88 protein-coding genes, 1 tRNA gene and 2 pseudogenes are annotated in these 102,200 nt (G+C 72.9%); 60 read left to right on the forward strand and 31 right to left on the reverse strand.

The features are described from left to right. The first annotated feature begins 560 nt into the window (after positions 1 to 560). Positions 561 to 1,067, forward strand: coding sequence for a methyltransferase family protein (locus KDL28_RS23795; RefSeq protein ID WP_252441703.1), 507 nt, complete (start codon positions 561 to 563; stop codon positions 1,065 to 1,067). 223 nt (positions 1,068 to 1,290) lie between these two features. On the opposite strand, the gene KDL28_RS23800 is transcribed toward KDL28_RS23795, so the two are convergent. Then, on the reverse strand, positions 1,291 to 1,803 hold the full coding sequence (locus KDL28_RS23800; protein ID WP_252441704.1) for an NUDIX domain-containing protein: 513 nt from the start codon (positions 1,801 to 1,803) through the stop codon (positions 1,291 to 1,293). Between the two features lie 176 nt (positions 1,804 to 1,979). Between KDL28_RS23800 and KDL28_RS23805 the strand changes: the two genes are divergently transcribed. After that, positions 1,980 to 2,771 (forward strand): SAM-dependent methyltransferase, encoded by a 792-nt coding sequence (locus KDL28_RS23805; RefSeq protein WP_252441705.1) that lies wholly within the window; start codon positions 1,980 to 1,982, stop codon positions 2,769 to 2,771. Between the two features lie 76 nt (positions 2,772 to 2,847). Further along, positions 2,848 to 3,681, forward strand: coding sequence for an enoyl-CoA hydratase-related protein (locus tag KDL28_RS23810; protein ID WP_252441706.1), 834 nt, complete (start codon positions 2,848 to 2,850; stop codon positions 3,679 to 3,681). A 52-nt stretch (positions 3,682 to 3,733) separates the two neighbouring features. Here KDL28_RS23810 and KDL28_RS23815 read toward each other — a convergent pair whose 3' ends face one another. Further along, positions 3,734 to 4,126 (reverse strand): cupin domain-containing protein, encoded by a 393-nt coding sequence (locus KDL28_RS23815; RefSeq protein WP_252441707.1) that lies wholly within the window; start codon positions 4,124 to 4,126, stop codon positions 3,734 to 3,736. Between the two features lie 152 nt (positions 4,127 to 4,278). Here KDL28_RS23815 and KDL28_RS23820 point away from each other — a divergent pair, with 152 nt between their 5' ends. Together KDL28_RS23820 and KDL28_RS23825 are read left to right on the forward strand one after the other, a co-directional pair. After that, a complete protein-coding gene (locus tag KDL28_RS23820) occupies positions 4,279 to 5,745 on the forward strand; it encodes an AMP-binding protein (protein ID WP_252441708.1) in 1,467 nt (488 codons plus the stop codon). Continuing rightward, positions 5,742 to 6,620: an acyl-CoA thioesterase gene (locus tag KDL28_RS23825; RefSeq protein ID WP_252441709.1), complete on the forward strand. Its 879-nt coding sequence runs from the start codon at positions 5,742 to 5,744 to the stop codon at positions 6,618 to 6,620. The genes KDL28_RS23820 and KDL28_RS23825 overlap by 4 nt, the downstream gene beginning before the upstream one ends. Before the next feature lie 2 nt (positions 6,621 to 6,622). Here KDL28_RS23825 and KDL28_RS23830 read toward each other — a convergent pair whose 3' ends face one another. Beyond that, complete coding sequence (locus KDL28_RS23830) at positions 6,623 to 7,855, reverse strand: low temperature requirement protein A (protein WP_252441710.1); 1,233 nt, start codon at positions 7,853 to 7,855, stop codon at positions 6,623 to 6,625. 130 nt (positions 7,856 to 7,985) lie between these two features. Between KDL28_RS23830 and KDL28_RS23835 the strand changes: the two genes are divergently transcribed. Next, on the forward strand, positions 7,986 to 9,599 hold the full coding sequence (locus KDL28_RS23835; RefSeq protein WP_252441711.1) for a phytoene desaturase family protein: 1,614 nt from the start codon (positions 7,986 to 7,988) through the stop codon (positions 9,597 to 9,599). Here KDL28_RS23835 and KDL28_RS23840 read toward each other — a convergent pair. Continuing rightward, complete coding sequence (locus KDL28_RS23840) at positions 9,572 to 10,018, reverse strand: SRPBCC family protein (protein WP_252441712.1); 447 nt, start codon at positions 10,016 to 10,018, stop codon at positions 9,572 to 9,574. The genes KDL28_RS23835 and KDL28_RS23840 overlap by 28 nt on opposite strands. A gap of 87 nt (positions 10,019 to 10,105) precedes the next feature. Between KDL28_RS23840 and KDL28_RS23845 the strand changes: the two genes are divergently transcribed. Both KDL28_RS23845 and KDL28_RS23850 read left to right on the forward strand, forming a co-directional pair. Further along, positions 10,106 to 10,993 (forward strand): SDR family NAD(P)-dependent oxidoreductase, encoded by an 888-nt coding sequence (locus tag KDL28_RS23845; protein ID WP_252441713.1) that lies wholly within the window; start codon positions 10,106 to 10,108, stop codon positions 10,991 to 10,993. A gap of 104 nt (positions 10,994 to 11,097) precedes the next feature. Beyond that, positions 11,098 to 14,364: an acetyl-CoA carboxylase family protein gene (locus KDL28_RS23850; protein WP_252441714.1), complete on the forward strand. Its 3,267-nt coding sequence runs from the start codon at positions 11,098 to 11,100 to the stop codon at positions 14,362 to 14,364. Positions 14,365 to 14,528: 164 nt separating this feature from the next. On the opposite strand, the gene KDL28_RS23855 is transcribed toward KDL28_RS23850, so the two are convergent. Then, positions 14,529 to 14,882 carry a BlaI/MecI/CopY family transcriptional regulator gene (locus KDL28_RS23855; RefSeq protein ID WP_252441715.1) on the reverse strand — a complete coding sequence of 118 codons (354 nt, stop codon included), beginning with the start codon at positions 14,880 to 14,882 and terminating at the stop codon, positions 14,529 to 14,531. Next, on the reverse strand, positions 14,879 to 16,033 hold the full coding sequence (locus KDL28_RS23860; RefSeq protein ID WP_252441716.1) for an MFS transporter: 1,155 nt from the start codon (positions 16,031 to 16,033) through the stop codon (positions 14,879 to 14,881). Before KDL28_RS23860 ends, KDL28_RS23855 begins: the two co-directional genes overlap by 4 nt. 128 nt (positions 16,034 to 16,161) lie before the next feature. Between KDL28_RS23860 and KDL28_RS23865 the strand changes: the two genes are divergently transcribed. From KDL28_RS23865 to KDL28_RS23880, 4 genes are all read left to right on the forward strand, one after another. Further along, complete coding sequence (locus KDL28_RS23865; RefSeq protein ID WP_252441717.1) at positions 16,162 to 16,686, forward strand: DUF6328 family protein; 525 nt, start codon at positions 16,162 to 16,164, stop codon at positions 16,684 to 16,686. Positions 16,687 to 16,845: 159 nt separating this feature from the next. Further along, positions 16,846 to 17,430 carry a hypothetical protein gene (locus KDL28_RS23870; RefSeq protein ID WP_252441718.1) on the forward strand — a complete coding sequence of 195 codons (585 nt, stop codon included), beginning with the start codon at positions 16,846 to 16,848 and terminating at the stop codon, positions 17,428 to 17,430. Further along, entirely contained in the window at positions 17,427 to 17,963 is a 537-nt protein-coding gene (locus KDL28_RS41665; RefSeq protein WP_252441719.1) for an OmpA family protein, read from the forward strand. Before KDL28_RS23870 ends, KDL28_RS41665 begins: the two co-directional genes overlap by 4 nt. A gap of 109 nt (positions 17,964 to 18,072) precedes the next feature. Beyond that, a complete protein-coding gene (locus KDL28_RS23880) occupies positions 18,073 to 19,464 on the forward strand; it encodes a WS/DGAT/MGAT family O-acyltransferase (protein WP_252441720.1) in 1,392 nt (463 codons plus the stop codon). A 102-nt stretch (positions 19,465 to 19,566) separates the two neighbouring features. Here the strand turns inward: KDL28_RS23880 and KDL28_RS23885 are convergent, their stop codons facing one another. Together KDL28_RS23885 and KDL28_RS23890 are read right to left on the reverse strand one after the other, a co-directional pair. Then, entirely contained in the window at positions 19,567 to 20,145 is a 579-nt protein-coding gene (locus KDL28_RS23885; protein ID WP_252441721.1) for an acyltransferase, read from the reverse strand. Positions 20,146 to 20,255: 110 nt separating this feature from the next. Beyond that, on the reverse strand, positions 20,256 to 21,254 hold the full coding sequence (locus tag KDL28_RS23890; RefSeq protein WP_252441722.1) for a polysaccharide deacetylase family protein: 999 nt from the start codon (positions 21,252 to 21,254) through the stop codon (positions 20,256 to 20,258). Positions 21,255 to 21,350: 96 nt separating this feature from the next. Between KDL28_RS23890 and KDL28_RS23895 the strand changes: the two genes are divergently transcribed. Together KDL28_RS23895 and KDL28_RS23900 are read left to right on the forward strand one after the other, a co-directional pair. Continuing rightward, complete coding sequence (locus KDL28_RS23895; protein WP_252441723.1) at positions 21,351 to 22,316, forward strand: NAD-dependent epimerase/dehydratase family protein; 966 nt, start codon at positions 21,351 to 21,353, stop codon at positions 22,314 to 22,316. After that, positions 22,313 to 23,488, forward strand: a complete 1,176-nt coding sequence (locus KDL28_RS23900) for a glycosyltransferase family 4 protein (RefSeq protein WP_252441724.1) — start codon at positions 22,313 to 22,315, stop codon at positions 23,486 to 23,488. Before KDL28_RS23895 ends, KDL28_RS23900 begins: the two co-directional genes overlap by 4 nt. A gap of 451 nt (positions 23,489 to 23,939) precedes the next feature. Here KDL28_RS23900 and KDL28_RS23905 read toward each other — a convergent pair whose 3' ends face one another. The 4 genes from KDL28_RS23905 to KDL28_RS23920 form a co-directional block, all read right to left on the reverse strand. Further along, on the reverse strand, positions 23,940 to 25,067 hold the full coding sequence (locus KDL28_RS23905) for a glycosyltransferase (RefSeq protein WP_252441725.1): 1,128 nt from the start codon (positions 25,065 to 25,067) through the stop codon (positions 23,940 to 23,942). An 11-nt stretch (positions 25,068 to 25,078) separates the two neighbouring features. Further along, positions 25,079 to 27,166, reverse strand: a complete 2,088-nt coding sequence (locus KDL28_RS23910; protein ID WP_252441726.1) for an O-antigen ligase family protein — start codon at positions 27,164 to 27,166, stop codon at positions 25,079 to 25,081. Positions 27,167 to 27,273: 107 nt separating this feature from the next. After that, complete coding sequence (locus KDL28_RS23915) at positions 27,274 to 28,029, reverse strand: hypothetical protein (protein ID WP_252441727.1); 756 nt, start codon at positions 28,027 to 28,029, stop codon at positions 27,274 to 27,276. 20 nt (positions 28,030 to 28,049) lie between these two features. Then, positions 28,050 to 29,219, reverse strand: a complete 1,170-nt coding sequence (locus tag KDL28_RS23920; protein ID WP_252441728.1) for a glycosyltransferase family 4 protein — start codon at positions 29,217 to 29,219, stop codon at positions 28,050 to 28,052. A gap of 14 nt (positions 29,220 to 29,233) precedes the next feature. Here KDL28_RS23920 and KDL28_RS23925 point away from each other — a divergent pair, with 14 nt between their 5' ends. Then, positions 29,234 to 30,277, forward strand: a complete 1,044-nt coding sequence (locus tag KDL28_RS23925) for a hypothetical protein (RefSeq protein WP_252441729.1) — start codon at positions 29,234 to 29,236, stop codon at positions 30,275 to 30,277. Positions 30,278 to 30,282: 5 nt separating this feature from the next. Here KDL28_RS23925 and KDL28_RS23930 read toward each other — a convergent pair whose 3' ends face one another. Both KDL28_RS23930 and KDL28_RS23935 read right to left on the reverse strand, forming a co-directional pair. Next, positions 30,283 to 30,861 (reverse strand): serine O-acetyltransferase, encoded by a 579-nt coding sequence (locus KDL28_RS23930; RefSeq protein WP_252441730.1) that lies wholly within the window; start codon positions 30,859 to 30,861, stop codon positions 30,283 to 30,285. After that, complete coding sequence (locus KDL28_RS23935) at positions 30,861 to 32,345, reverse strand: lipopolysaccharide biosynthesis protein (protein WP_252441731.1); 1,485 nt, start codon at positions 32,343 to 32,345, stop codon at positions 30,861 to 30,863. The genes KDL28_RS23930 and KDL28_RS23935 overlap by 1 nt, the downstream gene beginning before the upstream one ends. Before the next feature lie 133 nt (positions 32,346 to 32,478). On the opposite strand from KDL28_RS23935, the gene KDL28_RS23940 reads away from it, so the two are divergent. The 10 genes from KDL28_RS23940 to KDL28_RS23990 all read left to right on the forward strand — a co-directional run bounded on the left by KDL28_RS23940 (position 32,479) and on the right by KDL28_RS23990 (position 49,314). Then, a complete protein-coding gene (locus KDL28_RS23940) occupies positions 32,479 to 33,804 on the forward strand; it encodes a glycosyltransferase family 4 protein (RefSeq protein ID WP_252441732.1) in 1,326 nt (441 codons plus the stop codon). Positions 33,805 to 34,021: 217 nt separating this feature from the next. Next, the gene (locus KDL28_RS23945) at positions 34,022 to 35,149 is read left to right on the forward strand and encodes a GNAT family N-acetyltransferase (RefSeq protein WP_252441733.1); all 1,128 of its coding nucleotides are present in this window, start codon (positions 34,022 to 34,024) and stop codon (positions 35,147 to 35,149) included. A gap of 123 nt (positions 35,150 to 35,272) precedes the next feature. Next, on the forward strand, positions 35,273 to 35,944 hold the full coding sequence (locus KDL28_RS23950; RefSeq protein ID WP_256502556.1) for a sugar transferase: 672 nt from the start codon (positions 35,273 to 35,275) through the stop codon (positions 35,942 to 35,944). 196 nt (positions 35,945 to 36,140) lie between these two features. Then, positions 36,141 to 37,664, forward strand: a complete 1,524-nt coding sequence (locus KDL28_RS23955) for a glycosyltransferase family 2 protein (protein WP_252441734.1) — start codon at positions 36,141 to 36,143, stop codon at positions 37,662 to 37,664. Further along, positions 37,661 to 38,776, forward strand: a complete 1,116-nt coding sequence (locus KDL28_RS23960; protein WP_252441735.1) for a glycoside hydrolase family 113 — start codon at positions 37,661 to 37,663, stop codon at positions 38,774 to 38,776. Before KDL28_RS23955 ends, KDL28_RS23960 begins: the two co-directional genes overlap by 4 nt. 47 nt (positions 38,777 to 38,823) lie before the next feature. Then, the gene (locus KDL28_RS23965) at positions 38,824 to 40,749 is read left to right on the forward strand and encodes a hypothetical protein (RefSeq protein ID WP_252441736.1); all 1,926 of its coding nucleotides are present in this window, start codon (positions 38,824 to 38,826) and stop codon (positions 40,747 to 40,749) included. 29 nt (positions 40,750 to 40,778) lie between these two features. Then, entirely contained in the window at positions 40,779 to 44,345 is a 3,567-nt protein-coding gene (locus KDL28_RS23970) for a serine/threonine-protein kinase (protein ID WP_252441737.1), read from the forward strand. A 3-nt stretch (positions 44,346 to 44,348) separates the two neighbouring features. After that, positions 44,349 to 45,965, forward strand: coding sequence for a glycosyltransferase family 39 protein (locus tag KDL28_RS23975; RefSeq protein ID WP_252441738.1), 1,617 nt, complete (start codon positions 44,349 to 44,351; stop codon positions 45,963 to 45,965). Between the two features lie 96 nt (positions 45,966 to 46,061). Next, entirely contained in the window at positions 46,062 to 48,278 is a 2,217-nt protein-coding gene (locus tag KDL28_RS41140) for an outer membrane protein assembly factor BamB family protein (RefSeq protein ID WP_308216053.1), read from the forward strand. A 142-nt stretch (positions 48,279 to 48,420) separates the two neighbouring features. Next, on the forward strand, positions 48,421 to 49,314 hold the full coding sequence (locus KDL28_RS23990; protein ID WP_252441739.1) for a DUF4097 family beta strand repeat-containing protein: 894 nt from the start codon (positions 48,421 to 48,423) through the stop codon (positions 49,312 to 49,314). A 76-nt stretch (positions 49,315 to 49,390) separates the two neighbouring features. Here KDL28_RS23990 and KDL28_RS23995 read toward each other — a convergent pair whose 3' ends face one another. Continuing rightward, positions 49,391 to 50,005 carry an FHA domain-containing protein gene (locus tag KDL28_RS23995; RefSeq protein WP_252441740.1) on the reverse strand — a complete coding sequence of 205 codons (615 nt, stop codon included), beginning with the start codon at positions 50,003 to 50,005 and terminating at the stop codon, positions 49,391 to 49,393. A 160-nt stretch (positions 50,006 to 50,165) separates the two neighbouring features. On the opposite strand from KDL28_RS23995, the gene KDL28_RS24000 reads away from it, so the two are divergent. Further along, entirely contained in the window at positions 50,166 to 51,146 is a 981-nt protein-coding gene (locus KDL28_RS24000) for a methyltransferase (protein ID WP_252441741.1), read from the forward strand. 140 nt (positions 51,147 to 51,286) lie between these two features. Here the strand turns inward: KDL28_RS24000 and KDL28_RS42175 are convergent. Together KDL28_RS42175 and KDL28_RS24005 are read right to left on the reverse strand one after the other, a co-directional pair. Then, positions 51,287 to 51,619, reverse strand: a pseudogene (locus tag KDL28_RS42175) (PIN domain-containing protein); the annotation flags it as partial. Then, complete coding sequence (locus KDL28_RS24005; protein ID WP_252441742.1) at positions 51,505 to 51,744, reverse strand: hypothetical protein; 240 nt, start codon at positions 51,742 to 51,744, stop codon at positions 51,505 to 51,507. The gene KDL28_RS24005 and the pseudogene KDL28_RS42175, both read right to left, overlap by 115 nt. 145 nt (positions 51,745 to 51,889) lie before the next feature. Here KDL28_RS24005 and KDL28_RS24010 point away from each other — a divergent pair, with 145 nt between their 5' ends. After that, positions 51,890 to 52,663, forward strand: a complete 774-nt coding sequence (locus KDL28_RS24010; RefSeq protein ID WP_252441743.1) for an alpha/beta fold hydrolase — start codon at positions 51,890 to 51,892, stop codon at positions 52,661 to 52,663. On the opposite strand, the gene KDL28_RS24015 is transcribed toward KDL28_RS24010, so the two are convergent. Then, the gene (locus KDL28_RS24015) at positions 52,656 to 53,330 is read right to left on the reverse strand and encodes a DUF4230 domain-containing protein (RefSeq protein ID WP_252441744.1); all 675 of its coding nucleotides are present in this window, start codon (positions 53,328 to 53,330) and stop codon (positions 52,656 to 52,658) included. The two genes, KDL28_RS24010 and KDL28_RS24015, sit on opposite strands and share 8 nt — an antisense overlap. A 598-nt stretch (positions 53,331 to 53,928) precedes the next feature. On the opposite strand from KDL28_RS24015, the gene KDL28_RS24020 reads away from it, so the two are divergent. The 5 genes from KDL28_RS24020 (at position 53,929) to KDL28_RS24040 (ending at position 59,446) form a co-directional block, all read left to right on the forward strand. Continuing rightward, complete coding sequence (locus tag KDL28_RS24020; protein WP_372497053.1) at positions 53,929 to 54,387, forward strand: helix-turn-helix transcriptional regulator; 459 nt, start codon at positions 53,929 to 53,931, stop codon at positions 54,385 to 54,387. A 5-nt stretch (positions 54,388 to 54,392) separates the two neighbouring features. Continuing rightward, positions 54,393 to 54,803, forward strand: a complete 411-nt coding sequence (locus tag KDL28_RS24025; protein ID WP_252441746.1) for a VOC family protein — start codon at positions 54,393 to 54,395, stop codon at positions 54,801 to 54,803. Positions 54,804 to 54,835: 32 nt separating this feature from the next. Then, positions 54,836 to 57,223 (forward strand): ATP-binding cassette domain-containing protein, encoded by a 2,388-nt coding sequence (locus tag KDL28_RS24030; protein WP_252441747.1) that lies wholly within the window; start codon positions 54,836 to 54,838, stop codon positions 57,221 to 57,223. A 57-nt stretch (positions 57,224 to 57,280) separates the two neighbouring features. After that, a complete protein-coding gene (locus tag KDL28_RS24035) occupies positions 57,281 to 58,675 on the forward strand; it encodes a sensor histidine kinase (RefSeq protein WP_252441748.1) in 1,395 nt (464 codons plus the stop codon). A 315-nt stretch (positions 58,676 to 58,990) separates the two neighbouring features. After that, positions 58,991 to 59,446, forward strand: a complete 456-nt coding sequence (locus KDL28_RS24040) for a hypothetical protein (protein ID WP_252441749.1) — start codon at positions 58,991 to 58,993, stop codon at positions 59,444 to 59,446. A gap of 1,059 nt (positions 59,447 to 60,505) precedes the next feature. Here KDL28_RS24040 and KDL28_RS24045 read toward each other — a convergent pair. Continuing rightward, positions 60,506 to 60,904, reverse strand: a complete 399-nt coding sequence (locus KDL28_RS24045; RefSeq protein ID WP_252441750.1) for a nuclear transport factor 2 family protein — start codon at positions 60,902 to 60,904, stop codon at positions 60,506 to 60,508. A gap of 83 nt (positions 60,905 to 60,987) precedes the next feature. On the opposite strand from KDL28_RS24045, the gene sigJ reads away from it, so the two are divergent. The 5 genes and pseudogenes from sigJ (at position 60,988) to KDL28_RS24065 (ending at position 63,633) form a co-directional block, all read left to right on the forward strand. Then, positions 60,988 to 61,860, forward strand: coding sequence for an RNA polymerase sigma factor SigJ (sigJ, locus tag KDL28_RS24050; protein ID WP_252441751.1), 873 nt, complete (start codon positions 60,988 to 60,990; stop codon positions 61,858 to 61,860). 63 nt (positions 61,861 to 61,923) lie between these two features. Further along, positions 61,924 to 62,229, forward strand: a pseudogene (locus KDL28_RS42460) (alpha/beta fold hydrolase); the annotation flags it as partial. A 175-nt stretch (positions 62,230 to 62,404) separates the two neighbouring features. Further along, complete coding sequence (locus KDL28_RS42465; protein ID WP_504967684.1) at positions 62,405 to 62,746, forward strand: hypothetical protein; 342 nt, start codon at positions 62,405 to 62,407, stop codon at positions 62,744 to 62,746. 25 nt (positions 62,747 to 62,771) lie between these two features. Continuing rightward, positions 62,772 to 63,083, forward strand: coding sequence for a 2'-5' RNA ligase family protein (locus tag KDL28_RS24060; protein ID WP_252441752.1), 312 nt, complete (start codon positions 62,772 to 62,774; stop codon positions 63,081 to 63,083). 343 nt (positions 63,084 to 63,426) lie between these two features. Continuing rightward, entirely contained in the window at positions 63,427 to 63,633 is a 207-nt protein-coding gene (locus KDL28_RS24065) for a DNA-binding protein (RefSeq protein WP_252441753.1), read from the forward strand. 913 nt (positions 63,634 to 64,546) lie between these two features. On the opposite strand, the gene KDL28_RS24070 is transcribed toward KDL28_RS24065, so the two are convergent. Further along, on the reverse strand, positions 64,547 to 66,082 hold the full coding sequence (locus KDL28_RS24070) for a hypothetical protein (protein ID WP_252441754.1): 1,536 nt from the start codon (positions 66,080 to 66,082) through the stop codon (positions 64,547 to 64,549). Positions 66,083 to 66,932: 850 nt separating this feature from the next. Here KDL28_RS24070 and KDL28_RS24075 point away from each other — a divergent pair. Next, positions 66,933 to 67,589 (forward strand): NUDIX hydrolase, encoded by a 657-nt coding sequence (locus KDL28_RS24075; protein ID WP_252441755.1) that lies wholly within the window; start codon positions 66,933 to 66,935, stop codon positions 67,587 to 67,589. A gap of 164 nt (positions 67,590 to 67,753) precedes the next feature. Here the strand turns inward: KDL28_RS24075 and KDL28_RS24080 are convergent, their stop codons facing one another. Together KDL28_RS24080 and KDL28_RS24085 are read right to left on the reverse strand one after the other, a co-directional pair. Further along, positions 67,754 to 68,215 (reverse strand): NUDIX domain-containing protein, encoded by a 462-nt coding sequence (locus KDL28_RS24080; RefSeq protein ID WP_252441756.1) that lies wholly within the window; start codon positions 68,213 to 68,215, stop codon positions 67,754 to 67,756. Between the two features lie 22 nt (positions 68,216 to 68,237). Continuing rightward, entirely contained in the window at positions 68,238 to 69,458 is a 1,221-nt protein-coding gene (locus tag KDL28_RS24085; protein ID WP_252441757.1) for a helix-turn-helix domain-containing protein, read from the reverse strand. 134 nt (positions 69,459 to 69,592) lie between these two features. On the opposite strand from KDL28_RS24085, the gene KDL28_RS24090 reads away from it, so the two are divergent. From KDL28_RS24090 to mobF, 13 genes are all read left to right on the forward strand, one after another. After that, on the forward strand, positions 69,593 to 69,859 hold the full coding sequence (locus KDL28_RS24090; RefSeq protein ID WP_252441758.1) for a helix-turn-helix domain-containing protein: 267 nt from the start codon (positions 69,593 to 69,595) through the stop codon (positions 69,857 to 69,859). A gap of 18 nt (positions 69,860 to 69,877) precedes the next feature. Next, positions 69,878 to 70,135 carry a hypothetical protein gene (locus KDL28_RS24095; RefSeq protein ID WP_252441759.1) on the forward strand — a complete coding sequence of 86 codons (258 nt, stop codon included), beginning with the start codon at positions 69,878 to 69,880 and terminating at the stop codon, positions 70,133 to 70,135. Next, positions 70,132 to 70,755, forward strand: a complete 624-nt coding sequence (locus tag KDL28_RS42180; protein WP_372497055.1) for a WhiB family transcriptional regulator — start codon at positions 70,132 to 70,134, stop codon at positions 70,753 to 70,755. The genes KDL28_RS24095 and KDL28_RS42180 overlap by 4 nt, the downstream gene beginning before the upstream one ends. Continuing rightward, positions 70,752 to 72,719, forward strand: a complete 1,968-nt coding sequence (locus KDL28_RS24105; RefSeq protein WP_252441760.1) for a type IV secretory system conjugative DNA transfer family protein — start codon at positions 70,752 to 70,754, stop codon at positions 72,717 to 72,719. Before KDL28_RS42180 ends, KDL28_RS24105 begins: the two co-directional genes overlap by 4 nt. Before the next feature lie 74 nt (positions 72,720 to 72,793). After that, positions 72,794 to 73,705: a hypothetical protein gene (locus KDL28_RS24110; protein ID WP_252441761.1), complete on the forward strand. Its 912-nt coding sequence runs from the start codon at positions 72,794 to 72,796 to the stop codon at positions 73,703 to 73,705. Beyond that, a complete protein-coding gene (locus KDL28_RS24115) occupies positions 73,702 to 74,115 on the forward strand; it encodes a hypothetical protein (RefSeq protein ID WP_252441762.1) in 414 nt (137 codons plus the stop codon). The genes KDL28_RS24110 and KDL28_RS24115 overlap by 4 nt, the downstream gene beginning before the upstream one ends. A gap of 176 nt (positions 74,116 to 74,291) precedes the next feature. Further along, the gene (locus tag KDL28_RS24120; RefSeq protein ID WP_252441763.1) at positions 74,292 to 74,585 is read left to right on the forward strand and encodes a hypothetical protein; all 294 of its coding nucleotides are present in this window, start codon (positions 74,292 to 74,294) and stop codon (positions 74,583 to 74,585) included. Between the two features lie 140 nt (positions 74,586 to 74,725). Further along, complete coding sequence (locus KDL28_RS24125; protein ID WP_252441764.1) at positions 74,726 to 75,484, forward strand: hypothetical protein; 759 nt, start codon at positions 74,726 to 74,728, stop codon at positions 75,482 to 75,484. Then, a complete protein-coding gene (locus tag KDL28_RS24130; RefSeq protein WP_252441765.1) occupies positions 75,481 to 75,972 on the forward strand; it encodes a hypothetical protein in 492 nt (163 codons plus the stop codon). The genes KDL28_RS24125 and KDL28_RS24130 overlap by 4 nt, the downstream gene beginning before the upstream one ends. Then, on the forward strand, positions 75,969 to 76,649 hold the full coding sequence (locus KDL28_RS24135; protein ID WP_252441766.1) for a hypothetical protein: 681 nt from the start codon (positions 75,969 to 75,971) through the stop codon (positions 76,647 to 76,649). The genes KDL28_RS24130 and KDL28_RS24135 overlap by 4 nt, the downstream gene beginning before the upstream one ends. Next, positions 76,646 to 77,428, forward strand: coding sequence for an RNA polymerase sigma factor (locus KDL28_RS24140; protein WP_252441767.1), 783 nt, complete (start codon positions 76,646 to 76,648; stop codon positions 77,426 to 77,428). Before KDL28_RS24135 ends, KDL28_RS24140 begins: the two co-directional genes overlap by 4 nt. Further along, on the forward strand, positions 77,425 to 78,186 hold the full coding sequence (locus tag KDL28_RS24145; protein ID WP_252441768.1) for a DUF2637 domain-containing protein: 762 nt from the start codon (positions 77,425 to 77,427) through the stop codon (positions 78,184 to 78,186). Before KDL28_RS24140 ends, KDL28_RS24145 begins: the two co-directional genes overlap by 4 nt. Before the next feature lie 288 nt (positions 78,187 to 78,474). Next, positions 78,475 to 82,809 carry a MobF family relaxase gene (gene mobF, locus KDL28_RS24150; RefSeq protein ID WP_252441769.1) on the forward strand — a complete coding sequence of 1,445 codons (4,335 nt, stop codon included), beginning with the start codon at positions 78,475 to 78,477 and terminating at the stop codon, positions 82,807 to 82,809. A gap of 16 nt (positions 82,810 to 82,825) precedes the next feature. Here the strand turns inward: mobF and KDL28_RS24155 are convergent, their stop codons facing one another. The 9 genes from KDL28_RS24155 to KDL28_RS24195 all read right to left on the reverse strand — a co-directional run bounded on the left by KDL28_RS24155 (position 82,826) and on the right by KDL28_RS24195 (position 91,175). Continuing rightward, on the reverse strand, positions 82,826 to 83,239 hold the full coding sequence (locus tag KDL28_RS24155; protein WP_252441770.1) for a hypothetical protein: 414 nt from the start codon (positions 83,237 to 83,239) through the stop codon (positions 82,826 to 82,828). Positions 83,240 to 83,593: 354 nt separating this feature from the next. Continuing rightward, positions 83,594 to 85,417, reverse strand: a complete 1,824-nt coding sequence (locus KDL28_RS24160) for a coiled-coil domain-containing protein (RefSeq protein WP_252441771.1) — start codon at positions 85,415 to 85,417, stop codon at positions 83,594 to 83,596. A gap of 200 nt (positions 85,418 to 85,617) precedes the next feature. Beyond that, a complete protein-coding gene (locus tag KDL28_RS24165; protein WP_252441772.1) occupies positions 85,618 to 86,106 on the reverse strand; it encodes a helix-turn-helix domain-containing protein in 489 nt (162 codons plus the stop codon). After that, on the reverse strand, positions 86,093 to 87,013 hold the full coding sequence (locus KDL28_RS24170; RefSeq protein ID WP_252441773.1) for a hypothetical protein: 921 nt from the start codon (positions 87,011 to 87,013) through the stop codon (positions 86,093 to 86,095). Before KDL28_RS24170 ends, KDL28_RS24165 begins: the two co-directional genes overlap by 14 nt. Before the next feature lie 198 nt (positions 87,014 to 87,211). Beyond that, positions 87,212 to 88,450 carry a tyrosine-type recombinase/integrase gene (locus tag KDL28_RS24175; RefSeq protein WP_252441774.1) on the reverse strand — a complete coding sequence of 413 codons (1,239 nt, stop codon included), beginning with the start codon at positions 88,448 to 88,450 and terminating at the stop codon, positions 87,212 to 87,214. 302 nt (positions 88,451 to 88,752) lie between these two features. Next, positions 88,753 to 88,827: transfer RNA gene (locus KDL28_RS24180), tRNA-Arg, on the reverse strand. Between the two features lie 82 nt (positions 88,828 to 88,909). Next, complete coding sequence (locus tag KDL28_RS24185) at positions 88,910 to 89,386, reverse strand: N-acetyltransferase (protein WP_252441775.1); 477 nt, start codon at positions 89,384 to 89,386, stop codon at positions 88,910 to 88,912. Continuing rightward, positions 89,383 to 90,300, reverse strand: coding sequence for a DUF305 domain-containing protein (locus tag KDL28_RS24190; protein WP_252441776.1), 918 nt, complete (start codon positions 90,298 to 90,300; stop codon positions 89,383 to 89,385). The genes KDL28_RS24185 and KDL28_RS24190 overlap by 4 nt, the downstream gene beginning before the upstream one ends. Continuing rightward, positions 90,300 to 91,175, reverse strand: a complete 876-nt coding sequence (locus KDL28_RS24195) for a thioredoxin-like domain-containing protein (protein ID WP_252441777.1) — start codon at positions 91,173 to 91,175, stop codon at positions 90,300 to 90,302. The genes KDL28_RS24190 and KDL28_RS24195 overlap by 1 nt, the downstream gene beginning before the upstream one ends. 113 nt (positions 91,176 to 91,288) lie before the next feature. Between KDL28_RS24195 and argS the strand changes: the two genes are divergently transcribed. The 9 genes from argS (at position 91,289) to rpmE (ending at position 102,130) form a co-directional block, all read left to right on the forward strand. Then, the gene (argS, locus tag KDL28_RS24200) at positions 91,289 to 92,938 is read left to right on the forward strand and encodes an arginine--tRNA ligase (RefSeq protein WP_252441778.1); all 1,650 of its coding nucleotides are present in this window, start codon (positions 91,289 to 91,291) and stop codon (positions 92,936 to 92,938) included. Further along, positions 92,935 to 94,377, forward strand: a complete 1,443-nt coding sequence (gene lysA, locus KDL28_RS24205) for a diaminopimelate decarboxylase (protein WP_252441779.1) — start codon at positions 92,935 to 92,937, stop codon at positions 94,375 to 94,377. Before argS ends, lysA begins: the two co-directional genes overlap by 4 nt. A 52-nt stretch (positions 94,378 to 94,429) precedes the next feature. Further along, positions 94,430 to 95,767 (forward strand): homoserine dehydrogenase, encoded by a 1,338-nt coding sequence (locus tag KDL28_RS24210; protein WP_308216054.1) that lies wholly within the window; start codon positions 94,430 to 94,432, stop codon positions 95,765 to 95,767. Further along, the gene (gene thrC, locus KDL28_RS24215) at positions 95,764 to 96,912 is read left to right on the forward strand and encodes a threonine synthase (RefSeq protein ID WP_504967683.1); all 1,149 of its coding nucleotides are present in this window, start codon (positions 95,764 to 95,766) and stop codon (positions 96,910 to 96,912) included. Before KDL28_RS24210 ends, thrC begins: the two co-directional genes overlap by 4 nt. Beyond that, on the forward strand, positions 96,912 to 97,814 hold the full coding sequence (gene thrB / locus KDL28_RS24220) for a homoserine kinase (protein WP_252441780.1): 903 nt from the start codon (positions 96,912 to 96,914) through the stop codon (positions 97,812 to 97,814). Before thrC ends, thrB begins: the two co-directional genes overlap by 1 nt. 81 nt (positions 97,815 to 97,895) lie before the next feature. Further along, positions 97,896 to 98,330: a hypothetical protein gene (locus KDL28_RS24225; protein ID WP_252441781.1), complete on the forward strand. Its 435-nt coding sequence runs from the start codon at positions 97,896 to 97,898 to the stop codon at positions 98,328 to 98,330. 159 nt (positions 98,331 to 98,489) lie between these two features. Next, the gene (locus KDL28_RS24230) at positions 98,490 to 99,035 is read left to right on the forward strand and encodes a hypothetical protein (protein WP_252441782.1); all 546 of its coding nucleotides are present in this window, start codon (positions 98,490 to 98,492) and stop codon (positions 99,033 to 99,035) included. 375 nt (positions 99,036 to 99,410) lie between these two features. Further along, positions 99,411 to 101,783, forward strand: a complete 2,373-nt coding sequence (gene rho, locus KDL28_RS24235) for a transcription termination factor Rho (RefSeq protein ID WP_252441783.1) — start codon at positions 99,411 to 99,413, stop codon at positions 101,781 to 101,783. A gap of 125 nt (positions 101,784 to 101,908) precedes the next feature. Beyond that, the gene (rpmE, locus tag KDL28_RS24240) at positions 101,909 to 102,130 is read left to right on the forward strand and encodes a 50S ribosomal protein L31 (protein WP_252441784.1); all 222 of its coding nucleotides are present in this window, start codon (positions 101,909 to 101,911) and stop codon (positions 102,128 to 102,130) included. Positions 102,131 to 102,200 lie beyond the last annotated feature (70 nt).

Below are 102,200 nucleotides of genomic sequence, written 5' to 3' on the forward strand. Positions count from 1 at the left end.
CACGCTGGCGGGGGTCGGGACGGCCATGCCAACCTTCGTGGGGCGACGCGACGGCAGGGGGCACTTCGACCCCCCTGCTCGAGCCGAGGTCCTCGCCGGAGGCGCCGCCGGAGGCGCACTTCCCCTCTCTTCGACGAGCTCTTCTCCCGGAGCGGACGAGCGCGGACGCCCTCGGTAGGCAGGAACGTTGCCGGGCGGCGTGCCCAGCCTCGGGCGAGCGGGCTGATCGAGATCGGGGTGGAAGAGCGCCTCCGGCGGCGCCTGCGCGGCGGGCGACCTCGGATCGAGCAGGGGCCTCGGGAGGGGAGTGGCGCTGCGCGCCGCCTCGCCTGCCTCGCCTCGCGGCGCTGGGCGCCGCATCGGCGGAGCGAGAGTGGCGTTCGCCCAACCTGGTTGGGCGAGAGTCACTTCGCCCAGCCAGGTAGGACGAGAGTGGCTCTCGTCCCGGCTCGGGCGGGCGCGTGGAGCCTCGTCCCGGGCGACGCCATCTCGGCGTACCTTCCGTGGAGGAATGGAATGCCGCGCGGGGTCGTGTCCGGTCATTCGGGCGGGGGTGGGGCGTGCGCACCACGTGGGCGGCGGCGGGGAGTGGGGCGTTCTTCGTGCTCGTTCCCGGGTCGGTCGTGGGGCTCGTTCCCTGGGCCCTCACCGGGTGGCGGGTCGACGATTCCTGGCCGCTCTGGGTTCGTGCGTTCGGTGCATTCCCGGTGCTGGTCGGCGCGGTGCCGTTGGTGCACGCCTTCGGGCAGTTCGTGCGGGCGGGGGGCACGCCGGCGCCCGTCGCGCCCACGGAGCGCCTGGTCGTCTCGGGGTTCAACCGGTGGGTGCGCAACCCGATGTACGTGGGGGTCGTCACGATGATCGTCGGGCAGGGGCTGCTGCTCGGACGGGCATCGCTGCTGGTGTACGCGCTGGTCGTGTGGGTGGCCACGGCGAGCTTCGTGCGCTGGTACGAGGAGCCGACGCTGGCCCGGGCGTACGGGGCGGAGTACGCGGCCTACCGGGCCGCGGTGCCGGCGTGGTGGCCGCGGCGGCGGCCGTGGGACCCGACGGGGTCGGTCAGGTAGCCGATCCACCCACCGGCCGCGGTGAATGTCCGGGCAGCGCGCGGGGCCGTCCAGCCATCGATGTCTCGCGGCACCCCAGCCTCGAATCCGGCGGGCCGGCTACCTCCGGCCTGGAGGAGGACCCGCCGGTCACCACCATCGGCGCCACACCAGCCCGGCGGCTACCCGCCCTGACCGCACGTCCCTCGGCCCCGCATCTCACGTCCCGCTCGCCTGAACCCCCTCAGCCGACCCGCACGCCGTCGTCGCAGAGCGCGGTGCTCCCGTCGTGCAGCGCGGCGAGGGCCGCCGCCATGCGGTCGGCGAGCCTCGGGGTGACGAGCGCGCGGGCGTCGGCCACGCTGAGCAGGGCCGCCGAGCGCAGCTCCCGCGCGTCCAGCACGAGGCCGTCGACCTCGGAGGGCTCCAGCGTCCCGCCGTCGAAGACGAACATCACGCCCTCGGGCATCGGGCCGTGGGGGCGCACGTGGTCGACGACCAGCAGCCGACCCAGCGGCCGGTGCAGCCCGATCTCCTCGACCACCTCCCGCACCGCGCAGTCCCACGGCGACTCGTCGGCCTCCACGTTCCCGCCGGGGATCTCCCACACCGGCTTGTAGGTCGGTTCCACCCAGAGCACCCGGTCGGCGCCGTCGCGGATCAGCACCCCGGCGGCCATCCGCTTGCGCGCCATGGCGGCGACGTAGTCCTCGATCGGCAGCAGACCACCCGGCTCCGGGGGCGGGGCGGCGGTCACGTCCGGAGACGATAGGGGGTATCTGATCGGCGCCCCGCCCCTCGCACAAGTGACGGTTCCGTCACGGAGTGCTCTCCTTCGATACCCCGGGTCGGGGACCGTCGGGCTCACGCGCCAGAGTGGGGGCCGCAGAACACACCGTGCGTGGCCGATGCCGCGATCAGACGGGGGACCTCGTGACCGACGACCCGACAGACACCAGCAGCAGGCCGCACTCGGCGCGCATCTGGAACTACTGGCTGGGCGGCACCGACAACACCGCAGCCGATCGCACCGCGGGCGACGCTTGGCTCGCGCTCAACCCCGAGGTCGTCGACGTCGTGCGCGAGTCGCGGGCGTTCCTGGGGCGCGCGGTCGAGCACCTGGCCGGGGCGGCCGGGGTGCGGCAGTTCCTCGACATCGGCGCCGGCCTGCCCGCGGTGGAGAACACCCACCAGATCGTCGCGCGGATCGCCCCCGACGCCACGGTCGTCTGCGTCGACCACGAGCCAGAGGTCGTCGCGCACGCCGAGCGGCTGCTCGCCGGCGCCGCCACCGGCCCCACCCACTTCGTCGACGCCGACATCGGCGACCCGGCCGGCATGCTGCGCCTGGTCGGCGAGCACATCGACCTGCGCCGCCCGGTCGCGGTGCTGCTGATGGGCGTGCTCGGGCACATCCCCGACCTCGACGAGGCGCGCGACCTCGTCCGCTACGTGATGGACCGCACCTGCCCCGGCAGCTACCTCGTGGCCGCCGACGGCACCCACGTGGTGGTGGGGGAGGCCGTGCGCAAGGCGGGCGTCCAGTACGCCGACACCGGTGCCGTCCCGTACACGACCCGCGAGCCGCACGAGATCGAGAGCTTCTTCGAGGGGCTGGAGTTCCTGCCGCCCGGGTGCGTGTCGGTCTCCCGGTGGCGGCCCCACCCGGACGCGGGCGAGCCGGCGCTCGTCGACGGCTTCGGCGGGGTGGGTCGCAAGCGCTGAGCGGTGCCCGCCCGCCCGGTCTGTGCTTTGCTCACCACTGGGGACACCTCACAGCGGCGCGGCGCGAGGAGCGGGCATGCAGCGGGTCAGCAGCGGGATCGACACCGGCACCACCGACCTGCTCGCCAGGGTCGACCGCGGGGTCGGCGTCCTCACCCTCAACCGCCCCGACCGCCGCAACGCCCTGTCCGGGGCGATGTTCGAGGCCCTCGCCCGGCTGCTGGACGAGTGGGAGAGCGACGACCGGATCGGCGCCGTCCTGCTGACCGGGGCCGGCCCCGCGTTCTGCGCGGGCGGCGACGTCAAGGGCTTCGCCGAGCGCGGCGGGGAGGTCGGCGGCCACTCCGCGCCCATCGAGGAGCGGGTGCAGCGCCAGCGCGCCTCCCAGCAGGCCACCACCGGGCGCCTGCACGGCTTCGCCAAGCCCACGATCGCCGCCCTGCCCGGGGCGGCCGCCGGCGCGGGCATCGGCCTGGCGCTGGCCTGCGACCTGCGGGTGGGCTGCGAGCGATCGGCGTTCGTCGGGGCGTTCGCCCGGGTCGGGCTCTCCGGCGACTACGGCGCCGTCTGGGGGATGACCCGGCTGGTCGGCCCGGCCAGGGCCCGGCAGGTGATGTTCCTCGGGGAGCGGGTCGACGCCGCGACCGCGCTGGACTGGGGCCTGCTCAACTGGGTCGTGCCGACCGACGAGCTGGAGGAGTACGCGGTGGCCGCCGCGGCCGGCCTGGCGGCAGGCCCGCGCCAGGCGCTGGCGTCGATGAAGGCGAACCTGCTCGACGCCGAGCAGCTCGACCTGGCCGCGGCGATGGACCGCGAGGTCCCGCGCCACCTGGCCTGCGGGGTGACCGACGACCACCGCGAGGCGGTGCAGGCGTTCGTCGAGAAGCGCCCGGCGGTCTTCCGCCGGTGACGGCCGGGAGCGGTGGCCGGGCCCCCGGCTCCCGCTCCCGGCCTCCGGCCGGTCACGAGGTGGGCGGCTCGTCCTTGCCCGACTCCTCCGCCGCGTCGGCCTCCTCCTTGGTCCGGTGCACGGCCCCGTCGGCGTGGTCGGCCGGGCCGTAGACGGTGTAGAGGACCAGCGGGTTCGGCCCGGTGTTGACGAAGTTGTGCTTCTTGCCCGCCGGGACGACGACCAGGTCCCCGGCCGCCACCTTGCGCTTCTGGCCGGACACGGTGGCCTCGCCGACGCCGCTGACGAACGTCAGGATCTGGTCGTTCTCCTCGTGGACCTCCTCGCCGATCTCGCCGCCCGCGGGGATGGTCATGATGACGAGCTGGGTGTGCTCGCCCGTCCACAGGACGCGGCGGAAGTCGTCGTGTTCCTCGGCAACCTTGGCGATCGTGAAGTGCTCCATGCCTTCACGTGCCCGGTTCTCGCGCAGTTCAGTCCTGCGCATCACGCGCGCGTGGTGGAGCGGCGGAGTGATCTGGACGACATCGGGGGAGTGCGCGACGCACCCGGCGTGCGAGATTCGCGGGGCTGGGCGTCGCTGGGGACGGGAGGCACGTGGGCACCGAGCTGTCGATCGGCCGCTTGATCGGCCACTTCGCGCGGACGAAGCCGGACGAGCTCGCGCTCGTCGAGGACGGCCCAGGGGATGGTCCAGCCGACCGCAGCACCTGGGCCGAGCTCGACCGGGTGACCAACGCGCTGGCCAGGGCGTACGCCGAGCGCGGCGTCGGCCAGGACGACATGGTGGCGGTGTCGCTGCCCAACTCCGCGGAGTTCGTCCGGGCGTGCGTCGCGATCTGGAAGCTGGGCGGGACCCCGCTGCCGCTGTCGGTCAAGCTGCCGGCCGTCGAGCGCGGCCGGATCCTCGACCTGGCGCAGCCCGCGCTGGTGCTGGGGGCGGAGCACGGGGGCGTGCCGAGCCTGCCGCGCGGGTTCACCCCGTCCGGGTACGACGACTCCGAGCTGCCCGACCGCGTCTCGACGCACTGGAAGGCGCTGACCTCCGGCGGCAGCACCGGACTGCCGAAGATCATCGTGGCGCGGGGTCGGGCGGTGTTCGACCCGGACGTGCCGGTGGTCGACTACGTGCCCGCCGGGGGCGTCCACCTCGTCGCCGGGCCGCTCTACCACAACGCGGCGTTCATCTACGGCATGCGCGCGTTCTTCAGCGGCTCCCGGTTGGTGATCCTGCCCCGGTTCGACCCGGCCAGGGTGCTGTCGATCGTCGACGAGCAGGAGGTGACCTGGACGCAGCTGGTGCCGACCATGATGAACCGGATCTGGCACCTGCCCGCCGAGCAGCGGGCCGCGGCCGACTGGTCGTCGCTGCTGATGCTGCTGCACGTCGGCGGCCCGTGCGCGCCGTGGCTGAAGGAGGCGTTCATCGACTGGCTGGGCCCGGAGCGGATCGTCGAGGTCTACGGCGGCACCGAGGGCCAGGGCGCCACCTCGATCACCGGCACCGAGTGGCTCCAGCACCGCGGGTCGGTCGGGCGCCCCGTGCTCAACTCGCGGTTCGAGGTGCAGGACCCCGACGGCAACCCGGTCCCGCCCGGCGTGGTCGGCGAGGTCTTCCTGATGCCCGAGGGCGGTCCCGGCTCGACCTACCACTACCTGGGCGCGGAGTCGCGCAGCCGCAACGGCTGGGAGTCGATCGGCGACCTCGGGTACTACGACGAGGACGGCTACCTCTACCTGTCCGACCGGTCCACCGACTGCATCGTCAGCGGCGGCGCCAACGTCTACCCGGCCGAGGTCGAGGGTGCCCTGGGCGCCCACCCCGGCGTGCGGACGAGCGCGGTGATCGGGCTGCCCGACGACGACCTCGGCCAGAAGGTCGTGGCGATCGTCGAGGCCGAGCCGGGCGTCACCGCCGAGGAGCTCGACGCCCACCTGCGCGAGCTGATCGCCCCCTACAAGCGGCCCCGCGAGTACGAGCTGACCGATCGGTCGTTGCGCGACGAGGCCGGCAAGGTCCGCCGCTCGGCGCTGCGCAAGGCGCGGATGGAGGCGGCCCCATGACCGCCGCTGCGGTCCCCGCGCCCGGGCCCGACCCCGCCGCATGGCGCGAGCACCGCTCCGGGGTGGACAAGGTCGACGAGCTGCTGCGGGCGCTGGCCGTCGAGCGCGTCGGCGACCTGGAGTTCACCGCGGCGAGCACGGAGTGGCCGACGGGGCGGGTGTTCGGCGGGCAGATCCTGGCCCAATCGACGATCGCCGCCTCGCTGACCGTCGCCGAGCCGGCCGTGCCGCACTCGCTGCACGCGTACTTCATGCGGGCCGGGCGCACCGACTCCGAGATCCGGTTCGTCGTCGACCCGCTGCGCGACGGCCGCTCGTACAGCACCCGGCGCATCGACGCCGTGCAGGGCGGCCTGGTCATCGCGACCACGCTGGCGTCCTTCGGCCGGCCGGAGGACGGGCCCGACCACCAGGACGGGATGCCGCCCCGGCCCGGGCCCGACGAGCTGGCCGCGCGCGTGCCGGTGGCCGCCGCCCCCGACGGCCCGAGCCGCGCGGGCGCCCTGGAGATGCGCGCCTGCCCGCTGGACGACGACCCGGACCCGGCGTCGTCGGCGACCTGGATCCGGATCGGCGCCCCGCTGCCGGATGATCCGCTGCTGCACCGCGCCCTGCTGGTGTACCTGTCCGACCTGACGGTGGTGCACGGCGCGTTCCGCCGCCAGCGGCTGTCGCGCCGCGAGATCCGCACCGCCAGCCTCGACCACGCGCTGTGGCTGTACCGGGCGGCGCGGGTCGACGAGTGGGTGCTCTACGAGAGCCGCAGCCCGTCGGCGTCGGGCGGGCGGGCCGCCGGGCATGGCCGGTTGTTCTCCGCGTCCGGGCAGTTGCTGGCCTCGGCCGGGCAGGAGATGTCGGTGCGGGTGAAGCGGTAGCGCTACTCGGTCCCGGCCGCGGGCGCCGGCTCGGGCCGCGGCGTCGACCCGCTGCGCTTCTGCCGGGCGCCGGCGACCGCGAAGATCACCACGATCGCGGCGAGCATCCCGACCAGCGCGAGCACGGGAACGCCCAGCAGGGTGAGCGCGGCCAGCGGGACCAGCGCCGCCACCGGCCACGGCCACATCGCCGAGAGCCGCTGGTGCACGCCGCCCAGCACGACCCCGGCCCCGACCACGGCCAGCGCGACGCCGCCGACGGCGATCCACACCGCGGGCGAGGGCAGCGCGGCGTCCGGGTGCAGCACCAGGTCCTCCAGGCCGACGCCGGCGGCCGCGATGCCCAGCGTCAGCGGCAGGTGCCCGTAGATGTAGAGGTCGTGGCGCTCGTCGACCTCGTCCTCCGCGCCGCCTTCCTCCTCGTCTTCCTCCTCGCCGTCCTTGAGCCCCTCCTGCCCGCTCACCGAGGCGGCGTCGAAGTAGATCCACCACAGCCCGGCCCCGACGACGAAGGCGACCGCGGCGACCGTCACCGACGGACCGGCCCACGCGGCGTCGTGCACGCCGGTGACGATGCCGGCCACCACCTCGCCCAGCACCAGGATCACGAACAGCCCGAAGCGCTCGGGCAGGTGCTCCATGTGCAGCGGCGCGGTGCTCCCGCGCCAGGTGGCGATGAACGGGGCCACGGCCTCGACCAGCACGGCGACGCCCCACAGGACGTAGCGGGCGGGCGGTGGCACGAGCAGCGACACGGCCCACAGCGTCGCCGAGATCGAGGTGCTGGTCAGGTAGACGACGATGGTCGCGCGGCTGTCGCGCACGTGCCACCAGGCCCGCAGGTACAGCCCGACCAGGATGAGCCTGCCGATCAGGAAGCAGACCGCGAACGGGATGTCGAACCCGCCGAGCCCGCCGGTCGCCGCGGCCGCGCACCCGGCCACGGCGGCGGTGTCGGTGAGCAGCGCTATGCGGAACAGCACGTCGTCGGTGTCGAAGCGGTTGGCGTAGAGCGTGGTGCTCACCCACGAGAACCACATGACGGTGAACAGCCCGGCGAAGATCCCGACCCCGCCCCAGGTCATGTTCTTGAGCAGCGCGGCCGCCAGCTCGGCCACCACCAGCACGTAGGCCAGGTCGTAGAACAGCTCCAGCCGGGTGGCGCTGCGCTCCTCCCCGGTCGCCAACCGGGGCGGCCGCAGCCACCCCTCCGTCCGCCCAGCCTCGTCGCCCACGCCCCCCAGTACCCGTTCGTGGCCGTCGAGAACGAAATCGTCGTGATCGACATGCCCTGCTGATCACGACGGTTTCGTCCTCGACGGTCAGCGGGTGCCGGGTGCGGGCGCGCGGGCCACACTCCGGGGCATGGCCGAGGAGTTGACCGCGGACGCGGTGGTGATCGGGGGCGGGCACCACGGACTGGTGGCGGCGGCGGTGCTCGCCGACGCCGGGTGGGACGTGTGCCTGCTGGAGTCGCACGACGTCGTCGGCGGCGCCGTGAAGTCCACCGAGCTGCACCCCGGGTTCACCGCCGACCTGTTCAGCGCCTTCTACCCGCTCGGCGCGGCCTCCCCGGTGCTGCGCTCCCTCGAGCTCGACCGGCACGGGCTGGAGTGGGTGCACGCCCCGGCCGTGCTGGCCCACCCGCCGCGCCCCGACGGCGGCCCGGCCGCCGTGCTGCACCGCGACCGCGACCGCACCGCCGCAGGCCTCGACGAGCACCACCACGGCGACGGCGAGGCCTGGCTGCGGCTGTGCGCCCAGTGGGACGACCTCAGCGACCTCGTGCTGCGCACCCTGTTCACGGCGTTCCCGCCGGTCCGCGGCCCGGTGGCGCTGCTGCGCAGGCTGGGCACGGCCGAGGCGCTGCGCATGCTGCGGTTCGCGCTGCTGCCGGCCGCGCGGATGGCCGAGGAGCTGTTCGGCGGGGAGCCCGCCCGGCTGCTGCTGGCCGGCAACGCCGTGCACGCCGACGCCCCGCCGGACGCCTCGATCAGCGGCGTCTACGGCTGGCTGCTGGTGATGCTCGGCCAGCAGTACGGGTTCCCGGCGCCGCGCGGCGGGGCCGGGCAGCTGGCCGCCGCCCTGGAGCGCCGCGCGCTGGCCGCCGGGGCGCACATCCGCACCGGCCAGCACGTCGAGCGCATCGACGTGCGGGGCGGGCGCGCCGTGGCCGTGCACACCGCGGCGGGGCTGACGGTGCGGGCCCGCCGGGCGGTGCTCGCCGACGTCTCCGCACCCGCGCTCTACCAGCGGATGCTGCCGGCCGACGCGCTGCCGTCCCGGCTGCACGAGGACCTCGAGCACTTCGAGTGGGACACCCCGGTCGTCAAGGTCAACTGGGCGTTGGACGGGCCCATCCCGTGGACGTCGCCCAACGTGGCGGGCGCGGGCACCGTGCACCTCGGGGCCGACGGGCGCGGCCTGACCCGGTGGTCGTCCGACATCGAGTCCGAGACCCTGCCGCGCTCGCCGTTCATGCTGCTGGGCCAGATGACGACCACCGACCCCACCCGCTCCCCGGAGGGCACCGAGAGCGTCTGGGCCTACACCCACATGCCCCGGAAGGTGAGCGACGACGAGTCAGCGACCGAGGTGGCGCACCGGATCGACGCGGTGATCGAGGAGCACGCCCCCGGCTTCGGCTCGACGGTGCTGCACCGCCACGTCCAGCTGCCGACCGACCTCACCGCGGCCGACCCCAACCTGGAGCACGGCGCCGTCAACGGCGGCACCGCGCAGCTGTTCCAGCAGCTCGTCTTCCGCCCCGTGCCGAGCCTGGGCCGCCCGGAGACGGTGGTCGACGGGCTGTACCTGGCCAGCGCGTCGGCGCACCCCGGCGGCGGGGTGCACGGCGTGTGCGGCTACCTGGCGGCCAGGGCCGCGCTCGGCGAGCAGGGCCTGCGCGGCAAGCTGCGCCGCAAGGTGACCTCCGGCGCGCTGGAGCTGATCTACCGGGACCGGCCCTCGGCCAGGTAGATCAGCCGGCGCAGGGCCTCCACGTTGCGCGGGACGATCATCGCGGTGCGGACCGGCTTGGGGAGCAGCTTGGTCGGCCCGCTGGCGACGTCCTCCTCCATGGTGATCGTGCAGCCGCCGCCGGCGTCCCCGTTCGGTTCGAGCCGCAGCCGGATGTCGGCCTCGCCGAGGGGCCAGAGGCGCCCGCGCAGCATCAGCTCCCGACCCGGCACGCAGCCCGTCACCGACGTGGTGTCGTTGATCAGCGCGGGCCAGGCGCCGACGGAGTGGTGCAGCATGGTCCCCACCGCGGGCCAGCCCTCGTCGACGTCGCGCATCCGCGACGCCCCGACCACCCACGACGGGTACAGCCACCCGTCGGCGAGCACTCGCCAGACCGCCTCGGCGTCAGCCGCCGTCTCCCGTCGCACAGCAATCACGCGGGCAGGGTAGGGCCGAACGGCCCGATCGGCTGGCCGGGGGGGGGTGACGGGGAGTCGGACGCCGCCGACCGGGTACAAGCGGCAATGCGCATCGACGGCAGCGTCATCGTGGTGACCGGCGCGACCAGCGGCATCGGCCGGGCGACCGCGCACCTGCTGGCCGCCCGCGGCGCCCGGACGGTGCTGGTCGCCCGGGGTGAAGAGGGCCTGGCCGCCACCGCGGCGGAGTGCCGCGCCCGCGGCGGGGAGGCGCTCGCGCTCTCCGCCGATGTGGCCGACGCCGACGCCGTCGAGCGGGTCGCCGCCGCCACCGTCGAGCGGTTCGGGCGCGTCGACGGCTGGGTGAACTCCGCCGGGGTGGAGATGTTCGGCGCGTTCCTCGACGCGCCCCCCGAGGAGGTCCGCCGCGTCCTGGACGTCGACCTCGGGGGCTGCGTGAACGGCTGCCGGTCGGCGCTGAGCCGGATGGTCCCGCAGGGCCACGGGGTGGTCGTCAACCTGTCGTCGATCCTGGGGATCGTCGCCCAGCCCTACGGCGCCGGCTACACCATGGCCAAGTTCGCCATCCGCGGCCTCGGCTCGTGCCTGCGCCAGGAGCTGCGGCTGGCCGGGGTCCGCGGCGTCGAGGTGTGCACGGTGTTCCCGACGGCCATCGACACCCCGATCTGGCAGGACGCGGCCAACCGCACCGGCCGCCGGGTCCGCGCCCTGCCGCCGCCGCTGCCCCCGGAGCGGGTGGCGGCCGCGGTCGTGCGGCGGTTGCGGCGCCCGCGCGGGGAGACGATCGTCGGCGGGCTGCTGGGCCGCGCGCTGGTCGCGCAGTACCGGCTGTGGCCGCGCTCGGCGGAGCGGGCGTTGTCGATCGGCCTGGACCGGTGGGGCCTGTCGCAGCGCGAGTCGGCGCCCTCCACCGCGGGCAACCTGTTCCGCCCGGCCCCGGGGCCCGGCCGGGTGCGCGGGGGCTGGCGGTAGGGCCCGGCCGTCCTCGCAGACTCCCCGTGCTCCCTCTGCGAAGACACCGATCGCCTACGACCCGTGGCGTTGACAGTGGCGTCATCGCCAACGGACGATCAGCCGTGTTCTCCCGCCTGCTCATCGCCAACCGCGGCGAGATCGCCGTCCGGATCGCCCGCGCCGCCGCCGAGCTGGGTCTGCCCACCGTGGCGGTCCACGCGGTCGACGACGCCGGCGCCCCGCACGTGGCCAAGGCCGACGCGGCGGTCGCGCTGCGCGGCTCCGGGGTCGCGGCCTACCTCGACGTCGACGACGTGCTGCGGGCCGCCGCGGAGGCCGGCGCCGACGCCGTGCACCCCGGCTACGGGTTCCTGAGCGAGAACGCCCGGTTCGCCGCGGCGTGCGCGGAGCGCGGGATCACCTTCGTCGGGCCGCCGGCGGCGGTGCTGGCCCGGTTCGGCGACAAGACCAGCGCCCGCGCCATGGCCGAGGGGATCGGGCTCCCGGTGCTCGCCGGAACGGGCCCCGTCGACGCCCTGGCCGCGGCGGAGTTCCAGCGCGGGCTGCCGGCCCCCGGCGCGGTGATGCTCAAGGCCGTGGCCGGCGGGGGCGGGCGCGGGATGCGCGCGGTCACGGACCCGGCGGCCCTGGCCGAGGCGCACGCGCGGTGCGCTTCCGAGGCGCGCACGGCCTTCGGCGACGACCGGGTCTACGTCGAGGAGCTGCTCTCCCCGGTCCGGCACGTCGAGGTGCAGATCGTCGGCGACGGACGCGCGGTGGTCCAGCTCGGCGAGCGGGACTGCTCGATCCAGCGCCGCCACCAGAAGGTGGTCGAGCTGGCCCCGGCGCCGGGCCTGCCCGCCGCCGTGCGGGCCGAGCTGCTGGCCGCGGCCGTGCGGGTCGGCGAGGCCGTCGGGTACCGCGGCGTCGGCACCGTGGAGTTTCTCATCAGCGGGACGAGGATTGCGTTCTGCGAGGTCAACCCCCGGTTGCAGGTGGAGCACACGATCACCGAGGAGGTCACCGGGGTCGACCTGGTGCGCGCGCAGCTGGAGCTGGCCGCCGGGCGCTCGCTCGCCGACGTCGGGCTCGACCCCGCGCCCGAGCCCCGCGGCGCGGCGCTGCAGGCCCGGATCACCACCGAGGTGACCAGCCCGGACGGCACCACGACACCGGCCGCGGGCACCCTGACCGCCTTCGAGCTGCCCGCCGGGCGCGGGGTGCGCGTCGACGCCGCCGGGCACGTCGGCTACCGGACGAGCCTGCGCTACGACCCGCTGCTGGCCAAGCTGGTCGTGCACGACCGCTCGCCCGACCTGCCCGCGCTGGCCGCCCGCGCGCACCGGGCGCTGTCGGAGTGCCACATCGCCGGCGTCGACACCAACCTCGACGTGCTGGCCGGGATCGTCGCGCACCCGGCGTTCGCCGCGGGTGAGCTGGACACCGGCTTCCTGGACCGGCACCTGCCCGAGATCCTCGCGGCCGCCCGCCCGCACCGCTACGTCGAGCAGGTCGCCCCGGCGCCGGACACCGGCGGACGGCGGGAGGTCGCGGTCCTCGCCGGCGCGACGGCCGTGCGCGCGCTCGGTCCCGGCACGGTCGTGTCGATCGAGGCGCAGGAGGGCGACGTGGTGCGCGCCGGGGCCGCGCTGGTGGTCCTGGAGGCGCTGAAGATGGAGCACGTCGTGGCCGCCTCGACGGCGGGCACCGTCGCCGCGCTCGCCGTGTCGGTGGGCGACACCGTCGCCGCGGGCGACGTGCTGGTCGCGCTGGAGCCCGCCGCCACCGACGACGAGGGCGCCGCCGCCGTCGCCCAGGTCGACCCCGACCACATCCGCCCCGACCTGGCCGAGGTGATCGAGCGGCACGCCGTCGGGCTGGACGCGCGCCGCGGCGAGGCCGTCGCCAAGCGGCACCGGCTGGGCCTGCGCACCGCCCGCGAGAACCTCGCCGACCTGTGCGACGAGGGCAGCTTCGTCGAGTACGGCGCGCTGGTGATCGCCGCCCAGCGCCGCCGCCGCTCGCTGGACGACCTCATCGAGCGCACCCCCGCCGACGGCATGCTCGCCGGCACGGCCACGATCAACGCCGAGCTGGTCGGGGCGGAGAACGCCCGCGCGGTGGTCGTCGCCTACGACTACACGGTGCTCGCCGGCACCCAGGGCAAGCTCAACCACGACAAGAAGGACCGGGTCTTCGAGCTGGCCGCCCGCCGCAGGCTGCCGGTGGTGCTCTACGCCGAGGGCGGCGGCGGGCGCCCCGGCGACACCGACGGACTGGGCATGACCGGGCTGCCGACCCCGGCGTTCGAGCTGTTCGGGCGGCTGTCCGCGCTGGTGCCGCTGGTCGGCGTGGTGGCGGGGCGGTGCTTCGCGGGCAACGCGGCGCTGCTGGGCACCTGCGACGTCATCATCGCGGTGGAGGGCGCCAGCATCGGCATGGGCGGCCCGGCGATGATCGAGGGCGGCGGGCTCGGCGTGGTCGCGCCGGACGACGTCGGCCCGCTGTCGGTGCAGGTGCCCAACGGCGTCGTCGACGTCGTGGCCGCCGACGAGGCCGAGGCCACCCGCATCGCCAAGCGCTACCTGTCCTACTTCCAGGGCCCGGTCGCCGACTGGACCGCACCCGACCAGCGTCGGCTGCGCCAGGTCGTGCCGGAGAACCGGGTCCGCGTCTACGACGTGCGGGCGGCCGTGCACGGCATCGCCGACGAGGGGTCGGTGCTGGAGCTGCGCCGCGGCTTCGGCGCCGGGATGGTCACCGCGCTGGTCCGCGTCGAGGGCCGCCCGATGGGGCTGATCGCCAACGACCCGACGCACCTCGGTGGCGCCATCGACCGCGACGCCGCCGACAAGGCGGCCCGGTTCCTGCAGCTCTGCGACGCGTTCGGGCTGCCGGTCGTCTCGCTGTGCGACACGCCGGGGTTCATGGTCGGCACCGACTCCGAGCGCCAGGCGACCGTGCGGCACTTCAGCCGGCTGTTCGTGGTCGGGGCGAACCTGAGCGTCCCGCTCGGGATGGTGATCCTGCGCAAGTGCTACGGCCTGGGCGCGCAGGGCATGGCGGGCGGGAGCCTCAAGGCGCCCGCGTTCACGGTGTCCTGGCCGACCGGCGAGCTGGGCGGGATGGGCCTGGAGGGCGCCGTCCGGCTCGGCTACCGCAAGGAGCTCGACGCGCTCACCGACCCGGTCGAGCGCCAGGCCCTCTACGAGAAGCTCGTCGCCGAGAGCTACGAGCGCGGCAAGGCGCTCAGCGTGGCCACGGTCTTCGAGGTCGACGACGTCATCGACCCGGCCGACACCCGGCGCTGGATCACCTCGTCGTTCCCGCCCGCGCCGGTCGGCCCGCAGCCCGGCGGCAAGGTCCGCCCCCACGTCGACACGTGGTGAGGGATTTCGGGCAGGTGGGCCTCCCAGCGCTGGCCGGGTCGTCGCAGCGCGCCGGCGGGCTGCGCCACCCACCCCTGGGCTGCGACGCCCACCGGAGCTGTGAGGTGCGTCCAGCCGGGTGATCGACTCGCCCGGCGATGATCGGCACCGACGACCCCGGCCGGTCAGGGCTCGTCGGCGAGCGCCGCCCGCAGGACGGCGGCGTCGGTCGGGCTGACCGAGCGCACGAACGCCACCAGCGAGGCGTCGCGGTCGGCGGAGCGCTCCAGCGCCTGCAGCATCAGCCCGGCGACGAACGCGTCGCGGCTGCGGGTGGCCGAGTAGTGCCAGGTCCGGTCGACGCTCACCCGGGACACCACGTCCTTGCGGGTGAGGCGCTCGAGCACGGTCTTGACCGTGGCGTAGGCGAGGTCGGGGTCGCCGAGCTCGCGCAGCACCGTGCGGGCCGACGCGGGCTCGTCGCGGGCCCAGAGCACGCCCATCACGTCGCGCTCCAGCTCGCCGCGCCCGCGGCTCATCGCGGCACCCCGGCGGCCGCGACGGCTCGTCTGCCGCCGAGCTGCACGGCGAGCGCGGCGCCCAGCGCCAGCGCGGCCCCGGCCTGGAAGGGCAGGTCGAGCGCCAGGTCGGCCAGGCCCCCGGCGGCGACCGGACCGACCAGCCGCCCGGCGGCGGCCATCGCCTGGGCCCGCCCGAGCAGCGCGCCGCGCCGTCCGGCGTCGACCGTGCGCGAGAGCAGGCTGGTGGTCGTCGTGGCCAGCACCGCCTGCGTCGCGGCCACCACGACCACCGCCCCGACCAGGCCCGCCGCCCCGACCACGGGCATGGCGGCCAGTCCGGCCGCCATCGCCACGGCGCAGCCCGTCGCGACCCGGGCGTCGCCCCAGCGGGCGACGGCGGCCACCAGCGGGCGGGCCTGCACCAGGGTCATGGCCAGGCCGGCCAGGCACAGCAGCACCCCGACGAACCCCGGGCCTGCGTCGAACCGGTCGCCGGCCAGCAGCGCGACCGTCGTCTCCATGCCGACCAGCGCGCACATCCCCAGGAAGCCGACGGCCAGCAGGGCCCACGGCGGGTGCGGCACGTCCGGCGCGGCGGCACCGGCGGGGTGGGCGCGCGGATCGGGGTCGGGCAGGGTGCGCCAGGCCAGCACCCAGGCCGCGGCGGCCAGCGCGGCCCCGGCGACGGCCATGGCGGGCATACCCGCGGTGGCGCCGAGCGTGCCCACCAGCGGGCCGATCGTGAACGCGGCGCCGACGGCCATGCCCACCCGGCCCATCGCCCGGGTGCGCTCGTGCGGTTCGGTCAGGTCGGCGACCAGCGCGTGCGCCACCCCGATGCTGCCACCGCACGCCCCGGCGACCAGCCGGGCCGCGACCAGCGCCCACAGCGCCGGGGCCAGGCCCATCAGCAGCAGCGACGCCGTCGAGCCCGCCAGCGCCACCAGCAGCATCCGCCGCCTGCCGAAGCGGTCGGCCAGCCTGCCGAGCGCGGGCGCGGCCAGCATCTGGGCCGCCGAGTAGGCCGCCACCACCGCGCCCAGCCAGAGCCCGCCCCCGCCCAGGGCCAGCGTGTGGAACGGCAGCGCGGGCAGGACGAGCGTCAGGCCCAGCAGGTCGACGAAGACGACCGCCTGGACGGCGGCCAGTCCCCGCCTGCTACGACCCATCACACTACAAGTTGTAGCAGTCCGCTCGGAGCGGTCGCGACCGGGTGGTGGTGTGCCGGGCCGACGGCGGGGTATCCCATCCGGCGCTACGGCCCGCTGGATCTCGACACCACCGGAGGGAGGCGACGGTGACCCAGCTCGACTCCGACGCGGCGCCGGTGCCGGGAGACGACGCCTGGAACGCCGAGCAGCGCGACGAGGGTCCGCTGCGCCGCGCCGACCGCAACTTCGCCGAGCTGCTGCAGGAACTGCGGGTGGTGTTCACCGGCGTGCAGATCCTCTTCGGCTTCCTGCTCACGTTGTCGTTCAGCGCGCGTTTCGACGCGCTGGACCCATTCCAGCACGCCGTGTTCATGGTGACGCTGGTCTGCGCCGCGGTCAGCTCGACGCTGCTGCTGGCCCCGGTGGCCGCGCACCGGACCCTGTTCCAGCGCGGGCTCAAGCGCGAGCTGGTGGCCAGCGGGCACCGGTTCGCGATCGCCGGGCTCACCGCGCTCGCGGTCACCCTGTCGTCCGGGTTGTTGCTGGTCCTGGACATGGCGATGGGCCGCGGTTGGGCGCTGGGCGCCACCGGCGCGCTGCTGGCGCTGTTCGCCGCGACCTGGCTGTGGGTGCCGCTGCGGCTGCGCCGCGGGCACGGCACGCTCGACTGAGATCGGACCGGAGCGAATTTCGGAATCAGGCGCTGCGTAGTACTACGGTGATTCTGGCCGGAATGCGTCAGATGCCGTCCCCGACCACCGCGTGCCCCTAGCCTGGCCGTCGAGGGGGAACGGGGAATGGCTGTGCGAACAACGGTGTCATCAACAGCGGTGTCGATACGGGGGGTGCGGCTGCTGGTCGTGCTGGTGGCGGGCCTCGCGCTGGTCGGGTGCACGCAGGCGGTCGGCGGCGGAGGGGCGAGCGCCGACGGCCCGGCGACTGCGGCCGGCGAGCCGGTCGCCGAGCTGCCCGTGCTCAGCTCGCGCTACGCGGTGGACGAGACCGACGGGCAGCCCGTCGCCGTGCGCGTCGACCTGAACGAGGTGCGGGTCATCGAGCAGGTCCTGCAGGTCACCTTCACCGCCCGCAACACGAACGCGCCCGCCCGCGGCGACGCGCCGCCGGGCCGCTGGCAGGTGGCCGACTTCTTCGGCGACGGCGTCGCCGCCGCCGACGCCCTGGACGCCGTCGACGGCGTCTACGTCGTCGACCCGGTGCACACCACCCGCCACCTGCCCGGACGCAACCCGGACGGCCAGTGCCTGTGCAGCGGCGGGCTCACCGACGTGTCCGTGCTGCCCGGCGACGGCGCGGTGCTCACCGCCACCTTCGCCGCGCCCACCCCCGACGTCCAGGTCGTCAACGTGCACGTGCCGCGGGTCGGGGAGTTCACCGGGGTCCGGGTGGAGCGGTGAGGGCCGGGCGCTGGGTCGCCGCCGCCGCGATCGCCGCGGCGGTGGCCGTCGCCGCGCCGGCCACCGCGCCGGCCGGCGGCCCGGACGGCGACGTGCGGATCGACCCGCCGCTGGTCAAGCCGAACGCGGTCTACCCGGTCGAGGACATCGTGTTCCCCACCGCGACCGCCGACGGCGCCGTGGTCGAGGGCGGCGGCTCGGTTCAGATGTCCGCCGATGTCATGTTCGCCTTCGACCGCGCCGAGCTGACCCAGCGCGCCCGCGACGAGCTCGCCCGGATCGTGCCGATGCTGCAGGCCGCCGGCTCGACCCGGGTCGAGGTCGTCGGCCACACCGACGACCGCGGCGCCGACGACTACAACCTGCTGCTCTCGCAGGCCAGGGCCGACGCCGTGCGCGCGGAGCTGGCCGCGGCGCTCGGCCCGGCGGTCGCGGTCACCGCCACCGGCAAGGGCGAGACCGAGCCCGTCAGCGACAACGCCACCGAAGCCGGCCGCTCACTCAACCGGCGGGTCGAGATCGTCTACGCCTGACCGGCCGCGTTGCGATCACTCATCCGCGCTCGTAATTTCGGGTGGGAGCGGCTCGGCGCGGCGCGTCCGGTCGGCGTACCTCGACGGCGAGGAGCGGATCGTGGACCGGATGAGCGCGACGGACGCCGGGTTCTTCTTCGCCGAGGGCGAGAACACCCCCATGCACGTGGGTTCGGTGTCGGTGTTCGAGGGGCCCGCGCCCACCTACGGCGACCTGGTCCGGCTGCTGCTGGGCAAGCTGCCCCAGGTGCCGCGCTACCGCCAGCGGGTGCGCACCGTCCCGCTGCACCTCGGTCGCCCGCTGTGGGTCGACGACGAGCACTTCCAGATCCTCTACCACGTCCGGCACACCGCGGTGCCCCGCCCGGGCAGCGCCGAGCAGCTGCGCAACCTGGCGGGCCGGGTCCTCGGGCAGCGCCTGGACATGGCCAAACCGCTGTGGGAGGTGTGGCTGGTCGAGGGGCTGGCCGACGACCGCTGGGCGATCATCTCCAAGGTCCACCACTGCATGGTCGACGGCGTCGCCAGCACCGACCTGCTGCAGCTGATCTTCGACGTCGACCCGGACGCCCCGCACCCGGAGCCGACCGGGTGGACGCCGGAGGCAGGCCCGTCGTCGGTGGCCACCCTGGTCGGGGGCGTGCGGGAGCTCGTCGAGCAGCCGGTGCGGCAGCTGACCGGCAGCCTGCGGCACGCCGCCCAGGACCCCGCCGACCTGCTGCGCCGCGGCCGCGCGCTGGGCTCGCTCGTCCCCGGCCTGGCCCGGCGGATCAGCACCCCGACCCCCCGCTCGCTCAACGGCCCCATCGGCCCGCACCGGCGCTGGGTCTGGGTCGACGCCACCCTCGACGAGGTCAAACGGGTCCGGCGGGCGCACGGCGGCACGGTGAACGACATCGTGCTGGCCGCCGTGACCACCGGCTTCCGCGACCTGGTGGCCGCCCGCGGCGAGCTCGCCGACGACGTGGTGGTGCGGACCATGGTGCCGGTCTCGGTCCGCCGCCCCGGCGAGCACGGCGTGCTCGACAACCAGATCTCGGCCGTCTTCGTCGACCTCCCGGTCGCCGAACCCGACCCGCTCATCCGGCTCGCGTCCCTGCGCAGGCAGATGGACGAGCACAAGCGGCTCATGGGCGTCGTCGACGCGCGCAGCATCATCGCGATGGGCGAGTTCGTCGCGCCGACCCTGATGGCCGTGGGCACCCGGGCCGCGGCCCGCACCAGCCAGCCGTTCATGCAGGTCACCACGACGAACGTGCCCGGCCCCCGGCGCCCGCTGTACGTGCTGGGCCGGCAGATGCAGGCCCTGCACGCCTACGTGCCGATCAACATGGGCAGCCGGGTCTCGATCGGGATCTACTCCTACCTGGGCGCGCTCACCTTCGGCGTCAACGCCGACTTCGACGCCTTCCCCGACGTCGACGTGCTGGCCGACGGCATCCGCGAGGGCCTGGCCACCCTCGCCGACCCCACGGTGAGCCCCGTCCGCCGGGCGACCTGACCCTCCCGCCTGGCCCTGTCGTCGTCGCAGGGTCTTCGTACCCGGCGCAAGGCCCCAGGGGTCTGCGCCGGGTAGGCGGCCTCTGCGACGTGCGTCGGCCGGTCAGATGCGGCGCCAGCCGTCGGGGATGTCGAGCTCGCGCAGGACCTTGGCCGGGGTGCCGCCGGCGACGACCTTGGCCGGGACGTCGCCGCGGACGACCGACCCGGCGGCGATCACCGAGTGGTCGCCGATGGTGGTGCCGGGCAGGACGGTGACGCCGCGGCCGAGCCAGACGTCGTCGCCGATCGTGATGGGGGCGACCCGGCGCCCGCGGCCCGGCTCGATCTGGTGCATGTCGTCGTCGACGATGCTGACCAGCGGGCCGACCAGCACCGAGTCGCCGATGACGATCCGCTCGCCGGCCACGATGTCCACGCCGTAGTTCAGGAAGCAGCCGGTGCCGATGCGCAGCTCGGCGCCCGCCCGCACCTCGATCTTGGTCGGGAACGGCATCCCGTCGATCGTGAGCGCGCGGCCCAGGTGCAGCGCGCCGGAGTTGGCGATCCGCACCTTCCCGCGGATGCGGGGCGGGGACGCGCAGCTGGTGGCCCGTCGGGCCGGTCCGAGCAGCCCGCGCACGGCGGGCACGACCTCCCCCGGCTGGGCCAGCACCGTGCGCGCCCGGCTCACCAACGACATCGCGACCGCCCTCCACCCCGACCACCGTCAACATAGGACCAACCCGTCGAGAACGAACCTGTCGCCGGTTTGAATCGATTCAAACGACAACGAGTTCGTTCTCGACGGGGTCAGGCGTAGCGGCGGGGGGCGCCGAAGACCGCCGGGAGGGCGGCGGTCGCGCGGATGACCGTGGCGCTCTCCCCGAAGACCCCGACCCGCCGCACGTCGAACGGGTCGGTGCCGCGGCGGCCGTTCAGCCCGCCGCAGAAGCTGTACGCCCGCCGCACCCCGGCGGCGCGCAGGGCGTCGCGGGTGGCGTCGTCGAAGCTGTCGGAGGCGCCGACCGGGTAGGCGAACGTGTCGACGTCCTCGTCCAGCTCCTCGCGCAGCCTGCCCATCGACTGCGACACCTCGACGCGCTGCGCCTCGGCGTCCAGTGTGGACAGGATCGGGTGGGTGACGGTGTGCCCGCCCACCTCCATGCCGTCGCGGCGCAGCCCGCGCACGTCGTCCCAGCTCATCCACCGGTCCTTCGCCTCGCCGACGTCCGGGCGCTCGCGGCCGGTGACGCCGGACAACCAGTCGAGGAACTCCTCGCCGCGCTCGCCGGCGCGCGCCTTGTAGGCACCGTTGAGGAGCCTGCGGACGTCGTCGGGGGAGTGGCCGCTCGGGTCGAGGCCGTCGGGCAGCCACTCGCACGGGGCCAGGCCGTCGGCCGGGACGCCGCGGGAGAGCCAGGCGATCTCGTCCCACCAGGCGTGGCGGGGGTGGTCGACGTAGCCGGTGGTGACGAAGAACGAGCCGGTCACCCCGTGCGCCGCGAACACCTGCGCGGCCAGCAGCTCGTCGGCGTAGCCGTCGTCGACGGTCAGCGCGATCCGCCGGGACGGGCGCCCGTCGCGCAGGTCGGCCGAGCCGGCCGCGACGATCTCGAACCGGTCGGCGAGCAGCCCGACCTGGGTGTCGAGGTCCTCGACGGTCGCGCTGAACAGGTCGGGGTCGTCGAGCTCTGTGGGCCGGCCGATGCGGTGGTAGTTGAAGACCAGCAGCCCGCGCCAGGACAGCCGGGCGAGTCGGTCGAGGCCTGCGGTGCACAGGAGCGCGGCGAGCTTCTCGGTGCGCGACATGGCGCCATTATGGGCGGCTGTCCGGTCGGTGACGTTCGGCTATCCGGGCAGGTGAGGTGCGTCTTACCGGACGGACACAGCACTAGGGTGTGGCCCGTGCGCGCAGTCGTCACCGGCGGGGCCGGTTTCATCGGATCGACCATCGTGGACGCCCTCGTCGCGGACGGCACCGAGGTGCTCGTCGTCGACGACATGAGCCACGGCTTCCCGGCCAACCTGGAGGCCGCGATCGGCGGCGGGGGCGCCCGGCTGGTCGAGCTGGACATCCGCGACGGCGAGCGGCTGACCCGCGAGGTCACCGCGTTCGCCCCCGACCTGGTGTTCCACCTGGCCGCCCAGATCGACGTGCGGACGTCGATGGTCCAGCCGGCGCGGGACGCCTCGGTCAACATCGTCGGCTCGCTCAACGTGTTCACCGCGGCCGCGGCGGCCGGGGTGCGCCGGGTCGTGAACACCTCCACGGGCGGGGCGATGTACGGGGTGGCGGAGGTCGTGCCGACCCCGGAGACCGAGCCCCCCGCGCCGATATCCGGGTACGGGATGAGCAAGAACACCGCCGAGCGCTACGCCCGCTGGTTCGGCGAGCACCACGGCCTGGACGTGGCCACCCTGCGCTACGGCAACGTCTACGGTCCCCGCCAGGACCCGCGCGGCGACGCCGGAGTGATCGCGATCTTCTGCGGCGCGGTGCTCGACGGCCGCCGTCCGACGATCTTCGGCGACGGCACGCAGACCCGCGACTACGTCTTCGTCGGCGACATCGCCGCCGCCAACCTGGCGGTGGCTCGGGCCGAGAACCTGACCCACGACGTGTTCAACGTCGGCACCGGGCAGGAGGTGTCGCTGCTGGAGCTGGTGGCGGCGATCGCCGAGGCGGCGGGTGTCGACCCGGCCGACTTCGTCCCGGTGCACGAGCCGGCGCGCGACGGCGAGCTGCTCCGCAGCTGCCTGGACGTCTCCCGGGCGCGGGCGGACTTCGGGCTGGCCCCGCCCATCGAGCTGACCGAGGGCCTGCGCCGCACGCTCGACTGGGTGCGCGCGCTCCCGCCCGTCACCGCGTGAGCGCCGCCCGCAGGATCGCGTTCGTCGAGTTCTCGCCGTCGGGCGGGCTGTTCCAGTTCGCCGTGCAGCTGGGGGAGGCGCTCGCCGAGCAGGGCCACGACGTGCACCTCTACACCGGTCCGCGCCCCGAGCTGTCGGCCCGGCACCCGGGCTTCCGCATCCACGCCGCCCTCCCGACGTGGCACCCCCTCGACGAGAAGCCCCGCGGCCCGCTGCTGCGCAAGGCCCGCCGGGTGGTGCGCGCCGGGCAGCTGGTGCTGGCCTGGCTGGTGCTGCTGGCCCGGCTGCGCCGCGACCGCCCGGACGCGGTGTTCTTCTCGACCTGGCGCTTCGCCCTCGACGCGCTCGGCGTGCTCGCGCTCGACCGCCTCCTGCCGCGCACCCTGCTGGGCATCGTCGCCCACGAGCCCCGGGTGATGACCGACGCCGACACCACGAAGGCCAAGGCGGGCCCGGTCTTCGACCGGGCGCTCCCGGCCGCGTGGCGGGCGATGGACCTGTGCTTCACCCTCGGCGACGAGGCCCGCGACCGCCTGCTCGCGCACTGGGAACCGAGCGGCCCGGTGGTCGTCATCCCGCACGGCGACGAGTCGGCCCTGCGCGGCGACGCCCCCGTCCCCCCGGTCTCCGAGACCCGCCCGGTGGCCCTGTTCTTCGGCCTGTGGACCGCCTACAAGGGCCTCGACGTGCTGCTGGAGGCCTGGCCCGCCGTCCGCGCCGCGGTCCCCGACGCCGAACTGGTGGTCGCCGGCGCGGTCGGCGGCGCCGACCAGGCCGGCATCGAGGCCAGGGCCCGCGTGGCCGGCGGTGTGACCACCCGCCCCGGCTACGTCCCGAACACCGAGATCCCGACCCTGTTCGGGTCGGCCCGGGTGGTGACCATCCCGTACCTGCGGGCGAGCCAGAGCGGCGTGGCCCACCTGGCCTTCACGTTCGAGCGCCCGGTCGTGGCCACCACGGTCGGCGACATCCCCAAGGTCGTCCGGGACGGCGTCTCGGGCCTGCTGGCCCCGCCCGGCGACGCGCCCGCCCTCGCCCAGGCCCTCATCGCGCTGCTCTCCGACCCGGAACGGTCCGAGCAGCTCGGCCGGGCCGGGGCCGCCTGGCTGGCCGAGACCTCGTCGTGGGCTTCTGTTGCTCGGCGCTTCTCCGAAGGGCTTTCTCAGGTGTGAACGCGCCTCCTTCGAGGGCTGCACAGGGGCCTCCGGCGGCTCCTGCGCGGAGGGCGATCTCTGATCGAGCAGGGGTCGCTCCCCTGCCCTCACATCGGCCCCGGAGGGCAGCACGAAAGCGCTGACCCCCGCCGGCCTGGCATGGCTGGTCATTTTCCGAGGTGTGGCGGGGGCCAGCGGCCGTCCCCAGCGCCAGCCCCTGGGAACTCGCGTCAGAAGGAACAGGAAGCACGATCGAGCACGCAGGTAGGCGAGAACAGCGAGCACCCGCCGGTGGTCGGACGAACCGGCGCGCGATCGCGGCGCCCATCCGGGCCGTCGCGGCCGAGCACGGCGCGACCGCCGGGACCGTCGACACGGACAGCGGTGCAGATCGCGGCCGTCGCGAGCCTCTTCCGGCGCTTCGCGCGCTGCGCCGTTCACCCCTCGCGATCGCCGGGGCCCGGCAGGACTAACGACCCGCGAGCGCCCGATCGTAGACGGCGCGCAGCCGCTCCACCCATCCCCGCGCCTCGAACCGCTCCAGGAACACCGCACGCCCCGCCGCCCCGAGCCGTGTCCGCAGCGCCGGATCGGTGGCCAGCTTCTGGACCGCCGACGCCACCGCGGCGGGCTCGGTCGGGGCGATGAGCCCGGTCTCCGGCGTGACGATGTCCGGGATGCCCCCGACGTCGGTGGCCACCGCGGGAACCCCGACGGCCAGCGCGTGGATCAGCGTCGTGGGCAGGGCGTCGGCCAGGCTGGTGTGCAGCACCAGGTCGGTCGCCCCGAGCAGCACCGGCACGTCGTCGCGGTAGCCGAGGAACCGCACCCGCCGCGCCAGGCCCGGGTCGGCGGCCACCCGCGACTCCAGCTCGGCGCGCAGCGGCCCGTCGCCGGCCAGCGCCACGGTCACCGGCAGCTCGGGGTCGAGCCGCGCGATCGCGTCGAGCAGCAGGTGGTGGCCCTTCTCCGGGCGCATCAGCGACGCGGAGCCGATGAGCAGGCCGTCGTCGGGGACGTCGAGCTCGGCCCGGATGCGGGCCCGGTCGGCCGCGTCGGGCACGCCGGGGTCGGCCACGCCGTTAGGCAGGACCTCGACGCCCTCCGTCGTCCCCGACAGCTGCTGGTACCAGCGCATCTGCGAGTGCGAGACGGCGAGCGTGCGGGTGGCGAAGCGGCGCCGCCCGAGCAGCCCGGCGGTGCGCTTGTAGCGGGCCATCCGGGTGGCCGGCGCGTCCTCGATGACGTGCAGCGTGGACACCACCGGCACCTTCAGCCGCGCCCCGGCGAGCGCCCCGACGAGGTCGGCGTGCTTGAGGTGGGTGTGGATGACCTGCACCTGGTAGCCGCGCAGCACCGCGGTGGCCCGGGTGACCGCGCGCGGGTCCCAGCGGTCCAGCTCCAGCTGGACGACGGGGAAGCCCAGCGACGCGAGGGTGCGCGCGTGCACCGGGTCGGGGTGCGGGGAGAGCCCGAGGAACACCGGGTCGAGCCCGCCGGCGTCGGCCGCGGCGGCCAGTTCGACGAGCACGTTCTCGGCGCCGCCGGGACCGAGCGAGTGGATCAGGTGGGCGACCCGCAGCGGGCTCTGGGACATCGGCGTTCCCCTCATCGGGTCTGTCGGCGGGCCAGCCGCAGCACGGCCAGGCAGAACAGCAGCTCCAGGACGACCGCGCCACCGGCCAGCAGTAGCGCCTGCCGCGGGAAGACGCGCTCCACCTCGACCTCGGCCGGGGACACCTCGACCATGTCGTACTGGCGGTCGGCGCCGTACTGGCGCAGCGCGGACGGGGCCGCGGCGATGGCCGCGTCCACCCTGGCCTTCGCCTCCTGCTCGCTGCCGCCGGTGCCGACGAAGGCGACCAGGCCGGTGGCCGGTTCCGCGTCGACCTTGAGCACCGAGCGGGACTGCTCGCCCTGGATCATCGCCGCGTAGGCGGGCATCACCGGCCGTCGCGACCGGATGTCCAGGCCGTAGGAGTAGTAGGTGCCTGCCGCCGGGACGAGCGTCTGGGTGGCGCGGGCGGTGTAGGTGAGCTCGCTGAGGTTGTAGAGGATCGCGCCGCCCACCGCGGCCCCGGCGACGACCAGCACCGCGCTCACGCCGAGCCCGGTGCGCAGCCCGCGCGTCGCCGTCCGGGCGGCGACGAGCGCCGACCCGCTCGGCGCGTACTTCTCCCTGGTCAGCGTGTAGAGCAGCCCGGTGAGCGCCAGCACCACCCACAGCGTGCGGACCAGCGACAGGTGCAGGAACAGGCTGGCCAGGGACCACGCCACCACCGCGGCGAGGGTGGCCGCGGCCAGCGCCCTGGTGGGCGCGCCGTCCGGCCCGTCGCGCGGCGCCCCGGCGAGCCGGACGATCGAGCGCACCGACAGCAGCAGGCAGCCGCCGATCAGCACGATCCAGCCGGCCAGCCCGACGACCCCGGTCTCGGACAGGATCTCCAGGTAGAGGTTGTGCGTGGCGGTGGTGACGCCGATGAGCAGGTCGGGACGGCGGGCGGCGTAGTCGTCGAGCTCGGAGGCGAAGGTGGCCAGCCCGGTGCCCAGCAGCGGGTGCTCCCGCCAGATCTGGCCGGCGATCTGCCCGGCCACACCGCGCTCGACGATCGAGGGGTCCTTGGAGTAGGCCGGGGCGTCCTCGAAGGCCTCGCTGACGTTGACGAGCCGGTCGCCGATGCCGGGCAGCAGCAGGACGAAGGCCAGCACGGGCAGCGTCAGCAGGGCCCGCTTGCGCACCGTCGGGCCGCTGGCGATGACCCAGACGATGGTCGCGACGGCGGCGGTGATGAGGGTGCCGCGGGACTGGGTGAGGTAGACGGCCCCGAGCAGCAGCGCGATCGACACGACCCAGCCGGTGGCGGGCAGCCCGCGCTTCGCGGCGACGGCCCGGTGGGCCAGCGCCAGCGCCATCGGCAGCCCGAGGATGAGCACCCGGCCCCAGAAGTTGGAGTCCTCCATCGGGCCCGCGTAGCGCGGGGTGGTGGTCATCTCGCCGAGGGCCTTGCTGATCCGGGCGAACCCCCAGAACCCCTCGGTCTCCTGCAGGAACAGCTGGTTGAGCACGGTCATCGCGGCGATCGCGACGAGCGGCAGCACGATCATCGCGGCGACCGCCCACGGCCGCTCGACGAGCCGGGCCAGCACCAGGACGAGCACCAGGAACAGCCCGTCGACCCACAGCTCCTGGACCTTCTCCGCGGTCGCCGCGGCGTCGGAGCTGATCAGCACGGCGGGCATGACGGCCGCGATGTAGACGGCCAGCAGCACCGCGGGGGCGCGCGGCACCGAGGCGAGCCGGGCCCGGTTCTCCGCGGAGCGGGTGGCCACGAGGGCCGAGAGCAGGCCGACGCCCAGCAGCGGGGTGAAGACGCCGGGCAGCCCGTGGGCCACGAGCACGCCGCTGACGTTGGCGAACTCGCCGACCACCAGCAGCGCCAGCGCCACCGCGGGCACCAGCACGGCGGCGATCACCAGGGCGACGGCGAGGATGGCGGCCACCACCAGGGTGGCCGTCGAGGTGCCGACGAACAGCGCCAGCAGGACGAGCGAGCCCAGCGCGACGAGCAGCGTGCCGCCGCCCAGCTCGACCCGGCGCCGCTCGATGGCGGGCGCGCCGCTGAAGGGCAGGGGCGGGAGCGCGATGCTCACCGTGATGCCGCCGGTGGTCAGCGGTCCGGGACCGGGGGAGCTCATCGCATTCCCTCGCTGCGCTCGGTCAGCGCTGCGCGGAGGTGCTGTGCTGATGGTTCGCGCGCGAGCTCGCTCACGACCCCTCCGGCGGGTGCGCGGTCACGGCCGGCTCAGGGCCGCTGGTGCGGGGACAGCGGGGCGGCACCGGGGCGCAGCCCGGCGGGCGGGCGACCGGGAGGGCCGTCCTGGCGGTGCGGGGCGGGTGGGCGCTGCGGGGCGGGCCCGGGTCGCAGCCCGCCGCCCTGGCCGCCGCCCCCGAGCGGGCTCGCCGCCGCGGGCGCGGTCCCGGAGCCGCGCCTGCGCACGAACAGCACCGCCGCGCCCGCCCCGACGACCAGCCCGGCCAGCCCGGCCACCGCGACGACCTGCGAGTCGGGCGTGGTCTGGGAGACCGCGGTGCCCTGCGCGGGCTGCACGACCTGCAGCACGAACGGCCCGGACACCGACTGGGCCAGCGGGGTGGCCTCGGTGACCGCGGCGGTGACCGCGGCCTCGGCGGCCTGCGCCGACGGCGCCTCGCCGCCCACGGTGATCAGGGTGGTGTCGGTGACGACGCCCGCGGTGATCAGCACGGCGCCCTCCTCGACCCCGGCGGCCTTGGCCGCGCCCGCGGCCCAACGGGGCTGGTCGAGCACCTCGGCGGCGATCCGCGGGGCCTGGCCGCGGGCCAGCGCCTCCCAGTAGTTGGAGATCTCCTCGGCGGGGACGTCCGGGCCGGGCAGCAGCGCCAGTTCCATCTCGGCGCGGAACCAGGGCTTGCCCGTGCGCGCGAGGTAGAGGCCGACGGCCACACCGACCAGCGCACCGACGATGCCCAGCAGGGCGATGATGGCTGCGGCGCGCACGTTGAGCTTCGTGCCGGGCATGCGGTGACTCTCCTGTCCGTTCACGGAGCCACTGCTCCGCGGGAGGTGGGCGACGGCCCGGTGATGGCGTCGGTGTAGAGCTCGGCCAGGTTGCGCACCCAGCGTCGCAGGTCGAAGCGGTCCTCGGCCAGACGCCGGCCGGCCGAGCCGTACCCGGTCCGCCGATCGGGGTCGAGCAGCAGTTCGACGACGGCGTCGGCGAGGGCATCGGGGTCGCCGGGCGGGACCAGCAGCCCGGTCCGCCCGTGCTCGACGGTCTCGGCGGTGCCGCCGACCGTCGTGGCCACGACGGCCAGCCCGCTGGCCGCCGCCTCGATCAGGGTGGTGGGCAGCGCCTCGGTGAGCGAGGGCAGCAGCGCCATGGTGGACCCGGCGAGGATCTGCGGGACGTCGGTGCGCGAGCCGGCGAAGACGACGCCCGCACCGGCCGCGGCGCGCAGGGCGGCCTCGTGCGGGCCGTGCCCGACGATCAGCAGCACCGCGCCGGGGACCTTCTCCCGCACGCGCGGCCAGGCGCGCAGCGCGACCTCGTGGCCCTTCGGCTCGCGCAGCGCGGCCACCACGGTGACCACCGGCGCGCCGGGCGGGACGTCGATGTCGGCGGGCAAGGCCCTGGTGCCGTCGGGGGTGAAGCGGCTGAGGTCGACGCCGTTGTGCAGGACCCGCCAGGTCTTGCGGCGCGGCGGCACGACCTTGGCGCCTGCGGTGCGCGCGGCCTCGGACACCCAGACCAGCGCGGCGCCGCGCTCGGCCGAGCGGACCCACAGCCACTCCTTGATCCGGTCGGCGCGCGGCTGCCACGGCGGCGGCTCGTGGTGCAGCGTGGTCACGCACGGCACCCCGGCCAGCCGGGCGGCCGGCGGCACCAGTATCCCGGCGTAGCCGAGGTGGGCGTGCACGACGTCGCAGCCGGACTCCCGGATGGTGCGGCGGATCTTCCACAGGGCGGCCGGGTCGAGCAGCCGGTGCACGCCGATGAACCGCGGGTCGAGCCCGGCGTCGGTGAGCAGCGGGAGGGTGACCGACCGCTCGGGCGTGCGCGGCCCGAGGCAGGCCACGGACAGGTCCAGGCCCGCCTCCGCGGCGACCCCGTTCAACGTGGCCAGCAGCAACTCCGCACCGCCGTACCCGAAGTTGTCGATGACGTGCAGGATCTTCACGACCGCCCCCGCGTGTACTCGCTCGGCCACAGGAGAACGTTGCGATGCAGTTCGATACGACCGCACGTCCCCGACGGCGCCGCGTGCTCGCCGAGGCGCTGCCGCTGCTGCTGGCGGTGGCCTGCACCGCCTGCGCGACGACCACCCCGGGTCGGGCGTCGGCCCCGCCGCCGCTGCCCACGTCCGCGGAGTTCTTCGCCGGGCCGGACACCATCTGGCGCACCCCGGTGCCCGACGCCCCCGTCTTCGACGAGCGCTCCGACAGCTACGTGGCCGGGTTCGCCGGTCCGCCGCCGGTGGTGGCGATCCGCAACTTCACCGCGCCGGTCTTCGTCGCCGACGAGAGCACCGCCCGCTACCGGATCGCGCCGACCGCCGAGTACGCCACCCCGGAGGCGACCCTGGAGCGGGTGCCGATCCCGCCGAACGCGCTGGCCGACCCGGCCGACGACGGCCACCTGGCCGTGCTGGACACCACGACGGACTGCGTGTTCGAGATGTACCGGGCGAAGCGCGACGGCTCCGGTGGCTGGACCGCGGAGTGGGTCAACGCCACCCCGGCCGACGGCGACGGCATCTACCCCGACGGGCTGGCCACCCGGGCCAGCGGCTTCTCCATCGCGGCCGGGCTGATCTGGCCGGAGGAGCTGGTCGCCGGCCGCATCGACCACGCGCTGGTGTTCGCCTACCCGGCCACCCGCGCGGGCGACCCGGTCTTCCCGGCCACCCGCAGCGACGGGCGCACCGACGGCCCCGACACGCTCCCGATCGGTGCGCACGTCGTGCTCGACCCGGAGCTCGACCTGGGCGCGCTGGGCCTGTCGGGCCCGGAGCTGACGATCGCGACCGCCCTGCAGGAGTACGGCATGTACCTCGCCGACTCCAGCCGCGGGCTGAGCCTGTTCGCGGTGCACCCGCAGAGCTACCCCTACGACCCCTACGAGGAGGCGCTGGGCGCGGGCGACCTGACCTACTTCGGCATCGAGAAGATCCCGTTCGACCGGATGAAGGTGCTGGAGCTGGGCGAGGAGGTGACGCCCTACAAGGGCCCGGTCACCCCCAACCGCTGCTCCGACTCCGCCCGCTGACCCGCTCACGACCGGACCCCGGAGGGGTTGAGCACGTCGGCGGGCACGTCGGAGCGGACGACGACGGCGGGGTTGCCGGCGACCATGCTGCCGGCCGGCACGTCCTTGGTGACCACGGCGCCGCCGGCGATGCGGGCACCGCGCCCGATGGTCACGCCGCCGACGATGATCGCGTGCGGCCCGATCCAGACCTCGTCGGAGATCACCGGGTAGCCCGTGGTGCGGCTGCCGTCGGCGGCGATGCGGTCGCCCTGGCCGAGGGTCACGCCGTGGAACAGCGAGACGTCGGCGCCGATGACGGCCTCGGTGTTGACCACCGCGCCCCAGCCGTGGAACAGCCGGAAGCCCGGGCCGACGCGGGTCTTCCAGGGCAGGTCGACGGCGGCCTTCGCGCTGGCCACGCGGTGCGCGAGGATCGCGGCCACCAGCAGCGGCCTCGACCCGGAGGCCTGCGCGGCCTGGCACAGCCGCAGGGTCAGCACGACGCGGAAGGTGCGCTCCAGCAGCACCGCGCGCAGCAGGCGGGCCCGCGAGTAGCCGCCGGAGTAGCGGATCACGTCGGCGTGGACGAGGTCGCGCAGCATCAGACTGCCTCCGTCTGCGGGGTGCGGCGGTCGCGGATCATGGTCAGGGCGGCGGCCGGCAGCTGCGGGGCGAGCACCCGCAGCGCGGCGGCGTAGAGGATCACACCGATCGCGAACCCCGCAAGCAGCCGGACGGCGGGCGGCCAGCCCGGCACCAGCAGGAGCAGGCCGTAGACCGTCCCGGCCATCAGCGCGGCGGCGAGCACCGGCCCCCACAGGGCGGCCACGTGCTGGCGGATGGTCACGCCCAGGACCGTGCGGACCATGCTCAGCCGCACGACGGTCAGCAGGCCCTCGACCGCGGCCATCGCGATCGCGACCCACAGCGCCGAGTGGTGCGCCGCCCAGAGGACCACCGGGACCAGCACCACCAGCTTGAGTGCGCCCAGGCCGGTGAGCAGGCCGGGTCTGCCCAGCGACTTGTAGACGTCGCCGGCGTGGAAGTTGATCGAGTAGACGACGGTGAACACCGACAGCGCGGCGGCGATGCCGGCGGCCGGGGCGAACTGCTCGCCGTAGAAGACCGCCACGACCTCGGTGGACACCGCGGCCAGCCCGAGGCCGATCGGGGCGCTGAGCGCGACGACCGTGCGGACGGTCTGCAGGTAGCGCGCGGCCAGTGCGGGCTTGTCGTCCTGCAGCCGGGAGAGCGCGCTGAACAACACGTCGCCGACGACGGCGCACAGGTTGATCACGACCAGCTCGGGGAGCCGGTAGGCCAGCGTGTAGTAGCCGAGCTCCTCGGCGCCGAGCAGCCGGCCGATGGCCGCCGTGGGGGTGTTGAACACGGCGAACGTCAGGAACGCGACGGCGGTGACCGGCAGTCCGAACTTCAGCAGCGCCACCGCCAGCCCCCGGTCCAGGCCCAGTCGCAGCGAGGTGCGCCCGAGCACCCAGTAGCCGACGGTGGTGACCAGGCTGCCCGCGAGCTGGGCCCAGACCAGGCTCCACACGCCGCCGCCGGCGGCGGCCAGCCCGATGGCCACGGTCGCCTTGAGCACGGCGCCCGCGACCTCGGGCAGCAGCCGCCCGCGGTAGTCCAGCCCGCGGCGCAGCGCCGCCATCGGCAGCACGCTCAGCGCGGAGATGACCAGCGCGATCGCCAGCACCTGCACGATCGGGGTGAGCCGGGGGTCGCCCAGCAGCACGGCGGCCACCGGGGCCAGCGCCGCGGCCAGCCCGCCGATCAGCACGCCGGAGACCAGGGTCAGCGTGGCCCCGGTGGGCGCCACCTTCGACCACGGCTCGGGGCGCTGCACCAGCGCGACCCCGATCCCGAAGTCGCGCACGAAGTCGAACATCGTCATGACCAGCAGGGCCAGCGCGAACAGGCCGAAGTCGGCCGGCCCGAGCAGCCGCGCCAGCACCACGGTCATGATCAGCGTGGTGGACTTGCTGAGCGCGAAGACGACGTAGTTCCAGCCCGCCTGGCGGCCGAACGTGCGGCCGCCCTGGGGCTCGGGCGCGCTGGGCTGGGAGGGCATGGTCGTAAGTAGACCGCCGGGGACCGGTACCAGGGCACTGTCGAACCGGTAACAAGACACTAACCGGGGACGCCACAAGACCTGTACTCCGCGGCGATTACCGGGAAGGCCGCAGGTCGTGATGCTTCTCGGCATGAGCAGCAGCGCCCTCACCAGCACCTCGTCGGTGGCGATCCTCAGCGTCGTCAACCCGTACCCGGCCGACTCGGGCAAGAAGGTCGTGCTGGACGGCGTGCTGCGCCACCTGAGCGACCGCCTCGGCGTCGAGAACGTGCACTACCTGCTGATCGGTGGCAAGGCAGAGGAGGTCCGGGCCGACTTCCCGGCCACCGTGCACCTGCTGCCCGCGCCCTCGGCCACGGAGAAGCTGACCGCCCTGCTGACCCGGGTGGCCACCGGCCGCTCCAGCCTGCAGGAGGCGCTGACCCGCTCCGGCACCGTCGCCCGCGCCATCACCGACAAGCTCGGCGAGCTGGACGCCGACCTGGAGGTCTACGACACCGTGCGGGTCGGCCAGTACGCGCCCGTGGGCGGCACCGCCCGGCAGATCTGCTACCTCGACGACCTGTTCTCCGAGCGCTACCGGATGATGCGCGAGCGCATGAGCAGCCACCCCGAGCTGGCGATGAACCCGCTGGGCACCTTCGCCGAGCACGTCCCCGGCCCGCTGCGCACGCTCGTCGACTCGACGCTGGTCCAGCGCGTGCTGCTGGCCTTCGAGCAGCGCATGATCGCCCGCAGCGAGGTCGCCGCGGCCCGCCGCTTCGACCGCTGCCTGCTGGTCAACGCCCGCGAGTGCCGGTCGCTGGCCGAGCGCGCCTACGTCGGCTACGACGACGTCGTGGCGATCCCGCCGGTCGTGCGGGCCCGCGGCCGGCGCGACTTCCGCGGCGCCCCCGAGTTCGTGTTCCTGGGCCTGCTCAGCCAGCCGTGGAACGAGGACGGTCTGCGCAGCTTCGTCGAGCAGGTCTGGGAGCGGCTGCGCAGCCGCCGCCCCGACGCCCGGCTGCGCGTGATCGGCCGCGAGGCCCCGCAGTGGCTGCTCGACCTGGCCGCCGCCCAGCCGGAGAACGTCGTCGTCGAGGGCTACGTCGAGGACCTGGACGCCGCGCTGGCCGGCGCCGCCGCGATGCTCAACCCGGCCCGCTTCGGCACCGGCGTCAAGATCAAGGTCATCGAGGCGCTGGGCCGCGGCGTGCCGGTCGTCAGCACCCCGCTGGGCGCCGACGGCGTGGCCAGCGGCCGCGGCACCGGCGTGCTGACCCCGGCGGACGTCGAGTCCACGGTGGACGAGCTGGTCCGGCTCTGCGACGTCGAGGAGAACCGGCGCGAGTCGGACGCCGCCCTCGCCCACCACGCGCGGCGCTACGGCCGCGAGGCGGCCTTCGCCGCCTACGACGAGGCGTTCGGGCTGACCGCGGTCCGCCCGGCCGCCGCGCAGGACCCGGCGGCGGCGTGAGGGGGACCGCCGCCGGTGGGGCGGTGCCGGACCGGCTCGGAGGGGAGCCCGGTCCGGCACCGTCGCCCGGGCGAACGGCGCGCTCGACCGCTCCCGTGGGCCGAGCGCGCCGTTCGCCCGCTGGGGACCGGGGGTGTGCGGGGCCATGATCTCGTCGGAGCCATCCCGATTCGTCCACAGTGGCAAAAAGGGGGGTGGGCCTCATACGATCCCCCGGATGAGCGCGCTGCGGGTGCACCGGGTTCGGCTGACCGACCCCGACCTGGGACCCGCCTGGCGGCGCCTGCAGGAGGCCGGGCACGTCGACACCCCGTTCCTGAGCTGGCAGTGGGCCTCCGCGCTGCGCGACGTCCCCGAGCTCACCGCCGACATGGGCGTGCTGGTGTGCCGGCGCGGCTCCGAGGTCGTCGGGCTGCTGCCGCTGGAGCGCACCCGCCTCGACGGCCGCCGCGTGCTGGGCATCGCCGGCTGGTACTGGGTGGGCCCCGACCACACCGACGTCGTCGCCGCGCCTGCCGACCGGGCCGAGGTCGCCGCGGCGATGCTCGCCGAGCTGGCCCGCACGCCCGGCTGGGACGTGCTCGACCTGGACGGCCTCAACCCCGACGGGGCGCTGGCCGCCGCCGTCGACGGCGCGTTCGCGCGCCCGCGGTTCGTCGTGCGCCCCACCGAGGAGCTGCCGATCTCCTACGTCCCGCTGGACGGGGAGATCCTCAGCAACCACGGCCGCAAGCAGGTCCGCAAGGAGATCCGCCGGGCCGAGGCCGGTGGGGGAGCGTTCAGCCTCGTCACCGACCCGGACCGGTTCCCGGCGCTGCTGGAACGGATGATGGACCTGCACGTGGCCCGCTTCGGCGACCGCTCCCGGGTGTTCGCCACCCCGGCCCGGCGCCGGTTCCACCAGATCGCCGCGGCCCGGCTGGGCGACGCGGGCCTGGTGCGCGTGCACGAGCTGCGCGTGGGCCCCGAGCCCGCCGACGCCGCGGCCATCACCTACACGCTGGCCTGGCGGGGCGCGCTGCTGTTCTACAGCGGCGGCCTGCGCACCGACATCGGCATGACCCCGGGCTTCTCGGTGCGTGCGCAGGCCATGCTGGCCGCGGCCGAGGACGGCTTCGGCGAGGTCGACCTGCTGCGCGGCGACCACGGCTACAAGGAGCGCTTCCGGGCCGAGGTGCGCAGCGACGTGCGCCGCCGGGTGGCCAGGGTCAACGCCGGCCTGGTGCGGATGGTCGTCACCCGCGGCGCCCGTGCGCTCGCGGAGCGTGCCCGCGAGAAGGCCTCAGCGCTGCGCCGCGAGCCGGCGCAGGGCGCTGCGCCGTCCGGCGCAGTGTCGGAAGGGTAAGAAAACCCTTCCGGCTTCCCGCACGGGAGCTAGCCCTCGCGGAGATTATCCCGAAGGCCCAGGTCAGACAGAGTTCTCTCATCAGGTCGAGCCGCTCAGGCGGCCACGGAAGAGGAGAGAGCAATGGTCGCCATCACCGCCCCCGCCGCCCGCCCCCTGCGCTTCGCCCCGACCGGTGGCCGTCCCCCGGCCCGCGTGGCGGGTGCCGCGGTGAAGCAGCTGCTCGACGTCGTCGGCGCCCTGACCATCCTGCTGCTGACCCTGCCGATCCTGATCGCGGTGGCCCTCGCGGTCCGCGCCGACGGTGGCCCGGCCTTCTTCACCCAGACCCGCATCGGCCGCGACGGTCGGACCTTCCGGATGGTCAAGTTCCGGTCGATGGTCGTCGACGCCGAGGCCCGCAAGGCCGCGCTGATGGCCGCCAACGAAGGCGCCGGCCCGCTGTTCAAGATGAAGAACGACCCGCGGGTCACCCGGATCGGCGCGGTCATCCGCAAGTACTCGATCGACGAGCTGCCCCAGCTGTTCAACGTGCTGACCGGTTCGATGTCGCTGATCGGCCCGCGGCCCTGCCTGCCGACCGAGGCCACCCGGTACACCGCCGAGATGCGCCGCCGCCACCAGGTCAAGCCGGGCCTGACCGGCCTGTGGCAGGTCAGCGGCCGCAGCAACCTGAGCTGGGACGAGTCGGTCGCGCTGGACCTGCGCTACGTCGACGACTGGTCGCTGCTGATGGACATCCGGATCGCCGCCAAGACCTTCGGCGCCGTCATGGCCAGCCGCGGTGCGTACTGAGGTGGGCACGCAGTGCCTCCGGGGGAAGGGCCGATCGGGCTACAGATCACTCGCCCGATCGGCTTTTCCCGCACTCGTGGTAGCAAGTGCCGCTGCCCGGGCGACCTCCCCGCTCGCCCGGCCCGCTCGTCACCACCCCCGCACACCCCAGTGCGCTCGCCCGGAACGGAGCGGACACATGCCAGGGACCGGGCCCGTGTCGTCCCTGAGGGCCGCAGACCCCGAGAACGCGACGGTCACCCTCCGCGCCGTCCTCCCCGCCCCCACACCCGCGCTCCCCGCCACGCTCCCCCCGGCTCCCGCCCCGCTCGGTACCGACCCCGGACCCACCGGCCGCCCCAGCCCGGTCCGCCCCGGCATCGCCGCCTTCCTCGTCGTGCTCACCTGCTCCCTCGGCTTCTCCACCTGGGCCTGGCAGCACCACCAGAGCCCCGGCGTGCTGAGCTGGGTGACCACGGTGCTGTGGACGGCGCCCATCCTGACCTCGCTGCTCGGCCTGGCCGGCGCCCTGCGCACCCGGCGCACCACCCGCCGCGCCGCCGACGAGCCCGCGCCCCCGCTGGTGCGCGACGAGTTCCTGCTGGTGGTGGTGCCGACCATCGGCCGCCACGACACCTACCCGGCCCTGGAGCGGGTCGTGCGCTCCTACGTCGAGCACCTGCCGACGGCGTTCGCCCGGCTGCGCGTGGACGTCGTCGTCGAGGAGGGCTGCGAGGCCGCCGCGGCGATCCACCTGCTGGCCACCACCCTGCCGATGGTGCGGGTGCTGACCGTGCCCGCGGCCTACCGGACCCCGGCCGGCACCCGGTTCAAGGCCAGGGCCAACCACTACGCCGGCATCCGCCGCGTCGCCGAGGGCCAGGTCGGCGACGACGTCTGGGTCCTGCACATGGACGACGACACCGGCGTCGACGCGCACACCGCCCGCGAGCTGGCCCGGTTCGTGCTGGCCCAGCGCGGCCCGGACGCGCTGCACCTGGGCCAGGGCGTGCTGACCTACCCCCGCGAGCACGGCGCGCACCGGCTCCTGTGGCTGGCCGACGCCGTGCGCCCCGCCTCGGACGTGAGCGTGTTCGCCGTGTCCACCGGCCGCGGCACCCCGCGGGCCGGGCTGCACGGCGAGCTGCTGCTGGTGCGGGCCTCGGTGGAGGCGGCCATCGGCTGGGACTTCGGGCCCCGGGCGATGGTCGAGGACGCCCAGTTCGCGCTCAACTTCTGCCAGGCGTTCCCCGGGCGCAGCGGCTGGTTCCCGGCCCGCTCGCTGGGGGCCGCCCCGGTGTCGGTGCACGACTTCGTCAAGCAGCGCGAGCGCTGGGCGTGGGGGCTCATGGAGCTGGCCGCCAACCGCGCGATCCCGCTGCGCGAGCGGCTGCTGCTGATCCACAACATGGTGATCTGGGCGATCGGGCCGCTGCAGCACGTCGGGGTCATCCTGGTGGTCGGCGCCCTGCTGGGCGACCTGGCGACCCTGCCGGTGGCCGGCGCGGTGCTGCCGCTGTGGGCGGTCAACTTCGGCTACCAGGTCTGGACGTACTGGGAGGGGCTCAAGCTCAACTGCCGGGTCTCGGCCGACCCGCGCAGGCGGTTCTGGGAGCGCATCGCCGTCGTCGCGCTGATGCCGGTGTTCTCCCTGTGGGAGGCGGCGGGCGTGCTGCGCGGGGCCGTGCTGTTCCTGCGCGGCGGCGAGACCGCGTTCGCCGTGATCGCGAAACCGCGGTGAGCGGCTGGACGCGGGGCTGGCGCTGGGCGGCGGGCGCGGTCGTCGTGCTGACCGCGGCCACCGCCAGCTGGACCGCCCCGGGGGCGCCGGCGGCCGCGAGCGCCGCGGGCGAGCCGGCCGGGCCCGTTGTCTCCCACCCGTGGCAACCCGGCCGCCCCCAGCTCGGGGTGCAGGTCTACTGGGTCGACACCCCGGCTGACACCGACGACGTCGTGCGGCTCAAGGCGCGCCGGGTGCTCGACCACGTCGTCGGGATGGAGGCCAACGCCGTCTCGGTGTCGTTCCCGTTCTTCACCGACGCCGTCGACGCCAGCGGCGTGTACGTCGACGAGCGCACGCCGAGCCCGGAGCGGCTGGCCATCGTGCTCGCGGAGGCCAGGGAGATCGGGCTGCGCACCACCGTGCGCCCGCTGCTGGACGAGGCCAACCTGATCGCGCGCGACAGCCTGGACTGGCGCGGTCGGCTCGACCCGGCGGACCGGGACGCCTGGTACGCCTCCTACCGGGCGTTCCTCGACCCGTACCTGGCCGTGGCCGAGCGGGAGGACGTCGACACCGTCGTCGTGGCCGCCGAGCTCAACAGCCTGCAGGCCGACCCGCACTGGGGTCCGCTGGTCGAGCACGCGCGGACGGTGTACTCCGGCGAGATCGGCTACGCGGCCAACTGGGACGCCTACGCCGAGGCCCTTGACGGCGTGCCGGCCGACACCGTGGGCATCGACGCCTACCCGCAGCTCGGCGTCGCCCCGACGGCGTCGGTGCCGGAGATGACCGCGGCCTGGCGGGCCTGGCTCGACGACGCCGCCCCGCCCCGCCCCGGCCTGCTGCTCTACGAGGTCGGCGCGGCCGCGGAGGCGCGCACGGTGGACAACCCCGCGGTGCCCCACACCGAGGGCGCCCCGCTCGACCAGGGGGTGCAGCGGCGCTGGCTGGCCGCGGCCTGCCAGGTGGCGCGCGACCGCGAGCTGGCCGGGCTGTACCTGTGGAAGATCGAGTTCGACGTCGACCCCGCAGGCGCCGACCCGGCGGGCGACCTGCACGACTCGTTCCTCGGCCGGGAGGCGGAGCGCACCATGCGCGACTGCTTCGCGTCCTGGGGGGCCGTGCCGTGACTCGAGACGCCACTGGGGTCGGTACCCCGGCGGCGCCACCCCGACCCGTGCTCGCGCTCGGCGGCCTGGCCGTCCTGCTGGTCGTGCTGCAGGGCAGCGGCGGGTTCACCGTCGAGCTGCTGGGCGCCGACCTGCTGCTCGCGGTCGCCGGTTTCCGGGTGACGCACGCCCTGCTGGAGGCCGCGGTCGTCGAGGGTCGGGCGCCGCTGCGGGCCTGGTACGGCCAGCAGCTCGGGCACCGCGTGGCGCTGCTGGCGATCGTGCTGGGGGTGGTGCTGCTGGCCGCGGCCGCCGGCCGTCCCGAGCCGGCCGCGCAGGCCGGGCTGGACGCGCTGGCCGGGTTGCCCGGCGGGGGCAACTGGTGGCTGCACGCCGAGCGCACGGGCCTGCTCGACGCCCACGGCCTGCCCCGCGACTGGTACGCCGACCGCCCCGGCACCGTCGACCCGCTGGGCGTGCTGTGGCTGGTCGGGCTGCTGGTCCAGCTGGGACTGGGCTGGCCGCTGGTGCTGGTCCCGCTGCGCGCGCTGCTCCGGGTCCGCACCCGGCGCGCGGCGCTGACCCGGCTGCTGCCGGCGCTGGTGGCGCTGGCGTACCTGGCCTGGCTGGTCGGCCCGCTGCGCACCGCCGGCGGCGCGCCGGTCGCCGAGCTGGCGCTGGGCACGCACGTGCGGGCCGCGGAGTTCCTGCTCGGCGCGGTGGCCGCGGTCGCCGCGGTCGGGCTGCACGGGCGGCGGATCCCCGCCTGGGTCGCCCCGGTGCTGGCCGTGGTCGGGGTCGGCGGGCTCGTCGCGCTGGCCGTGCTCGCCACCTGGTACCCCGTCGACTGGCTGCGCCGGGGCGGCCCGACCGGGGCCGCGGCGGGCGCGGCGCTGCTGCTGCTCGCCGTCCAGCTGCCCGGCCACGGCCCCGTGGCCGCCGCGCTGGGCCGCGGCCTGCCGTTGGAGCTCGGACGGGTGGCCTACCCGCTGCTCCTGCTGCACCTGCCGGCGTTCTGGCTGGTCCAGCGGGGCGTGCCGACCGTGCGCCCGGCCGCGCTGCTGCTCGTCGGGACCGCGCTGGCCTGGCTGGTCGGCCTGCTCCTGCAGGACGGGCTGCTGCGGCGCTGGCGGGCCCGCTGGCGGGCGTACGCCTCCGTCCCGCTCGTGGTGCTGGCGGTGCTCGCGGTCGGCGCCGGCGGCGCGGGGCTGTTCCTGCGCGGCACCGACGTGCCCCCGCAGCTGCCCGGCCCGCCCCGCGCCGACCGCCCGGTAGTGCTGGTGCTCGGCGGCTCCACCGGCGGCGACCTGGCCGCCGCGCTGGCCGCGGCGGGCGACGCCTACGCCGTCCGCGACGCCACCCGGCCCGGCTGCGGGCTGCTGCCCACCGGGCTGCCCGAACCCGAGCGGGCCCGGCTGAGCGCCTGGGCCCAGCTGCCCGGGCCCGCCCAGCCGCCGTGCGCGGGATGGGCCGCGCGCTGGCGCGACGAGGTCGCCGCGCTCCGGCCGGTGGCCGTGCTGCTCGACCTGGGCTCCGACGCCGCCCCCGCCCGCGTGCCCGCCTCCGCGCCCACCCCCTGCCGACCCGGCTTCCGGACCTTCTACCGGCAGCTGCTCGACGACGCCGTGCGCGCACTGGGCACCGGCCCGGACGCGGCGCCGGTGCTGCTCGCCGACGCCCGTGCGGGCACCGGCGCGGCGCGCTGCTTCAACGCGCTCGTCGCCGAGGCCGTGGCGACGCACCCGACGCTCGTTCCGCTCGACGTGGAGGCTCTAGTGTGTCCGGGCGGGGTGTGCGCTGAGGTGATCGAGTTCGGCCATCCGTCCTCCGACACCGCGCACCTCAGCACGAGCGAACGCGACGAGGTGGGCCCGTGGCTGGCGGCCGCGGTGCGCACCGAGCTCGCACCCGAGCGGGCGGCGGCCCGCGCGGAGCAGGCGGCCGGCACGTGCCCGGCCGCGACGGACAGGGGGGTCGACGGTGCCGGTTGCTGACGGTCGTCCCGACCCCGGCGGGCCGGCACGTGGCTGAACCGGAGCTCTTCGGGCCCTACCGGCTCGACACGATCATCGGCCGCGGCGGCATGGGCGAGGTCTTCCGTGCGTTCGACACCCGGCGCAACCGCGTCGTCGCGGTGAAGCGGATGTCCAAGCACCTGGTCACCGACCCGGAGTACCGCAAGCGGTTCCGCCGGGAGTCGGCGCTGGCCGCGATGCTGCGCGAGCCGCACATCATCCCCATCCACGACTACGGCGAGATCGACGGCCAGCTCTACATCGACATGCGCCTGGTCGAGGGCGCCGACCTGGCCACCGTGCTCAAGCGCGTCCAGCTCAGCGTGGAGCGCGCGGTCGACGTGGTCTCCCAGATCGCCGACGCGCTCGACGCCGCGCACGCCGAGGGGCTGGTGCACCGCGACGTCAAGCCGTCCAACGCGCTGCTGGTCGGCCCGTCGCCGGAGGAGGCCGCCTCCCGCGGGTTCGTCTACCTGGTCGACTTCGGCGTGGCCGCCACCCTCGGCGGCACCACGCTGAGCCGGCCTGGCCTGGCCGTGGGCAGCGCCGCCTACATGGCGCCCGAGCGGATGATGGGCGACGACTGGGACTCCCGCGCCGACGTCTACTCGCTGGCCTGCCTGCTGTACGAGGCCCTCACCGGGCGCAGGCCCTTCCCCTCCGACGACCTGCTGACGCTATTGCAGGCCCACATGAAGGCGCCCGCGCCGCGGCCGTCGGACCTGCGCCGCGACCTCCCGCCCGGCATGGACCAGGTGGTCGTGACCGGCATGGCGAAGCTGCCCAACGCGCGCTTCTCCAGCGCGGGCGAGTTCGCGGACGCGGCCAGGGCCGTGCTCGAGCGCGCCCCCGCCCCGCCGCCGCGCAACCCCGACGACGTGGTCACCGTCGTCCGCCGCCGACCGCAGCCGCGGCCGGGCCCGGCACGTGGGCCGGTCGGCCAGCCGCCGCGCCCCGTCCCGGACCCGGCCACGGAGCTGGGGCCGGTCGTGCCCCCGGTCGAGTCGCTGCGCCCGCCACCGCGGCCCGCCCCCGGGACCGAACGGGTGGAACCGCCGCGCCCGGCCGACCCGCCGCCATCCACATCGGACGCCGCCGCCGACCTGGTCGAGCTCGACCCCGAGGTCGACTCGTTCGGGATGGCGCCGCCGCCGCGCGCGGAGCTGCCAGAGGCCCGGTTCGGAGCCGGGGCGGCGCGAACCGGTGAGGTCGGCACGGGCGGGAGCGTCCAGCCGGACGCGGGTGAGCCGGCCGAGAAGGCCGCCGCGGAGAAGGCCGCCGCCGAGAGAACCGAGGCCGAGCGGGCTGCGGCGGCGAAGGCCGAGGCCGAGCGGGTCGCGGCGGCGGAGGCCGAAGCGGAGCGGGTCGCGGCGGCGGAGGCCGAAGCGGAGCGGGTCGCGGCGGAGAAGGCTGCCGCGGAGGAGAGGGCCCACGCGGAGCGCGTCGAGGCGGAGCGGGTCGCCGCGGAGAAGGCCGCTGCGGAGAAGGCTGCCGCGGACGAGAAGGCCGAAGCGGAGCGCGTCGAGGCCGCGCGGGTCGAGGCCGCGCGTGTTGAGGCTGCGCGTGTCGAGGCCGAGAGGATCGTCGCGGAGAAGGCCGAGGCGGAGCGGGTCGCCGCCCTGGAAGCGGCGGCCGAGAAGGCCGCCGCCGCCCGGCGGGTCGCCGCGGAGATCGCCGCCGAGCTCGCCGCGCGGAAGGCCGCGGCCGACCGGGCCGCGGCCGGTCGAGCGGCCGCCGAGCGTGCGGCGGCCTCGGCCGGGACGTCCCACCCGGACAGCGAGATGTCCCCGGTGGTGCCGCCCGGCGCGTCGCCGGAGTCGCTGGTCGAGCGCACCCGCTCCGACCCCGAGACCGAGATGTCGCCGATCGTGGCGCGGGCTGGGGTCCCGGTGGACCCGCGCGACCCGGAGACCGAGATGTCGCCGGTCGTCCCGCCGCTGCCCCACCCGTCGGAGTCCGACCCGGAGACCGAGTCCGGGCCCGTCGTCCCGCCCCGGCCGGGTCCGGACCGGCCGGGTGCGGGCGTCGACGACCGCACGGTCGTGTCCCGGCCCGGGCGCGCGCCGGGACCGGGACGCCCGTCGCCGTTCCCGCGCCCGGGCCCGCCGCGGTCCGACACCCCGCCGCCGGGCACCCCGTCCGGCCGTCCGGGGGAGGGCGGGCCGGGGGGCCGGCCGCGGCCGCGACCGTCGACCCAGCCGCGGCCCCGACCGGCCGGACCGCCTCCGTCGGAGGCGCCGGGCCACAACCCGGTGGACCTGCCGACGACGCCGCGGCCGCGCCCGTCGCAGTCGCCGTCGGCGGGCACACCCGCGGTGGCGTCGTCGCCCCCGCCGCCCGGTTCCACCGACCCCACCCGGCCCGGGGTGCGCCGCCCGGCGCAGCCGCTGCCGAAGGCCGAGCCGATCGCCCGGGGCGCCGCCGGGCAGACCGTCCGGATCCGGCGCGCGCCGACCCCGCCGCCGCGACCCGCGATCAAGCCGGCGCCGCCGCGCCCGGAGGCCGAGGCGGTCCGCCCGGACCCCGACGCCACCGAGACGATCACCAGCCCGCGCGCGGGCGGGAGCGGCGGTGGCCGCGGCCGGCTGGCCTGGCTGGCGGCCATCGTGGTGTTCGGGCTGCTGGTGGTGGCCTCCGCGGTGTTCCTGCCACGCCTGCTGGCCGCGGGCAACGCGCCCTTCACCCAGGTCGCCGCCATCCCGGTGGGCATCGCCCCGGCGGAGGTGGCGCTCTCGCCCGACGGCACCCGCGCCTACGTCACCAACCTCGGCGCCGACACCGTCTCGGTCATCGACACCGCGGCCGCGCAGACCGTCGGCGACCCGATCCCGGTCGGCGACATGCCCAACAGCGTGGCCGTCAGCCCGGACGGGGCCCGCGTCTACGTCACCAACAACGGCTCCGACGACCTCTCGGTGATCGACACCGCCACCGCGACGGTGACCGCGTCGGTCCCGGTGGGCCAGTTCCCCGACGGCCTCGCCGTCTCGCCCGACGGCGCGCGGGTCTACGTCGGCAACGCCGACTCCGACGACGTGACGGTGGTCGACGCGGCCACCGACCAGGTTGCCGGGCCGCCGATCCCGGTCGGCGACAGCCCGTTCGGCCTGGCCCTCAGCCCGGACGGCAGCCGGATCTACGTCCCGGAGTTCGCCGCGGGCGCCTGCTCGGTCATCGACACCGCGTCGGGCGCGGTGATCGGCACCGTCGACGTCGGGGAGGGGCCGTTGGGGGCGGCGTTCAGCCCGTCGGGCGAGCGGCTCTACGTCACCAACCAGGCCGAGGGCACCGTCTCGGTGGTCGACACCGCATCCGGGCAGGTGGTGGGCACCCCGACCGCGGTGGGCACCAAGCCGTCCGGCGTCACCGTCGTCCCGGACGGCAGCCGCGTCCTGGTCACCGTCCGCGACGACGACGCGCTGGCCGTCCTGGACGCCGACGGCGCCCCGATCGGCGACCCGGTGCCGGTCGGCGACGCGCCGGTGTCGGTGGTGGTGTCGGCCGACGGCACCCGCGTCTACGTCGTCAGCGAGCGGTCGAACGACCTGACCGTGCTCACCGTCGCGGGGGAGTGAGCGGTGGACGAGCTCCCGGGCGGATCACCGGCGCAGCGCCCCGGGGACACCGCCACCGTCGTCATCGTCCCGCACCAACCGCCGCGCTCGACCCGGCGCGCGACGCTGCTGCTGGTCGGCGCGATCACGCTGGTCGGGCTCGTGCTGCGGTTCACCCTGATCGGGTCCAAGAGCCTGTGGCTGGACGAGTCGTTCAGCGTCTGGATCGCCAACCTCGACCCGGGCCAGATCTGGCGCACGACCCTGCAGATCGACACGCACCCGCCGCTGTACTACTCGCTGCTGCACTTCTGGATCGACCCGCTCAGCGGGGAGATCGCGCTGCGCAGCTTCTCGGCGCTGTTCTCGGCCGCCGCCGTGCCGGTCCTGTACCTGGTGGGCCGCGAGGTCGGAGGGCGCGGGCTGGGCCTGCTGGTCGCCGGGCTGCAGGCGGTCTCCCCGCTGCACGTCTGGTACGCCCAGCAGGGCCGCATGTACGCGATGATGACGTTCTTCGCGGCCGTCGCCCTGCTGTGCATGGTGCGACTGCTGACCGGTGGCCGCGGCGTCCGCGCGACGCTGCTGACCTGGGCCGGGTTCGTCGTGGCCACGGTGCTGACCATGCTCAGCCACAACACCGGCGTGCTGCTGCCGGCCACGCTCGTCGTGTTCACCGCGGTCGTGGCACTCGGCCGGGTGGTCGCCGAGCGGCGCCGGGGGTTCGACCCCGACGGCACCGCCCCGCTGGGCAGGCTCGGCGCGGTCAGCCGCCCCGGCACCGACCTGCGGCTGTGGCTGGCCGGGCTGGTCGCGGTGGCGGTGCTGTGGCTGCCGTGGCTGCCCGGCTTCGCGGCCCAGACCGGTCGGGTCGACGCCGAGTTCTGGATCGCCCCACCGACCGCGCGCACCGTCCTCGACCATTTCCGCGACCTGCTCAGCGCCTACGCACCCGGGGCGGTGACGGTGCCGCTGCTCGTCGGCTGCGCGGTGCTGGTCGGGCTGGCCGCGTGGCACCTGCGCCATCGCCCCGAGCTGCTGGTGCTGCTGGTGCTGCTGGTCGTCGGGCCGGTGGTGGGCGAGCTGCTGGTCAGCGTGCGCCGGCCGATCTTCTACTCGCAGACGCTGATCTGGACCTCCCTGCCGCTGACGCTGCTCCTCGGCATCGGGCTGCTGCGGCTGCGGCCGCGCCCGGTGCTCGCCGCGGCGACCGCGGCGCTGCTCGCCGTCAACGCCCTCTCGCTCGTCACCTACTACCGGGCCGGGGGCGTCGAGGACTGGCGCGGCGCGGCCCTCTACGTCGCCGACCGGGCCGGACCCGGTGACGCGCTGCTGTTCAGCGCGGGCTGGACCGAGCTGGCCTTCGCCTACTACTACCGCAGCACCGGTGGCGAGCCGGTCGAGATGCACGGGCTGCCCGTCGACCCGTTCGACCGCGGGGTGCTGGAGCCGAAGATGGCGCCCACCGACATCCCCCGGCTCGACCAGCTCACCGAGGGCAGGCCGCGGGTGTGGCTGGTGCTCAGCCACGACGGCTACACCGACCCCGACCGGATCGTCACCAGCAGGCTCGGCGAGCACCTGCGCGTGGTCGAGCAGGTCGACCTGGCCGGGATGCGCATCCAGGCCTACGAGCCCGACTGACACCGTGCGACGATCGAGGCGGGCACGACGTCCACCGACCGGGTGACGGCGCTGGGTGCGGAGGCCCGCGGACACCGAGGTGGGGGAACGACGGGCGTGGAGGGTGAGGTATTCGGGCCGTACCGGCTCGATGCGTTGATCGGCTCCGGCGGCATGGGCGAGGTCTTCCGCGCCCACGACACCTCCCGCAACCGGGTCGTCGCGCTGAAGCGGCTACCCCGCCAGCTCGCCGTCGACGAGGAGTACCGGGCCCGGTTCCAGCGGGAGTCCGCGCTGGTCGCGCAGCTGCGCGAGCCGCACATCATCCCCATCCACGACTACGGCGAGATCGACGGCCAGCTCTACATCGACATGCGCCTGGTCGAGGGCCAGGACCTGGCGAAGGTGCTGGCGAAGGGCCCGCAGAGCGTCGGGCGCGCCGTCGACGTCGTCTCCCAGATCGCCGACGCGCTCGACGCCGCGCACGGCGAAGGGCTCGTGCACCGCGACGTCAAGCCGTCCAACATCCTGCTGGTCGGGCGGCCCGGCCCGGACGGCGTGACGGTGACCGACCGCGGCGTCGCCTACCTCGTCGACTTCGGCATCGCCCGCTCCGTGGACGGGCCGACCCTCAGCGCGGCCGGGCTGGCCATGGGCAGCTCCGGCTACATGGCCCCCGAACGGCTCACCGGCGACGACTGGGACCTGCGCGTCGACGTGTACTCGCTGGCCTGCGTGCTCTACGAGTGCCTGGTCGGCAGCCGGCCGTTCCCGGCGAAGAGCCTGCCCGCGGCGATCAACGCGCACCTGAACACGCCGCCGCCGCGCCCGTCCGCGAGCCGCCCCGACCTGCCCGTCGGCTTCGACGAGGTCGTGGCGACCGGGATGGCCAAGAGCCCCACCGAGCGCTACTCGTCGGCGGGTCGGATGGCCGCCGCCGCCCGCGCGCTGCTGACCTCGCGCACCGGTTCCCAGCCGTTCCCGGTGCCCGGCACGGGGTCGAGCGGCGCGCTCCGCCCCAGCCCGGTCCCGCGCCCGCCCACCGGCCCGCAGCCGGGTCCGCGGACGGGGGAGCCGCCGCGCACCGGGCCCCGCCCGGCCGGTCCGCCGCTCCCGTGGCCGACGGGCCCGCAGCCGCCCGGCCCCGGTCAGGCCCGGCCCGCCCCGGCCGCGGTGATCAGCGGGCCGGTGCGCACCGACCACCCCAGCGGCCCGATCGACACCCCCGCACCGCCCGCGCCACGCGGGGTGTCCCGCCGCCGGCTGCTGATCGGCGGAGCCGCGACGGCCGCCGTCGCGGTGACCGGCGGCGCGGTGTGGGGCGGGCTCAAGCTGGCCGGCCTGATCGACGCCGCCGGCCCGTGGACCTTCGCCACCGGCGACAAGATCTACTCCTCGCCGCTGGTCGCCGACGGCGTCGTCTACATCGGCAGCAACGACAGCGTGCTCTACGCCCTCGACGCCGCGGGCGGCACCGAGGTCTGGCGCTACCCGACCCGCGGCCCGGTCACCTCCTCGCCCACCATCGCCGGCGGTGTCGTCTACGTGGGCAGCAACGACGAGCAGTTGCACGCCGTCGACGCCGCCACCGGCAAGGGCCGCTGGTCGGCCGCGGCGGGCGGGGTCGTGCACTCCTCGCCGACCGTGGCCGGCGGCGTGGTCTACGTCGGCAGCCGCGACGCCACCCTGCGCGCCTTCGACGCCGCCACCGGCGAGCAGCGCTGGGCGTTCGCCGGCGGCGACTGGTTCAACTCCTCACCCGCCGTCGCCGGTGGGGCCGTCTTCGTCGGCTGCCGCGACTCCAACATCTACGCCGTCGACGCCGCGACCGGCGTCGAGCGCTGGCGCCACCCGACGACCAGCACCGTCGACTCGTCCCCGACGGTCGTCGAGGACAAGGTGTTCATCGGCGCCGACGACTACCGCGTCCGCTGCCTCGACGCCGCCTCCGGGACGCTGAACTGGGAGTTCTGGGCCGAGGGCGGTGTGGTGTCCGGGCCGGTTGTGGACGGCGGCGTGGTCTACGTCGGCAGCGACGACGCCAACCTCTACGCCCTCGAGGCCGACACCGGGCGGCGGCGCTGGGCGTACGCCACCGGGGGAGGCATCCGCTCCTCGCCCGCGATCGGCGACGACATCGTCTACGCGGGCAGCGCCGACCGCTCCCTGCACGCGGTCGACCTGCGCAGCGGCGCCCCCCGCTGGCGCTACGAGACCCCCGGCCCCCTCGACGACTCCGCGCCCGCCGTCGCCGGCGGGCTGGTGTACGTCGGGAGCCTGAGCAGCGCGGTCTTCGCCGTCGACGCCTACACCGGCGAAGGCCCACCCCCCTGACCCACGGGCGGGGCGGGGCCTGCGCCGGCGGGGTTGCCGTCCGGTAAGACGGGCCTTACCCGCTCGTCGCGTCATTCCGCCCGCCGGGCAACTGCCGGGGTCGCCCCGCACCCCCGACACTCGTTGTCGAGGGGTGATGTCGATGTCCGAGTCCGCGTCCCGGCGCCCGGGATCCCGTTCCGCGCAGTTCCGCCTGGTACCACTGCTGGCGCTGGCCGCCGCCGCGGTGGCCCTGACCGGCTGCGGGCAGGCGCCCGCCCCGCAGCAGGTCGAGCCGGCCGGGGTCACGTTCCCGGACACCGGCTCGACGTCCGGGCTCTCGACGTCCGACGAGGGGTCGGACGTCGAGGACCCGGTCGACGTCGAGGACGCCGAGGACGGCGGGGGGAGCGTCGTCGTCGGTTCGCGGCCCGGGGAGCCCGCGCCGACCGAGGTGACGACCGAGCAGATCACCGGGCCGGTGGCGGTGCTGGAGGTGTCGACCGACGCGGGGCGGGTCAGCGTCATCGGCTCCGACGACCCGGCCGTCACCGTCACCCGCCGCATCCACCGCGAGCCCGACGCCCCGGTCGAGGCCGTCCGCCACGACGGCGACGTCCTGCGCATCGAGTCCGAGTGCCCGGTGGACTCGCCGCGCGGCCCGTGCCGGATCGACTACGAGATCGCGGTCCCGCGCGACACCTCGGTCGCGATCGGCGGCGCCGGCGGCGACCTGGCCACCACCGGCCTGGCCGGTCCGCTGACCGCGCGCAGCGCCAGCGGTTCGATCCTGGTCGCCGAGCACCGCTCGCCGACCACGGTCGCCGACACGGCCAGCGGCGACGTCGAGGTGCGCCTCGGCGAGCGCCCGGTGTCGCTGGAGGTGCGCTCGGTCAGCGGGAACGTCCGGGTCGTCCTGCCCGACGCGGGGTCGTACCGGGTGGAGACGGCGACGGTCAGCGGCGACACCGACGTCGACGTCCGCGACGACCCGGGCGCCAGCTCCACGGTCCGGGCGCGCACGACCAGCGGGGACGTCACCGTCGGCACGAGCTGACGGCAGCGAGGGGGGAAGCGGTAGGGCCCGGCCACGGGGGCGGCCGGGCCCTACCGCCTTTTCGCGTCCTACCGGGTCAGTCGGCCTTGGCGGCGGCCGCCGCGCGGACCTCGGCCAGCGTGATGGCGCCGCGGCGCAGCGCCTCGTTGGCCAGCCGGGTGCGCCTGCGCTCGCCCTCGCCGGTGACGCCGAACTTGTCGTAGAGCCGCAGCAGGTGCTGCTTGACCGCGGCCTCGCTGACCCACAGCGCCTGCGCGATCTGCCGCGTCGAGGCGGGCTCGCTGAACATCTCCGAACCGGTCAGCGGCGTGAACAGGGCGATCAGCACGTCGCGCTCGCGCGGGGTGAGCGTCGGCGGGGCCGCCTGGGCCTCGGTCATGCCGGGGTCGTCGGCGGTGCGGTCGGCGCGCAGCACGATCCGGGTCCGGCCGATGCGCAGCTCGTCGCCGGCGCTGAGCCGGGCCTCGCCCGACACCCGGCTGCCGTTGAGGAACGTGCCGTTGCGCGAGTTCACGTCGCGCACGCTCCACGACCCCGCGAGCTGCTCGACGACCGCGTGCACGCGGGACACCTGGCTGTCGTCGGACAGCACGATGGTGTTGCCGTCCGACCGACCGACCGTGATGCGCTCGGTACCCAGCTGCACGAGCTCCGCCCCGCCGGAGCGCCACACCTCGAGGAACGCGTTCATCCCACCCACCTTCCCCCGAAACCGTAGCCGACCCCGGGCCCGGCTCGACAGGACGAGGTGCCGAGACCGGATCATGATACCGACGGCCGGCTACGGGATCCTCCCTGTCGTCGCGGCCGCCGACGGTATCCAGGTGCCACCGCGGGCGCTCCCGATCCCCATGACGACTCCTGCCGACGCCCTGTCCCGGCTGGCCGACGGCTACCTCGCCACCCAGCTGCTGCACGTCGCCGTCGAGCTGCGACTACCCGAGGCGCTGGCCGCGCGGCCGCGCCGCGCCGCCGAGCTGGCCGACGAGGTCGGCGCCGACCGCGCCGTCCTGCACCGGGTGCTGCGGGGCCTGGCCGCCGACGGCGTGCTCGACGAGCTGCCCGACGGCCGCTTCGCCCGCACCCCGCTTGGCGAGCTGCTCGACGCCGGCCACCCGTCCTCGATGCGCGGCGCGGTGCGCGCCCGCGGCGGGCTGTACTACACGGCGTTGGCCGGGCTGCTGGCCGCGACCCGCACCGGCGGCACGCCGTTCGAGCTGGCGCACGGCAGGCCGTTCTTCGCCCACCTCGCCGCGCACCCCGAGCAGGGCGCGGCGTTCCAGGCGTCGATGGTGGCGCGGTCGCGGCGGGAGGCGGCCGCGGTCGTCGCGGCCTACGACTTCTCCGGGTTCGGCACCCTCGTCGACGTCGGCGGCGGCCCCGGCCTGCTGCTGGCCGCGGTGCTGGCCGCCAACCCGGCGCTGTCCGGGACGCTGTTCGACCGGCCAGAGGTCGTCGCGGGGGCGACGCTGCCGCACGTCGGCGGCGACTTCTTCACCCGCGTGCCCCCCGGCGCCGACGCCTACCTGCTCTCCCGCGTCATCCACGACTGGGACGACGCGGAGGCCACCACCATCCTGCGCACCTGCCGCCGCGCCATGCCCGACACGGCAGTGCTGCTGCTCGTCGAGGCCCTGCTGCCCGAGCGCGCCGTCGACGACCCGGCCGCGGTCCGGATGGACCTGCACATGCTGGCGCTGCTGCACGGGCGCGAGCGCACGCGGCGGGAGTACGCACGGCTGCTGGAGGGGGCCGGGCTGCGGTTGGAGCGGGTGGTGCCGACGACCGGCGGGGTGCACGTGATCGAGGCGTGCCCGGCGGCGGGCGGGTGACGGTCAGCCGAGCAGGTGCAGGCCCTCGTGCTCGGCGAAGTGGGCGAAGTCCTTGGTGTTGAGGGTCGCGAGGGGGAGCTGGACGCGAGGCAGCAGGCGGCGATCCACGCGTCGTTGACCGGGCGGGGCCGACCGCGCAGCCGGGCGTGGGCCTGGACTTCACCCCAGATCGTCGCCACCTGGAGGGTGTAGGGGAGCACGACGACGTCCTGCCGGAAGAAGCGGTCGAGGTCGGCTCGGCGGCGGGACCCCCAGCGACGGAGGTGGGTCCACTGGGTGGGTTCCCCGACGGTCACGAACGTGACGGCCAGCCGCGTCGCCCCCGCGTGCCGGAGCAGTGGATCGGGCACGCGCCCCTTCAGGACCGCCGACGCCACGTCGGTGTCCAGGACGAGCGGGGGCACGCCAGACCGGACCGACGGGAGGCGTAGAGGTCGACCAGGAAGTCGTCGTACTCCTCGTCGGATTCCCACAGGTCGGGTCGAGCCAGGTCGGCAGGCGAGGCGACCGGTTCGACGCCCTGTTCGCGAGCGAGATCGTCGAACGACGGCATCTCGGTGGCCGGGCGCAAGGCCGGTCGGTCTTCGGGGTACGCCAAGCGATCACCTCAGTAGCTCGGACTCCATCGTGTCACGCCGGATGCTTCCATCGATCGTCGCTCAGCGTGGTCGATTCAGCACAACCGTGCGTCGAGACCCACCCGCGCCGCGTCGATCGGCCGGCGGTGGACGAGGATCACCGCCGTGCCCGTCGCCCTCGCCCCGGACGGCTGTCGGATCGCCTACCAGGTGGGCGGGGCCGGTCCGCCGCTGCTGCTGCTCGCCGGGCAGGCCGGGTCGCACCGCTGGTGGACGGGCGTGCGCGCCGACTTCGAGGCCTACCGGACGACGGTGACGCTCGACTGGCGCGGCACCGGCGACAGCGACAAGCCCGACGCCCCCTTCAGCACGATCGGGTTCGCCGAGGACGCGGTGGCGGTGCTCGATGCGCTGGGGATCGAGCGGGCCGACGTCTACGGCACGTCCATGGGCGGGCGGGTGGCGCAGTGGGTCGCCGCCCGGCACCCGGACCGGGTGCGCAGGCTGGTGCTGGGCTGCACGACGCCGGGCGGGGCGCACGGCGTCGAGCGCAGCGCCGAGGTCCGCCGCTCGCTGGCCACGCCGGACGCCGAGCGCAACCGGCGGGCCCTGCTGGAGCTGATGTACACGCCGGACTGGATCGCCACCCACCCCGGCCCCTACTGGACCCTCGGCGACCCCGACATGCCGCCGCACGCCCGCCGCCGCCACCTGCGCGCGAGTGCCGAGCACGACTCCTGGGACGCGCTCGTCGACATCACCGCGCCGACCCTCGTCCTGCACGGCGACCAGGACGTGTTCAACCCGGTCGCCAACGCCCACCTGCTCGTCGAGCGCATCCCCGACGCCCGCCTCGTGCTGCTGCCCGGGGCCCGGCACGCCTACTTCGAGGAGTGCCGGGAGACCGCGGGGCGGCTGGTGCGGGAGTTCCTCACCTGACGTCCGCGAACGTCACGGTGACCTGCGGGAAGCCCAGCGAGCTGGTCAGCGCGGTGAGCATCTGCCGGGTGTTCTCCTCGGCCCGGGCGGGCAGGTCGCTCTGCCGCGCGGCCTCGTCGAGCTTCTGGGTGGCGAGCAGGTAGAGCTCCTCGTCCTGCACGGGGTTGTCGGCCAGGGCGCCCCCGATGCGCTCGGCGAGGCCCCGGTCGCGGTCGACGATCCGGCTGTTCGCGGGGTCGAGGGTGGCCGCGGCGACGGTCGGCGGCGGCAGTGTGATCGTCACGGCGTCGCCGTCGGGGGAGACGGTGATCCGCTCCGGCCCGAGCCCGGAGAAGTCGACGAGGGCGTCGGCGTGGCCGGTGGCGAACAGCGTCGTGCGCTCGCCGCTGATCGCGTCGGGCACCCACGGGGTGTCCTTCTCCACGTCGACCAGCACCTGGAACGTGCCGGTGGCCGCGTGGTACTCGGAGATGTCCTCCAGCGCGACCATCAGCGGCTCGGTGCTGCGGTCGACGGTCCGCTGCTCGAAGGAGGGCAACGAGGAGAGGACCTGCACGCCGACGAGCGCGACGATCCCGACGACGACGATCGCGACGATGGCCTTGACGGGCGTGCGGTGGGGGCGCCGGCTGTGGTCGGTGTCGGGATCGAGGGTCTGCTGCGACATGCGGATCTCCCTCTGGGTCGGTGCTCGCGAGGGGTTCCCGTCCGGGGCTGGTTCTACGCGCGTGGCCGGGGGCGGCTTGGTTCCCGCTGCCGCGCCGCTTCCGTTCCTCGGCGCCGGCGCGCCTGCGGTTCGGGTCGGCTTGCCCTTGACTACCCGACTCCTTTGCGAGAATTCGAGTAGGCGGTGCCGGAGGCGATTTCGGGTTCAGCGCGCAGACGGCTTCCACAGGCTATCAGTAGCCACCGCCAATCTTATGGCGAACGGTTAGATGGTGGCCTGGCCCCCGCTTGCTTCGATATCATCGAATACACGTTCGAGGCTCCGGGGTGGTCGGTGCGCCAGCACCCGGACGGGCGGATCACGTGGACGACGCCGACCGGGCACGCGTATACGAGCGATCCCTTCGACTACCGCGGCGACGACGGGCCCGACCCGGCGACCTACGTCCCGGCGGCCCAGTCCACGCCCGCAGGCACCGCCGCCGACCGCCGACGCCCACCCGCCCTTCTGGGACCGGAGGTACGAGAGCCGGTCACGCTGCCCGCCACGTGCCCCCGGACGGATGGGCTGCATCGCTCGGGCCGGCTGGCGTGGCACGATGAGCCGGGTGACGGGAAGACCCGACGCCGCGCAGCGCCTGCGCGATCTCGCGCTGCTGCGTCGTGTCCGCGACCGGATCGACCGCGAGTACGCGCAGCCGTTGGACGTGGAGGCGCTCGCCAGGGGCGTCAACATGTCGGCCGGGCACCTGAGCCGCCAGTTCCGGCTCGCCTACGGCGAGTCGCCGTACTCCTACCTGATGACGCGGCGCATCGAGCGCGCGATGGCGCTGCTGCGTCGCGGCGACCTCAGCGTCACCGAGGTGTGCTTCACCGTCGGGTGCTCCTCGCTGGGCACCTTCAGCACCCGCTTCGCCGAGCTGGTCGGGGTGCCGCCCAGCGTCTACCGCCGGGAGGCGGCGGAGGAGGCGGCGGGGATGCCGCCGTGCGTGGCGAAGCAGGTGACCAGACCGATCAGGAATCGAGAAGCACCGGCCCCCGCGCCGCACCTAGCGTGACCGCCATGGACCTCACCATCCACCAGGCCTTCCTCCCGCACGAGGACCCGGAGGCCACGCTGACCTTCTACCGCGACACCCTCGGCTTCGAGGTGCGCAACGACGTCGAGTACGGCGGGGTGCACTGGATCACCGTCGGGCCGCCCGGCCAGCCCGACACGTCCATCGTGCTGGCCCCGCCGGCCGCCGACCCCGGCATCACCGACGACGAGCGCAAGACCATCACCGAGATGATGGCCAAGGGCACCTACGCCGGCATCAACCTGGCGACGAAGGACCTCGACGGCACGTTCGAAAGGCTGCAGTCCGGCGACGCCGAGGTCGTTCAGGAACCCACCGACCAGCCGTGGGGCGTGCGCGACTGCGCGTTCCGCGACCCCGCCGGCAACATGATCCGCATCTTCGAGGTGCGCTGATCCGTCCCGCCGCCCCGACCCCTGGAGACCCCATGAGCACGGCCATGCGGACGGGTACGCCGCCGTCCCAGCAGCACGTCGCCGACACCCACGACCTGATCCGCGTGCACGGTGCCCGCGAGAACAACCTCAAGGACGTGAGCGTCGAACTGCCCAAGCGCAGGCTGACGGTGTTCACCGGGGTCTCCGGGTCGGGGAAGAGCTCGCTGGTGTTCGCCACGATCGCCGCCGAGTCCCAGCGGATGATCAACGAGACCTACAGCAGCTTCGTGCAGGGCTTCATGCCCACGCTGGCCCGTCCCGACGTCGACGTCCTCGACGGGCTGACCACCGCGATCATCGTCGACCAGGAGCGGATGGGTGCCGACCCGCGCTCCACGGTCGGCACCGCCACCGACGCCAACGCGATGCTGCGCATCCTGTTCAGCCGCCTCGGGCAGCCGCACATCGGCTCGTCGCAGGCGTTCTCGTTCAACGTCGCCTCGATCAGCGGCGCCGGCGCGGTCACCTTCGAGAAGGACGGCAAGCAGGTCAAGGAGCGCCGGGAGTTCAGCATCACCGGCGGGATGTGCCCGCGCTGCGAGGGCCGGGGCCAGGTCAACGACATCAACCTGGCCGCGCTCTACGACGCGGGCAAGTCGCTCAACGAGGGCGCGATCACGATCCCCGGCTACAGCATGGAGGGCTGGTACGGGCGCATCTACCGCGGGTGCGGCTGGTTCGACCCGGACAAGCCGATCCGCGACTACACCCAACGCGAACTCGACGACCTGCTGCACAAGGAAGCGACCAAGATCAAGGTCGAGGGCATCAACCTGACCTACCTGGGGCTGATCCCGCAGATCCAGAAGTCGTACCTGTCCAAGGACATCGACTCGCTGCAGCCGCACGTGCGGGCCTTCGTGGAGCGGGTGGCCACGTTCACCACCTGCCCCGAGTGCGACGGCACCCGGCTCAACGAGGCCGCCCGCTCGTCGAAGATCAAGGGCATCAGCATCGGCGACGCCTGCCGGATGCAGATCAGCGACCTCGCCGCCTGGGTGCGCGACCTCGACGAGCCGTCGGTGGCGCCGCTGCTGGCCACGCTGCGGCACACGCTCGACTCGTTCGTGCAGATCGGGCTGGGCTACCTGTCGCTGGAGCGGCCGTCGGGCACGCTGTCGGGCGGCGAGGCGCAGCGCACCAAGATGATCCGCCACCTCGGCTCGGCCCTCACCGACGTCACCTACGTCTTCGACGAGCCCACCATCGGCCTGCACCCGCACGACATCCAGCGGATGAACGACCTGCTGCTGCGGCTGCGCGACAAGGGCAACACGGTGCTCGTCGTCGAGCACAAGCCGGAGGCGATCGCGATCGCCGACCACGTCGTCGACCTCGGTCCCGGCGCGGGCACCGCGGGCGGTGAGATCGTCTTCGAGGGCACGATCGAGGGCCTGCGGGCCAGCGGCACGCTCACCGGGCGGCACCTGGACGACCGCGCGAAGCTGAAGCCGTCGGTGCGCGAGCCCTCGGGGAAGCTCGAGGTCCGCGGCGCGAACACGCACAACCTGCGCGACGTCGACGTCGACATCCCGCTCGGCGTGCTCGTGGTCGTCACCGGCGTGGCCGGGTCGGGGAAGAGCTCGCTGATCCACGGCTCGGTGGCCGGCCGCGACGGCGTGGTGTCGGTCGACCAGGGCGCCATCCGCGGCTCGCGGCGCAGCAACCCGGCCACCTACACCGGGCTGCTCGAGCCGATCCGCAAGGCGTTCGCGAAGGCCAACGGCGTGAAGCCGGCGCTGTTCAGCGCCAACTCCGAGGGCGCCTGCCCCAACTGCAACGGCGCCGGCGTCATCTACACCGACCTGGGCATGATGGCCGGCGTCGCCACGACCTGCGAGCTGTGCGAGGGCCGCCGCTTCGACGCGGCGGTGCTGGACTACAAGTTCGGCGGCAAGGACATCAGCGAGGTCCTCGCGATGCCGGTGGCCGCGGCCGAGGAGTTCTTCCGGGCGGGCGAGGCGAAGCTGCCGGCCGCGCACAAGATCCTCGACCGGCTCGTCGACGTCGGGCTCGGCTACCTCACCGTCGGCCAGCCGCTGACCACGCTGTCCGGCGGCGAGCGGCAGCGGATCAAGCTGGCCACGCGGATGGGCGAGAACGGCGGCGTCTACATCCTCGACGAGCCCACCACCGGCCTGCACCTGGCCGACGTCGAGAACCTGCTCGGCCTGCTCGACCGGCTCGTCGACTCCGGCAAGTCGGTCATCGTCATCGAGCACCACCAGGCGGTCATGGCGCACGCCGACTGGATCATCGACCTGGGGCCGGGTGCGGGGCACGACGGCGGCCTGGTCGTCTTCGAGGGCACGCCGGCCCAGCTCGTGGCCGACCGCTCCACGCTCACCGGGGAGCACCTGGCGGCCTACGTCGGCTGAGGCCGGGGCCACCGACCGTCGCGCAACGGCTGGTGGCACCCCGACGACCTAGATCACGTGGACCTGCCGAGCCTGCGCGCCCTGCCCCTCTTCGACGGCCTGACCGACGCCCAGCTCGTCGAGCTGGCCGCCGCCGGCGCGGAGGTGCGCATCACGCCGGGCGTCGCGCTGTTCGGCGAGGGCGAGCCCGCCGACTCCTGGTGGGTGCTCGTCGAGGGTGCCGTCGACCTCGTGCGCCGGATCGGGCGCGAGACCGCCGTCGTCGGGCGGATGGACGTGCCGGGCCGGTGGGCGGGCGGGTTCCGGGCGTGGGACCAGCACGGCGTCTACCTCGCGACCGGGCGCGGCGCGCTCGACGGGTGGCTGCTGCGGGTGCCCGCCGACGTGCTGCGCGACCGGACCAGCGCGTGGTTCCCGTTCGGCGCCCACCTGGTGGAAGGGGTGTTCGGCACCGCGCGCGCGATCGAGTCGACGGCGCGCCAGCGCGCCTCCCTGCTCACCCTGGGCACGCTCGCCGCCGGTCTCGCCCACGAGATCAACAACCCGGCGGCCGCCGCGGCCAGGGCGTCGGCCGCGCTGGAGGAGGCGACCGGTGCGCTGGTCTCGTCGGTGGTCCGGCTCGTCGACGGCGGGGTGTCGGGCGCGCAGTTCGGTGCGATCGAGGCGCTGCGCCGCGAGATCGCGCCACCGGCCGAGGCCCTCGGTCCGCTGGCCATGGCCGATCACGAGGACGCCCTGACCGACTGGCTCGCCGACCACGACGTCGACCGCGACTGGATGATCGCGCCGGCGCTCGCCGCCGCCGGTGTCGACCAGGCGTGGTGCGACCGGGCCGCCGAGGTGCTCGCCGGACCGACGCTCGCGCCGGGCCTGGAGTGGGTCGCGAGCACGCTGTCCGTGGCGGCCCTGCTCGCGGAGGTGAAGGACTCGACCCGCCGGGTGTCCGAGCTCGTCGCCGCGGTCAAGTCCTACTCCCAGATGGACCGCGCCTCGCTGCAGCACGTCGACGTCCAGGAGGGGCTGGAGAGCACCCTGGTCATGCTCGGCCACAAGACGGGACCCGGGATCCAGGTCGTGCGCCGCTACGGCGCCGCCGTCCCCCGGATCGAGGCGTACGCCGGCGAGCTCAACCAGGTGTGGACGAACCTCGTCGACAATGCGCTCGACGCGATGGACGGCTCGGGCACGCTGCGGATCGAGACCCGGTCCGAAGGCGCCGACGTCGTCGTCGAGATCTCCGACACCGGACCGGGGATGGCGCCGGACGTGGCGGCCCGCGCCTTCGAGGCCTTCTTCACCACCAAGGAGGTCGGCAAGGGCACCGGCCTCGGTCTCGACACCGCCCGCCGCATCGTGGTCGACCGCCACGGCGGCGGGATCGAGATCGACGCCCGGCCGGGGGAGACGGTGCTCCGGGTGCGGATCCCCGTCCGGTCGCGGGCGGGCGGCTGATGCCGCCGCGGGGCTCGTCGACGCTCACCGACCTGGCCGCGGTGCTCGGGTCGGCAAGGCCGCGGGGAGCGTGGTGGCCCGGCAGCTGGAGACGGCCGGGATGGCCGAGCGGGTGCCCGGGGGCGGCCGCGCCCACCGCTACACGAGCGCATCCCCGACCGGAGGTACCGGAACGGCGACCGGATCCCGCTCTGGCGGCACGTGCTGCAGGTCTTCCGGCTCGGCATCGGCCGGTAGCGGGTGGGCACTGGCGGATGGCCGCCACCCGATCGACACGCTCACCGACGATCCGCACCGCGCCCCTAGCATGCCCGGATGGTTTCCGTCCTCATCGAGGATCTTCCCCCCGACACCGCGGACTTCTTCCACCGACGCGCCCGTCGGACGGGCGCCGCGTCGGTCACCGAGCACATCCGGCACGAGCTGATCACCCTGGCGACCGAGCGGGCCCCCATCGACAACGTGGTGGACTTCGCCCGGGAGAACCCCACCCGCCGCCTCCCCCCACCGGAGATCGACCGGGACGCGACGGCGCTGGCGAACGCCTACGCCCTACCGGCCGAGGCCTGGGACACGCTGTGCCTGCGTGCGGCCGCGACGGGAGTTCCGGTCAGCGAGTACGTCCGCGGCGAGCTCGTCGCGTTGTCCCGCCGGACCACGACCGAGGACCTCATGTGGCAGTTCGTCGAGGCGAAGGAGGCCGACCCGAACTCCGACGTGGACCTCGACGCCATCCGCGACGCGATCCGGTACGCCCGCGGCGAGGACTGACCGACGGAGCCGCGTCCGGAGCGACGCGGACGGCCACGAGATCGGTCCCTCATCCTGTTCCAGCAGATGAGGGGCCGTGTCGTGTGGTCACCGCGAGGGTGCCCCCGGCAGGATTCGAACCTGCGCTCCCGCCTCCGGAGGGTCCGCTTCGCCGTCGCTCAAGTCGACTACCTGCAATAATGTTCCGTCCGGCATCGCTGGTTCGGCTCCAACCGACCACGTTCAACCCTGGTTCGCACCACGAGCCGCACCATGCCGCTGGAGAAGATCAGCCAGTTGATGGACGCTCGAACGGCGTAGCGCGTGCGTGTTCGAGAAGTTCGGCAGCTCGATCGCGCGTCCCCTGCCCTCGATCCCTATGGGCGACTACGAGCGTGGCGCGGTGCCTCCGCCCGGACCCTGTGCCCGCCTATATCCACTCTGTGGCCCGTCTCGCCGTCGAGTTGCACGTCGGGTTGCATGCAGGGCACCGTCAGTTGTCACGACCTTTGGGCGGCTCCCGGGCCCCGAGCCATCGGCGTGCCATCCGTCATGAGCTGTGCCAAGTTGCCCGCGGCGCCCCGTCGATCCTGGTATGTGGCCCAGCCCCGCCGAGTGCCGACACGGTGACCAGCCAACTGTGTTGAAGCCTTCTCTACTTGTTCAAGGCAGCGCCTGCGCCGCCGCTGTCAGGGCTATGCCCGATGACCCGCATGAGCGGTACGACGGGGCGTTCGGCCTCCGGCCGGCCCCCGCCGGACCGCGCGGGTCAAGTCAGAGGACCTACATCTAATGCATCTAGTGAACCCTTGCCAACCTGGCTCGGCCTGGTCAGCGGGTGCGCGGCGTGGCGTGACCACAAATGGGTGGAGCTCCTGGTAGACGGGCGATTGCTGAGATCAATCCGCCTGACCAGGAGCTTCAAGGTGCTGTTCTACCCGTCCGGGATGACCGAGGAGCTCGCCCGGCCCGGCCTCGGGCACCGGGAGGTCGAGGAGCGCCTCGTTCTCAGGGCCGCCGTACTGCGTGAAGCCGTATGCCTTCATGCGGCAATTGAAGCCCGGGCGTCGGGGATGCGGCTCAGAACATGCCGTGCGGGTTCGCGGGCTCCTCGGGAACCGGCTGCACGACGTCCCAGTGCTCGACCACGAGACCGTCCTGGATGCGCAGGATGTCGACGGCGGCGACGTCACCCGTCGGCAGGGCGATGCGGTTGTGGACGGCGACCAGGGGGTCGTCGGCGATGATCCGCCGGACGTCCGTGCCGGCCTCCAGCAGCGCCTTTCCCGCGGGTGTGCGGAAGAAGTCGCCGAAGGCCTGCAGCCCGGTGGCCGTGGCGGGATCGTGGGCCACCCTCGGGTTGTGCGAGACGAAGTCCGGGTGCAGCAGCGCGAGGGCGCCGTCGAGGTCGTCTGCGTCGAGCAGGGCGAAGAGATCCAGCACCAGGTTCCGGTTGACGTCGACTGTGGACGAGGTCATGGGTGTCCTCCCTGTGGGTTTCGACCACACGACGCGCGGCGGCTCCCGAACGTCACACGCCCGGTGGTGGTAGACGTCGTGGTGTGACGAGCGACCCGGTCTTCGAGGGCCATCGGCAGGTGCTCTTCGGGGCGGCGTACCGGATGCTCGGCACCCGGGCGGACGCGGAGGACGTGCTGCAGGAGGCGTGGCTGCGTTGGAACCGGATCGACCGCGACGAGGTGGACGAGCCGCGCGCGTACCTGTTCCGGCTGGTCACGCGGCTGGCGCTGGACCAGCTCCGGCGGGTGAAGGCCAGGCGCGAGGCGTACGTCGGTCCGTGGCTGCCGGAGCCCCTCCTCACGTCGCCGGGGGCCGAGGAGAGCACCGAGCTGACCGAGTCGCTGTCGATGGGCCTGCTCGTCGTGCTGGAGTCGCTCACCCCGGTCGAACGCGCGGTCTTCGTCCTGCGCGAGGCGTTCGGGTTCTCCCACGCCGAGATCGCGGAGATGACCGGCCGCACGGAGCGCGCCGTCCGCCAGCTCGCGTACCGGGCGCGCCGGCACGTCGATGCCCGCCGGCCGCGCCGGGCGGCCACCCCCGCGGAGCACCGCGAGGTGACCGAACGGTTCCTGGCCGCGGCGATCGGCGGTGACCTCGCCGCGCTGCTCTCCGTCCTCGCCCCCGACGTCGCGTTCGTCGCCGACGCGGACGGCAGATCGGAGACGCCCAGGCAGCCCGTGCGCGGAGCCCGCGAGGTGGCCGAGTACTTCGTCTCCGTGGTCCCGTTCTGGCCACCGCACCTCGGCGTCGAGATCATCCCCGTGAACGGCGGCCCTGGCGCCCTGATCACCACGGACGGGCGGCCGTTCCTGGTCTTCTCCTTCGACATCGACCCGGCCGACGGCCGATTGCGGGAGATCGACGCGGTGCTCAACCCCGCCAAGCTCCCCGGCCGTGACCGCGTGGAGCGATGATTCCGGGCCATCGCGTGCGACTCGTCTCCTGACCCGATCCACCGACCTCCCAGGAGGAACACGATGCCGACCCTCACCGTCCCGGGCGCACACCTGTACTACGAGGTGCGCGGCACCGGCCCGCTCGTGGTGCTCGCAGGCGCCCCGATGCACGCGGAATCGTTCGCGCCGCTCGCCGACCTGCTCGCCGCGGACCACACCGTGGTCACCACCGACCCCCGTGGCATGAAGCGCAGCCCGCTCGACGATCCCGACCAGGACTCGACCGAGCTCCGGGCGGACGACCTCGTCCGCCTCATCGCCCACGTCGACGCCGGACCGGCCGCGGTGTTCGCTTCGAGCGGTGGTGCGGTCACGGCGCTTGCCCTCGTCCAGCCCGAGCCGGGCCGCCGAGCTCGTTGCCGATCGCGTCGGTTGTGCAGCGCAGCCGGAGCTTCGTGCGGGCCACGGGCGAGTGGCGCGGCATCCCCGCGGTCGCGGATGCGCACGAGCTGGTCCGGGCCGTCACACAACGCCTACGGACGGAGCGGGGCGGGGTGGTCGAGTGTCGTTCAGACACCGACTAGACCTCGACCCCATCGACGCCGACTGGTCGGCCTTCGCCGCGCTGGAGCGCATGGAAAGCCACTGGGACCGGCCCGATTGGCCACCGGGCCGGACTGCCTACTACTGGTACCTCGATTTCACCGGCCACCCCGAGGTGCGAAAACTGGCGAGCCGCTGCCAACAGGTCGTGGCCGGCGAGCACTTCGATCCCGTCGCCGCCGACGGGCTGCACATGACTCTGGCAAAGGTTGCATTCGCTGACGAGATCGACCAAGCCGGGCTGAACCGCGTCGCGCGGCCGCGAGCCGCGCCGTGGCCGGGATCGGCGCGATGCCGGTGACGGTCGGCCCGTTGGCCGGATCCGTGTGACGTTGAGTTTCAGCGCCTCACCGCGAGCCGCGATCGACGACGTTCGGACGGCCCTGGTGCGGGCAACCCACGACGCCGGGTATCCGGCCGATTCCGACGCGGCGGGCCGGTTCCGCCCGCACGTCGGCATCGCCTACTGCAACCGAACGACCGACGCTCGGCCCATTATCGAGCAGGTCCGCGAGCTGCGGAAACTCGATCGCGTCACCGTGCACGTCCGCGACTGCGTCCTCGTCGCCCTGACCCGGCACGAGCGGTCCTACATCTGGCGGGTCCGACACCGCCTCCCGCTGAGTCCCGCGCGGTGACGACGGGCTGAGCCCTGCCCGGCTGAGCTGCGGGAGAGTCGAACGCCTGCAGAAGATCAACATCCTTCCACGGATTATCTGAAGCGTCGATATTCTTTTCCAGAATATCGGGATGAGCTGCATCGGTCCTGACATGCGAAGATTCTGTACGAGAATAAGCTATGTCAAGCCTGGCGTAGGAGTTTCGTAGGGCTGGGTCCTTACTCGGTGTGCGCGGTTCGCAATCCCGCGAGTCGCACCGAGAGAGGAACCAATCAAAGTGCAAACGACGAGTTCCACAGCGAACGCCGCAGAGGAGCGGCCGAGCTTCTACACGGTCGCCGAGGTCGCCCGGCTGTTGCGGGTGAACCGGGCGACGATCTACCGAGCGATCGCTGCCGATGCCTTTCCGGCGGTGCGGGTGCGGGGCCGGTACGTGATTCCCGCGGTGGCGCTGGACCAGCTGGCCGCCGAGGCGGCTGTGTCCGGCGCGGTCGTGGACGTGGCCGCGATCGCGGCCGCGCGGCGGATCAGCCGCGAGGTCGCCCGGATGATCGGTGGACGGCCGTGAGCCGCCGGGGCCGAGGCGCCGACGGGCGCAACGGTGGCCGCGACGACTTCGGACGCGACAGGCGGTACCGGCGTCGCCAACGACGGGCCGCGCAGCATCGGGCCGACCGGCGACGCGAGCGGCGGGCTGCGCTGCTCGTCTACCTGACCGATGAGGCGCGTTCGCGCCTTCTTCGCCTCGGCGAGGGCGCGCGGCCCGGCCGGCACGGTCTCGGTCAGGTAGTGCCGCTTGCCCGACAGCGGGTCGACGCCCGCGTAGACCTTCACGCGCAGGGAACCACTGGCGAGCTTCTCGATCTCGCCGCGCTGCCGTTCCGACGACTTGCGGGCACTCGTCATGGTGCGAGGCTAGGACGACTCGCACCACGTATGGCCCCATGCGAGCTGGTCCACCTGCTTGGACCAGCCGCCTGACCTGGGTGCCCCCGGCAGGATTCGAACCTGCGCTCCCGCCTCCGGAGGCCGGGTGGCCAGGTGATCCTGACAGCCTTTGGCTGACCCACCAGAGCCTTCTTTGGGCGCGACCTGTCCGTGGTAGCCGCCAGCGGCCGGTACTTCGTTCCACGAGCCGTTCCATGAGGTGGTTGCAGCAGGCCGGCTGGTCGGGCCGCCCAAACTGGCGAAAGCCGACAAGACTGCGCCGAGCTCAAGGCGTGGTTGCACCTCGGCAGCGGGTTTGCCTTTATCGAGGTTCCGGAACGACGACGAGTCACGGAGGCGAGACCGACACACGCGGCGAGGTGGCCGACGGCGGGGGACGTCGAGCCGTCGCCCGACGATGCTGGATCTTCAACACGGCCCGGACCCGAGGCCGGGCATCGAGGTCAGGACCTCGGCAAGAGGGGTCTGTAGATCTCACTACAATTCTCGCGGCCTGTGCGGTGGTAGGACGATGTCGTGGGCGACAAGCGAACTCATGAAGCCTGCTGTTGCTCGACATCCTGTTCAACGCCAGCCGGGCTACGCCCGAGATTTGGCAAGCGAGGCAATTCGTCGAAACCATCAGCACTCAGTGCACTTTTTAGCTGCTCGAGGAAATGTCGAGGATCACCTATGTAGGACCGCAGTGTGTCCACTGCGAGTTCGGGCTCAGCGGGTCTTCGCACAGCCGAGAGCTTGTTCACGATGACAGTCTTTACTGTTGCCATCGTGTTCATTTGCTCCCCCGTTATCTCTCCCATCTGCTGCATCGTGGGTCTGCGGCCGTAACAGACTCGCAGCTTGACGCCGGATATCTCAAGTATTGCGCGCCTCTGCGTCAGCCACGCGTGACGACTACTGCGCTCGCCGAGTCGTCGAAGGACGGCGCCGTAGCTTTCGATAATATTCTGGGCATACAGTCCGAACTGGGCGGGATCCCTCATCACTACCAAGCGATTCAACTGCCTGATGTACTCCTCCCACTCGGTCGAGAGTCGAACACGTGCAATTTCTTGAATTCCCAGATCCAGCAGCGACGCTGTTTGAAGAGGGTTTAGTTTCTCAGAAAGCGTATCGAATGCAATTCGGGTCTTTAGCGTACGCTCCAGGTCGCCTGGGTCGACAACGTTGCTTGACCTGCGCTCTGGGACCGATTCGCGTAGGGCGGATCGGTGGAGCGTGTCGGCTGGCCTTAATGGCAGGCGATCGAGAAACTCGGGTAGCCCAGTATTGTACTGGAGATCGAATAATTGCTTGAGCTCTGCAGCGAATGGCTTTGTGTTGTCGCATCGACCCAATGTTGGATCATCCCCTTCAGGGGTTATGAACTTCACGTACAGTTCTTGTCGAGTAACCCCGCGCTCCTTCTCGGTTTCAATCTTAATCGCGAACTCCTGGACTTTTCGGAGCACGGCTCGAAATTCCGGTATATCTGCTTCAGGAAAGCCGAGGTGTCGTGAGAACTCTGCCCCCCCTCCTCTCATCGCCCGCCCGGGTACGGTAAGGGCAAAGTGGTGAAAGCTCAGACCGAGCTTTTCCGTGAGGTCAGCATTCCGATTTTCGAACCAAGATAGCCGCAAACACGAAATCTCTTCAGCCTCTAGGCAGGCGCTCGTCCACGCCTCAAATCCTCCGCGAACCGTCTGGACTTCCCTAGTGCGCTGGACTGGCGACTCTTCTTTGTAGAAGTACGGGATGATTGCTCTGTTATGGAGGAGTTTGACGAACGCTTTGCGGGCAGGACCATCTTGAGCGAAGTCCTGAATAATTGCGTGGTTGTTGTACAGGAAGGCTCGATTAACGACAACCTGTTTTGCGGTTAAAAGAGCTCGCAAGTATTCAGCTCGGACCAGTTCGGACCGCTCGGCTGCGACATCTTCAAGCGATGAGCCCTTCCCTGTCATGTCTTTAAGAAGCTCCCGTGGAACCCATTGATTATCGAGGCACTGCGCTACAACGGCGACCTCGTCAAGGTTCTGGGGCTCGATCTTCTCAAAGTGGACACCTTGGTCTTCGCCGTACTCCGTCATGGAGCCTCCGCAATAGTGAGGTGCAGATCAATGGAGAGTCCGAGAAGGCTACCGTCACTTCTATGCGCTAGCAACCATGGTTAAATAGCTCGTAGTAACCGTCATGAGGGCTGTCGTGGGCCATCTGGGTGATGTTTTAGTCTGAATGTGGAATACTTTGTTACTCCACGATACATCACGGATGGGCACGCCACGGTACGCCAGCAGAAGCACGTGCGGGTAAGGAATTGGCCTGCTCGAAGTTGTAGGAAGTGTGGGGTTCCAGTCTAGCGTTTGACACGACTAAGCGGCATGATTGCAGTGTGTCGATTGACTGGGACTCAGTGTCAGCTATTGCTGGAGCGTGCGGCTCCCTCATCGCTGGTGGGGCATTTATTGTTGCAGCTCTGACGCTAAAGCGGGAAAGCGGGCGCTGGCGCGAAGATCGAGAGACGGCAATAGCCGATCGTCAGCAGGCCGAGCAGGCGCTTGCATCGGTGGTATCTGTCGTTACGGAACCCTCCGGAGGGGGGCGAGCTCAAGTGTGCGTCTCAAACGACGGCGACGGGTCCATCTTTGACGTACGACTAAGTTCCCAAAGTGGAGCGCGCCTCCTGAGTCGGTCAGACGCACTGGGTCTAGGCGAAAGCATTAGACGTCTAGGCCCGGGAGAAAAGGTTCACTATACCTTCGAGACGCTACCCGGCGAGGAGGACTTCACGCAGCCGCTTGTTGTCTTCATTGATAGCTCGGGCCGCCGTTGGCGACGCAATGGATTGGCGCCGCCGCAACGCGTAATCATCGAGTGAAGGTGCGGTAGTTAAGCTCGCAAGATCTCGAACGTGGAGCGCCTTCTGCTACGATGCATCATGTGACAGATGATGGCTCTCCTGCTGTGGAATCCCCCGCATTCTCGCATGATCCGTGGGTTCAGATTTTTATCGACCCAGACGAGAGCGGAGGAGCAGGATTTATTCGAATAGTAGAAAGCGGCGGCATTCCCGGTGTAGCCATTCTTCCAATTTCTGGCGACCGGATTGGGCTCGTGACAAATCGGCGACGTCCGATCAAGTGTGACAGTTTGGAGATTCCAAGAGGGTTTGGTGGTGATTCTGCCACCTCGGCCGAGGACGCTGTTCGAGAACTCGTTGAAGAGACAGGAATTCAGTTCGACGATAAGGTCGATAGCTTGCGTCGCATAGGTTCTGTTTGGCCCAACAACGGGCTCCTGGCTGCTGAGCCAATCCTCTATGTTGTCTTGATTGGTCGCAATCAGCCGTCGAGTCCAAGAGACACCGCGGAGATTAAGAAGTTCTCCTGGTACGAACTTGACGATGTAATGCGTTTAATTGCGGCAGATAAGATCAAGGACTCCTTCACTCACTCGGCAGTTCTGAGGGCAGTTCTTATGGGCTACATTGATGCTTCCAGGCTTGACAGGGGTGCCACACCCTCAAAAATACGAGTTCGTCCTCAGGCTTCTGATTTACGTGCAGAGGACTCGTCTTCCGATTTACGCATTGAATGAGTTGCAGCACTGTAGTAACAACCAGTGCGACGGTGCGCAAGCACCGGTGATTCGTCGTTGAGTAAAACGGAATGCAATTTCGCAGAGAACGTTGGCGCATACGTCAGATTCTGAATTGACCAAAGTTGATATTGCCGAACTCTAGGTGGACCGGTCCGATGCTGTCAGTTTGACGACCGAGGCGGGCGGCCATGTTCCAAGTACGCGGACTGGCTATCGACTGTCGAGCGAATGCGCTCTGAGATTCGGCTCAGGACAAAGTTGTCTAGTTCATCGCGGTGAACCCACTGCCACTTGTCCAACTCCTTGCCATCTAGCTGAATCCGGTGCTCGTCGTCACCAAGAGGGCCGCAATCGAAGAGGAACAAGAGCTTGTCGCCCTCGGCCTCGCTCGGCGCCCAGTCGACAGAGAGTAGGCGGCGCGGCATACGATCGAGCCGTAGCTCTTCGGCGACCTCTCGACGGCACGCCGCGGCCGGCGACTCGCCGCGTTCGACATAGCCACCGGGAACGTCCCAGGTGTCCTTGTAGGTTGGATGAACGAGGAGGACGCGCCCGTCGTCGTCGAAGAACAGCGCGCCGGCGGCGACCCGGGGAGTCGCGAAGGTGTCGCTCGGATCGGTCACCGGTAGAGCGTACGGCCGAGCCTCAGGTCAGGTGCAGGCGCTGTGCGAGCTGCTCCAGGGCGATGCTGCGCGGCCCGCGCGCAGTCCGGATCCAGTTCAGCACCAGCTGTCGGCTGATGGCATGGTGCCGAATCTGCTCGGGCGCCAGCTGCTCAGCATCAAGCAGGACGGCGAGCGCGTCGTCTCTGCGGTTGCGAGCGGTGTAGGCGCGAGCAGTCTCGATGGCGTGCCGGACGCGCCGCTCGGTGGGAAGGCCGGTGGTCTCGATGCGTGGCGCGAGGTCGACCGCGACCTGGACGTCGCCCAGCTCCATAGCCGTGGTCATCCGGTGGATGGCGACGTTCGTCGGTCCGAAGGCGGTCCACATCGCGTTGGCGTCCCGGCCGAGCTGGCTCGCGCTGTCGTGCGCCTCGCGGAGGAACGAGGTGACGGACCCGCGGTCGTCGGCCCGCGCAGCAGCCACGGCGCCGTTCAGGAAGAGCGTGCCGTAGACCGACAGCAGCGCGTCGTCCGCGCGGGAGCTGAGGTGCGGCTCCAGGACGCTGGCGGCGGCCTCGGTGAGCTGGACGCTGGCGGCGAAGCGGCCGGTCGAGTGCAGCGCGTGAGCCACCGATCGGAATAGCGAGCCGAGCACGACGGCGTTGTCCGCCTGCTGCGCCGCCGCGAGCCCGCGCTCGGACGCGATCCACGCCAGGTCCGTCTCGCCGAGCTTGGTGAGCACCGAGACCGCGGACTGGTAAGCGAGCGCCAGCAATGCGTGCGCGCGATTTGAATCGGATGCGTCAATGGTGCTGACCGCGTGCAGCGCATCGGACAGCACAAGGGGCGCGCGGCCGGCGACATAGCCGTACCGGCTCGACTGGTAGGCGTCGAATACCTGGGAGACGTCGCGCTCGACAGCGTCGAGGCTCGGTGGTTCTCCATCGGGCGTTGCGACCGCGAGTAGCGGGGTGAGTTGGCTGTAGTCCATGAGGACGGCGCGCAGGGCGGGGACCGTCCGGACGCCGCTGTCGGAGGTCCAGTCGAGCAGCGTCGGCTCGCCGACAAGATCGCCGATGGTCACGTCCAGCGCCTCGGCGATGCGCCTGATCACGGACAGTCTGTCCAGCTCAATGCGGTTGTTCTCGACCCGGCTGAGCCAGTCCTCCGTACGGCCGACGAGGCCGGCGAGCACCAGCTGCGACTGCCCGCGCCGCCGTCGGTAGAAGGCGATCCGCTCGCCGATGGTCATCTTCTCGGTCATCCCGCGCATGCCGATCAACCTCCCCCGAGTCCGAGGAACGACCCCGGAATTTTCTTCCGGGTCCTTGTCCTGAACCGCCCTGAGGCTAGCCGTGGAGGCTCACAGGGAGCCGTGGTTTCACGGAGGAGACACAGATGGAGGAACGTCCGAAGATCGAGAACGGAGGCGAGGAGCCGCGGTTCTACAGCGTGGCTCAGGCGGCTCGGCTGATCGGCACAGCACCGGTCACGCTGTACCGCGCCATTCGCGATGGTGAGTTCCCGGCGATCCGCATCCGGGGCCGGCTGATAGTGCCGGCGAAGGCGATCGAGGCGATGGCGGACGCCGCGGTGGCCGCGGGCGGGACCGTCGACCTGGCCGACGCCGACTTCGTCGTGGTCCAGCGCGGGGCGGAGGGCTGACCCGTGGACAGCGTCGGAGTGCTGATCTTCTTCGCGATCGTGGGCGCGGTCATCTGCGCCAAGACGCGGGTGGCGGCCGGTGCGGTGATCTTCTCGCTGATCGCGATCGTGCTGTTCATCGCCACGCCGGCCGGTGCCGGGCTGCCCCAGGCACTTTCGGCCTTCCTGTCCGCCGTTGATCACGCCGCGAGTCCGGCGCTGACCGACGGCGGCGCGGACGCGGCTGACGGGACGGGTGTGGTGCAGCGGGTCGAGGGTTCGGGAGCGGTCGGATGAGCGCCCCGACCAGCAGGGACGACGGCGGCCGTGCGGGGTTGGACTGGCGCCAGTGGGCTGCGTGTCAGGACGTGGACCCGGAGCTGTTCGTCCCGTCGACGGAGTCCGGCCCGGCCTGCGACGAGCAGGTAAGCGTGGCCAAGGCCGTCTGCGACCGCTGTCCGGTGCGCGCGCAGTGCCTGGCTGAGGCCCTGGTTCGGATGCCCTACGGGATCGCTGGCGGGCTGACCGAGCACGAGCGGCGGCGCCTGGCCCACCGCCAGGGCCGCACGCGGTGGGTGCGGACGTGCGACGTGGACGTCGAGGAGATCGCCCGGGTCGGCACCGGCGGTGAGGTCGAGGCCGCGGGGCGGGCGTTGCTCGCGTCCGGGCGGGCGCCGCGTGAGGTGGCGCGGCGCTGCGAGGTCAGTGTGCGCACCGCGCAGCGCTGGGCGGCGGCGTGCCGCTCGGTCCGGGCGGTCGGGCTGGCCATGGTGGTGCTGGGCCTGCTGCTGGGTGGGTGGAGGTTGGTGTGCTCGTGCGAGTGCATGACCTGCGCGCTGGGTCAGCACTGCGGCGCCTGCCGCACCGGCACCCACCGCCCCGCCCACTCCGGCACCGGTGGGAGGTGGCAGCGGTGATCGCGCTGCTCGTCGTCCTGCTCGCGCTGGTGGTCGTGTCCGGGGTGATGTGGCGCCGCGGTGCCCGGCTGATCGCCACCGCAGCGGCAGGGCTGGCGCTGCTGCCGGGCTGGGCGCTGCTGCAACGGCTGTCATGGCCGGTACTGGTCTTCGCAGCCGCGGTCGTGGGGGTGGGGTTGTGGCTGCGCTGGGGGCGGACCGCGGCGACGGTGACCCGGTGGGGCGCCCGGGCCCGGCGCAAGGCCGGGGTGGCGTCCCCGGTCGACATCCTGCGTGGGGCCAGTGGTCCGGCGATGCGGCGCAAGGCCGCCACCGTCCGTCCGTCGCTGTCGGGGTTGTCGCGGTGGGAGCGGTGGCGGTTGCCGGTCGTGGAGGTCGGGGTGCTGCTGTGCCGGACCGGGTGGTTGCGGGTGTGGGCGGCGGTCGAGGACGTCGTCGTGGCCTTCGGTGGTCCGCGGGTGGGGAAGTCGGCGTGGTTGGCGGGGCGGATCATCGACGCCCCCGGCGCCGCCCTGGTCACGAGCACTCGCACCGACCTGTACGAGGTGACCCATGAGCTGCGGGCCGGGCGGGGTCCGGTGTTCGTGTTCAACGCCGTCGGTCTGGCCGGACTCCCCTCGACGGTCACGTTCGATCCGTTGACCGGGTGCACCGACCCGATCACCGCCGCCGAGCGCGCCACGGACCTGCTCGCCGCCGGGGCCCGCGGCGGGTCCGGTGATCGGGAGTACTGGGAGGCGCAGGCGCGCCGGGTGCTGGCCGCGTTGCTGCACGCCGCCGCGCTCGGCGGCAGGCTGATGCGCGACGTGTTGGCGTGGGTGGCCGACCCGGAGCGGGCCGGCCGGGAGGTCGTCGCCCTGCTGCGGAAGTCCTCGGAGCCGGCGTTCGAGCAGGACGTGCTCCAGTTCGTCACCACCAACGAGCGCACCCGCACGTCGATCACCTCGACGATCATGCCCGCGCTGGGGTGGCTGACCTCCCCGGCCGCGTCCGCCGCCGCCGCCCCGGGACGCTCGCTGGACGTCGGTGAGGTGTTGCGTTCGCGCGCGACGCTGTACTTGCTGGGGGCGGAGGAGACCCAGGCCGCGCCCCTGGTCACGGCGCTGACGGGGCACATCGCCCGGGAGGCCCGCCGCTTGGCCGCGTTCCAGCCCGCCGGCAGGCTCGACCCGCCGCTGGGTCTGTTCTTGGACGAGGCCGCCCTGATCAGCCCGGTGCCGTTGCAGTCGTGGACGGCGGACATGGGTGGGCGTGGGGTGACGATCGTGGCCTGTTTCCAGTCCCGCGCCCAGCTGCTGGCCCGCTACGGGGAGCACGATGCGGCGACGATCCTGAACAACACCGGCGCCGTGCTGGTGTTCGGGGGCACCCGGGACCGGGCGGATCTGGAGTTCTGGTCCACCCTCGCGGGTGAGCGGGATGAGAACGTGCTGACCACCGACCTGCACGGGCGGGTCGCGTCGCGGTCGGTGCGCAAGGTGCCGGTGTTGGCGCCGGCGCAGATCGCGAACCTGCCCGCCGGTCAGGTGGTGGTGATCCGCCGCGGCCTGGCCCCGGTGATCGGCCGCGCCGAGGCCGTCTGGCGCCGCGCGGATGTCCGCGAGCTGGCCCGCGCGCGGCGGTGGGCGGCGGGGGAGCTGACCTGGCTGCAGACTCAGGCCGCCCGGCGGGTGTGGCTGGGGCGGCTGCACACGATGGGTGTGCAGGCCCGCGCGGCGGTGCGTGGGTGGGTGGCGCGGCACCGGTGGGAGCGCCAGGACCTGCTCGGTGCCGTGTGGTCGGGGTCTGTGATGGTGGCTGGTCGGGTGGTGCGGGAGCGGTGCAGCTTCTGCGGCGATCTGGTTGAGGCCGTCGAGGTGGTCGGGCGTGCTGCTGGGGTGGTGATCTGCGGGGACTGCGACTCCGCCGCGGACCCCGTCCACCCGGTCGGGGGGTCGGCGGGTCAGCCGGCGGGTGGTGCGTGATGGCCGGGCAGTCGGATCAGCCGCGTCGGTCGGGTTGGTCGCGGACCGGTAGGACGGCGCAGGAGTTGTTGGCCGTGTTCGAGGCGTGGTCGACGCGGTCGCTGTTCACCCGGTTCGCCGCCGAGGCCGCCGCCGAGGGCGACGCGCGGCGGGCCGAGACGCTGCGCGCCATCGCGGAGGCCGAACGCGAGGTCGATGCGCTGGACGCGTTGGGCGCGCAGCACGAGTTGGCGCGCGAGTTGTGCAGCGTGGAGTGGTTGACGGTGCGGGCCGCGCGGGAGGCCGGGGCCTCTTGGTCGCAGATCGCGCAGGCCACCGGCACCGGCGCGGTCCGGGCCCGGGAGGCGTTCCTGGACATCGTCGAGGCCCAGCACCACTACGGGTTCCTCTCCGACACCGACGCCGAGGGCTTCCGGGCCGCGGCGGGCCGGTGGACCGACGAGCTGCGCCCGGACACCCCACCGCAGGTGCTCGCCGAGATCGAACAGGCGAGCGCTGCGGGTGACCAGGACCGGCTTGCCGCGTTGCGGGTCGTGTGGTGGGACACCGACCATCACCCCCACCACACCGGCCGCGACACCGGCGGCGACACCGACCGCGAGGACGACGACGGGGACGGCGGGGCCGAAGTCGGGGGCGCGGCGGGCCCGCAGCCCGAGCCGGACAGCGGCGGTGATGCGGCCACCGCGGATCCGGGCGTCGACGAGACCGGCGACGGGCCCGATGATGCTGCGGCCCGCGCTGTCGCTGAGGAAGTAGCCGGAGACCCCGGTAGCGGGATGGACCCGCTCGATCACGCCCACGCGTCGGTCACCGCTGCCGGTTGGGCCGAGGTGGCTGCCCGGGCCGAGGTGAGCGTCGGGGGGACCGAGCGAGCGGTCGGTATCGAGGCCGACGCCGAGGAGGGCACCGAACACGACGTCGACCACGACCAGGCCTACGCCGGGGATGTCGTCGAGTCGGCCGGGGCGGAGTGGTCGAGGTGAGCATCCCGCACCTGGCGTCGGGTCGCCCGGACCTACATGTGGTCGACGTCAACGCGTTGGAGCCGTGCACGGCGGTGTCGGCGGCCCGGCAGATCGCCGAGCACATCGGCTGCACCCGGTCCGAGGGCGAGGCGATGGTGGGCCGCTACCTGGATGAGGTGTCCGAGCAGGTCGGGTGCTCGGTGCACCAGTGGGGCTTGGACGCCCACGACCTGGCCGCGATCCTCACCGACAACGGCCACCCGGTCACCGGCACCGACGAGCTGCCCGATCCGCTCGACCGCGCCGGTGAGTCGGTCGCCGACGCCGCACACGCCGCCGCCCAGGCCGAGACCAGCCAGCACACCGATGCCGGGGCGGCGCAGCAGACCGACACCGACGGCGATACCGCCGCGGACAGCAACGGCTGACCGCCCACCGCCCCGAGGGAGCGCCCGCCAGCGCCCGCCGATGGCGCCCATGCGGCGACCCGGGGCGACGCCGGCAGGCAGGTCCCTGTCGCGAGCACGAACCCACGCACGAGCAGACGAGTTCCGCCGTCGGCGCCGACCCGGGTGTCCACGGCGGCCAACGGAGGAGGAAACGCATGTTCAACGACACCGAGCGCGTCGTGCACGACCTGGATCACCGTTACGGGCTGGGCTACGACCGGCTCACCGACGGGCTCGCCGAGATCCCACCGGTCGGTCAGCCGATCTGCGACCAGGCCCCGAGCGACGCGCTCGACCAGGCCCGCGCCGCGGTCGACGCGGCCGACGCCGCCGCCGAGGCCGCCCAGACCGGCGAGCGCGCCTACGACCGCGACGACGGGGACACCGACGGCGCCGAGGACGGCGCAGGCGAGGCCGACAGCAGCACCGACAGCGACGGGCGCGACTGACCAACCGCATCACCCACCCCCTGCCTTGTCCGGGCACGGCAGCCGGGCCAGCACACCCCGGCTGCCATCCCGGCCCTCTCCTGACCACCCACCAGCCACAGCCATCAACCCGGCCAGCGCGCCGGAAGGGGACACCCGTCATGAGCGAGCACACGACTCCGCAGCCCGCCGAGGACCTGGCCGCCGCGATCGCCGCGGTGATGGCCGACTTCCGCGCCGAGGACCCAGCCCGGGCGCACCTGAACAGCACCGAGATCATCGACGAGACCCTCGCCGAGCTCGACCCCGACGACATCACGACCCTGGTCGACACCGGGGACATGAGCGACGAGGTCGCTCAGGCCTACCGCACCGTGCTCGATACCCCGCTCGATCAGCTGCACACCGTACTGAACGGGGACACGACGGCGCTGACCGCCCGCGATGGGGCCGCGACCGGTGAGGACACCGGTGAGGGCACCAGTCACGGCGGCCCCCTCCCCGTGGAATGCACCGACCTCACGTCGCAGACCGCAGCCGGTGCCCGGTCGGACTCGCGGGAGGTGGTCGGCCTGGTCTGCCCGGAGTGCGGGGAGGACGCCGTCGAGCAGGCCCCGACCGCGTTGACCCCGTATGAGGCGCTGGGCGAGGAGACGCCCGGCTACTGCCACCCGGACGGGGAGCCGCTGTGCCCGGTGATGGGCTCGCACGGTTACCCACCGGCCGACCCGGTCGAGGTCCTGGCCGACGAGAGCGCCGACGAGATCCCCGACGAGAGCGGCGGGGACCCGCTGCGGCAGGCCTGTGCCGCGGTCGCTGCAGCCGACCACGCCGCGGAGGCCAGCGCCGGTTGCACTGACAGCTCGGTGGGCTCCGACGACGGCGGCGAGGCCGTGAGTGAGCAGGGGTGGGAACGGTGACCGCCGCCGACAGTGACCGGGGCAGCGGTCGGGGTGTCGACGCGAACGGCACCGGCGCGGGCGCGGGCGCGGTCGACGAGATCGAGTGCGATCTCGTGGCGGCCAACCAGCGGTTGGGCGAGGCGTTGACCGAGATCGGGATGGCCCTCGGGCTGCCTCGCCCGAGCGCCGAGCACTCCTGGGGCAAGGCCGAGATCCTCGCTCGGATCCACGAGTGCCACCCTGCGGGCCCGCCCGGGCAGGCCGGACAGGGCCCGGCGGACGGCGGTGATGTGCCGCCGGCGGACATGGCCGGTGACGGAAGTGATCAGGGTGGGGCCGATCCGCTGGACGTGGCCCGGGCGGCTGTCGCCGCCGCTGATCAGGCCGAGCGCATCGACCACGCCGAGCGCACCGAGACCACGACCGGCTCGGCGACCACCGCCGACCTCGAGACGGCCTGCAGTGCAGCCCCCGGCGCGGCGGATCTGTGGGACGGAGGACGATGACCGCACCGATTCCCGCACCACCCCCCGCAGGGACCGGCCCGGATGGTGCCCACGGCAGTGACCCGGCCGCCGCCGCGGTCGCCGGGCTGGCCCGCGAGGTCGAGGAACTGCGCAAGCGCCTCGAACCCCTGATCCAGACCCCGGCCCGGGTGGACGCACTCGCCCGGCTGGTCGCCCAGCTCGCCGACACCGTCACCGCGTTGACCGCACGCTCCGCCGTCGCGGCGCCGCCGTCGTGGCTGATGGCCCCCACCGACCCCGAACACACTCGCGAGTTGCTCGACGCGCTGACCGGGTGGATGGCCCAGGTGTATCTGCGCTACGCCGACGCCTCCGAGGCGTTGCCGGAGCGCTGGTGCTGGCACCCCGACGTCGTCGAGGAACTCCTCTGGTTGATGCACGCCTGGCTGGCCGCCTACCAGGGCAAGCACGCCTCGGTGCAGCTCGTGGGGGACTGGCACGACCGCCAACGCCCCGGCGTCGTGCGGCGCATCAGCAAGGTCGCGGGGCGGTGTTCGCGGGAGAACCACCAGACCCGCCACGGCTGGACCAGCACCCCCACCGCCGCGCCGGTCGTGCCCTCGCTGGACGGGCTGGACGCGATCGCCGACTGGTGGGGCACCGGCCGCGAGCAGACCGCACCCGAACCCGCCGTGACCGCAGGGGCCCGGACATGACTGCCGACGCCGCGACGGCCGAGGTAGCGGCTGTGGAACCGATGGTGCGGGCGATCTGCCGCAATCGACTGGGCCACCACGCCGGCGATGACGTCGCGCAGCGGGTGCTTCTGCGGATCTGGCAGAGCCTCGACCGCGGCCGCGAGTTCGACAACCTGCACACCTACGCGGCTGCTTCGGCTCGCTACGAGTCGATGCCCGACAGCGTCCGCCGCGCCGGTCGCCGACCTGAGCCGCTCGCCAGCGGGGAGCTCGTCGACTTCTGGGCCGACCCGGCACCCGGGCCGGCCGAGCAGGTCGAGCGCACCGAGCAGGCCGCCGCCGCAGCGGCCCGGGTCGAGGATCTGCTCGGGCAGCTGACGCCGGGGCAGGCGCAGGCGCTGCGGGCCACGGTGCTGGCCGAGCGGAGCACCGACGAGGCCGCGCGCGAACTGGGCTTGAAGCCGACCTCGGTGCGTTCGGCGCAGGTCCGAGCGATGGCCCGGCTCCGCGAGCTGTGCGGGGCCCGCTCGACTAACCCGCTGGCCTCAAACCGGACGTCCGCCGAACGCGGCAAGCACGCCTGGCAGCTCGAACGAGCCCGGCTCGCTGCCCGGCAGGCCGATGCCGACGGCGGATCGGACGAGGCGCACAGCACGGATGACCCGGTGGACCTTGCCCGGGCTGCCGCCGTGACGGCCGACCACGCGGTCCACCAGCTCGCTCACCCGGTGCCCAGCGACGAGCAAGCCGCCGAGCGAGCTGAGAGCGATGACGACGATGCGGGGTGGCAACGATGACGAGCCAGCACCATGCCCGCCAGCCGGGCCGCCTGCCACGCGCGATGCTGTGGCTCCCCGGGCTGGTGGTCGCACTCGGCGCCGCGATAGCCACCGTGCACGGCCTCTACGAGGTCGCCGCGGCAGCCGGGGTGCCGGCCGGGATCGCGTGGCTCTACCCGCTGATCACCGACGGGCTCGCTCTCGTCGCCTACACCGCCACGGCCCGCCTGGTCGGACCCGGCCGCCGCTACGCGTGGATCGTCGTCGCGCTCGCTGCCGGGCTCTCCGGGCTCGCTCAGGCGGTCTACCTCGCCAACCCCGTCGCGTCCGGCGACGCGGAGCTGGCGGTCGACCCGGTGCTGCGCTTCGGCGTCGGAGCATGGCCGGCGGTCGCCGCCGCGATCGTTGCGCACCTGCTGTACCTCCTGGCGGTTGAACACCCAGACGCCGCACCGACCGAGCCGGAACATTCAAGTGTTCAGCCGGTCGCGCCGGCGCCTGAACTCTCGGCGGCCGAACCTTGGACTGCTGTACAGCGCTCCCAGCTACCGCAGGACGTGCCTGGCCGCCGTCGCTCAGCGGCGTTGAACACCCTGGAAGCCGGACCGGTCGTCGTCTCCCGGGCAGCTGTGTCCCCGGCCCGGGACCGGGCGGCGGCTGCTGCCGCCTCCTACGTCGAGGAGCACGGCCACGTCCCCACGGTCTCCGAACTCGAACGTCGCGCGCAGGTCTCCCGTGGCACCGCCGCGACCGTCCTGAAGGACCTCCGCAACTGATCACCCAACACCAGCGCCGAGACCCCGACGAGGCGACTCACGCATGATCATCTCAGCCGACACCACCACGACCATCAGCCACGACCCAGCATCAGCTACCCGAATCTCGTACTACTCCACACGCATCAACCACTCATCTGAATGCCGAGAAACAGGAACAAGATCAAGGCGACCACACCTAGGCATCACGATCCGAGGGGTGGCGCCGGCCTTCGGCCGGCGCCGTGACCGCTCCACGAGCCCGACGAGCGTTGTTGATCACTTGATGATCATGACGAGGTGGTCGAGATGCTGAGGGTCAGCCGTGGCTACTCGCCCGAGTACCTCCTCAGAGAGGTCGCCACCGGTCGCGAGAACTACTACACCGGCGCGGTCACCGACGGCGAGCCGCCGGGCCGGTGGTGGGGCGCCGGCGCCGAGAAGCTCGGTCTCACCGGCCTGGTCGACGCGCAGGACATGCGCGCGCTCTACGAGCGGTACCTCGATCCGCGCCACGAGGCGTTCCGCGACCCGGCGCGGTGGGACGAGGTGCCGACGCTCGGCCACACCGGCCGGCGCTACCTGTCCGAGGACGAGTTGTACGGCCAGGCGCTTGAACGCGAGCCGGACGCCTCGGCTGAACGGCGCGCTGAACTCCGTACGGAGGCCGGCAAGGCCGCGCGGCACAACGTCGCGTTCCTGGATGTGACGTTCAGCGTTCAGAAGTCGGTGACGCTGCTCCACACGGCGTTCGAGGCCCAGGAGGTCGCCGCCCGCAACGGCGGCGGCCACGAGACGGCCGCGGCGTGGGGCCAGTTCCGCCAGGCCGTCGAGGACGCGATCTGGGCCGGGAACAACGCGGCGCTCGGCTACCTGGCCGACAACGCTGGCTACGCCCGGGTCGGGCACCACGGCGGAGCGGCCGGCCGGTTCGTCGACGCGCACGATTGGGTCGTCGCCTCGTTCTTCCAGCACGACTCCCGCGACCGGGACCCGCAGCTGCACATCCACAACCCGATCCTCAACCGCGTCGAGGGCCCGGACGGCAAGTGGCGCACGCTCGACTCGCGCGCGATCCACCGGTTCCGGCCGGCCGCCGCCGCGGTCGCCGAGCGGACCACCGAGGAGCGGCTGACCCATGCGCTCGGCCTCCTGGTCGCCACCAGACCCGACGGGAAGTCGCGCGAGGTGGTCGGTGTCGACGCCGAGGCCATGGCGCTGATCTCGTCGCGTCGCCGGGCGGTGACGGCGAAGGCCGACGAGTTGATCGCCGCGTTCGAGGTCCGCTATGGCCGCGCGCCGAACGGCCTGGAGCGCGACCGGCTGTGCCAGCAGGCCACGCTCATCACCCGCAAGGCGAAGTCGCACGACGGCGAGTCCCGCGAGCAGCTGCTCGACCGCGTCGACGCCCAGCTGCGCGGCGAGGTCGCCGGGGGACTGGCCGGCGTCGCGCACCAGGCGCTCGCAGCGCGTGAGCAGGCGCCGGCGCCGCACACCTGGTCGCCGACAGCGGTGATCGAGACGGCGCTGGCCGACGTCCAGGAGCGCAAGGCCGCGTGGACGCGAGCCGACTTGATGCGGGCCGTCAACACCGCGCTCCCGGACTGCCTCGGGCTGCCGGACGGCGCCCGCGTGGCCGAGCTGCTTGACCAGCTAACCGACGAGGGCCTGCGCTACGCCGTCCCGCTCGACGCGTCGCGGCCCGGTCACGAGAGCCTGCCGGCCGAGATGCGGCTCGCCAACGGCGAGTCCGTCTACCAGGCGGCCGGCGCGCGGCTGTACGTCACGCCTGATCACGTCCACACCGAGCGGATGTTGGTCGCAGCCACGACGGCCGGCGGCGCGGCAGCTCTCCCGCCTGAGGTCGCTCGGCGGTTCGTCGACCAGCTCGCCGCGTCCGGCATCGAGTTGGGTCTCGATCAGGCCGCGGCAGTCCGCGGGGTGCTGACGTCCGGCGCACGTGTCGAGTCGTTGGTCGGCCCAGCCGGCACCGGAAAGTCGTTCGTCGTCGGGACCTTGGCCCGCGCGTGGACCGATCCGGAGTTCACCGGTGGCGCCAACCGGCGGGTGTTCGGGCTCGCCACCAGCCAGATCGCTACCGACGTGCTGACGGGCGAAGGGCTGACGGCTCGCAACGTCGCCCGCTGGCTGGCGACGCAGGAGCGGCTCACCGCCGGGCCGAGTAGCTCGCCGGGGCCGGCCGACGAGGACCGGCTGTGGCGGCTGCGCGCCGGCGATCTCGTGGTCGTCGACGAGTCAGCGATGACGGACACCGCCGCACTCGCGGCTATCCACCGCTATGTCGACGCCGCCGACGCCAAGCTCCTGCTGGTCGGCGACCACCGCCAGCTCGCCGCGGTCGGCGCCGGCGGCGGCATGGAGCTGCTCGCTGCGTCGGGCGCACGGTACGAGCTGGCCGAGGCCCGCCGGTTCGCCGCGCCGTGGGAGCAGCAGGCGTCGCTTCGGCTCCGCGCCGGCGATGGCACCGTGCTGCGCGACTACCACCAGCACGGCCGCGTGCTGGACTCCGGAACAACCGACCAGGCCGAGCAGACCGCCACGTCCGCGTGGCTCGGCGACACGCTCGCCGGCCGCCACTCGGTCCTGCTGGTCGACACGAATGAACAGGCGGCGCGGCTCTCCGCGCAGTTGCGGGCCGAACTCGTGCGGCTGGGGCGCGTCGAGGAGCGCGGCGTGCCGCTCGGGCTGCAGGGCACCTACGCCGGCGCCGGCGATCTCGTGCAGGCCCGCCGCAACGGCTGGCACCTCGCCGGCCAGGAGGGCAACCGGCGCGGGCCGATCAACCGCGAGACCTACCGGGTGCTCGCCACCCGCGAGGACGGCGGGCTCGAGGTGGCGCCGGTCGTCGGCGGCGAGCGGATGGTGCTGCCCGGCGACTACGTGTCTGAGCACGTTGCTCTCGGCTACGCGTCCACAGTGCACGCGGCCCAGGGCATCACCGTCGACACCAGCCACTCGGTGATCACGCCCAACACCGGTCCGGCCGCGCTCTACGTCGGCATGACCCGCGGCCGACACGCCAACACGGCCCACGTCGCCACCACCGCGACGGTCGACGACCCCTCCCAGGGTGGCGAACGGCAGGCGCTGCACCGTGACCCGCTCTCCGTCCTGGACTCGATCCTGGACACCGCCGACCAGGCTGCGTCTCGATCCGCGCTCGCGACCGCGACGGAGTCGGCCGAGGAAGCCGAGTCGGTCCGCACGCCGGCCGAACTCCTGGCCGACGCCGCCCAGCTCGCCGCGACCGAGCGCACTGCGGGTTGGCTCGATGAGCTGACCGGCGACGGCCTGCTCACCGGACAGCAGCGGGCGCGGATCGCCGCCGAAGACGGCACGGCGTCGCTGACGCGCGTGCTGCGGCGGGTCGAGCTGGCCGGCCGGGACGCCCGCCGCGTCCTGGCCCGCGCGATCGGCGAGCGCCCGCTCGACGGTGCCCGCAACACCACCAACGTCATCTACAGCCGGATCACCGACCAGGGCCGATTCGACCCGGTCGGCGAGAGCTGGAGGGACTGGACCCCGCGCGTGGACAACGCCGAGTGGCAGCGCTACCTCGACGGTCTGGCTGCGGCGGCCGATTCCCGCGCCGAGGAGCTGGGGCGCCAGGCCGCGTCCGAACAGCCGGAGTGGGCCGTCGAGGCCCTTGGCCCGGTGCCGGATGGTCTCGGTGACCGAACCGAGTGGGAGCGGCAAGCTGGCATCGTCGCCGCCTACCGCGAGCTGCGGGGCGCTGAGGACGGTGCCGACGCGCTCGGGCCGGCGCCGGCGCCCGGCCAGGTCGAGCAGTACGCGGCCTTCCGCGCGGCGTGGCGGACCCTGGGCCGTCCCGAGATCGACCGGGAGGAGATCGAGCTGTCGGACGGGCAGCTGCGGATGCGCGTGCGCGCCGCAGAGCGGGAGACGACATGGGCGCCGCGCTACGTCGCCAACGAGCTGGCCGGCACCCGTCAGGCCGCTGAGCGCCACCGCCAGACCTCCGCGCTGCGGTCGGCCGAAGCGGCAGCGGCTGCCGACGTAGCCGAGGCCGCCCGGCTGCAGCAGGAGGCGACCGACGCCGAGGCGCTCGCCCGGGTGCTCGATGCGCGCGCCGCCGAGCTCCAGGACGTCGACGAGGCGCGGGCGCACTGGCTGGCGCACACGGCCGGCACGCGCGCCGCCGCCGAGCGGGCGAAGGCCGAGCTGAGCGTCCGCCATGCTGACGACACCGAGCCGGAGCCGGTCGTCACCGCCGAGGAGTGGCTCGCCGCGCACCGCGAGGACCTGGCCGTGGAGGACCCGCACCGCCGGATCACGGACGAGTCGGAGTTCGCCGACGAGCGGCCACTCGCAGCGGCCGACGCAGTCGAGACGGGCGTGCCAGACATCCGCGAAGTCGCCGAGCGGGAGCCGGCGCCCGTGAACGAGGACGCCGTCCGCGTGCCGAGCGCGGACGAGACCAGCTCGGCGCTCGACGAGGCTCGGCGGGCGCTGGCAGAGCTGCGGGCCCGCGAGGTTGTCGACGTCGAGGCGGAGCGGCGCGAGCAGCTGGCGGATTGGCAGGCGCGGGACGTCGAGGACAGCTGGTCCGCGGCCGACGCCGAGCAGGCCGCGCCAGACCTCGACCAGGCGGACGTGCGGTAGCCGGCCGACTGAGGCGTCAGGCCGGCGCCGCGGTGGCGACCGAGGCCACCGCAAGCGGCGCCGGCCCGTTGCGCCGCCACGCCCAGCGCAGCGTCGCCCGGATTCCATTGCACCAGCCGGGCCGCGACCGGCAGAGGTCAGGCTGGCGCTCACCGAGGCTCTCCGCGGCCAAGTACTCGGCTTCGATCAGCTCCTCGTGCGCTGTCGTGGCGCTACGGGAGATGGGGGAAGACGCGACGTAGGAGCGGCCGGTGGAGCTGCGCACCGTGGCGCCGGCGAGCCAGCGGCAGGTCACGACGACGCCGGCGACGTACCAGTCGGCGCCGTCGTCCTGTGCCTCCGCCGCCGCCCACACGGCCGCGAACTCCTCGCGCCGCACCCGCAGATTGTCGAGCGGGATGCGGGAGACGTGCTGCTCCGTCACGCGCATCCCTCCAGGGTGGCAGCGGCGTCCGACAAGCCACGACGTCCGAGCGGGGTTGACCGGACCGCCGGATGGGTGGTCGCGGCTATGCGCTCAAGGCCGCGCGGGCCGAGGAACTGCTGGTGGACGCCTTCGGCGCCTACCTGCCGTGGTGGGGTGGATGGCCCTTCCTCAGTGGCCGCAATCGTGGCCGTCGCTCGTCACACGTCAAGGTCGTACGTCCTCGCTTCGCTCCGGGCGCTCCACCTTGACCTGCTCCTCATCGACGGCGGTTCGGCCTGGACGGAGGAAAGGCGGGGTCTGAGGGAGGGGTAATTGTCAGTCCCAGCTCAACCTGCGTGACCCGGCCCATCGGGCTATTTATGTGACCGGCAAAAGAATCTTCGTTCGCGAGGGGAACGATATCAAACGGTGACGTATTCCTGCGAGCATGGCAACAAGTGAGGCCTCCTCCTCGCTTGTTGCGAAGATTATCTGAGCGCCACTGTTGCCATCTGATGCGGCTCGCGACAGTAGTGCCTGAAAGCTGAACCTACTCGTCTCTTGTTGGCGAGGTTCGTCGAAGAGTAGAAGTGACGGGTGGTTAGTCTCGTACCGTTGCCCAGTTTCCAGTATTGCCAGAAGGTAGGCCCAGATGACACGCACCATATCGCTTGCGGAGAGGTCAAACCCCAGATCGAAGCCTTCATGTATGGGACGGTACGTGTCCAATGAAACTTCAAGTGAGTTCGGGTCCAATGAGCTAAATCCATAGCTCAAGAGCTGCTGCCTGAGCGCCCCCTGAAGATAGTTAAGCTTACCAATGTCTTGCTGGCTTAGGTCGCGATTCAATTCGGCAAGAAGTTCGCGATTCTTCCTGAGTTGCTCAGCGCGCGACTGCAGGTTTTTGGTTGCGACTGTAACCTGGTCTCGCAGGCTTCGAAGTGCAACAAGCCGGTCTTCGATTCGCACACGTTCCGTGGCTTCTTCAATTGAAGGCATTGCCGAAGGTGCGACGAGCAGGTCTTTAACTGTGCGGATCCTGCGCCGGAGTTCGGCTGCCTCATCGCGGAGGCGGGTTAACCGCACCTCTTCGCTCTCGCGTCTCCGCAGCTCATCCGATCGCATTGCCCGGTAGGTCTTTAGCTCCTGTTCGATGAATGCAATATTCTCATCTTCCGTCATGGAACTGTTGGTCACGTCGAAGCCATCGGGCAATTCTTGCTCGCATGTTGGACATGTCAAATCGACGGTCAACGCCTCGACGTTTTCGCCGCCGAGCCGCCGAAGAGTGGCGGCATCTTTGTGGCGCTGCAGGTCTTCCTCTAGGACGGCTACTCGGATGTCAAGACTTGCGACACGAGCATGTGCCTCCTCGTGAGCGGTGACAGCCTGCTGCAATGCGATGGTCAGAGTCGTGTATTGATCGCCGACGCCTTCGAGGTCTGCTTCGAGCACGGCGGCATTCTCGCCGACAGTCGATACGGGTCGTGTTCGTAGTTCTTCGAGCCGCGCCTCCTGTCTGTTTATTTCTTCATCGATGCTGTGCCAGTCCTGGTTGCTAGGGACGACCGCCTGGGCCTGTACATTGCTGGGGGTTGTGGCGGGTCGGCTATAACTGCCTCGCAGGATGGCGCCGGAATTCCGGGCAACTGCCTCAATCTCTGCAACTATTGTGCGCCACTCATTACTTATGATTGATGCGGCCGCCTCTAGTCGTTGGCGTTGAAGTACAATTTTGTATGAGTCGAGGCCGAGTACGAACTCGGCAGATCGCTTGCCAACATCTCTAATTTGGTAATGATTGGGGATGCGTGCTTGAATGCCGGACCAGCCGCGCTTCTGTTCCACAAAGAAGTACGGAAACAAGCATTCAAGATATAGCGGGCCCTCGCTTCCGTCATTTCTAGCTACGCGAGGCAGATCCCATCCTACAAAGCGGGCAAGCTCGAAATGAAAGCCTGCCTCGCGTTGAGCGCCCCCACTCCTTCCTACGAAGTAGTCTCGCCGAATCCGAATCTTCTGTCCGGTATCGCCTGCAATTGATCGAGTCCGTGTCGTCTCGATCAGAGATTTATCTTTGTCTGCACTGACGACGGCGCGACGAGCCGTCATTCTTTCGCCGGCTTCATTCTGGATCTCAAGGGAAACCCACGACTCCAAGACGGCTAAATTGACACCGGCAACCTCAATCGCATCAGTCATTGCATGAGGAAGGGGGACAACCCGACGAGGGTTCAGCATGCCTTCCAGGCCCAAGGCGTATATGACGCCCTGCATGCATGTGGATTTGCCGCTTGAGTTGTCGGCGCGAAGAACGTTGAGGCCGTCATCAAACGTAAGGTCGGTCCCGAAGAGCCCAGATTCCGTTCGAACTCTGAGTTCGAGACGCCGCAGTCGGAGCATCATTTCCGTGCCGCCAAGATTGCGTTGAACTCTTTTTGTGTGATACGCATTGGTAGTCGATCCAGGAAGGTCTTCTCGGCCTGAAATAGATTGGGATTTCTGCTAACTAGACGACCTAACGCTTTCCCATCATCGGTCAGGCGGACCGTGCCATTCGCTTGCTGCTTGACTAGGCCGAGAGCATCCGCAATCTTCACTGTTCGAGTAAGTGAAGGGTCATTACGTAGCAAGACGTCACTGGGGCCTTCTTGTCCTGCAAGGGCGCGCAGCAGGGTTGCTTGAATCAAGGGAGATCGCAAGGACGCCATGAGCAAGTGGAGCTGCTGATTTCCCGCTGCCTGCCCGCGACAGCGCAACAGAACTAGGGCGAGGGCTCCAAATCTCCATGACATTCTAAGGTCGCCAGGAATGGGGTCGGGCCGTTGCCTGAATCGAATAGTCTGCTCGTTGCGGCCGAAGAGTTCCTCGAGTTCGTCAAGCTGACTCACTGTGATCCTCGCCGTAGAATTCCAACGGGCAGCGCATTAGCCAGTCGGCGACCGCGCTCCACGCGATGGCCCTACAAAACGGCTCGCCTAATGTGGGAACATTCTGTTCTAGCTCACGCTGCAGGTCCTTAGCGATCGATGTTACATTCTGTGATGTTGGGCGCCCATCGATACTGTGCTCCAGGACAAGCAGCCTTTCCTTTCGGTATATATTCCTAGTTGCTGACTCCCACTGATCTGGATAACGCGGTCGGAGCGCCGACAGCGTATTGTTTCCGAAAACGTGCTGCGTAATCAAGCTCTGGAGATATTCTTTGCGCCGGATTGGATTCGAGATAATCGCTGATAGCTTGTGATTAGCAACTTCCACCAGCGCTTCGTGCTCGCCGATCCATGAGGCAATGTCCGATTCATCTGGTTCCGCGACTACTACCAGGTCACGTGGTTGCTCAAGAATTTGTCGCCGCTCATCCGCGTAGTCGTCGTCGGTAACAACTACAACCCGGAAGTCATCGTGCAAGTGAGGCAGTTTGTGTTCGCGACATTCTTCAGTCTTTGTTGCTGCATGCTGAACGATCTGGCTCGACTCAAAAACAGGAACAAGAAACATGTAGCGCTTGATTTTTACCGACCCTAGCAACTTGCATAGCTCGTCCTTCTTGCTGATAAGCTTACCCAGGTCTACGGTCAACTTGTCCCGTTGCTTCTCATAGCGTTCTTTAACCGAGGGAAACCCTTGCGTAGCGTAGCACTGGAATGCGTGTCCCGAGAAAGTGAATGCCTCAATTCCTAGGTCGCCACGGTGCCGTGCAGGAACTCGCTGGATTTCATCGGCGCCGTACTTTCGTCGCATTAGGAGGAGGCACCATTCTTCCCAGTCCTCACCGAGCCACTCCTTCTCGGTCATGCGGGTTCCGCGCCGGAGACATCGAGTTGCTGCCTGGCTGCCTCGGCAGACTGACGGCGAGAAGGCTCGAACACGATCGGCATCGTATAGGTCTTGCGTAACTTGGGGCGACTCTTGACACCGTCGGCTTCATGGACTATTGAGTGCCGACTGACTCTAGATCGTGCTCGAACGTGTGTTCGTAATCCAAGCCGATGATCACGCAGTCGGGGACGCGTGCGGTACGACGAGGGTGGACGTCGGCGACACTAATGAGCGCTGACCTCGACGTGTGTGGACGTGCCCCTCTTGAGCCAGGAGTGCTAGCGCCCGGTGCGCTGTTCCAACCGCGACTGTGTGCCGGGCGGCCAGCTCTGCCACCGTGGGCAACGCGTCACCCGGTCGAAGATCGCCAGCCGCAATAGTAGTACGGAGAGTGGCGGCTATCCGTTCATACGGGCTGCTGCGTGAAGCCTGGTCGGCAGCTGGCTTGTGCATGACGGCCGCGATCGTCTGTGCTGCTCGACGGTCGGCCTCGCTCACCCAGGCGGCGTAGACCTTGAGCGTCGTGGAGCCGCCGCTACCGTGGCCCAGTCGACCTGCCACAGTTCGGATGTCAACGCCCGCTGCGATCAGCTCAGTAGCTGAGTAGTGCCGTAGTGAATGAAGTCGAGTACTTCGGAGCTTCAGGCGGAGAGCGAGCTTGCGATAGCGCTGGCTAAGTGCGCGTGGCCTGTACGGTGTTGTTCCGTCAGGTGCTGGGGAGAAGACGAAGGCGTCGTTGCTAAGCGTGCAGCCCAGAGAAGTGCAGCGTTCGGCCCACATGCTCTGATGAGTTCGTAGCAGCCCGATGGTGTACTCATCGAGGGCAAGCCGGCGCCGCTGATTGGTCTTGGTCCGCTTCTCCTTGACTCCGGCCTTTGGCTGGGAGTTGCTGCGCTCGATCGTCAACTGCCCCTGATCGAGGTCTACGTGCCGCCAGCGCAGCGCTGAGATCTCGCCTCGCCGTGGCCCGGTGAGCATGGTGAGCCAGATGAGCAGACCCCACTCCGGGTCCCTCCATGCTGCGTTCAGGAGCGCTGCGGCCTCCTCTGCGCTCGGCGGGTCCGGCTCGGTCGGCTGCGGAGGCGGAGCGATCGCCATGGTCGCCTTGTTCACCCCGAGGTGCCGCCACCGCACGGCCCGGTCCAGCGCCCCGCGGATGATGTAGTGCACCTTCCGCGTCGTGCTGGTGCTCAGCGGCCGGCAGACGTGGCTGGCGCGGGCTCGGCCGGTGCACATGTCGCGGCAGCGGTGCAGGCGCGCGTAGTACCGCTCCAGCAGCTCGGCGTCGAGCTTCGCGGCCTGGAGGTCGCCGAAGACCGGCAGCACGTAGAGCCGGATCAGGTCGTCGTAGCGCTCGCGCGTCGTCTCCGCCAGCTGCACGACGTCGAGCCACTGCTCGACGGCCTGGCGCACCGTGATGTTGGACTTCGGGTGCTGGTCCTCGTCGACCTGGCGCTGCAGCCGGGTGAGGGCCTTCTCGGCCTCGTCGCGGGTCTTGGTGATCTCGCGGAGCCGGGCGCTCCTTGCCGGTCAGCGGGTCGGTGCCGGCGTAGACGATGGCCCGGTAGGAGCCGCTGGGCAGCTGCTCGATGTGGCCGCGGACGCGGCGCTTCCGGGGTGGCATGGACCGGACGGTAGCCACGAGTCGTTCCACGAGCCGTTCCATACGAGGAGACGGTTTGCGATCGTGAACGGCGAAGCCGCTGGTCAGCGTGTGGTGCCCCCGGCAGGATTCGAACCTGCGCTCCCGCCTCCGGAGGGCGGTGCTCTATCCCCTGAGCTACGGGGGCCAACGGGGTCAACCCTAGCGCACCCCCACCGGCGCCTCCGAGCGGGTTGTCCCGGCCGGATCGGCGGCGAGGGCCCGCCTGATCAGTGGGTCGGGGGACGGGACCGGGCCTGCCCGCCGGAGGTCCAGGTGTCGAACGGCCAGGCGTCGATGATCCAGCTCGTCACGGCCGCCCGGAACTCGGCTTCCCGGGTGGCGTGGTCGGCGCGCAGCCACGAGCTCACCTCGGCCTCGGTGCCGGCGGTGCGGTCGGGGTAGAGGTAGACGCAGCCGGCGACCTCGTCGTCGCGGTCCAGCACCGTGTAGGTGAAGCCGCGGCGGTCGTCGACGTCGCGGCGGTGGCGCTGCAGGTCGCGGAGGTTGTCGGCGAGCGTCATCGCCGGGTCCGGCCAGCTGCCGTCGGGGAACTCGGGCAGCGAGCGGATGTGGTCGACGCTGCTGGTCCAGGCCCGGTGGTCGGAGGCGTTGTGCTCGGGTCCCAGCGGAACCAGGAGGTAGCCCGCGCACCCGTGCCGGGCGGGGACGGCGAAGTCCACCGGCACCAGCGGGCGACCGGTCACAGGGGGAGGGGTTGGCCGCCGCGCTCGACCAGCAGCCGGCGCAGGTAGTCGCTCTCCGAGGTCTGCGAGCTCAGCATCTGCCTGGCCAGGTTGCGCAGCTGGGGCACGGCGGCGTGCTGGGAGCCGTACTCCAGCATCGCGGCGCCGCCCTCGTGGTGGCGCAGCATCAGCTGGAGGAACAGCACGTCGAGCTGGGGGCCGGTGGCGGCGCGCAGGGCGGCCAGGTCGGCGGAGCTGGCCATCCCGGGCATGGTGGCGACGGCGCCGGCGCCGCCCGCGTGGTCGTGGGTGGGACCGCTCATCCAGGCCATGTGGCCGCCGATCGGGAGGGCGGGGGCGTTCCACAGCTCCAGCCAGCCCTGCATGCGCCCGACCTGGGAGTTCTGGGTGGTCTCGATGTCGGAGGCCAGCTGGCGCAGGACGGGGTCGGTGGAGTGGTCGCGTTCCCACGCGGCCATCTCCACGGCCTGCTGGTGGTGCACCGTCATGTCCTGGGCGAACCCGACGTCGACGGAGTCGATGCCGGGCACCGTCGGGTCGTCGCGGCCGGCCAGACCGATCAGCAGGCCGCCCGCGGCGCCCAGCAGGAGCAGCCCGACCACGCCCGCGACGACGAGGAACGGGCGGACCCAGCGGGCCTCGCGGGGCCATTCGCCGGAGTCGTCGCCGGGGTCGCCGTAGTCGTCGCGTTCGGGGTCGTCCGGTGGGGGAGGGCCGTCGTGGTCCGGGGTGAGGTCCGGAACGTCCGTGCGCCCGGGGGGAGTGGTGCTCGTCTCCCGCGCGGACTCCGCACGGTCCCCGGTCGCGTCGGTGACGGGCGGCTCGGACCTGCTCGCGGCCCCGTCCGGACGGGCCGGACCCGGCTCGACGGCCTGCCGCCCGGCGGTCTCCGCCGGACCCTGCCCCCGGGCCATCAGCCTGCCGGCGCGGGCGTCGGGACCGGGGCGGCCGGGGCCCCGCCCGTCGCCGGGTCGGTGGCCGGAGCGGTGCCGGTCGGGACGGTGCCGGGCGCGGTCCCGGCGTCGGACACGACGCCCGCACCCGGAGTGACCTCGGCCTGCACACCGGGCTCGGTCGGGTCGGGGATGGGCTGGAACGGCGGCGGGGCGTCCTGGCGGAAGCCGCTCGGGCCGATCTCGTTGCAGCTCGCGCCGGGCTCGGGGTGGGTGTTGGAGTTCACCCGCAGCGCGGCGATGAACTGGTCGATGCGCGGGTCGCCCGCGTCGGCCAGCTTGAGCTGGTGGCCCCAGGCCTGCAGGGAGATCGGCTGGTCGAGGCCCGGGTACGGGCTCATCACCGTGTACGGCTGGTTCTGCACCTTCGCGGTCAGCGCGGCCAGCGCGTCGCCGGTGACCAGGTCGGGGTTGTAGGCGATCCACACGGCGCCGTGCTCGAGCGAGTGCACGAGGTTCTCGCTGCGCACCGCCTCCGGGTAGACGACGCCGTTGCAGGCCGCCCAGGCGCCGTCGTGCGCGCCGCCGATCGGCGGGCTGAACGTGTAGGCCACGCGGATGGTCGGCTCGACGTGCACCCCGCCCTCGAAGGACTGGATCTGGATGCCGGCCAGCTGGGTGGACGGGTCCGGGTTCTCCGCCGTCGGCGTGTAGGCGGCCAGCGCCTGGCGGCGCTCCTCGGCCTGCTGGTTCTGGACGAACGCGTAGCCGAAGATCGTGGCGGCGAAGAGCACCACGACGGTGACGCCGGCGATCAGGCCCCACGGGGGGGCTTTGCGCCGGACCACCGCCGGCTTGACCGTGCGCGTGGCCTTGCTCTTGCTGCCGCTGACCATGAACCGTCCAGACCTTCTGCGAACACGGGCCGTCACCCGGACGGCGCTTGCGGTGGTCGAGTGTAGGTGCGGCACGTGAAAACCCCGTGGGCAGCACTCCCTAGACTTGGCAGGTGACTCCCGCTCTGCTCGCCGAACTGGTCCGCACCACGGCGTCCGACGTCCTCGCCGAGCGCGGCCTCGACCTGGCCGCCCTGCCCTCGGACGTCGGTGTGGAGCGTCCGCGCAACCCCGAGCACGGCGATTACGCCACCAACGTGGCGCTCCGCACGGCCAAGAACGCCGGGGTCCCCCCGCGCGAGCTGGCCGGGTGGTTGGCCGAGGCGCTCGCCACGCGGGAGGGCATCGCCAGCGCCGAGATCGCCGGGCCCGGGTTCATCAACCTGCGGCTCGCCACCGACGCGCAGGGCGGGATCGTGCGCGAGGTGCTGCAGGCGGGCGCGTCCTACGGCAACGGCGACGAGCTGGCGGCGCAGTCGATCAACCTGGAGTTCGTCTCGGCCAACCCGACCGGCCCCATCCACCTGGGCGGGGCCCGGTGGGCGGCGGTCGGCGACGCGCTGGGCCGGGTGCTGAGCGCGCGGGGCGCGAAGGTCTACCGCGAGTACTACGTCAACGACGCCGGCGTCCAGGTCGACAAGTTCGCCGAGTCGCTGCTGGCCGCCGCGCTGGGGCAGCCGACCCCGGAGGACGGCTACGCGGGCGCCTACGTCGCCGAGATCGCCGCGCAGGTCCTCGAGCGCAACCCCGGCGTGCTGGAACTGCCCGCCGACGAGCGGCTCGCCGCGTTCCGGCGGGCCGGGCGCGACCTGATGATGGCCGACATCGAGCGCACGCTGCACGCCTTCCGCACCGACTTCGACCTGTACTTCTCCGAGCAGTCCCTGCACGAGAGCGGGGCCGTGGAGACCGGGGTCGAGCGGCTCAAGGAGCAGGGCAACCTCTACTCCGCCGACGGCGCGTGGTGGCTGCGCTCGACCGAGCAGGGCGACGACAAGGACCGGGTCGTCATCAAGAGCGACGGCAGGCCCGCCTACATCGCGGGTGACATCGCCTACTACGCCGACAAGCGGGCCCGCGGCTTCGACAAGCTGATCTACATGCTGGGCGCCGACCACCACGGCTACATCGCCCGGCTCAAGGCGGTCGCGGTGGCCTCCGGCGACCCGGCCGACACCGTCGAGGTGCTCATCGGCCAGATGGTCAACCTCCTGCGCGACGGCGAGCCGGTCAAGCTCAGCAAGCGCGCAGGCAACATCCTCACCATCGACGACCTGGTCGACGCGCTGGGCGTCGACGCCGCCCGCTACGCCATGATCCGCTCCTCGGTCGACTCCACGCTGGACGTCGACCTGGGGCTGTGGACGCGCCGGACGAACGACAACCCGGTCTTCTACGTCCAGTACGCGCACGCCCGGCTCGCCTCGCTGGCCCGCAACGCCGCCGACCTCGGGATGGCGCCGGGGGAGGGCTTCGGCCTGCTGGAGCACCCCCGCGAGGGCGACCTGATCCGCACGCTCGGCGAGTTCCCCGCGGTCGTCGCGACCGCCGCCGAGCTGCGCGAGCCGCACCGGGTGGCCCGCTACCTGGAGTCGCTGGCCAGCGCCTACCACAAGTTCTACGACTCGTGCCGGGTGCTGCCGATGGGCGACGAGGAGGTCGGCGAGCTGCACCGGGCCCGGCTGGCGCTGTGCGTCGCCGCCCGCCAGGTGCTGGCCAACGGCCTGGAGCTGCTCGGCGTCTCCGCCCCGGAGCGGATGTGAGGGCGCACCCGGCGGGGCCGCTGCACGCCGACATCCAGGTCCCGGGCACCACCGCGGGCGCGCGGCCGTCCGGTGCGGCGGAGCTGGACGCGCTGGCGGAGTCGGTGTGGCCGCGCAACGCCGCCCGCGGCGAGGACGGCGCCGTGCTCGTCGCCGGCGTCGACGTGCGCGACCTGGCCCGCGAGTACGGCACGCCGCTGTTCGTGCTGGACGAGGCCGACTTCCGGGCCCGTGCGGCAGAGTTCGCCGCGGCCTTCGGAGCGGGCGCGGTGCACTACGCGGCCAAGGCGTTCCTGTGCACCGAGGTCGCCCGCTGGGTCGACCAGGAGGGCCTGTCGCTGGACGTGGCCAGCGGCGGCGAGCTGGCGGTGGCCGTGCGCGCGGGGTTCCCGGCCGAGCGCATCGCCGTGCACGGCAACAACAAGTCCCTCGCCGAGCTCGTCGCGGCCGTCGAGGCCGGGGTCGGCCGGGTCGTGATCGACTCGTTCCACGAGATCGCCCGGCTGGACGCGGTCGCCCGCGAGCGCGGGGTCGTGGCGCCGGTGATGATCCGCGTGACCGTCGGCGTGGAGGCGCACACCCACGAGTTCATCGCCACCGCCCACGAGGACCAGAAGTTCGGCTTCTCGATCGCCGGCGGTGTCGACTCCACCGCCGCCGAGGCCGCCCGCCGGGTGCTGGCCGCGCCGAACCTGGAGCTGGTCGGGCTGCACAGCCACATCGGCAGCCAGATCTTCGACACCGAGGGCTTCGAGGTGGCCGCGCACCGCGTGGTGCGGTTCCTGGCCCAGCTGCACAAGGAGCACGGCTCCGACGCGCTCACCGCGCTGACCACCCTCGACCTCGGCGGCGGCTTCGGCATCGCCTACCGGGCCGAGGAGACCCCGCTCGACGTGCCGCAGCTGGCCGAGGAGCTGCGCGGGATCGTCAAGCGCGAGTGCCACGCCGCCGACCTCGACGTGCCGAGCATCGCCGTCGAGCCGGGCCGCGCCATCGCCGGGCCCGGCACGGTCACCGTCTACGAGGTGGGCACGCTCAAGGACGTGCCGCTCGACGGCCGCGCGTCCCGCCGCTACGTCAGCGTCGACGGCGGCATGAGCGACAACATCCGCACCGCCCTCTACGACGCGGTCTACGACTGCCGGCTGGTCTCGCGCAGCTCCGAGCGCGACGGCAGCGGCGAGTCCGTGCTGAGCCGGGTGGTCGGCAAGCACTGCGAGAGCGGCGACATCGTCGTGCGCGATTGCTGGCTCCCGGCCGACCTGGCCCCCGGCGACCTGCTCGCGGTGGCCGCCACCGGCGCGTACTGCTACTCGATGGCCAGCTCGTACAACCGCCTCCCGCGCCCGGCGGTGGTCGCCGTGCGCGACGGCGAGGCGCGCGTCCTGCTGCGCCGCGAGACCCTCGACGACCAGTTCCGGTTCGAGGTGGCGCCATGAACCCGCTCACGGGGACTCCCGTGGGACGGCGTGTTCGGGCCAGGATCGGGTCGTGACCGCCAACGATCCCGGCAAACCGGTGCGCGTCGCCATGCTCGGCTGCGGCACGGTGGGCGGCGAGGTCGTGCGCCTGCTGCGCGAGCAGGCCACCGAGCTGGCCGCGCGGGCCGGGGCCCCCGTCGAGCTGGTCGGGGTGGCCGTGCGCCGCCCGCAGCGCCACGCCGACCTGGGCGAGCTGGTCACCGCGGACGCGTCGGGCCTGGTCACCCGCGACGACGTCGACGTCGTCGTCGAGGTGATCGGCGGCATCGAGCCGGCCAGGACGCTGCTGCTGGAGGCGCTCAAGGCGGGCAAGTCGGTGGTGACGGCGAACAAGGCCCTGCTCGCCGAGGACGGCGCGGCGCTGGCCGAGGCGGCCGACGCGTCCGGGGCCGACCTCTACTACGAGGCGTCGGTGGCCGGGGCGATCCCGCTGCTGCGCCCGCTGCGCGAGTCGCTGGCCGGCGACCGCATCACCCGGGTCGCCGGGATCGTCAACGGCACCACCAACTTCATCCTCTCGGCGATGACCGAGTCGGGGGCCAGCTACGCCGAGGCGCTGGAGGAGGCCACCCGGCTCGGCTACGCCGAGGCCGACCCGAGCGCCGACGTCGACGGCTACGACGCGGCGTCCAAGGCCGCGATCCTCGCCTCTCTCGCCTTCCACACCCGCGTGACCTCGGCCGACGTGCACTGCGAGGGCATACGCGAGGTCAGCGCGGCCGACATCGCCGCGGCCGCCGGGATGGACTGCGTGATCAAGCTGCTGGCGATCTGCGAGCGCACCCCGGCCGACGGCGACACCCCGGAGTCGGTGTCGGCGCGGGTGCACCCGGCGATGATCCCGGCCTCGCACCCGCTGGCCGCGGTCGACGGCGCGTTCAACGCGGTGTTCGTCGAGGCCGAGGCGGCCGGTCAGCTGATGTTCTACGGCCAGGGCGCCGGCGGCGCGCCGACGGCCAGCGCCGTGCTGGGCGACCTGGTCGCCGTGGCCCGCAACCGGACCGTCGGCGGGCGCGGACCGCGCGAGTCGACTTACGCCAGCCTGCCGGTGCGGCCGATGGGCACCGTGCCGACGCGCTACCACGTCAGCCTCGACGTCGCCGACCGCGCGGGCGTGCTGTCCACGATCGCCGGCGAGTTCGCCCGGCACGGGGTCAGCATCGCCGCGGTCCGCCAGACCGGCGGGCGCCCCGACGGCGGGCCTGCCCGGCTCGTCGTCGTCACGCACACTGCCCCGGAGGCCGCGCTCGCGGCCACCGTCGAGGTGATCGCCGGGCTCGACGCCGTGCGCGGGGTCGAGAGCGTGCTGCGCGTCGAGGACCTGGGGCGAAAGGGAGTGGCCGGATGAGCGAGCTTGCGAGCGAATCATCGGCACAGCGCGGGCTCGCGAGCGAATCTTCGGCGCGGCGGCCCGCTGATCCCGTTCCGGACAAGCTGACCGGCTGGCCGGGGGTGATCGCCGCCTACCGCGACCGGATGCCGGTCGAGCCGGGCTGGCGGATCGTCACCCTGGGCGAGGGCGGCACCCCGCTGCTGCCCGCGCCGCGGCTGTCCGAGCGCACCGGCTGCGACGTGTTCCTGAAGGTCGACGGGGCCAACCCGACCGGCTCGTTCAAGGACCGCGGCATGACGATGGCGGTCACCGACGCGCTGGCCCGCGGCAAGCAGGGGGTGATCTGCGCGTCCACCGGCAACACCTCGGCCTCGGCCGCCGCCTACGCCGCCCGCGCCGGGATGACCTGCGCGGTGCTCGTGCCCCAGGGCAAGATCGCGCTGGGCAAGCTGGCCCAGGCCGTCGTGCACGGCGCGCGCATCCTGCAGATCGACGGCAACTTCGACGACTGCCTGGAGCTGGCCCGCAAGACCGCCGCCGACTACCCGGTCGCCGCGCTCGTGAACTCGGTCAACCCGACCCGGATCGCCGGGCAGGCCAGCGCGGCCTACGAGGTCTGCGACGAGCTCGGCCGCGCCCCGGACGTGCACTGCCTGCCGGTCGGCAACGCAGGCAACATCACCGCCTACTGGTCGGGCTACCGCTCCTACCTGGCCGACGGGCTGATCACCGACCCGCCGCGGATGTTCGGTTTCCAGGCCGCCGGGGCGGCGCCGCTGGTGCACGGGGCCCCGGTGCGCCACCCGGAGACCGTCGCCACCGCGATCCGGATCGGCTCGCCCGCGTCCTGGGCGGGCGCGATGGCGGCCCGCGACGAGTCCGGCGGGAAGTTCGCCGCGGTCACCGACGAGGAGATCCTCGACGCCTACCGGCTGCTGGCCTCGACCGAGGCGGTGTTCGTCGAGCCGGCGTCGGCGGCCAGCGTGGCCGGTCTGCTGCAGTCGGCCGCCGACGGCTCGCTGCCGCGGGGGTCGCTGGTCGTCTGCACGGTCACCGGGCACGGCCTCAAGGACCCGGACACGGCGCTGCTCGCCGCGCCCGCGCCCACCGTTGTCCCGATCGACCCCGGCGCCGTCGCCGACGCCCTGGAACTGCGCTGATGGGCCGACCTTCCGAGGTCCGCGTGCGGGTGCCGGGCTCGTCGGCGAACCTCGGCCCCGGCTTCGACACGCTCGGGCTGGCGCTGGGCCTCTACGACGACGTCGAGGTGTCGGTCGCGCCCGACGGGCTGTCGGTCGAGGTGTCGGGGGAGGGCGCCGAGCAGGTCCCCTGCGACGACACGCACCTCGTCGTGCGGGCCATGCGCACCGCGTGGAACATCGTCGGCGACGCGCCGGCGGGCATCCGGTTGCGCTGCCGCAACGCCATCCCGCACTCGCGCGGGCTGGGCAGCTCCGCCGCCGCCGCGGTGGCCGGCGCGGTCGCCGCCGTCGCCCTGTCCGGGCGCGACCCGGAGCTGGAGACCGACGTCCTGCTGCAGGTCAGCGCGGGTATGGAGGGCCACGCCGACAACGCGGCGGCCAGCCTGCTCGGCGGGCTGGTGGTGGCCTGGGAGACGCCGGGCAACACCGCCGAGCGCTTCCACGCCGTCAGGGTCGACGCCCACCCGGGCATCCACCCGGTGGCGCTCGTCGCGACCGTCGAGTCCTCCACGCACACCACCCGCGGCCTGCTGCCCGACCGCGTCCCGCTGGTCGACGCCGCCTTCACCGGCAGCCGCACGGCGCTGGCCGTGCTGGCCTTCACCCAGCGCCCCGACCTGCTGCTCCCGGCCACCGAGGACCGCCTGCACCAGGGCTACCGGCGCCCGGCGTACCCGGAGTCGGCCGACCTGGTCGACGCGCTGCGCGAGCGGGGCGTGCCCGCGGTGATCTCCGGCGCGGGCCCGACGGTGCTGGCGCTCACCGCCGGCGGCACGCTGCCCGCCGACCTGGACACGACCGGGTTCGCGGTGTGCCCGCTGCCGGTGGACACGGCGGGAGCACGGGTCGAGGTCGGATAGCCACGCGACCGAGCGGGCGCGCCCGACAGCCGCGCCCGATCGACGGACGCCGCCAGGACCCGCTCGTGGCACCGTGGGGAGATGGCGGTCGACCTCGGCGTGCCCGATCCCGCGCGGCCGGTCCGGCCCTACGCCGTCGCGTCGATGCTGGTCGGGATCTGGGCCGGCGCGCTGGCCGCGACCCGCGGCGCGGTCGAGCCCGACGGCGCGCTCACGGCCGTGTTCCTCGCCGTGGCCGTCGTCGGCGCGGTCGTCGCGCGGTTCGGGCTCGGGGTGCGGTTGCTGCTGCGCCCCCACCACACCGACCCGTTGACCCGGATCGAGCACGTGCACCACATCGCGTTCTTCGCCTCGGCCCTGCTGCTGGTGCCGGCGCTGCTGGTGGACCCGGAGCCGGGCGGGGCCACCGGGCTGTGGGTGCCGGTCGGGGCGGTCGTCGCGGCGCCCCTGGTGGTCGTGGGTGCGTGGACGCTGCGGCGCGCGCGGGTGGCGTCCGACACGGACGTCCGGCGCTGACCGCGGCGGCCCGCAGCCGGCCCGCGGGGCGAGGCATCCGCGGCAGCCCATCCGAGATCCCCATCCGGTGGTGTCCCGACCCGAGCGACCGTTCGAGGTCGGGTATCCGGGCGGACCCTCGGACGTTCCGGGAAGGCCACCTTCCTGACCCTCGGGCGCGTGCGCACCGGCATCCGGAGCACGGTGCTCCGCCGGTCGGTCCGACCCGCCGGTCAGGAGTCGCGGGGCGCGGCGGGCACTGGGATGTTCGGCGACGTGGTGGGGGACGCGCGGACGCCGGAGGACCCGCGGACGATCCGCGGTCGCGGCATCCTGCTGGTCCTGCTCGGGCTCTGGGCCGGTGGGATCACGCTCGCGCGCGGTGCGCTCGGGACCGGCTCGATCATCGTCTGGGTGGTCCTCGCCGTCGGGATCGCCATGGTTCCCTACTTCTGGTTCGCCTTGGGCGTCCCGCTGGTCAACCCCGAGCGCGGCGCGGTCCGCACACGCGCGGGCCGCGTCCAGGCGATCGCGTCCGCGGTCACCTTCCTGCTGGTCGTGGCATCCGGCTCCGTCGCCCTCGACATGGCCGGGGTCACGGGGTTCTGGGGCCCCGCCGCGGTCGTGGTCGCTGCGCCGTTCGTGGTCGCGGGGGTGTGGACGCTGCGAGAGGCGTCGACGACCGGTCCGGTGGACGACGACCCGCGCCGGGGGCCGCAGGCCTGAGGGGCGTAGGCTCGTCCATGGGTGCGTGACCAGTAGCCCGTCCGGCTGAGCCTGCGGCGCGCCCGTCGGGGTGGTTGTTGCCGGTGTGACACGCAAGGTCTACTCTCGTCAGCGCAACGGCGATCTGCGCGTCATCCGCGTGACCACTCGAGTCGGGCCCGCCCGGTGCATCTGCGGCAGCCCATCCGAGATCCCCATCCGGTGGTATCCCGACCCGAGCGACCGTTTCCGGACCGGCGCATGATCGCTGCTATTGCCTGTTGAGACGTCCGCGTCGTGCGGAGCACCTCGACATGTCGCCCGGCACACCGTCCGGACGAGTGTGTGAATCCCGCTGACCTGGGCAGAAGGCCCGGTCGGTCAGGAAGGACATCAGTGAGCGAGACCGATCTCGTCAGCTCCGAGACCGCAGCCGCGCCGGCGCCCCGCAAGCGCGGTGGCCTGACCGGCATGGTGTTGGCCGAACTGCGCCAACTCGCCGCGGAGCTGAACATCCCCGGCACCGCCGGGATGCGCAAGGGCGACCTGATCGCCGCCATCCGGACGAGCCAGGCCGGCGGCGACTCCGCCGCCGCGGCGCAGCTCCCGCTGCCCGGCGGCCCCGAGGCCGTCCCGGTGGACACCCCCGTCGCGGAGGCCCCGGCCAAGCCCGCGAGGGCCTCCCGGTCGCGCAACGGCGCCGCTCCCGCCGCTCCCGCCGTATCCGACACCCCCGCCGCGCCGCCCGGCGCCGAGGCCGCCGAGACGGCCGCGGAGGTGGCGAAGGACGACGCCGCCGGTGCCCAGGCCGAGGCCCCGGCCCCGGCCACCGGCACCCGTCGCCGCCGCTCCGTCTCCCGCCCGGCGGGTGCCCCGTCGCGCCGCGCGGCCGAGCCTCCCGCCGAGGCCGCCGCTCAGCCCGCCGCCGAGGCCGCCCCGGAGGTTGCGCCCGAGGCCACCCCCGCGGTCGCCCCGGAGGCGATCCCGTCCGCCCCCGCCGCGGGCCCGGACGTCGCCGCGGCCGCCGCCGAGGCCAGCACCAGCGGTGCCCCGGCCACCAACGGCTCCGCGCACGTGGACGCCCCGGCGGCCGCCGCCGAGGCCCCGCCCGCGCCGTCGGCCGAGGCCAGCGCCGCACCGGCCGAGGCCCCGCCCCGCCGCTCCCGGCAGACCCGGCGCAACCGCGCCGAGCAGGCCGAGGCCGCCGCCCCCGCGGAGGCGGCACCCGCCACCGAGGACGCCGGCGACGAGCGCCCGCAGCGCGGCCGCGACCGCAACGGTCGGGCCGTCAACCGCGGCGAGGACGCCCGCACCGACCGCGCCGACAACCGCGGCGACAACCGGGGCGGGGGGAACCGCAACGACAACCGCGGGGACAACCGCGGGGACAACCGCACCGACAACCGCGCGGACAACCGGGGCGACAACCGCGCCGACAACCGGGCCGAGAACCGCGGCGACACCCGCACCGACAACCGCGGGCCGCGCGACAACCGCCCCGAGTCCGACGACGACGACTTCGAGGGGCGGGGCCGCCGCGGCCGCCGCTTCCGCGACCGCCGCCGCGGTCGGGAGCGCGAGACCGGCGGGCGCACCGGCCAGGGCAACGTCGACACCGAGGTGCGCGACGGCGACGTCCTGCTGCCCGTCGCCGGCATCGTCGAGAAGCTCGACAACTACGCGTTCGTCCGCACCACCGGCTACCTGTCCAGCCAGACCGACTGCTACATCTCGCAGTCGGTGGTCAACCGCTACGGCCTGCGCCGCGGCGACGCCATCACCGGCGCCGCCCGCGAGCAGCGCGAGGGCGAGCAGACCCGGCAGAAGTTCGACCCGCTCGTCCGGGTCGACTCCATCAACGGCCAGGACCCGGAGACCGCGCGCAACCGGCCCGAGTTCACCAAGCTCACCCCGCTCTACCCGAACGAGCGGCTGCGCCTGGAGACCGAGCCGCACAAGCTGACCACCCGCGTCATCGACCTGGTCATGCCGATCGGCAAGGGCCAGCGGGCGCTGATCGTGTCGCCGCCGAAGGCGGGCAAGACCACGATCATGCAGAACATCGCCAACGCGATCAGCACCAACAACCCGGAGTGCCACCTCATGGTCGTCCTCGTGGACGAGCGGCCCGAGGAGGTCACCGACATGCAGCGGTCGGTGAAGGGGGAGGTCATCGCGTCGACGTTCGACCGGCCGCCGACCGACCACACCACCATCGCCGAGCTCGCCATCGAGCGGGCGAAGCGGCTGGTGGAGCTGGGCCACGACGTGGTCGTCCTGCTGGACAACATCACCCGCCTGGGCCGGGCCTACAACCTGGCCGCGCCTGCGTCGGGCCGGATCCTGTCCGGTGGTGTCGACTCCACCGCGCTGTACCCGCCGAAGCGGTTCCTCGGCGCGGCGCGCAACATCGAGGGCGGCGGCTCGCTGACCATCTTCGCCACCGCGCTGGTGGAGACCGGGTCGACGATGGACACGGTGATCTTCGAGGAGTTCAAGGGCACCGGAAACGCCGAGCTCAAGCTCGACCGGAAGATCGCCGACAAGCGGGTCTTCCCGGCCATCGACGTGGGCGACTCCAGCACCCGCAAGGACGAGCTGCTGATGAGCCCGGACGAGTACTCGGTGATGGTCAAGCTGCGCCGGGTGCTGTCCGCGCTGGACGACCAGCAGGCCATCGACCTGCTGCTCACCCAGCTGCGCAAGACCCGCACCAACATCGAGTTCCTGATGCAGGTGGCCAAGAGCACCCCCGGCAACGACGACTGAGTCGCTGCGCCCACCAGCCCCGCCCGGAATGTTCGGGCGGGGCCGGTGGTTGAATGAGCTGTCACGCTCCGGCTCCGGTTCACCCCGAACACAGGGGACCCGGCGTCACTTCGAGAGGAACCCCCGTGCGATCCGGCATCCACCCCCAGTACGTCGAGACGCAGGTCACCTGCGGCTGCGGAAACCAGTTCACCACCCGCAGCACCAAGACCAGCGGCACCATCACCGTCGAGGTCTGCTCCGCCTGCCACCCCTTCTACACCGGCAAGCAGAAGATCCTCGACTCCGGCGGCCGCGTGGCCCGCTTCGAGGCCCGCTACGGCAAGCGCGCCGGCAAGCAGTCCTAGCGCTCCCGACGGCGCCCCCCCGATGCCGGTGGGGGCCGGCCCCCAGTCGGGGGCCGCGGGGGGGGGTGGT

Origin of the sequence: Pseudonocardia humida, assembly GCF_023898865.1 — a bacterium.
GTDB lineage: Bacteria > Actinomycetota > Actinomycetes > Mycobacteriales > Pseudonocardiaceae > Pseudonocardia > Pseudonocardia humida.

Excerpts from the sequence above, each read along its gene's own strand:
- KDL28_RS23810 (WP_252441706.1), top strand. The coding sequence starts at position 2,848 with ATGCAGCGGGTCAGCAGCGGGATCGACACCGGCACCACCGACCTGCTC.
- KDL28_RS23815 (WP_252441707.1), bottom strand. The coding sequence starts at position 4,126 with ATGGAGCACTTCACGATCGCCAAGGTTGCCGAGGAACACGACGACTTC.
- KDL28_RS23825 (WP_252441709.1), top strand. The coding sequence starts at position 5,742 with ATGACCGCCGCTGCGGTCCCCGCGCCCGGGCCCGACCCCGCCGCATGG.
- KDL28_RS23835 (WP_252441711.1), top strand. The coding sequence starts at position 7,986 with ATGGCCGAGGAGTTGACCGCGGACGCGGTGGTGATCGGGGGCGGGCAC.
- KDL28_RS23845 (WP_252441713.1), top strand. The coding sequence starts at position 10,106 with ATGCGCATCGACGGCAGCGTCATCGTGGTGACCGGCGCGACCAGCGGC.
- KDL28_RS23855 (WP_252441715.1), bottom strand. The coding sequence starts at position 14,882 with ATGAGCCGCGGGCGCGGCGAGCTGGAGCGCGACGTGATGGGCGTGCTC.
- KDL28_RS23860 (WP_252441716.1), bottom strand. The coding sequence starts at position 16,033 with ATGGGTCGTAGCAGGCGGGGACTGGCCGCCGTCCAGGCGGTCGTCTTC.
- KDL28_RS23880 (WP_252441720.1), top strand. The coding sequence starts at position 18,073 with ATGAGCGCGACGGACGCCGGGTTCTTCTTCGCCGAGGGCGAGAACACC.
- KDL28_RS23885 (WP_252441721.1), bottom strand. The coding sequence starts at position 20,145 with ATGTCGTTGGTGAGCCGGGCGCGCACGGTGCTGGCCCAGCCGGGGGAG.
- KDL28_RS23890 (WP_252441722.1), bottom strand. The coding sequence starts at position 21,254 with ATGTCGCGCACCGAGAAGCTCGCCGCGCTCCTGTGCACCGCAGGCCTC.
- KDL28_RS23905 (WP_252441725.1), bottom strand. The coding sequence starts at position 25,067 with ATGTCCCAGAGCCCGCTGCGGGTCGCCCACCTGATCCACTCGCTCGGT.
- KDL28_RS23910 (WP_252441726.1), bottom strand. The coding sequence starts at position 27,166 with ATGAGCTCCCCCGGTCCCGGACCGCTGACCACCGGCGGCATCACGGTG.
- KDL28_RS23915 (WP_252441727.1), bottom strand. The coding sequence starts at position 28,029 with ATGCCCGGCACGAAGCTCAACGTGCGCGCCGCAGCCATCATCGCCCTG.
- KDL28_RS23925 (WP_252441729.1), top strand. The coding sequence starts at position 29,234 with ATGCAGTTCGATACGACCGCACGTCCCCGACGGCGCCGCGTGCTCGCC.
- KDL28_RS23930 (WP_252441730.1), bottom strand. The coding sequence starts at position 30,861 with ATGCTGCGCGACCTCGTCCACGCCGACGTGATCCGCTACTCCGGCGGC.
- KDL28_RS23935 (WP_252441731.1), bottom strand. The coding sequence starts at position 32,345 with ATGCCCTCCCAGCCCAGCGCGCCCGAGCCCCAGGGCGGCCGCACGTTC.
- KDL28_RS23940 (WP_252441732.1), top strand. The coding sequence starts at position 32,479 with ATGAGCAGCAGCGCCCTCACCAGCACCTCGTCGGTGGCGATCCTCAGC.
- KDL28_RS23945 (WP_252441733.1), top strand. The coding sequence starts at position 34,022 with ATGAGCGCGCTGCGGGTGCACCGGGTTCGGCTGACCGACCCCGACCTG.
- KDL28_RS23950 (WP_256502556.1), top strand. The coding sequence starts at position 35,273 with ATGGTCGCCATCACCGCCCCCGCCGCCCGCCCCCTGCGCTTCGCCCCG.
- KDL28_RS23990 (WP_252441739.1), top strand. The coding sequence starts at position 48,421 with ATGTCCGAGTCCGCGTCCCGGCGCCCGGGATCCCGTTCCGCGCAGTTC.
- KDL28_RS23995 (WP_252441740.1), bottom strand. The coding sequence starts at position 50,005 with ATGAACGCGTTCCTCGAGGTGTGGCGCTCCGGCGGGGCGGAGCTCGTG.
- KDL28_RS24000 (WP_252441741.1), top strand. The coding sequence starts at position 50,166 with ATGACGACTCCTGCCGACGCCCTGTCCCGGCTGGCCGACGGCTACCTC.
- KDL28_RS24015 (WP_252441744.1), bottom strand. The coding sequence starts at position 53,330 with ATGTCGCAGCAGACCCTCGATCCCGACACCGACCACAGCCGGCGCCCC.
- KDL28_RS24020 (WP_372497053.1), top strand. The coding sequence starts at position 53,929 with ATGAGCCGGGTGACGGGAAGACCCGACGCCGCGCAGCGCCTGCGCGAT.
- KDL28_RS24025 (WP_252441746.1), top strand. The coding sequence starts at position 54,393 with ATGGACCTCACCATCCACCAGGCCTTCCTCCCGCACGAGGACCCGGAG.
- KDL28_RS24030 (WP_252441747.1), top strand. The coding sequence starts at position 54,836 with ATGAGCACGGCCATGCGGACGGGTACGCCGCCGTCCCAGCAGCACGTC.
- KDL28_RS24040 (WP_252441749.1), top strand. The coding sequence starts at position 58,991 with ATGGTTTCCGTCCTCATCGAGGATCTTCCCCCCGACACCGCGGACTTC.
- KDL28_RS24045 (WP_252441750.1), bottom strand. The coding sequence starts at position 60,904 with ATGACCTCGTCCACAGTCGACGTCAACCGGAACCTGGTGCTGGATCTC.
- KDL28_RS24070 (WP_252441754.1), bottom strand. The coding sequence starts at position 66,082 with ATGACGGAGTACGGCGAAGACCAAGGTGTCCACTTTGAGAAGATCGAG.
- KDL28_RS24085 (WP_252441757.1), bottom strand. The coding sequence starts at position 69,458 with ATGACCGAGAAGATGACCATCGGCGAGCGGATCGCCTTCTACCGACGG.
- KDL28_RS24090 (WP_252441758.1), top strand. The coding sequence starts at position 69,593 with ATGGAGGAACGTCCGAAGATCGAGAACGGAGGCGAGGAGCCGCGGTTC.
- KDL28_RS42180 (WP_372497055.1), top strand. The coding sequence starts at position 70,132 with ATGAGCGCCCCGACCAGCAGGGACGACGGCGGCCGTGCGGGGTTGGAC.
- KDL28_RS24120 (WP_252441763.1), top strand. The coding sequence starts at position 74,292 with ATGTTCAACGACACCGAGCGCGTCGTGCACGACCTGGATCACCGTTAC.
- KDL28_RS24125 (WP_252441764.1), top strand. The coding sequence starts at position 74,726 with ATGAGCGAGCACACGACTCCGCAGCCCGCCGAGGACCTGGCCGCCGCG.
- KDL28_RS24135 (WP_252441766.1), top strand. The coding sequence starts at position 75,969 with ATGACCGCACCGATTCCCGCACCACCCCCCGCAGGGACCGGCCCGGAT.
- KDL28_RS24140 (WP_252441767.1), top strand. The coding sequence starts at position 76,646 with ATGACTGCCGACGCCGCGACGGCCGAGGTAGCGGCTGTGGAACCGATG.
- KDL28_RS24145 (WP_252441768.1), top strand. The coding sequence starts at position 77,425 with ATGACGAGCCAGCACCATGCCCGCCAGCCGGGCCGCCTGCCACGCGCG.
- mobF (WP_252441769.1), top strand. The coding sequence starts at position 78,475 with ATGCTGAGGGTCAGCCGTGGCTACTCGCCCGAGTACCTCCTCAGAGAG.
- KDL28_RS24155 (WP_252441770.1), bottom strand. The coding sequence starts at position 83,239 with ATGCGCGTGACGGAGCAGCACGTCTCCCGCATCCCGCTCGACAATCTG.
- KDL28_RS24160 (WP_252441771.1), bottom strand. The coding sequence starts at position 85,417 with ATGACTGATGCGATTGAGGTTGCCGGTGTCAATTTAGCCGTCTTGGAG.
- KDL28_RS24170 (WP_252441773.1), bottom strand. The coding sequence starts at position 87,013 with ATGACCGAGAAGGAGTGGCTCGGTGAGGACTGGGAAGAATGGTGCCTC.
- KDL28_RS24190 (WP_252441776.1), bottom strand. The coding sequence starts at position 90,300 with ATGGCCCGGGGGCAGGGTCCGGCGGAGACCGCCGGGCGGCAGGCCGTC.
- KDL28_RS24195 (WP_252441777.1), bottom strand. The coding sequence starts at position 91,175 with ATGGTCAGCGGCAGCAAGAGCAAGGCCACGCGCACGGTCAAGCCGGCG.
- thrC (WP_504967683.1), top strand. The coding sequence starts at position 95,764 with ATGAGCGAGCTTGCGAGCGAATCATCGGCACAGCGCGGGCTCGCGAGC.
- thrB (WP_252441780.1), top strand. The coding sequence starts at position 96,912 with ATGGGCCGACCTTCCGAGGTCCGCGTGCGGGTGCCGGGCTCGTCGGCG.
- KDL28_RS24225 (WP_252441781.1), top strand. The coding sequence starts at position 97,896 with ATGGCGGTCGACCTCGGCGTGCCCGATCCCGCGCGGCCGGTCCGGCCC.